The organism is candidate division KSB1 bacterium (genome assembly GCA_034506395.1).
Taxonomy (GTDB): Bacteria; Zhuqueibacterota; Zhuqueibacteria; order Thermofontimicrobiales; family Thermofontimicrobiaceae; genus Thermofontimicrobium.
In genome coordinates, this window is record JAPDPQ010000001.1 from 1 (window position 1) to 115,343 (window position 115,343).

Annotated in this window: 93 protein-coding genes, 1 tRNA gene and 1 pseudogene; 56 read left to right on the plus strand and 39 right to left on the minus strand. The window is 45.7% G+C overall.

Annotated features, from left to right (window positions below; translation table 11 throughout):
• Positions 1-350 precede the first annotated feature (350 nt).
• Entirely contained in the window at positions 351-1,268 is a 918-nt protein-coding gene (locus ONB37_00005; protein MDZ7398521.1) for a radical SAM protein, read from the minus strand.
• Positions 1,269-1,549: 281 nt separating this feature from the next.
• Positions 1,550-3,019 carry a pyridoxal-dependent decarboxylase gene (locus ONB37_00010; GenBank protein MDZ7398522.1) on the minus strand — a complete coding sequence of 490 codons (1,470 nt, stop codon included), beginning with the start codon at positions 3,017-3,019 and terminating at the stop codon, positions 1,550-1,552.
• Between the two features lie 366 nt (positions 3,020-3,385).
• Between ONB37_00010 and ONB37_00015 the strand changes: the two genes are divergently transcribed.
• From ONB37_00015 to ONB37_00105, 19 genes and pseudogenes are all read left to right on the plus strand, one after another.
• Entirely contained in the window at positions 3,386-5,194 is a 1,809-nt protein-coding gene (locus ONB37_00015) for an aconitase/3-isopropylmalate dehydratase large subunit family protein (protein MDZ7398523.1), read from the plus strand.
• 312 nt (positions 5,195-5,506) lie between these two features.
• Positions 5,507-5,719 carry a hypothetical protein gene (locus tag ONB37_00020; GenBank protein MDZ7398524.1) on the plus strand — a complete coding sequence of 71 codons (213 nt, stop codon included), beginning with the start codon at positions 5,507-5,509 and terminating at the stop codon, positions 5,717-5,719.
• Between the two features lie 9 nt (positions 5,720-5,728).
• On the plus strand, positions 5,729-5,944 hold the full coding sequence (locus ONB37_00025; GenBank protein ID MDZ7398525.1) for a DUF1858 domain-containing protein: 216 nt from the start codon (positions 5,729-5,731) through the stop codon (positions 5,942-5,944).
• A 204-nt stretch (positions 5,945-6,148) separates the two neighbouring features.
• Positions 6,149-6,589, plus strand: coding sequence for an OsmC family protein (locus tag ONB37_00030; GenBank protein ID MDZ7398526.1), 441 nt, complete (start codon positions 6,149-6,151; stop codon positions 6,587-6,589).
• Between the two features lie 145 nt (positions 6,590-6,734).
• A complete protein-coding gene (locus ONB37_00035) occupies positions 6,735-7,304 on the plus strand; it encodes a sigma-70 family RNA polymerase sigma factor (GenBank protein MDZ7398527.1) in 570 nt (189 codons plus the stop codon).
• Between the two features lie 10 nt (positions 7,305-7,314).
• The gene (locus ONB37_00040) at positions 7,315-7,548 is read left to right on the plus strand and encodes a hypothetical protein (GenBank protein MDZ7398528.1); all 234 of its coding nucleotides are present in this window, start codon (positions 7,315-7,317) and stop codon (positions 7,546-7,548) included.
• A gap of 379 nt (positions 7,549-7,927) precedes the next feature.
• Positions 7,928-8,365, plus strand: a pseudogene (rpiB, locus tag ONB37_00045) (ribose 5-phosphate isomerase B).
• 261 nt (positions 8,366-8,626) lie between these two features.
• Complete coding sequence (deoC, locus tag ONB37_00050) at positions 8,627-9,310, plus strand: deoxyribose-phosphate aldolase (protein MDZ7398529.1); 684 nt, start codon at positions 8,627-8,629, stop codon at positions 9,308-9,310.
• A gap of 187 nt (positions 9,311-9,497) precedes the next feature.
• A complete protein-coding gene (locus tag ONB37_00055; protein ID MDZ7398530.1) occupies positions 9,498-10,127 on the plus strand; it encodes a hypothetical protein in 630 nt (209 codons plus the stop codon).
• A gap of 369 nt (positions 10,128-10,496) precedes the next feature.
• Positions 10,497-10,817: a BMC domain-containing protein gene (locus tag ONB37_00060; protein MDZ7398531.1), complete on the plus strand. Its 321-nt coding sequence runs from the start codon at positions 10,497-10,499 to the stop codon at positions 10,815-10,817.
• A 229-nt stretch (positions 10,818-11,046) separates the two neighbouring features.
• On the plus strand, positions 11,047-11,346 hold the full coding sequence (locus ONB37_00065) for a EutN/CcmL family microcompartment protein (GenBank protein MDZ7398532.1): 300 nt from the start codon (positions 11,047-11,049) through the stop codon (positions 11,344-11,346).
• A gap of 115 nt (positions 11,347-11,461) precedes the next feature.
• Positions 11,462-12,028: a GNAT family N-acetyltransferase gene (locus ONB37_00070; protein ID MDZ7398533.1), complete on the plus strand. Its 567-nt coding sequence runs from the start codon at positions 11,462-11,464 to the stop codon at positions 12,026-12,028.
• A gap of 147 nt (positions 12,029-12,175) precedes the next feature.
• Positions 12,176-13,621: an aldehyde dehydrogenase EutE gene (locus ONB37_00075; protein ID MDZ7398534.1), complete on the plus strand. Its 1,446-nt coding sequence runs from the start codon at positions 12,176-12,178 to the stop codon at positions 13,619-13,621.
• Between the two features lies 1 nt (position 13,622).
• On the plus strand, positions 13,623-14,246 hold the full coding sequence (locus ONB37_00080; GenBank protein MDZ7398535.1) for a BMC domain-containing protein: 624 nt from the start codon (positions 13,623-13,625) through the stop codon (positions 14,244-14,246).
• The gene (locus ONB37_00085; protein ID MDZ7398536.1) at positions 14,233-14,523 is read left to right on the plus strand and encodes a EutN/CcmL family microcompartment protein; all 291 of its coding nucleotides are present in this window, start codon (positions 14,233-14,235) and stop codon (positions 14,521-14,523) included. Before ONB37_00080 ends, ONB37_00085 begins: the two co-directional genes overlap by 14 nt.
• Positions 14,524-14,753: 230 nt before the next feature.
• Positions 14,754-15,026 carry a EutN/CcmL family microcompartment protein gene (locus ONB37_00090; GenBank protein MDZ7398537.1) on the plus strand — a complete coding sequence of 91 codons (273 nt, stop codon included), beginning with the start codon at positions 14,754-14,756 and terminating at the stop codon, positions 15,024-15,026.
• Positions 15,027-15,274: 248 nt separating this feature from the next.
• Positions 15,275-15,961: a class II aldolase/adducin family protein gene (locus ONB37_00095; GenBank protein MDZ7398538.1), complete on the plus strand. Its 687-nt coding sequence runs from the start codon at positions 15,275-15,277 to the stop codon at positions 15,959-15,961.
• 185 nt (positions 15,962-16,146) lie between these two features.
• Positions 16,147-17,022, plus strand: a complete 876-nt coding sequence (locus ONB37_00100) for an ARMT1-like domain-containing protein (GenBank protein MDZ7398539.1) — start codon at positions 16,147-16,149, stop codon at positions 17,020-17,022.
• Between the two features lie 219 nt (positions 17,023-17,241).
• Complete coding sequence (locus ONB37_00105; protein ID MDZ7398540.1) at positions 17,242-18,057, plus strand: prolipoprotein diacylglyceryl transferase; 816 nt, start codon at positions 17,242-17,244, stop codon at positions 18,055-18,057.
• Positions 18,058-19,062: 1,005 nt separating this feature from the next.
• Here the strand turns inward: ONB37_00105 and ONB37_00110 are convergent.
• A complete protein-coding gene (locus ONB37_00110; GenBank protein ID MDZ7398541.1) occupies positions 19,063-19,899 on the minus strand; it encodes a class I SAM-dependent methyltransferase in 837 nt (278 codons plus the stop codon).
• A 210-nt stretch (positions 19,900-20,109) separates the two neighbouring features.
• On the opposite strand from ONB37_00110, the gene ONB37_00115 reads away from it, so the two are divergent.
• The 6 genes from ONB37_00115 to ONB37_00140 all read left to right on the plus strand — a co-directional run bounded on the left by ONB37_00115 (position 20,110) and on the right by ONB37_00140 (position 26,600).
• Entirely contained in the window at positions 20,110-21,696 is a 1,587-nt protein-coding gene (locus ONB37_00115; GenBank protein MDZ7398542.1) for a C69 family dipeptidase, read from the plus strand.
• A gap of 385 nt (positions 21,697-22,081) precedes the next feature.
• Complete coding sequence (locus ONB37_00120) at positions 22,082-22,525, plus strand: TerB family tellurite resistance protein (protein MDZ7398543.1); 444 nt, start codon at positions 22,082-22,084, stop codon at positions 22,523-22,525.
• A gap of 335 nt (positions 22,526-22,860) precedes the next feature.
• Positions 22,861-23,274, plus strand: coding sequence for a secondary thiamine-phosphate synthase enzyme YjbQ (locus tag ONB37_00125; protein MDZ7398544.1), 414 nt, complete (start codon positions 22,861-22,863; stop codon positions 23,272-23,274).
• 5 nt (positions 23,275-23,279) lie between these two features.
• On the plus strand, positions 23,280-25,025 hold the full coding sequence (locus ONB37_00130; GenBank protein MDZ7398545.1) for an NAD+ synthase: 1,746 nt from the start codon (positions 23,280-23,282) through the stop codon (positions 25,023-25,025).
• 343 nt (positions 25,026-25,368) lie between these two features.
• On the plus strand, positions 25,369-25,713 hold the full coding sequence (locus tag ONB37_00135) for a nucleotide pyrophosphohydrolase (protein ID MDZ7398546.1): 345 nt from the start codon (positions 25,369-25,371) through the stop codon (positions 25,711-25,713).
• A 35-nt stretch (positions 25,714-25,748) separates the two neighbouring features.
• A complete protein-coding gene (locus tag ONB37_00140) occupies positions 25,749-26,600 on the plus strand; it encodes a glycosyltransferase (GenBank protein ID MDZ7398547.1) in 852 nt (283 codons plus the stop codon).
• A 204-nt stretch (positions 26,601-26,804) separates the two neighbouring features.
• Here the strand turns inward: ONB37_00140 and tsaD are convergent, their stop codons facing one another.
• The 14 genes from tsaD to ispE all read right to left on the minus strand — a co-directional run bounded on the left by tsaD (position 26,805) and on the right by ispE (position 37,504).
• Positions 26,805-27,809: a tRNA (adenosine(37)-N6)-threonylcarbamoyltransferase complex transferase subunit TsaD gene (tsaD, locus tag ONB37_00145; GenBank protein MDZ7398548.1), complete on the minus strand. Its 1,005-nt coding sequence runs from the start codon at positions 27,807-27,809 to the stop codon at positions 26,805-26,807.
• 21 nt (positions 27,810-27,830) lie between these two features.
• Positions 27,831-28,772, minus strand: a complete 942-nt coding sequence (locus ONB37_00150) for a hypothetical protein (protein MDZ7398549.1) — start codon at positions 28,770-28,772, stop codon at positions 27,831-27,833.
• A gap of 114 nt (positions 28,773-28,886) precedes the next feature.
• Positions 28,887-29,081, minus strand: a complete 195-nt coding sequence (locus ONB37_00155) for a hypothetical protein (GenBank protein MDZ7398550.1) — start codon at positions 29,079-29,081, stop codon at positions 28,887-28,889.
• A 326-nt stretch (positions 29,082-29,407) separates the two neighbouring features.
• Complete coding sequence (locus ONB37_00160) at positions 29,408-30,133, minus strand: DUF3307 domain-containing protein (protein ID MDZ7398551.1); 726 nt, start codon at positions 30,131-30,133, stop codon at positions 29,408-29,410.
• A gap of 117 nt (positions 30,134-30,250) precedes the next feature.
• Positions 30,251-30,694 (minus strand): 50S ribosomal protein L9, encoded by a 444-nt coding sequence (gene rplI / locus ONB37_00165; protein ID MDZ7398552.1) that lies wholly within the window; start codon positions 30,692-30,694, stop codon positions 30,251-30,253.
• 25 nt (positions 30,695-30,719) lie between these two features.
• Positions 30,720-30,941: a 30S ribosomal protein S18 gene (rpsR, locus tag ONB37_00170; protein ID MDZ7398553.1), complete on the minus strand. Its 222-nt coding sequence runs from the start codon at positions 30,939-30,941 to the stop codon at positions 30,720-30,722.
• 40 nt (positions 30,942-30,981) lie between these two features.
• The gene (gene ssb / locus ONB37_00175; GenBank protein MDZ7398554.1) at positions 30,982-31,506 is read right to left on the minus strand and encodes a single-stranded DNA-binding protein; all 525 of its coding nucleotides are present in this window, start codon (positions 31,504-31,506) and stop codon (positions 30,982-30,984) included.
• Between the two features lie 126 nt (positions 31,507-31,632).
• A complete protein-coding gene (rpsF, locus tag ONB37_00180; GenBank protein MDZ7398555.1) occupies positions 31,633-32,070 on the minus strand; it encodes a 30S ribosomal protein S6 in 438 nt (145 codons plus the stop codon).
• 29 nt (positions 32,071-32,099) lie between these two features.
• The gene (locus ONB37_00185) at positions 32,100-34,160 is read right to left on the minus strand and encodes a sodium-translocating pyrophosphatase (GenBank protein ID MDZ7398556.1); all 2,061 of its coding nucleotides are present in this window, start codon (positions 34,158-34,160) and stop codon (positions 32,100-32,102) included.
• Between the two features lie 116 nt (positions 34,161-34,276).
• Positions 34,277-34,906 carry a 50S ribosomal protein L25 gene (locus ONB37_00190; GenBank protein ID MDZ7398557.1) on the minus strand — a complete coding sequence of 210 codons (630 nt, stop codon included), beginning with the start codon at positions 34,904-34,906 and terminating at the stop codon, positions 34,277-34,279.
• Positions 34,907-34,936: 30 nt separating this feature from the next.
• Positions 34,937-35,872, minus strand: a complete 936-nt coding sequence (locus ONB37_00195; protein MDZ7398558.1) for a ribose-phosphate pyrophosphokinase — start codon at positions 35,870-35,872, stop codon at positions 34,937-34,939.
• A 177-nt stretch (positions 35,873-36,049) separates the two neighbouring features.
• Positions 36,050-36,120: transfer RNA gene (locus ONB37_00200), tRNA-Gln, on the minus strand.
• A gap of 21 nt (positions 36,121-36,141) precedes the next feature.
• Entirely contained in the window at positions 36,142-36,441 is a 300-nt protein-coding gene (spoVG, locus tag ONB37_00205; protein ID MDZ7398559.1) for a septation regulator SpoVG, read from the minus strand.
• Positions 36,442-36,634: 193 nt separating this feature from the next.
• On the minus strand, positions 36,635-37,504 hold the full coding sequence (gene ispE, locus ONB37_00210; GenBank protein MDZ7398560.1) for a 4-(cytidine 5'-diphospho)-2-C-methyl-D-erythritol kinase: 870 nt from the start codon (positions 37,502-37,504) through the stop codon (positions 36,635-36,637).
• A gap of 282 nt (positions 37,505-37,786) precedes the next feature.
• Here ispE and ONB37_00215 point away from each other — a divergent pair, with 282 nt between their 5' ends.
• Both ONB37_00215 and ONB37_00220 read left to right on the plus strand, forming a co-directional pair.
• Positions 37,787-38,512, plus strand: coding sequence for a UDP-2,3-diacylglucosamine diphosphatase (locus ONB37_00215; GenBank protein MDZ7398561.1), 726 nt, complete (start codon positions 37,787-37,789; stop codon positions 38,510-38,512).
• Between the two features lie 308 nt (positions 38,513-38,820).
• Complete coding sequence (locus ONB37_00220; GenBank protein MDZ7398562.1) at positions 38,821-40,905, plus strand: PBP1A family penicillin-binding protein; 2,085 nt, start codon at positions 38,821-38,823, stop codon at positions 40,903-40,905.
• Between the two features lie 462 nt (positions 40,906-41,367).
• Here the strand turns inward: ONB37_00220 and ONB37_00225 are convergent, their stop codons facing one another.
• The 5 genes from ONB37_00225 to ONB37_00245 form a co-directional block, all read right to left on the minus strand.
• Positions 41,368-42,663 carry a thymidine phosphorylase gene (locus ONB37_00225; GenBank protein ID MDZ7398563.1) on the minus strand — a complete coding sequence of 432 codons (1,296 nt, stop codon included), beginning with the start codon at positions 42,661-42,663 and terminating at the stop codon, positions 41,368-41,370.
• A 90-nt stretch (positions 42,664-42,753) separates the two neighbouring features.
• Positions 42,754-44,115, minus strand: a complete 1,362-nt coding sequence (gene glmM, locus ONB37_00230; GenBank protein ID MDZ7398564.1) for a phosphoglucosamine mutase — start codon at positions 44,113-44,115, stop codon at positions 42,754-42,756.
• Positions 44,116-44,154: 39 nt separating this feature from the next.
• Positions 44,155-44,730, minus strand: a complete 576-nt coding sequence (locus ONB37_00235; GenBank protein ID MDZ7398565.1) for a nitroreductase family protein — start codon at positions 44,728-44,730, stop codon at positions 44,155-44,157.
• Between the two features lie 443 nt (positions 44,731-45,173).
• Positions 45,174-46,103 (minus strand): Ppx/GppA family phosphatase, encoded by a 930-nt coding sequence (locus ONB37_00240; protein ID MDZ7398566.1) that lies wholly within the window; start codon positions 46,101-46,103, stop codon positions 45,174-45,176.
• A 64-nt stretch (positions 46,104-46,167) separates the two neighbouring features.
• Positions 46,168-48,375 carry a S9 family peptidase gene (locus ONB37_00245; protein ID MDZ7398567.1) on the minus strand — a complete coding sequence of 736 codons (2,208 nt, stop codon included), beginning with the start codon at positions 48,373-48,375 and terminating at the stop codon, positions 46,168-46,170.
• A 319-nt stretch (positions 48,376-48,694) separates the two neighbouring features.
• On the opposite strand from ONB37_00245, the gene lspA reads away from it, so the two are divergent.
• The 3 genes from lspA to ONB37_00260 all read left to right on the plus strand — a co-directional run bounded on the left by lspA (position 48,695) and on the right by ONB37_00260 (position 50,930).
• Positions 48,695-49,195: a signal peptidase II gene (gene lspA, locus ONB37_00250; GenBank protein ID MDZ7398568.1), complete on the plus strand. Its 501-nt coding sequence runs from the start codon at positions 48,695-48,697 to the stop codon at positions 49,193-49,195.
• A 252-nt stretch (positions 49,196-49,447) separates the two neighbouring features.
• A complete protein-coding gene (locus ONB37_00255) occupies positions 49,448-50,203 on the plus strand; it encodes an SEC-C metal-binding domain-containing protein (protein MDZ7398569.1) in 756 nt (251 codons plus the stop codon).
• 178 nt (positions 50,204-50,381) lie between these two features.
• Positions 50,382-50,930 carry a hypothetical protein gene (locus ONB37_00260; protein ID MDZ7398570.1) on the plus strand — a complete coding sequence of 183 codons (549 nt, stop codon included), beginning with the start codon at positions 50,382-50,384 and terminating at the stop codon, positions 50,928-50,930.
• Positions 50,931-51,186: 256 nt separating this feature from the next.
• Here the strand turns inward: ONB37_00260 and ONB37_00265 are convergent, their stop codons facing one another.
• Positions 51,187-52,131: an AEC family transporter gene (locus ONB37_00265; protein ID MDZ7398571.1), complete on the minus strand. Its 945-nt coding sequence runs from the start codon at positions 52,129-52,131 to the stop codon at positions 51,187-51,189.
• 56 nt (positions 52,132-52,187) lie between these two features.
• Positions 52,188-53,267, minus strand: a complete 1,080-nt coding sequence (locus tag ONB37_00270) for a uroporphyrinogen decarboxylase family protein (GenBank protein ID MDZ7398572.1) — start codon at positions 53,265-53,267, stop codon at positions 52,188-52,190.
• A gap of 391 nt (positions 53,268-53,658) precedes the next feature.
• Between ONB37_00270 and ONB37_00275 the strand changes: the two genes are divergently transcribed.
• The gene (locus ONB37_00275) at positions 53,659-56,022 is read left to right on the plus strand and encodes a glycyl radical protein (protein MDZ7398573.1); all 2,364 of its coding nucleotides are present in this window, start codon (positions 53,659-53,661) and stop codon (positions 56,020-56,022) included.
• A 153-nt stretch (positions 56,023-56,175) separates the two neighbouring features.
• Here ONB37_00275 and ONB37_00280 read toward each other — a convergent pair whose 3' ends face one another.
• Together ONB37_00280 and ONB37_00285 are read right to left on the minus strand one after the other, a co-directional pair.
• On the minus strand, positions 56,176-57,276 hold the full coding sequence (locus ONB37_00280) for a DUF4392 domain-containing protein (GenBank protein ID MDZ7398574.1): 1,101 nt from the start codon (positions 57,274-57,276) through the stop codon (positions 56,176-56,178).
• A gap of 74 nt (positions 57,277-57,350) precedes the next feature.
• A complete protein-coding gene (locus ONB37_00285; protein ID MDZ7398575.1) occupies positions 57,351-61,883 on the minus strand; it encodes a S8 family serine peptidase in 4,533 nt (1,510 codons plus the stop codon).
• 964 nt (positions 61,884-62,847) lie between these two features.
• Here ONB37_00285 and rpsT point away from each other — a divergent pair.
• Complete coding sequence (rpsT, locus tag ONB37_00290) at positions 62,848-63,105, plus strand: 30S ribosomal protein S20 (GenBank protein ID MDZ7398576.1); 258 nt, start codon at positions 62,848-62,850, stop codon at positions 63,103-63,105.
• 317 nt (positions 63,106-63,422) lie between these two features.
• Here the strand turns inward: rpsT and guaB are convergent, their stop codons facing one another.
• Complete coding sequence (gene guaB / locus ONB37_00295) at positions 63,423-64,892, minus strand: IMP dehydrogenase (protein MDZ7398577.1); 1,470 nt, start codon at positions 64,890-64,892, stop codon at positions 63,423-63,425.
• Positions 64,893-65,519: 627 nt separating this feature from the next.
• Between guaB and lepA the strand changes: the two genes are divergently transcribed.
• The 8 genes from lepA (at position 65,520) to era (ending at position 76,696) form a co-directional block, all read left to right on the plus strand.
• Entirely contained in the window at positions 65,520-67,316 is a 1,797-nt protein-coding gene (lepA, locus tag ONB37_00300; GenBank protein MDZ7398578.1) for a translation elongation factor 4, read from the plus strand.
• Positions 67,317-67,655: 339 nt separating this feature from the next.
• On the plus strand, positions 67,656-68,414 hold the full coding sequence (locus ONB37_00305; protein MDZ7398579.1) for an ABC transporter ATP-binding protein: 759 nt from the start codon (positions 67,656-67,658) through the stop codon (positions 68,412-68,414).
• A gap of 2 nt (positions 68,415-68,416) precedes the next feature.
• The gene (locus ONB37_00310) at positions 68,417-70,081 is read left to right on the plus strand and encodes a hypothetical protein (GenBank protein MDZ7398580.1); all 1,665 of its coding nucleotides are present in this window, start codon (positions 68,417-68,419) and stop codon (positions 70,079-70,081) included.
• Positions 70,082-70,678: 597 nt separating this feature from the next.
• Positions 70,679-71,860 (plus strand): signal peptidase I, encoded by a 1,182-nt coding sequence (lepB, locus tag ONB37_00315; GenBank protein ID MDZ7398581.1) that lies wholly within the window; start codon positions 70,679-70,681, stop codon positions 71,858-71,860.
• A gap of 69 nt (positions 71,861-71,929) precedes the next feature.
• Positions 71,930-73,099, plus strand: coding sequence for a radical SAM family heme chaperone HemW (gene hemW / locus ONB37_00320; protein MDZ7398582.1), 1,170 nt, complete (start codon positions 71,930-71,932; stop codon positions 73,097-73,099).
• Positions 73,100-73,139: 40 nt separating this feature from the next.
• Entirely contained in the window at positions 73,140-74,018 is an 879-nt protein-coding gene (locus tag ONB37_00325) for a hypothetical protein (GenBank protein MDZ7398583.1), read from the plus strand.
• Between the two features lie 231 nt (positions 74,019-74,249).
• Positions 74,250-75,683 (plus strand): proline--tRNA ligase, encoded by a 1,434-nt coding sequence (proS, locus tag ONB37_00330; protein MDZ7398584.1) that lies wholly within the window; start codon positions 74,250-74,252, stop codon positions 75,681-75,683.
• Positions 75,684-75,763: 80 nt separating this feature from the next.
• Positions 75,764-76,696, plus strand: coding sequence for a GTPase Era (gene era, locus ONB37_00335; GenBank protein ID MDZ7398585.1), 933 nt, complete (start codon positions 75,764-75,766; stop codon positions 76,694-76,696).
• Positions 76,697-76,978: 282 nt separating this feature from the next.
• On the opposite strand, the gene ONB37_00340 is transcribed toward era, so the two are convergent.
• The gene (locus ONB37_00340; GenBank protein ID MDZ7398586.1) at positions 76,979-77,455 is read right to left on the minus strand and encodes a hypothetical protein; all 477 of its coding nucleotides are present in this window, start codon (positions 77,453-77,455) and stop codon (positions 76,979-76,981) included.
• A gap of 579 nt (positions 77,456-78,034) precedes the next feature.
• Between ONB37_00340 and ONB37_00345 the strand changes: the two genes are divergently transcribed.
• The 4 genes from ONB37_00345 to ONB37_00360 all read left to right on the plus strand — a co-directional run bounded on the left by ONB37_00345 (position 78,035) and on the right by ONB37_00360 (position 84,874).
• Positions 78,035-79,009: a YfiM family protein gene (locus ONB37_00345; GenBank protein ID MDZ7398587.1), complete on the plus strand. Its 975-nt coding sequence runs from the start codon at positions 78,035-78,037 to the stop codon at positions 79,007-79,009.
• A 108-nt stretch (positions 79,010-79,117) separates the two neighbouring features.
• Entirely contained in the window at positions 79,118-81,037 is a 1,920-nt protein-coding gene (locus tag ONB37_00350; protein MDZ7398588.1) for a M14 family metallopeptidase, read from the plus strand.
• A 153-nt stretch (positions 81,038-81,190) separates the two neighbouring features.
• A complete protein-coding gene (locus tag ONB37_00355) occupies positions 81,191-83,002 on the plus strand; it encodes a M14 family metallopeptidase (GenBank protein ID MDZ7398589.1) in 1,812 nt (603 codons plus the stop codon).
• Between the two features lie 507 nt (positions 83,003-83,509).
• On the plus strand, positions 83,510-84,874 hold the full coding sequence (locus ONB37_00360) for a C39 family peptidase (protein MDZ7398590.1): 1,365 nt from the start codon (positions 83,510-83,512) through the stop codon (positions 84,872-84,874).
• A 298-nt stretch (positions 84,875-85,172) separates the two neighbouring features.
• On the opposite strand, the gene ONB37_00365 is transcribed toward ONB37_00360, so the two are convergent.
• From ONB37_00365 to ONB37_00390, 6 genes are all read right to left on the minus strand, one after another.
• On the minus strand, positions 85,173-85,685 hold the full coding sequence (locus tag ONB37_00365) for a nitroreductase family protein (protein MDZ7398591.1): 513 nt from the start codon (positions 85,683-85,685) through the stop codon (positions 85,173-85,175).
• 297 nt (positions 85,686-85,982) lie between these two features.
• Positions 85,983-86,969: a hypothetical protein gene (locus ONB37_00370; protein ID MDZ7398592.1), complete on the minus strand. Its 987-nt coding sequence runs from the start codon at positions 86,967-86,969 to the stop codon at positions 85,983-85,985.
• Between the two features lie 43 nt (positions 86,970-87,012).
• Entirely contained in the window at positions 87,013-88,437 is a 1,425-nt protein-coding gene (gene pyk / locus ONB37_00375) for a pyruvate kinase (GenBank protein ID MDZ7398593.1), read from the minus strand.
• 37 nt (positions 88,438-88,474) lie between these two features.
• Positions 88,475-90,865 (minus strand): DNA internalization-related competence protein ComEC/Rec2, encoded by a 2,391-nt coding sequence (locus tag ONB37_00380; protein ID MDZ7398594.1) that lies wholly within the window; start codon positions 90,863-90,865, stop codon positions 88,475-88,477.
• 265 nt (positions 90,866-91,130) lie between these two features.
• The gene (gene coaE / locus ONB37_00385) at positions 91,131-91,736 is read right to left on the minus strand and encodes a dephospho-CoA kinase (protein ID MDZ7398595.1); all 606 of its coding nucleotides are present in this window, start codon (positions 91,734-91,736) and stop codon (positions 91,131-91,133) included.
• Positions 91,737-92,139: 403 nt separating this feature from the next.
• Positions 92,140-93,450: an aminotransferase class V-fold PLP-dependent enzyme gene (locus ONB37_00390; protein ID MDZ7398596.1), complete on the minus strand. Its 1,311-nt coding sequence runs from the start codon at positions 93,448-93,450 to the stop codon at positions 92,140-92,142.
• Between the two features lie 361 nt (positions 93,451-93,811).
• Here ONB37_00390 and ONB37_00395 point away from each other — a divergent pair, with 361 nt between their 5' ends.
• Positions 93,812-93,979 carry a hypothetical protein gene (locus tag ONB37_00395; protein MDZ7398597.1) on the plus strand — a complete coding sequence of 56 codons (168 nt, stop codon included), beginning with the start codon at positions 93,812-93,814 and terminating at the stop codon, positions 93,977-93,979.
• 388 nt (positions 93,980-94,367) lie between these two features.
• Positions 94,368-96,161, plus strand: a complete 1,794-nt coding sequence (locus ONB37_00400; protein ID MDZ7398598.1) for a long-chain fatty acid--CoA ligase — start codon at positions 94,368-94,370, stop codon at positions 96,159-96,161.
• Between the two features lie 1,100 nt (positions 96,162-97,261).
• Here ONB37_00400 and ONB37_00405 read toward each other — a convergent pair.
• Entirely contained in the window at positions 97,262-99,430 is a 2,169-nt protein-coding gene (locus ONB37_00405; GenBank protein ID MDZ7398599.1) for an RNA-binding transcriptional accessory protein, read from the minus strand.
• A 553-nt stretch (positions 99,431-99,983) separates the two neighbouring features.
• Positions 99,984-102,752, minus strand: coding sequence for a vitamin B12-dependent ribonucleotide reductase (locus tag ONB37_00410; GenBank protein ID MDZ7398600.1), 2,769 nt, complete (start codon positions 102,750-102,752; stop codon positions 99,984-99,986).
• 92 nt (positions 102,753-102,844) lie between these two features.
• Here ONB37_00410 and ONB37_00415 point away from each other — a divergent pair, with 92 nt between their 5' ends.
• The 10 genes from ONB37_00415 to ONB37_00460 all read left to right on the plus strand — a co-directional run bounded on the left by ONB37_00415 (position 102,845) and on the right by ONB37_00460 (position 113,547).
• Positions 102,845-103,123: a hypothetical protein gene (locus ONB37_00415; GenBank protein ID MDZ7398601.1), complete on the plus strand. Its 279-nt coding sequence runs from the start codon at positions 102,845-102,847 to the stop codon at positions 103,121-103,123.
• A gap of 437 nt (positions 103,124-103,560) precedes the next feature.
• Positions 103,561-104,493, plus strand: coding sequence for a DUF1028 domain-containing protein (locus ONB37_00420; protein ID MDZ7398602.1), 933 nt, complete (start codon positions 103,561-103,563; stop codon positions 104,491-104,493).
• A gap of 434 nt (positions 104,494-104,927) precedes the next feature.
• Positions 104,928-105,530, plus strand: coding sequence for a DUF4398 domain-containing protein (locus ONB37_00425; protein ID MDZ7398603.1), 603 nt, complete (start codon positions 104,928-104,930; stop codon positions 105,528-105,530).
• Positions 105,531-105,696: 166 nt separating this feature from the next.
• Positions 105,697-106,830, plus strand: a complete 1,134-nt coding sequence (locus tag ONB37_00430; GenBank protein ID MDZ7398604.1) for a L,D-transpeptidase family protein — start codon at positions 105,697-105,699, stop codon at positions 106,828-106,830.
• A gap of 223 nt (positions 106,831-107,053) precedes the next feature.
• Positions 107,054-107,905: a L,D-transpeptidase gene (locus ONB37_00435; GenBank protein ID MDZ7398605.1), complete on the plus strand. Its 852-nt coding sequence runs from the start codon at positions 107,054-107,056 to the stop codon at positions 107,903-107,905.
• 10 nt (positions 107,906-107,915) lie between these two features.
• Positions 107,916-108,818, plus strand: a complete 903-nt coding sequence (locus tag ONB37_00440) for a hypothetical protein (GenBank protein ID MDZ7398606.1) — start codon at positions 107,916-107,918, stop codon at positions 108,816-108,818.
• Between the two features lie 376 nt (positions 108,819-109,194).
• The gene (locus ONB37_00445; protein ID MDZ7398607.1) at positions 109,195-109,812 is read left to right on the plus strand and encodes a DUF4398 domain-containing protein; all 618 of its coding nucleotides are present in this window, start codon (positions 109,195-109,197) and stop codon (positions 109,810-109,812) included.
• Between the two features lie 264 nt (positions 109,813-110,076).
• Complete coding sequence (locus ONB37_00450; GenBank protein MDZ7398608.1) at positions 110,077-111,681, plus strand: sodium-dependent transporter; 1,605 nt, start codon at positions 110,077-110,079, stop codon at positions 111,679-111,681.
• 19 nt (positions 111,682-111,700) lie between these two features.
• Complete coding sequence (locus ONB37_00455; GenBank protein ID MDZ7398609.1) at positions 111,701-111,856, plus strand: hypothetical protein; 156 nt, start codon at positions 111,701-111,703, stop codon at positions 111,854-111,856.
• 176 nt (positions 111,857-112,032) lie between these two features.
• The gene (locus tag ONB37_00460) at positions 112,033-113,547 is read left to right on the plus strand and encodes a B12-binding domain-containing radical SAM protein (protein ID MDZ7398610.1); all 1,515 of its coding nucleotides are present in this window, start codon (positions 112,033-112,035) and stop codon (positions 113,545-113,547) included.
• A 157-nt stretch (positions 113,548-113,704) separates the two neighbouring features.
• On the opposite strand, the gene ONB37_00465 is transcribed toward ONB37_00460, so the two are convergent.
• The 3 genes from ONB37_00465 to dtd all read right to left on the minus strand — a co-directional run bounded on the left by ONB37_00465 (position 113,705) and on the right by dtd (position 115,202).
• A complete protein-coding gene (locus tag ONB37_00465) occupies positions 113,705-114,160 on the minus strand; it encodes a DsrE family protein (protein MDZ7398611.1) in 456 nt (151 codons plus the stop codon).
• A 245-nt stretch (positions 114,161-114,405) separates the two neighbouring features.
• Positions 114,406-114,756 (minus strand): histidine triad nucleotide-binding protein, encoded by a 351-nt coding sequence (locus ONB37_00470; GenBank protein ID MDZ7398612.1) that lies wholly within the window; start codon positions 114,754-114,756, stop codon positions 114,406-114,408.
• Complete coding sequence (gene dtd, locus ONB37_00475; GenBank protein ID MDZ7398613.1) at positions 114,756-115,202, minus strand: D-aminoacyl-tRNA deacylase; 447 nt, start codon at positions 115,200-115,202, stop codon at positions 114,756-114,758. Before dtd ends, ONB37_00470 begins: the two co-directional genes overlap by 1 nt.
• Between the last annotated feature and the right edge of the window lie 141 nt (positions 115,203-115,343).

A 115,343-nucleotide genomic window follows, 5' to 3' on the forward strand; every position in this document is an offset into this window, starting at 1 on the left:
GTTCGAGCGTTTATGATATTCATAGTTGCTAACAGCTTCAACGTTCTCTGAGATAAAATATCCTCTATGGACACGAGAACAGCTATTTGGTGCATTGGTTAGAATGACATCCATCTCTTAAGTTGACACTTATGGTTAGCTACTAGACTGGTGCTTCTCTCTGCAATTGATTTAATAATCGCTTTTAATAGATTCCTGCATTAGCATGAATGACATGAACGAATTGATTCCCATATTTTTCAAAAGAAGCTGTTTGATGATTAGCCAGCTAATAGTCATTGAACAATAATAAAGACCGAAATGGGCAAAATGAGTTTCAACAGGAGAACTAAGCACAAATTTTCATTAGCTCATTTTGGTCTCCACTCAATCATTTTAAATCGAAATGTCCGATGTCCAGCCAAAATAGCGCCCAAGCTCCAGTCCCAGGCTCTGGCAATTTCGGTGTGAGCGGCGAAACCGCATTTAGTACATGAGATTTTAGCGCGATTTTTCAGGTAACATCCGACATTGATTGTTCCATCTGGTTCGGCATTGGCAATCAGCCAGTCATGGCAGCGCCATGTATTGCGCTTCAGATCGTTTAGCGTGTCAATAGAATCGAACAATGGATAGCCCTGTCTTTTCAATTCAATCAATTGATCAAGAACTCGCTCCCGCTGTGGAGTTGGTAGCCATAAATCTTCAGAATTGGGAAATGGGTAGTAGAATTGAATGGTGATGCCTCTGACTCGGGATGCTAAAAATTTCACCAGGGCTGGAATTTCATGAAAATTGAGCCGTGAAATCGTGATGTGCGCCAGCAAATTGGGATGCGGTGATGCTTGAAGATGGTCCATGATTTTATCGAAACATGGCCCTCGATTGCTCTCATGTGCCGATTTCAATCCATCGATACTCACCCAGACGACATCCGCCTCACTGTCGATAGGGAGCGTTCCGTTAGTCGTTATGCCAACCCGAAAAAATTTCTGTTGGGCATATTTCACAAGATGTTTCAAATAATAATTTCCATCCCGCCAAAGCAGCGGTTCCCCTCCTTCAAACACCAGCATTCGAACGCCCTGCCGATACAACTCATCAATTACTGAGATTGCGCGTTCATAGGAAATGTTGATTGGGTCCATCTTCCAAAAGGGACAGGAGCGACAGCGCAACGTGCAGCGATAAGTGATCTTGAAACTTGCCAGGAGCGGGGAACGCTGGTTCAGCAATCGTGCCCTCATATTATGCTTGAGAAAATACCAATAATGTGATTGTAACATCATCGGCTATATCCAATTCTTTGGTCGTATCACTTTCGAAAATATTAAATCAAGTCAAATAGTGATGCCAGCGCAGACAATCATCTTTTCTTTAATCGACTCCAATATCAATTAGCGTTCTTTAAACTCAACAGCGATGAACAAGCGAATGTCGCCTTTTGTGATGGAGGAGTCTTTCTGCCGCGCGAAACTGCAATTAAAGAGATGTCTGCATTTGCAGGAATGACAGGATTTTTTTAAAATTTTTGAATTTTAAAAATCTGCTGGATTGCAGACCCATTCTCTCATCCGATTAATTGCTTTGCCTGTTGTTGCAGGATATCCCATGCCAATTGGACATCCTCCCAAGTCGTTTTGATATTACCGATGGCCAGACGCAGCGCAAACCTATCGCGCAGTTTCGTATGGGACAGGAACACCGAACCAGTTCTGTTGACCCGTTCCAATAGCTGTTCATTGAAGCGATTGAGCTGGTCATCGTCAAAGTGTGTATCTGGTACAAAACGGAACACCACGGTGCTGAACGGCACGGGAGCCAGCAGTTCGACTTGGTCATTTTGCTGCATCATGGTAGCCAACTGTTGGGCAAAGGCGATGTGTTGGCGCAGGATCGATTGAATTTTCTCGATGCCAAAGGAACGGATCACCAGCCAGAGCTTCAGAGCGCGAAACCTTCTCCCCAGGGCGACGCTGTACTCCATGTAATTTTTTACCTCCCCTGCTTCTGGGGTGCGGAGATATTCAGGCGTCAGACTAAATGCTTTTTTGAGAATTTCGGGACGCCGACAGAACAGGACGCTACAATCGATGGGCGTGAACAACCATTTATGAGGATTGATGATGATCGAATCCGCTTTTTCCCAGCCATTGAACAAAAAGCGTTTTTCTGGTAGCACTGCTGCAGAGCCTCCATAAGCCGCATCGACATGAAGCCACAAGCCAAATTGTTCACAGATCGATGCAATCGACTCTATCGGATCCACGCTGGTAGTTGAGGTGGTCCCAATGGTGGCGATCACACAGATTGGCTTGCGACCATGCGCTAAATCGCTTTGAATCGCCTCTCGCAGCGCTGTGATGTCCATTCGATACTGATCATCGGAGCGAATTTTGATGATATTTTCCTGTCCGATCCCCAACACAATGGCCGCTTTTTCGATAGAAGAATGAGCCTGATCTGAGGTATACATGCGTAATAAGGGCAGTTCGGGGCGACCAGCCAGCCCCTTTTCACGTATGTTCAATTTCGCGAATTCCCGCGCCGCCGCCATGGCACAGAGGCTGCCCACCGAGGCCGTATCATTAATCACGGCATCGAAATGCTCTGGCAGCCCGACCATCTGCCGCAGCCAATCCAGAACGACCTCCTCGAGCTCGGTCGCCGCAGGGGACGTCTTCCAGAGCATGGCATTGACGTTCAAAGCACTGGCCAATAGCTCGCCGATGATTCCAGGATATGATCCAGTGATCGAAAAATATCCAAAAAAGCGGGGATGGTTCCAATGTGTAATGCCAGGGATGAGGATTTCATGGAAATCATTCAGGATTCTCTCTAATTGTTCTGCTTGAATCGGCGGGGCTTTCGGCAAGCGGGCTTTGATCTCTCCTGGCTTGGTCAAGGACAAAACTGGGTAATCGTCCATTTCTTCCAGATAACGAACGATCCAATCCACGCTTTGATAGGCAAAGTTTCGGAAGACCGATGACGGCAGATCACCGGCTAATTGATGAAATTCATTTGATTTTGTTTCCATCCGTTTTGTTCCTCATGGGCTTTTGAAAAAGGGTTCTGCATCTCAAAATATAATCCCACCGCGGGACTCTCCGTATTGAACAGCAAAAGTGAACTTTTATTTTAAACAAAAAATTTATTTTCTGCTTACTTGCCGACAACCTTTCTTCAAGCTGGTTTCGCTAAATTTTGGCGCTGCCGTTGAAATCGCTTATTTGACAAATCGGTGAATAAAATAGTCATTGCCGTTTTAAAAATCAAGCAGATTGTGATCAAAAATCATTCTGAAAATGAAGTAGAATTCCTGTTGATTTGCACAAATCTTTTTTTTATATTTTGGGACCTTATAATGAAATAATTAGGGCGAGTACGAATCGGAGGAAAACCAATGGGAAAAACGATGATTGAAAAGATTATTGAATCGCATTGCGGAAATTCAGTTAAACCCGGTGATATTGTGGATGTGGAGATCGATACGCGGGTTGCCAGAGATTTTGGTGGGGCCAATGTAGTGAAGCATTTGCGCGATCATAACCTTGGAATTGCCGATCCAAGCAAGACATTTTTTACATTCGATTGTAACCCTGGCGGTTCGGACCAGAAGTATGCATCGAATCAACATATTTGTCGACTTTTCGCTCGAGAATACGGGATCAAGGTGTTCGACATTGATATGGGGATCGGGACTCATGTTGCGATCGAACAGGGATTAATTGCCCCTGGCGAGACCTTTGTTTCCACCGATTCGCACGCCAACATTATGGGAGCGATTGGGGCATTTGGTCAGGGAATGGGCGATCAGGACATCGCCGCTGCCTGGGCTTATGGCAAAGTTTGGTTTAAAGTGCCAGCGACTGTGAAAGTCATCTTGAAAGGGAAACCGTCGCCTTTAGCTTCAGCAAAAGACATCGCCCTGGCGATATTGCGAGTTACTGGCGCAAATGGATTGTTGGGATTTGCCTCTGAAGTCTATGGGGACATTGTGCCGTCGCTGGATCTGGCAGACCGGATTACCATTGCCTCGATGAATACGGAAATGGGTGGCATCATTATGTTTTTTCCGCCCAATCAAGAAGTGATCGATTTCTGCTCTCACGCTCGAGGTCGAAAAGTCGAGCCAGTTTTCGCTGATCCCGATGCAAAATACGATCATGAGCTTGTCATTGATATCGATGGACTTGAGCCCCTCATCAGTCGGCCAGGACATCCAGAGGATGTGGTCTCTGCTTGCGACCTTGCAGATATCAAGATTGATTCCGCATTCATTGGCTCTTGCACAAATGGCCGTTTTGAAGATATGGTGGAAGCAGCACGGATTTTGAACGGCCGCAAAGTAGCCCCAGGTGTGGTGCTCAAAATCGTCCCGGCCACCAATTCGGTATGGAGGCGCTGCCTCGATGAGGGCATCATCGATATTTTCAAGTCGGCAGGGGCATTGGTTGGCAATGCCGGCTGTGCTGGTTGTGCCAATGGTCAGATCGGTCAAAATGGGCCTGGCGAAATCACGATTAGCACTGGTAATCGTAATTTTGCTGGCAAGCAGGGGAAGGGGGAGGTCTATTTGGCTTCACCCGCTACTGTTGCAGCCTCCGCCGTGGCGGGGATCATTACTATTGCCAAACGCATTCCAAAAGACCCAGTGCTGTTTCAGACTGGGATGGCAAAAAGGAGGCAACGCGCGGAGCCACGGACAACTGCTATTGCGAGCGAGAGGCCGACCCGATTGAATGGACGCGTCTGGGTGATCCGCAAGGATAACATCGACACCGATATGATTTTTCACAACCGGTACCTCGCCATCACCGATGTGGCGCAGATGGGACAATACACTTTCGATAATCTGGCTGGATGGGAGGACTTCGCCCAAAAAGCTAAGCCTGGGGACATTGTCGTGACTGGCAAAAATTTCGGTGCTGGGAGCTCGCGCCAGCAAGCGGTGGATTGTTTCAAAAGCTTGGGAATCGCTCTGATCATTGCAGAATCCTTTGGCGCAATTTACGAGCGCAACGCCATCAATGCTGGAATGCCGATCATTCGATCCGATTTAGTGCAAACCGATATCCAGGATGGGGAAATCATCGAGATCGATCTAAAAACTGGCAAGATCTTCCGACCTAAAAATCAACAGCAATATCAAGCAGAGCCATTTTCCCCAGTTCAGATGGAGATCTATCAGCGCGGTGGATTATTGGGCTAAGTTTATTTGGCTGAACATAAAAATTAATCCCCTTGTCATACGAATCCTTCCTGACGAAGTGAGGAGGTCGATGAGCATGTCTCATTTTTTATCTTTATAGTGCAGTGGCTCGCGATTGAAACGTGAAAAAGCCAATGCGCTCAAGATCAATCTATGCTTTGGCAGAGAACTGAGTTATCTATTGCCAGGCCGCAAATTCAAAATTATCGCCGAGAGTCAATTCTTCTCTCTATCTTCAATTTAAATCATTGATCGGCTCTGAATCTTTTTTCCACTGGAAACATCAAATTATCAGAATAATGGAGAGATCCAATGGAAAAAGAAATTGAGCCGATCATTCAAAAATATTGCGGTGCACTTGAGGAACGGATCGCAGCTTGCCACGACAAAAAGGTTGCTCGGCTCTTGAAACAGTTCCTTTTTAATGAGATTCGGCAACACTGTAAAAATAAAGCAACCCTGGCTGCTGTGCGCGCGCATATCGATTCGCTCATTCAAAAGCGATTTCAAAGCAAACCAAACTGAAATTTAGCAATGTCAGAAGTGAACAAAACTATCCCGATTGAAGAACTGGTCGTAAAATTTCCGCAATCGGTCAATTATTTGATGAACAAAGGGATCAAATGCATTGTTTGTGGGGAACCGATCTGGGGGACGCTTGAGGACGCTGCAAAGGAGCGCGGTTTTAGTGATCACGATATCGAAAGGCTTGTCGACGAGCTGAATCAACAGCTATCGCCAACCCTTTAAATCTTGAAAACTGATCATAGATATGAGGGAATCCTCCATCATAAACCAATTGCGAAAATAAAACTATCACTTGAGTAGATAAAGAAGTCACCTCTATCTCATTCATAAAAGTGCCAACAGATGCCTGCAGTCGCAGGCGTGACATTCAGAATGTGGGGACTTATTTTTGGTAGAAGTATAAATTTGATTAAGAAGGACAGCTTTATGAGAGCAAGGATCAAACGAGTTGATGGGTTAAGTTTAATCGGGAAGGCGGATTCGAATCACTGGGTGCCAATGGACACAGTGGAGGATTTTGGCGGTCATAATGCGGGCACAAAACCGATGGAATTGGTGCTATTGGGGCTTGGCGGTTGTACAGCGATGGATGTGCTATCGATTATGACAAAAAAACGCGCGCCAATCCAAGATTTTGAAATGGAGCTTGAGGCTGAGCAAGCAGCAGATTATCCAAAAGTATTCACCAAAATCAAAATCACTTACATTTTTTACGGGGACAAAGAGAAAATCAAGGGAAAAGATATTGAGCGGGCCATCGAACTCTCACGGGATGTGTATTGCCCCGTCTCCAATATGTTAAAACATTCGGTAGCCATTGAGCATCACTACGAAATTCGAGAGCCCAAAATTGGTACAGACCAATGACTGTTCTAATATGCGTCCCAGCAGCTACGGACCAATCATTTTTTCGAGTGAAACTTAGCTCTCGAGATTGAGCATCAACAAAATATGTCTTGTTTTTTTCATGAAAATTTCTATATTTCCGTTAACAAAAAACGGAAATATGGATATGGAATTGACAGAACAAGAATTGATCCGTCGTGCAAAGCAAGGAGATCGGGCAGCTCAGGCTAAAATTGTAAAAGACCATGAGAAAATGGTCTATAATTTGGGTCTAAAATTATTGGGCAACCCTGACCAAGCAGAGGGCGTTTTGCAAGAGACCTTCCTCAAGGTATTGCAAGCGCTTCCCAAATTCGAGGAAAAATCTCAGCTCTCGACTTGGATCTATCGCATCGCGACCAATCAGGCGCTCATGCGATTGCGTTCTCGCAAACGTCGTTTTATTTCAATTGAGGAAAATCCAGAATTTGAGGATAAAGATTACACGACCTTCGCTCAATCGTTGGATGCAACCCCACTGGATGACGTGCTGAATCAGGAATTGCGAGAAAAGATGGATCGAGCGATTGAGCAATTGCCAGATAATTATAAAACAGTGTTCGTGATGAAGGATATCGAAGGGATGGCATTGAAGGAAATTGCAGAAATTTTAGACCTGTCTTTGCCTGCAGTCAAATCCAATCTGCACCGCGCCAGAGTTACTCTTCGAAATAAATTGGCTGAAATGTGGAACTGAGGAATTTGCGATGGAATGTTTTGAGTCTCTGGAAAAAATTTGTGAAGCGCTTGGAGAAGATATCGATAGCCCAATGTGCAAAGAGGTTGAGGAGCATTTGCGCAATTGCCCCCGCTGTTGCGCCCACGTCGATTCGGTCCGCAAGGTCGTTCGGCTTTATCGACAGATTGGCGATGCGGAGGTGCCTGTAGCCGTGGACGAACGATTGTGGAAAGTGCTCAATCTTTCAAAGCCACAAGACTGAAGCTTGGCGCAAACCAGCTTCTATCTTTGAGCCCTACTGTTGCGCGCAGCAAATTATTATTATCCCACCGAACCAAACTAAATTCATTTTCAAATGCAGTTCAGCCCTCGCTTCCGTTCTTTTGACCCTCCACATTTTGACTCGATCATTCGTCCGCCTTTATGCGCGGAATTACCTTTGGTGACTTTATATTCATGACTACAATAAGATCGATGCTTGGTGATGAGAAGATGGCAAAAGGCACGATTATTCGCTTGACAGATTGCCGATTATTTTGTATATTACCGCCGTTTTTAAAATGCATCGCGCATGTGAGAGATCAACCATGTAACAAACGAGAAAGATTCGGAATCAGATGAGCACCCAGCCGGGAATTAAAATCCGAAAAATTGCTATCGGCGCCGACCATGCGGGATTTGAGCTCAAGGAGAAGCTCAAAAAATATCTTGCTGATCGAGGGCATCATCTTTTTGATTGTGGAACTTTCAGCACCGAATCCGTGGATTATCCGAAGATCGCCTTTCAGGTTGCACAATTGGTGAGCAGAGGCGAATATGAATTGGGAATCATGATCGACGGTGCGGGGATTGGTTCGGCGATGGCAGCCAATAAGGTCCCCGGTATTCGAGCGGCTCTCTGTTACGATCTTTCGACCGCACGCAATAGTCGCGAGCACAACAACGCCAATGTCCTCACTCTGGGGGGTGGGCTGATCGGTTTTGAATTGGCCAAACAGATCGTCGATACCTGGCTGGCATCAGAGTGCACAGTCGATCGACACCTGCGCCGAGTACAGATGATCCATGACATCGAACAAGGAAAATTCACTGTGAATCAGATAACGATGCCTCCAGGTCCCTCATCTGGGTTGGCAATTTCCGAGGAAGACGTTAAGAAAATCGTTTCGAGAGTCCAAACTTTATTACAGCAGCAGATGGGAACTGGTGCGATGTGGACATCCGCTAGTTGTCAAAATCCCACATGCAATTCGTGCGGCCAATGTGCGAATAAGGCCCCTGATGCCGTTCGTCAATTTATTTCCATTGGTGCTGCGCGCATCTCTAATGCTCCAGGTGGCATCGGTGCCCCGCAGGACATCGCCAAATTTATTGACCACACGCTGCTCAAGCCAGAAGCTACGATTTCGGATATCGAACGGGTTTGTCAGGAGGCAGTGAAATATCAATTTGCAGCGGTGTGTATTAATCCCTGCTATGTGAAATTGGCGCATGAATTGACACGTGGATCCAATGTAAAAGTTTGTAGCGTGGTTGGGTTTCCGCTCGGGGCAAGCATCACCGAGATTAAAGCCCTGGAGGCTCGGCGAGCGATTCGCGACGGGGCGAAGGAGATCGATATGGTAATCAACATCGGTGCACTCAAAAGCGACAATGATGAATTGGTGTTTCGGGACATCCGGACTGTGGTGGATGCTTGTGTGGATGGAAGCGCAATCTGCAAGGTTATCATTGAAGCAGCGCTCTTGACCGATGAAGAGAAAGTGAGGGCGTGCGAGCTGGCAAAGCGGGCGCGAGCCCATTATGTGAAAACGTCGACGGGATTCGGCCCCGGCGGTGCGACTGCGCATGACGTCGCGCTGATGCGACAGGTGGTGAGCGGCACACGAATGGGCGTGAAGGCTGCGGGCGGCATCCGATCGCTGGCAGACGCACAAAAGATGATCGAAGCGGGGGCCACTCGGATCGGCGCCAGCGCTGGCGTGAAAATCGTCCAAGAAGCAGCAAAGGTGGCAAATCCCTGATCGCCTCGGTCTCGTTCCCAACACTTATCAGGTCACTATCGCTGCATCATCTTTTATTTTTTTATGCAAAAAATCGATGTTACATATAACTGAGAGCAAAACCGAACAAGATTAGTTATTGATGAGTCAGCCCATTTAAAATCCAAAATTCTAACAATGTTTTGAATTTGTTCACAAGGAGAGCTCTGTGGTTGACCTACGCGCTTATGTCTTTTTGGACAATCTTCAGCCGCAATACGCCGCCTTTTTGGGCACGGTGGCACAAGGGTTCCTGCCAATCGCCCACATGGCGTCGCTTTATGTCGAGATCTCCCCAGGGATCGAAATCAATCGTATCACGGATATCGCTTTGAAATCGACTCGGGTAACGCCGGGGATGCAAATTGTGGAACGCCTTTATGGTTTGCTTGAGATCCATTCTGAGTCTCAGGCGGACGTTCGGCAGGCTGGTCAGGCGATTTTGGACGCGTTGGGTTTAAAGGAAGAAGATCGCTGGAAGCCGAAGATTTACTCCAGCCAGGTGATCCGACGAATTGATGACCATCAGACGCAATTGATTAATCGCATGCGCCACGGCAACATGATCATTCCGGGCCAGACATTGTATGTGATGGAAGTTGCCCCGGCAGCTTATGCCGCACTGGCAGCGAACGAAGCGGAAAAGGCCGCCGAAATTAATATCCTAGAGGTTCGAGCTTTTGGCAGTTTTGGACGCGTTTATCTGGGAGGAGAGGAACGCGATATCGACGTGGGGTGGCGCGCGGCTGTTCATGCCATTGAAAGCGTCACTGGCAAAATGTTTGAAGGAGCGTCTTAGGTCGCTATCCCTCTGCGCCAAAATATTTTATTGCTGATGCGTATCAACCCCATGGGCTTAAAGTTCTTCATCTTTCCATAATGAAAAAATAACGGACGCTTTTAAGGGAAGCTCATAAATTTTCCAACTTTTTTTCAGACTTCTGTGCAATGAGCCGATATCGATCAATCTCCTGTCACTGTTGAATAGGTAGGAGTCTATTTTATTTTAACAAGTCACAACTCAGGCATGCCCGCATTAACAGGCATGCCCCGATTTTGCAATTTATTTGAATTTTATGAAAGTCTCAGTTATTTAGTTAACAAGTTTAGGACAGCGCATTGACAAATTGGTTTAGAACATTTTACTGGTACTCAGGAGGAATGAAGCATGGCCGAAGCTTTAGGAATGATTGAATGTCGTAGTTTTCCAGCAATGGTGGAAGCTGCAGATGCCATGGTTAAGGCTGCCAAGGTTGAGTTGGTCAGTTACGAGAAAACTGGGGGAGGATACGTCACTGCGATCATCCGTGGGGATGTTGCTGCGGTAAAGGCCGCTTGCGAAGCTGGACAAGCTGGTGCCGCCAAAGTGGGTGAGGTCGTTGCCGTGCATATTATCGCTCGGCCGCACAGCAATGTGGACCTGGTATTGCCATTGGGCAGAAAGGAACAGGTAGCCGCAGAGCTGAAGAAAACCAAGCGCGATGAATAATCAATAAAGGGCTGGATAGAAGCCGCAAGTCAACGACGCTGCAAGTTGCTCTTGTTTGCTTTTAAAAATTTTTCAGCCAAGAGGCAAAACTATTTTTCCTTGCGTTAATAGCGGCTGAGAAAGAATTGAACTTCTGAAATAGCCCCTGATTCTGAATAGTTGGTAGCGAATAAGTTTGAAGCCATAAATTTGAGACAAATTGCTGCCAGAGTTATGAGCAGGAAAAGCTATGGTATTAGCCAAAGTAATTGGGACCGTGGTCGCCACGCGAAAAGAAAAGAGCATGGAAGGGCTCAAATTCCTGCTTTTGCGACAGGTCGACCTCGATGGCAACGAGATTGGGGGTCATATCGTTGCTGCTGATGCTGTTGGTGCAGGTCTGGGCGAAATGGTGCTTTATGCCACTGGTAGCTCGGCTCGACAAACCGTAATGACTGATAAGCGGCCTTGCGATGCGGTCATTATGGCCATTGTGGATAACTGGGAAGTGAACGGACAGATCAAATACAAAAAAGGACAACATGATTGACCTGCTCCGCCGCCTAATATTTTCCATTAGCCGTGCAATGACAGATTGTTGAGATTTAAACTCCAATGAAACCGCAGGCTGATTTGGCATTTAATGAAATAACAGGTAGCGCAAATTGGATCGACCTTTTTTAATCGGCAAAAAGATCTATCTCCGACCAGTAGAGCCTGAGGATGCGGCATTTCTCGCTCGGGGGGAAAATCACCCAGCGGTGCGCGAGGCGTTATTTCTGGCATTCCCCGTGAGTATGGGAACTGAGCTGGAGAAGATCGAGCAATTCATCAAATCCAAAGAAGCAATTGTGCTGATCATTGTAGACCAGCAGACGAATCAACCAGTCGGCCAGACCGCATTCTTTCGCATCGATTTCGTCAGCCGAGCGGCCGTTTTTTATCTGGCAATCCTCGATCCGAGCCATTGGTCGAAGGGGTATGGCTCGGAGGCCACACAACTCATGGTTGATTACGCATTCGAGACGCTCAATCTCAATCGCATCCAGCTTCATGTCTGCGCCGAAAATACCCCTGCCATTCGGATTTATGAGCGCGCTGGATTCAAAAAAGAGGGAGTTTTACGACAGGCTATGTTTCGCAACGGGGCTTATGTGGATTTCTGGGTGATGGGCATCTTGCGGAGCGATTGGTCGGTGCGATCTCAAAATAGCCAAGTCTTTTCGGCATAAGCCAATCAAATCCAGCCATAAATTCATCGACACAATAGGTATTTTTCGCCGGTGGTTGAATGATCTTAATAGTTGATTAGAGACTTTCGTTCACATACAACAATTATTTGGTTTATCATGCGATCACTTTAACGCTGGAGCGAACCCTTGTCTTTCCTTGGTGAAAATCAGATCGAAACGATCGCCCAAAAAATTGTGGAGATCATTATTGGCAAGAGCTCAGTGCCGGACGCGGGTATAAGGAGTAGCTCGGTCTTTCGTTCAGGCTGGTTGGGGATTTTCCCCACCATCGATGAAGCCGTGACCGCGACTTCGATCGCTCAGCGGCAATTGACCAGCATGACGCTCCGAAAGCGAGATGAGATCATCGCCAGTATCCGAGCCATGATGCTGGAACATGCGCGGGAGTTGGCCGAATTCGCCGTTGCAGAGACAGGGTTGGGCCGCGTCGAAGATAAGATTGCCAAAAATAAATTGGTGAGCGAGAAGACGCCTGGGACAGAAGATCTCTATCCGATTGCCCGATCTGGAGACCACGGGCTAAGCTTGTTCGAGCCAGCGCCTTATGGCGTTATTGGCGCCATCACGCCAATTACCAACCCCACTTCTACGATCATCTGCAACACGATCGGAATGGTTGCAGCGGGCAACGGGGTGGTTTTCAACGTTCATCCTGGGGCAAAAAACACCTCAATCCAAAATATCCATTTAATAAACCAGGCTATTATCCAAGCTGGTGGGCCCGTGAATTTGGTCAGTGGCATAACCGAGCCAACAATTGCAACGGCACAGCAATTGATGCGCCATCCTGGGATACGAATTTTGGTCATCACAGGCGGAGGTGCTGTGGTCCGAGAAGCGATGAACAGTGGCAAGCGAGCCATTTGCGCTGGGCCCGGCAATCCACCTGTGGTAGTTGATGAAACCGCTGATTTGGAGCGCGCTGGCGAGTTCATCGTGAAAGGCGCATCGTTCGACAATAACATCATCTGTGTGGATGAAAAGGAACTCATCGTGGTTGAGGCAGTGGCAGACCAATTGCTCAGGATCATGCAGAACAAAGGGGCGATCTTGCTAAAACCCCAGCTTCTCCCCCAGCTCGAGCAATTATTGTTCGAGAAAACGAACGGGCCGGCCAAGCCAGGGATGATAAATAAAAGCTTGATCGGCAAAAATGCCAATTTGATCCTCTCGAAATTGGGGCTATCGGTCGATGATCGGATTCGATTGGCCGTCATCGAGGTCGATCGCACCCATCCGCTGGTCTGGACCGAACAGATGATGCCAATTTTGCCGATGGTGCGGGTGGCGAATGCGGATGAGGCAATCGATTTGGCAAAACAGGTAGAAGGTGGAAATTATCATACTGCGGTTATGTATTCCCGAAATCTGGACAATCTCAGCCGGATGGCCCGGGAAATTAACACGACAATTTTTGTGAAAAACGGTCCCGCCTATGCTGGATTAGGATTTGGCGGCGAGGGATACACTTCTTTTTCTATCGCCAGCCCAACGGGAGAGGGCTTAACAGGTCCGCGCAGTTTCTCAAGAGAGCGGCGTTGCGTGTTGGTAGATCATTTTCGGATCGTTTAATATGAAACTATACCCTGCAATTGCGCTGATCGAGTTTAGTAGCATTGCCACCGGAGTAATTGCTGGCGATGCGATGATCAAAAGAGCGCCGATTTCCATGTTAAAGGCTGGCACGGTCAGCCGAGGAAAATATCTGGTGATGATTGCTGGTAGCACAGCAGCGGTCGAGGAATCTTATCGGGCTGGTCTAAGCGTCGGCGAAGCTGCGGTCATCGATAAGGTTTTTCTGCCTGATGTGCATCCGCAGGTGCTCGACGCTATCCTTGGAGCAAGAAAAAAAATCAGCTCCGAGGCACTCGGGCTGATCGAAACCGCATCTATTGCCGCGACGATCGCCGCCGCTGATGCTGGCATCAAAGGGGCGATGGTCGATATCATCGAAATTCGGCTGGGCGACGCATTGGGCGGCAAGGCATTTGTGATGATGAACGGAACAGTCCACGACGTCACCGCTGCAGTTACCATTGGGCTGAAAGCGATCTCCAATGAAGCGCTTTGGCGCAATCATATCATCATCCCATCGTTGCATCACGAAATGGCCCGTCAGATCGACCGTTCGAGCCGATTTGCCCTGGTAGAATATCAAAAATTAGCTGGAGACGAGAGCGAACATGTTACTGGGTAAAGTGATCGGCACTGTTACGCCCTGCGTGGTTTACCCCGGACTCGAAGGCGTTCCGCTTCTGCTGGTTCAGCCGCTGAGTAAAAACTCCAAAGCGGTCGGCAAGCCCATTGTCGCCTGCGATGCCACCCGAATGGCTGGTCCAGGAGAACTGATCTATTACGAGGGCGGCCGCGAGGCAGCGCTGGCATTAGATCCCTGGTTCGTCCCAGTGGATCACACCATCATTGGCATTGTGGATGGCGTCCATCTAATCGATGAAAGCTCTCAGTCCGAGTGAAATTCAACTCTTTCAACCTCGCAGACAGCAAGTTCCTGCTGCAAAATGTCAAAAAGAGGCTATATTTTCACGCCGGCGAAGGCAGGTATCTCAACATTCGGTTGACCTAACGATCAGTTTAGAAGGAGGTTCCTGTGCGCAAGCCAGCGGACAGAAATGAGAGGGCTCAACCATAGCGCTTTTTGCAACAGAAACTCGCTAGCTAATTTGTTAGAATTGGAGAAAAAGTTGTGATTATCGGCAAAGTCGCTGGAGAAATCTACTCCACGATCAACCACAGTTTCTATGATCAAAAAAAACTGCTGATCGTGGACAAATTGGACCTAACTGGAACGCCCACAGGCGACTATTTGATCGCAGTAGATTCCGTCGATGCTGGGCTCGGTGAAACGGTATTGGTCATTGATGAAGGCAATTCGGCCCGACAGGTAGTAAGCGATCCCAATGCGCCAATCCGCTCAATCATTATCGGGATCATCGATGCCGTGCGCATTGAGAGGTGACTTCAATTCAAGAGCGAGATAGCAGCGTTCATCCTCCGTTCGCCGTTCCTTCGGTCCTCGCTCAAGCCAGTCGCTTCAGGTTGTCAAATTTATATCGATGCAAAGGATGAAATATTTGACGAGCTCAAAGAGATTTGCTTTTACGATTTTGGGCCCTATTTGCATTCTTTCAGAAAAGCGTTATATTTAATTGATCGTTATTTAATCTTATTTCGAATTGCTAATCGAACCAAGCGTAGAAAGATTATATGGCGAATGAATGGCAATTGCGACGGGAGATCGTCGCGATTGGCAAAAAGGCTTACGAACGCGGGCTGGTGACGGCCACAGATGGGAATATCAGCGTGCGAGTCATGGGAGATCGTTTTCTGATCACACCGAGCGGCAGTTGCCTCGGAGAATTGGCACCCGAACAATTGGTTTATGTCGATTTTGAAGGCAAGACATTATCTGGCGGTAAGCCAACTGGAGAGCTGGCCATGCACCTGGCTGCTTATCGAGAGCGGCCAGACATCCATGCCGTCTTGCATGCACACCCACCAATTACCACGGGCTTTACCATCGCTGGCGAATCACTGGCGCAATGCGTCATCCCCGAGGTTGTGGTGATCTTCGGGACCATCCCTACTACGGAATATGCCACTATTTCAACTGAAGAGGGTGCCAAAGTCATTCGGGAATTGATCCGCGACCATGATGCTTTGATATTGGATCGGCATGGGACAATTACAGTGGGAAAAACCCTCATCGACGCATATCGCAAACTCGAGAAGGTCGAATATGCCGCCCAGGTCACCCTGGTTGCCAAACAATTGGGCAAAGTGAAAACCTTATCGCGTGAACAAATTCAAAAATTGGAAGCCGTCAGGCAAAAATATGGCTATCAGGGCCGAAAATCGCTATGCGAGGCATGTGGCCTCTGCAATATTTCATGAAATCAGTCAGCGCTGACGACTTCATCCAATTGAATTAAAGCATCGACAAATTGCCGTGATCGCCAATTGCGCGAATTGACCCAATTAACCCAATTTTGCTATTCGCCAAATTAGCTTTATTCGTTTGAATTCGCTGTTTTATTCTATATCCCATCGCGCCAATCCAGATGAAGGAGAACAAATTTTTGACTGCAAATCAGCAAGAACCGATCCAATCCACATACGACTGTATCCCCTGTGCTATCGGGAGCCTGATCACTCTATTTAAAAAAGGACTGGTTTCAGAAAGGGATCAGGAAATCGCCATGCGAGCATTATTGCGTTATCTCAGCACCATTGATTTCCATCAATCCCCTCCCCAAATCGGTCAACAGATGCAACGGATCATTCGACACGTGCTCAATAATCCTGATCCGTATTTAGAAATCAAACAGCAATTCAATCGCTTGCTTCTCGATCATTACGTTGAATTAAAAGCATGGGTGGACCAGGCGGCAGATCCATTTCAGATGGCATTGCGATTGTCCATCGCTGGAAACGTGATCGATTTCGGTCCGAATCAACGCTTTGATGTCCACCAAACATTGGAACGGGCAAAGACTATTGTCCTGGCGATCGATGATTCAGAGCCTTTGCGCCAGGCCATCTCGAAAGCAACGCTACTTCTCTATTTGGGAGATAATGCTGGCGAAATCGTGTTGGATCGTATTTTCCTGGAAACGATTAACCATCCCAATGTCTATTTTGCTGTTCGCAGTGCGCCCATCATCAATGACGCATTGCTGGAAGACGCAATCATGGTAGGAATCGACAAAATTGCCCATGTCATCACCAATGGGGATGATGCGCCTGGGACAATCTTAGAGAACACCTCAGCCCAATTTAAGACAATTTTTGACCAAGCGGATCTGATCATTTCAAAAGGCCAGGGCAATTATGAGGGTCTTAGCTGCGTTGATAAAAATATCTTCTTTTTGCTAATGACCAAATGCGAGCATGTCGCTAATCATCTTGGAGTAAAAAAAGGTGATTTTGTGGTGAAACAAGGACAAGGTTGTTGAGTTAAACTGTGTTAAAATTCTTGATGATCATTGCATGAGGGTTCTACAATTGAATCCATTCGAATTTTGCTCGTCGCTGCTAAAAAAGTTTAGGAATCCGTTTTGTCTCATTCATCGATGTACGCATTGATTTTATTCATAAATTAACAGATGAGCTGTTGAAAATAGCTTTTTGTATTTTGCAGAAATTCCTCAAATGTACAAGCAATGGAGAAACCCATGTATCCAGTTCTTTTTAGATTTGGTGCCTTTGAGCTCCGCAGCTACGGTCTCGCTCTGGCGCTGAGCGTGGCGCTGGGAATTTGGATTTCTTTGAAGCGAGCGCCTCGCTATGGAGTCAAAAAAGAAACGATTCTCGATCTGGCTGTGATCATTATGCTGGCAGCGATCATTGGCAGTCGATTCTGGTATGTGATCTATCATATTGATGAATTTCGCGGGCATTGGTTCGATACCATCAACCCGTTTCAGGGTGGCACGATCGGGATTGCTGGTTTATCCATGGTCGGCGGGGTGGTTTTGGCAATTCTTTCGGCGCTGGTCTACGCGATGGTCAAGAAATTGGACTTTCTGAAGTTGGGCGATACCATCGCCCCAGTTTTTTTACTTGGCGAAGGGATCGTCCGCGCTGGTGGCTGCTTTCTGAACGGCTGTTGTTTCGGTCGCCCTACCGATAGCCCGCTGGGCATTGTTTTTCCTCCAGAGGGCGTGGCTGGTTCGCTGTTCCCTCACACGCATCTTTGGCCTGCCCAACTGTTCGCCTCTGCATTGGGTTTCATTGGATTTGCCCTCGCCCTCTGGCTTGATCGAAAATCCAAATTCAAAGGATTTACCTTTTGGCTGGTGTTCGGGTATTATGCAATCGATCGGTTCATCGTAGATCAATTTCGCTATTATGAATCACCTCAAGTATTAGCCACATTAGGGCCGATCACTTTTAACGCGAATCATTTGTTGCTGGCCGGATTGTTTATTTTCAGCGTCTTTTTCTTCATTCGAGGCTGGCGCCAGCAGCAGAGGTCAGAGAGAAAATAGATTGATGTGTTCCTGAGTTCGCTCGACTTGATGGAACGCATCCTGTTGTGACCTAACACAAAATCAAAAAAGTTCTTTCGATGAATTGAATGGGGGACAAGATGAATTGAAATGGCTCAAGGCTGCAACTTTCTTAATTTTCGCTTGGGCACCTTCTTCTTGTACCCTCTTTCTGACATCTTCAATTTACGATCGAATGATTTCTTTCATGAACGCAATGGCAAAATTAGTAGCTCTGAAAAATTTAAATTGCATCCCTGGCATGATCTATGCCCCAAAGAAAGCTTCATCCTCATCAAATGGCCATTGTCTTCAATTTAATATTGATCGATCATTTTGACTGAGCATTCAATCGTAAAAAGTGATATTCAAAAAGAATTTTTCTGCCTGCATAATCTATCTGTGAAAATCAATTTATTGAGCATCTATTGGGTTTTGATCGTCACGACCCATTTGAAAATTTCTAATGAAGCAGCCTTATTTATCGCCCACAGCTTTTATGGCCCGAACATCAAAATTTGGAATTTAACCTTATTGGCTTATTTCTTGGCTGTTTGAAGATTTTGATCTCCATCCTCGATATGATAGTCAGCTTTCGAAAACAAAAATAAGGTGCTTTGATTTCACCCGACATGCTATAGCTTCTCCATGTTGCGGATTTGCTTTATCCAGCCACTAACAATTTTAGGCAGCCAAAGCGCATTTTATCCTATTTCTGGGGAAATCAGCCGAGCAGAGGATTCTGAGAGTAGACACTTTTGGCTCTAGATCCGATTAGCTTGAAACATTGGGGCGAATGGATGAGCTTCATTGATTTTGATAAATAGCATGCTGAGAATTGCATCCATTGACATGGAATCAACATTGAAAACAATTTCTGCTGAAGATCTCTCCTCCTTAAAAATTTCAATTTTTCTCGCCCACGGCTGAGTCAAATTATGTGGATATGTGAAGATATGTTTCAATCCTACAAAGCAGGTGCTAATAATTAGCTGGCAACCAAAGCTACATTTTGCGGCATACAATGCAAACATACGGAATGGTGAGGTGCAAAGCGCCGTTCATATGAGCAATGCGATTCAATTTTTGTTCAACAATTTCAAACACAGGCTTTCGATCTTCTGGAGAAAGGATCTTTTCCCAACTTTCTAAAAACGCAAGCTTGATGAAGAAATGACCGAACATGGCACTGCCATCCAAAAAACTCATCGAAAAATGATCTTCATGAATTTTCTTGATGCGAAAACCTGCAGTGGTGATCATTTTCAGCGTCTGATGAAGGGGTCTGCGTTTTTCATGAATATGTTTGTGCATCTCGTCAATTTCCCGCCGCTTTCCCATCTCGCTTAAGGTTTGTTCGAAAATTTGATAAAACTCCTTCATGGTTCCTGGAAGGTTGACAGTAAGAATAAATTGGGCGTGAGGCTGGCTCACCCGTGCACATTCTGCCAAAACAGCCTCAGGATCGGACACATTATTGATCCCATTATTGGACACGATCAAATGAAAAAAGAGAGCGGGAAAAGGCAAATGTTCTCCCAGTGCTTGGATTAAAGCGACATTGGATAGGGCTTGACCGTGAGCCTTTAATTGAGCTCGCTTTAGAGCGGCGAACCATGGGTCAATCCCATAAATTTGACATGAGGCACCCATCCGATTGGCCAATTCGATCAATGGGAAGCCCGCTCCACAGCCGAGATCCAGTACATTCATCTTCGGCTTCATCAAAACGCTATCTAAAAGTCTCAATCCGAATGGCGCAGACCACAATGGGAGATCATCCAGAATCGAAACGAGCAATGGATCGTTTGAATCGAACTTCTGACTGACATAATTGTGCATGATTGAGATCCCGTGGTTCGTTGATTTTTTGAATATCACGATGAGTGATGCGCAGCAGGATCGAAGATCAGCTGCGAGGAATCTTTTATTGCTGGGGAACCCATAAGTTGCCCATCAGTAGAATAGTAAAACTTTAAATAAATTGCAACCATTATTTAACAATAGGAGTGATTCAGCATGAAAAATTTTCTCCTCGTTGCCCTGGTACTCATGTTTTCACAACTTTTCTCTCCCCAAACAATTTTTTCCTGTACCAATTATTTGATCACCAAAGGTGCCGCTGTCGATGGCTCGACCATGATCACCTATGCCGCTGATTCGCATGAGCTCTATGGTGAATTATATTTCACGCCTGCTGCCGATCATCTTCCTGGCACGCTGCTCGATATTTACGAATGGGACACGGGCAAATTTTTAGGCCGGATCAAACAGGTGGCTCACACATATGCGGTTGTAGGCAACATGAACGAACATCAGGTCTCTATTGGGGAAACAACCTGGGGTGGTCGCGAGGAATTGAAGGATCCAAAAGCCATCATGGATTACGGGAGTTTGATGTACATTGCCCTGCAGCGCGCAAAAACCGCCCGCGAAGCCATCAAAGTGATCGCGGATCTCGTTGCTGAGTATGGCTACTATAGCTCGGGCGAATCGTTCTCTATCGCCGATCCCAATGAGGTCTGGATCATGGAGATCATCAGCAAAGGACCGAACAACAAAGGGGCGGTCTGGGTCGCTCGTAAGGTGCCCGATGGCTACATTTGCGCTCACGCCAACCAAGCTCGCATTCGGCAATTTCCATTGAATGATAAAGAGAACTGCCTTTATTCCCCTGATGTGATCTCCTTTGCGCGCGAAAAGGGCTATTTTACAGGCGAGGACAAAGATTTCAGTTTTGCAGACGCTTACGCCCCCCTGGATTATAGTGCCTTGCGATTCTGCGAAGCGCGAGTATGGAGCATGTTCCGACGTGCAGCCCCATCGTTGAACCTGTCGATCGATTACGTAAAGGGAGTGAAAGGCGCTGAGCCATTGCCATTATGGATTAAGCCTGATAAAAAACTTTCAGTCCACGATGTTATGGAATTGATGCGCGATCATTTTGAAGGAACCGAATTCGACATGACCAAAGATGTGGGGGCAGGGCCCTTTCAGCTTCCATACCGCTGGCGTCCGCTCACTTGGAAGGTCGATACCGTTACCTATTGTAACGAACGCGCAGTTTCGACTCAGCAGACCGGCTTTTCTTTTGTAGCCCAAGCGCGCTCGTGGTTGCCAGACCCAATCGGCGGCGTATTGTGGTTCGGCGTCGATGATACCTATAGCACAGTCTATGTTCCCATGTATTGTGGAATTAAACAAGTCCCTCATAGCTTTGCAGTAGGCACTGGATCATTCGATGAATTTAGCTGGGAATCGGCTTTCTGGGTGTTCAATTTCGTGGCCAACTATGCATATTCCCGATACAGCGATATGATCAAGGATATCCAAAAGGTGCAGCGTGAGCTGGAGGGAAAATTTTTCGCCGATCAATCGGAAATCGAAGCTGCTGCGCTGGCGTTATACAAACAATCGCCACAACTGGCCCGAGATTATTTGACCGAATATTCGGTAAAGCAAGGCGATGCCACGGTCCAGCGCTGGAAAAAATTGGGCGAATTCCTCCTGTATAAATATCTCGATGGAAATGTGAAAAATGAGCTGGGAAAAGTCACCCATCCCGGCTATCCTGAATCCTGGTATCGCCGCATCGTTAACGAAACTGGCGAACATTTTAAAATGAAATCACTGCAATGACAATCCAGAATCGAGCACATCGAATCTGGAATGCTCTTACAAGAGCTCTGCTCTTCAACTTATGAGTGCTTTCAAAAACCGCAAATTCTGCTATGTACCAATTGGCGCATTTGCTGATTTGAAATTGATTCCCCCAATTGGCTAAATTCGCGGCCAAGGTAGAGTGGACTCATTTCTCAATAGCAAAACAATCATAAGACGATGGGAGATCGCTGTTCGGCAGCGATCTTTCATCGAATCATCTCTGGTGAATCCTCGGAATCATGGCGTTCGATCAAGTGGCTGGAAAAAACAATTGACATTTGAACGAAAAAATTGTATACTGTGGCGTTCAAGACAATCAGATTCGCTCAAACCATCAAGTTAATAACGAGGGAGGAACTCAATGGAAGGCATAATCCAGAAGGCTATGGAGATGTTCGAAATTCCGGCCCATCGCACTCACTATCTGTTTCTACTTCCTGCTTTCTATGTCGCTAAAGCTGATGGAAAGCTTTCAATGAAAGAAATCATGGCGCTCCGACTTCATGCTGTCACCCTCGGGCTCATCGGTCCCCAGGATGAGGATAGTGCTGAGTTAGAAACATTTTTTGAAAAAAAGATTGAGCAATTCGGCAAAGAATTGAAACTCAGTGATCTGGATTTATTGGCCAAGGCAATCAATGCTCGATTGACCAATTACACCCCAGACAAAGCCAAGGCGATTCGCGAGAGCATCTATCAATTATGCATGCACGTCGCGGATGCATCAGGGCCACTGTTCGGAGAAAATATTACTGAAGAAGAGCGCGAGATGTTGAAACAAATCTTTTATAAGCTGGAAAAATGAGATCGCCTGAAACATTTTCTTCAGGGCATGTATGCTGATCTCTGCAGCGCAATCAACTTAAAGCCAGCTCATCATTCGATCGGCAACCATGAGATGCTGCTTTGTAAGCGCAATCGCCTCAACAGCCAGAAATGGACACGCATCTCAGAATTGGCCCATTTTATCAACAAAGATTGCTGCACTCAAATGGGTCTCTGCGACCTTCGAAACATCCCAGCAATGAGTTCTCAGCTTTATCGAAGCCACCTGAAACCTGAGCCAAAAGCGCTGAGGGGATATCTCATTTTGAATAGCAACTTATAACAACCGACCTTTGAAATTGGGGAATGAAACAAATGAAATTTTACACTGAATATCTCTGGTTCAATACTGCACGCAAACGGGAGTTCATCAACATCACAGACGAAGCTGAGAGGGTTTTGAAAAAAAGTGGCATAAAAGAGGGAATGATGTTGGTATCTGCAATGCACATTACAGCAGGCGTTTATGTAAACGATGCCGAGCCAGGCCTGATTCAAGATATAGAAGATTGGCTACAAAAATTAGCCCCTGAGGGCGTTAATTATCGGCATCATCGCACTGGGGAGGTCAATGGCGATGCCCATTTGAAGAATCTACTTATCGGGCATCAAGTGATTGTGCCAGTTACTCAAGGCGAGCTTGATCTTGGGCCATGGCAGCAAATCTATTACGCTGAGTTCGATGGTCAGCGTCGAAAACGGTTGATCATCAAAGTGATGGGGGAATGATTCAAATGACAAAAGGCATTCGAATTGCTCTGGCGCAAATTGATGTTACCGTCGGTGATCTGGCTAATAATGAGCAGAAAATCAAAGCCGCAATCCAACAAGCCAGGAATGCTCAGGCAGATGTAGTTGCGTTCCCGGAATTGGTGATCACTGGGTATCCGCCAGAGGATTTATTGCTTCGCCGGCAATTCGTTCAGGACAATCTCCATTGTCTCAATCGAATTATTCCAGCAACCCGCGATATTCTGGCGATTGTGGGATTTGCCGATCGAGAGGGGAATAAGCTATTTAACGCCGCAGCAGTGATTGCCAATGAAAGATTGGTCGCTGTGTATCATAAAATTCATCTACCCAATTACGGTGTTTTCGATGAGAAACGCTATTTTGAACCGGGAGAGCGGCCGCTGATTGTGGAGTGGAACGATATCAAGATCGGACTCAGCATCTGCGAGGATATCTGGATACCCGACAGTGTCGTCGAGACACAGGCTATTTCCACAGGTGCGGAGATCCTTTTAAACATCTCATCTTCGCCATATCATTCAGGCAAGGTGGAAGAGCGCGAGATTTTGCTCAAAAAAATAGCGGTAAATAACCGCGCCATGGTCTGCTACGTCAATCTCATCGGGGGGCAAGATGAGTTGGTATTTGATGGAAGCAGCCTAATTCTCAATGAGCGGGGGGAGATTCTCGCTCGCGGAAAACAGTTCGAAGAAGACCTGATCCTATTCGACCTCGATGTCTCGGTGATCCAGGCAATCCGAGCAAAGGACGAATCGTTTCAGGGCCGTCGGGCAGCGTTCGATCCACCATTCAAGATTGAACTGATCGACCTTCCAGATCCGAGGCCAATGCCCTTTGAGCAGAAGCCGAGACTCCCCATTTCGCAAGTTCTCAAACTGGATCCATTGACCGAAATTTATCAGGCCCTGGTCTTAGGTACCCGCGATTACGTTCGAAAGAACGGTTTTCAAAAAGTCGTATTGGGGTTAAGCGGCGGTATCGATTCGGCATTGACGGCTGCTATCGCGGTAGACGCGTTGGGCTCGAAGAATGTCATCGGCGTAAGTATGCCGTCAATATTCTCTTCCAAAGGTAGCATTGAGGATGCCGCCCAATTGGCAAAAAATTTGGGGATCAAGAATCTCATCATCCCTATACAAAATACATTTGAAGCTTATCAAAACATGCTTCAAAACACTTTTGACAATCTGCCATTTGATATTACCGAGGAAAACATTCAAGCACGGATCCGTGGCAATATCGTCATGGCGCTGTCCAACAAGTTCGGCTGGCTGGCTCTGAGCACGGGCAATAAAAGTGAAATTAGCGTAGGCTATTGTACGCTGTACGGAGATATGGCCGGCGGTTTCGCTGTGATCAAAGATGTCCCCAAGACCCTGGTCTATCAATTGGCCAAGAATTTGAACAAGATCAAAGGACGAGAGATTATTCCGCACAACACCATGGTCAAACCGCCTTCGGCTGAACTTCGGCCGAATCAGAAAGATGAAGATAGCCTGCCACCGTACGATATTTTAGATCCGATTTTGGCCGAATATGTAGAAAAGGACGCTTCCATCGAAAAAATTGTGGCGCTCGGCTTTGACGAAGCGATCGTGCGAAAAGTGATCCGACTGGTGGATCAGAGCGAATATAAACGACGGCAAGGAGCTCCGGGTGTCAAAATTACGCCTCGGGCGTTTGGGAAGGATCGTCGGATGCCGATTACCAATCGCTATCGCTTGTGAACCCTTGATAATTATCTGGACCACGCAAATAGAACAACCACGGAATTTTTTTGGTCTCAGAACTGAAAGGTCTCAGAAACAAAATTCTGTGAGCTTTCATTGCTGCGACCATCCTTTTAAAGAATAACTACAAATGCAAACAAAAATCAATTCAGTTTTCCGCCTTAAGTTGCTTGTAAATCGGTCTTGGTTTATGTATATTGAGGACCAATAATGCTTCTCGCCCGCTTGCTGATGGCTAAGGGCTGGTTGAGACGATTATTCTACATTGCGATTGTACTTTAAATTTGACCTGAATAAAACGCTGGTCAGCTATTCCTCCAAAAAAAAATGCAATAGAAATATGAAACCGATCACGCTACAACAATGTCAGCAACTTGTCGATGACTGGATCACCACCGTCGGCGTGCGCTATTTTTCCGAATTGACCAACCTGGCGCAATTAATGGAAGAAGTGGGCGAGGTTGCCCGCATCATGTCCCGCACCTATGGGGATCAGAGCTTCAAAAAATCGGATGAGGCGAAAAAACTATCAGAGGAATTGGCGGATGTGTTTTTTGTGCTCGTCTGCATTGCCAATCAAACTGGCGTGGATTTGACCGAGGCGTTCTGGCAGGGGATGGAAAAACGAACGAACCGCGATCGGGAACGACATCAAAACAACATGAAATTGAAACAGGGTGCTTGATCTTTGATAGACTTAAATCCTTTCGCACATGAGCCATGGATGCAGATAAAGCGAAAAATGGACCGACCGTGAGCGTGATCATCCCGACCTATAATCGCGCAAATTGGTTGGCAGGTGCAATTGAGTCGGTTTTAGTTCAATCTTATCAGGATCTCGAATTGATCCTCATTGATGACGGCTCAACGGATGAAACGCCTGAGTTAGTGGCACATTATGGGGATCGCATCCGTTATTATGCGCAAGACCATCGCGGGCCAGCGGCCGCCAGAAATTTGGGCATTCAGAAAGCTCAGGCTGATTTAATCGCGTTTCTGGATTCTGATGATCGCTGGCTGAAAGACAAGCTGCAAGCCCAGGTGGATCTGATGCTGAATCATCCGGAAATCAAGATTTGCTACACAGACGAAATCTGGATTCGACGAGGGGTAAGAGTCAATCCAAAGAAAATTCACCAAAAATATTCAGGGTGGATCTATCAGAGATGTCTGCCATTGTGCATTATCAGCCCATCATCAGTGATGATACGTCGGGAGGTATTCGATCGGGTCGGCCTGTTTGATGAACAATTTCTGGTGTGCGAAGACTATGAGTTCTGGCTGCGGATCAGTCATCGGTTTCCGATTACATTTATCAATCAGCCGCTGATCATTAAATACGGGGGACATCAAGATCAGCTTTCAAGGCAATTTTGGGGGATGGATCGATTCCGGGTTATGGCGCTGGAAAAGATGCTCCAAGATCATTCGCTCTCAGAAATTGATCGGAATGCCACAATCCAGATGCTGATCCAAAAATGCAACATCTTGATCAATGGCTTTGAGAAACGCGGCAAAACAGCGGAAGGCGATCTCTATCGATCGATTCGAGATAAATATCGCACAAATTGAACCATATCGAGCAGATCATGCAGCTCAATGGTCAAATTGGATCGATCGATTGAGTCTGACTGAAATTTAAGTTTTGGAACCCACGTCATGATGAGTGGATGGATAAAATGGAGCGAATTGAATAGCTAAGTGTCCGAAAGATTGGGTGCGGGTCAAGCATCATCATGATTGGATGTTTCGGTGGAAACGGCTAACAAAGGCCACTTATAACGAAGTCAATTTCAAGCCAGGGATTGGTGCTAGCCCAAAGTCCGAACGAATCCCACGTTTTAGCTTCTGCTGTCCAAGCCAAGCCACCATTGCAGCGTTATCGGTACAAAGGATCGGCTCCGGAACATAAATCTTGAAGCCTTCGATCGCTGCGCGTTGTTGAAATGCCGATCTAAGCCGGCGATTTCGTGCAACTCCACCGACCAAACAGATATCGCGCACCTTTTTGTCGCGGGCGGCTGCCACTGTTTTTTCCACCAGCACCTCGATTAGCGCTGCCTGAAAGCTGGCCACAATATCAGCGATATGAGCCTGGCGCTGGTCCGTTGGCATTCGTTTGAGATGATATAGGACCGCAGTTTTCAGGCCGCTGAAGCTAAAGTTATAATCATGCGTTTTGATCAGGGAGCGCGGAAAATGGATATAAGTTTCATCACCCTGAGCAGCAAGCTGATCGATGATCGGCCCACCAGGGTAGCCCAGCTCCATCATCTTTGACACCTTATCGAACGCCTCTCCTGCCGCATCATCTAACGTTCGGCCTAAAACTTCATATTGCTCCATGCCTTTCACCAGAACAAGCAGCGTGTGGCCGCCAGAGACAACCAAGGAGATAAAGGGGAATTCAAGATCTGGATGATTGACATAGACCGAGAACACATGCCCCTCAATATGATTGATCCCGACCCAAGGCAATTGGAGTGCGTATGCCAAGGCTTTTGCCGTGTTTAATCCGACCAAAATCGAACCAACCAAACCTGGCCCATAGGTCACTGCAATCCCTTCAAGCTGCGAAAATTCTAAATTAGCATCCGAAAGCGATTTCTTGATGATGGGCAGAATGAGGCGCATGTGCTCTCGAGAAGCCAATTCTGGAACAACCCCTCCGTACTGCTGATGGATGGTTTGCGAAGCGATGACATTCGAACGTAAGCCGTCTGGGGTATAAACCGCCGCTGCGGTTTCATCACATGAGGTTTCAATTCCCAAAACAATCATGGTCAATTGGCTCGCTTGGGATTATTTGATCTTTTCAACGACAATTTTAAATCGCTTTGGTTTGACATCGCGATAACGAACCCCTTTTGGAGTATCAATATATGCCAGATGGTTCTTGCTTTGTGAGGCCTTCACTTTTTGATAGTCAATATATGCTCTAATATCATTCTGCGTGACATTCAATAAAATATCAGCTCCTCCCTCCAAAACGAGAGACAAAGTAGAAGGCAACACCGTCACCCTCAAGTCCGGTGGCTGATTGATGACAGTCACCGGTACCTCCGATAGCGGCTTCTCCATCAATTTCTGGACATTGACATAAAGGTTTACCTCGCGAGTCAATAGGCGCAGATGCTCGATATCTGGCCTGATCAACCTGAGCTTTTCGGTTAAATTGCGGTTGATATTTTTATACCGACGTCGTTCAGTGAAAATCGCATCCACCCTTTTGAGCTCAGTGATCGGGATCATTACCTCAGCGGAATCGGGGATTAACTTAACATCATCAACGACGGTATAGCCAGGAACTGGGGTTACCTCAACATCAGGTACGATTGCAACCTTTGTGGTGATGAGATCCATAATAAGAATTTTCAAAGTTTCGGGGTGTACGATGTTGAGCACTTCGATATCGCTATCTCGAAGCAATTTCACCTGATTCTTATCCAATACAAGATTGGCTGATCGGAAAACATGGGAGACATCAAGGTTGTAAAAGATATCCTTTCTGAGCATCGTGGTGAGCAGTGAACGTCCCTTTCCCCAACAAGTGATTTTTACCTTGCTCGGGATATCAGAGCTAATCACTCGATTCGGCCCAAGATTCGTAATCCGAAGCGGAACATTCAGCTCATATCGGTAATTATCTTCCATCTTCACAAAAAACCATATCACGCTGGCCAAGGCAATTACCGCCAATTTAATTTTCAGATTGCGAACAATTCCAACATTCATCGGTTTCATCTCGATCCTTTGGCTCGCTTAACGTGAAAAGAGGGTATCAGGAACTAACTCCTTTTACCCTCTTCATATGATCGACCCGTGGTAGGAAAAGGATCTGGGCGAGGCGAAGATTCTTTATTTATGAGATTGACCAATCACTTTGCCGATACTTAGCTCACCATTGTCGATTCGAATATTAAAGCCACATTCTGGATTGGTGCAGACCCAGGCTTTATACATAATTGATGAACCCTCACGACCATAGTCTGATAAAGGAATGAGTACTCCAGTGGAGCATTTCAAACATTCTGGATAAGCAGTTTCCATCATAAAAGACCTCCCCTCACAATTTAACTAGTTCAAGTTTTAAAATCCCCAATGAATTGATATTTTTGTGCTATCGCCGTTGGATTTAATAATTCCATCCCTCCTTCAAGAAATGTGAATATCAGGTCTGACAACTCAAAAAATAATTTTCATCTTCCTCGCCCAAATCCAAATTCATCGGACCAATCCAATGTTCGCCCTTGGCTTAAAAAAAATTTAACATAATTTCTATATAAAGTCAATATATTTTTTGGATCAATACTTGTATTTGCCATTATGGTAGTTTCGTGTAAGGTGCAAACTGATTATTGTGTTCTTTTGGCATAATATCACCACAGCAGCCGTACCGATAAACCAATCGCCATGGAAATCGATAGCGAGGCAATAAGATTGATCATCAGAAGTTGACGGCTTGCTCTTCCATGAAGAATTAGTCTGGGGATAAAAGCAACTGGAATGAGAAAGAAGAACCAACCTCCGAAGATCATCCCTAAAGTGGAAAAGAACCGCTCAATATATCCGATGCGCCGTTTGTTGGCATTCGGAAAAATAATGGATTGTTCGGCTGTTGGTTGAGTCAATTGATGAATGAATTTTTTGACATAGTAAATAATCACTCCCCCGCCAAACATCGAAACCACCAAGCCAGTGAGCGTGATAATTACCTTTCGATTCAAATAGTAGTCGGCGACAAAACGGTTCGCGATCTGCGGTGAAGGAATGTGAAATAAATGATAGCATGTGAGCCAAATAAAAAAGATATGCAATATTTGATCAACTAAAAAAACAAACACCGAATCATTTAGCACATTCCGTGTGAGAACCAGTTTCATCCAGTCTAAAATAAAGTGAATGCCAAACAGAAACAAGATCGCCAGCCGGAAATTTGCAAACTCCAGAAATGGAAACGCAATGATGATGTTAGTGATCAACGAAATGAAAATATGAGGCAGGAGCCCCCATTTGTATTTTGATTTTAACGCAAAAATTTTATCTGACTGGAGTGGAAAATCCGCGATAAAATGCGCTAGGAGCAAGAGCCAGAATAAATTCATCGATTAGCGGTCCTGGGAACTATTATTGCGATCCATCATAATTGTCTCTCTGGAAAAACCGGCTTAAAATATCGATTGAGAGGCAAGTGCCCTGGGCAATTCAACGGCATTCGTTTTCTATTCTTTCACGACCCATAATTTGATCTTGGCTTCGACTTCGCTGTGCAATTTGATTGGGATATCGTAGATTCCCAATGCCTTGATGGGTTCATCAAGCAAAATTTTTTTGCGATCGATATCAAAGCCTTTTTCCTTTAGCAAATCGGCGATGTTTTGGCTGGTTACGGAACCGAATACCCGATCCTCCTCGCCAACCGCTACAGTGGCGGTACAAGAGACACCATTCAACTTTTGGGCAAGCAGCTCAGCGTTCTTCTTATCTTTATTAAGCTTCAGTTTAATTCGTTTTTGTTCTTCTTCTAAAATCTTTAGATTTCTCTGGTCAGCTTTCAGCGCCAAGCCTTGGGGGATTAGATAATTGCGCGCATAACCATCTTTCACTTCAATGATATTGCCAGCCGTTCCCAGAGATTCGACATCTTTTTTCAAAATAACTTTCATCAGCGATCTTCCCTCATGCAAATGGTTATCGACTCATTTCTGCCACATAAGGAATTAATGCTAATTGTCGAGCGCGCTTAATCGCTTTCACCAGCATCCGTTGATGCTTAGCACAGGTCCCTGAAGTGCGACGTGGAATTATCTTCCCTTGTTCGGTCGTAAAGCGCATAAGCTTTTTGTCGTCCCGGAAATCTATATAGATAGCATTCTCCTCACAAAAACGACAGATCCGTTTTTTCTTTAGCATAGCTGTTTGGTTCTCCTAGTTAAATCATCCTTCCTTGGCATCATAAATTTAAGTCCTTATATCCAAAGTCGTATTGCTCTAATTGCGGTTGCGTTACCGCTGGGGCTGAAGCATGATTGTCATTAATGATCGTTTCCGCCATTTCCGTTTCAGTGGGTTCATAGTCATATTCTTTCTCATCAAATGCCGTGTCATACTCATTTTCATCTTTAGAGGAACTTTTTCGATTAAGAAACTGAATGCGCCGGGCTTTAATCTCAACAACATTTCGGCTGGTCCCATCATCGTTCCGCCAGCTTCGGCTTTGCAGCTCTCCATCGATGATTACCGCGCTTCCTTTGCTCAGGTTTTCGTAGCAGCTTTCGGCCAGTTTATACCAGGCAACTACCCCAACATAACAGACATTTTCTCGCCATTGACCATTATTGTCCTTGAATTTTCGATTTGATGCGATGAAAAAGTTGGCCACTGGCGTTCCATTGGTCGTCTTTCGAAATGATGGATCACATGTCAAGTTCCCTGCAATGAGTACATTATTGATATCAGGCATTTTCAGATTCGACATCATTTAGAACCTCCCTGAAAATCATTTGGCCTCAAGTCATTTCTCCATTTTCATCAATTATGACGCTGCACGACTGATTCATCTGCATCTCCATGATGTGAAGAATATGTCTTCCCGAACGAACCCTTATTCGACGTTTGTTTCGGTGGCAAGCTCGACGGGTTCTTCTTCCGCTTCATCCAGCTCTTCGGTTTCGATCAGTTCTTCTAATTCTGGAATTTCTTTTTCTTCTGGAACCTGTTTTGCCATTTTGATCTGGTCCAAGTAGGTCAGAGCTTTTTTGCTCAAAGTTACCGTGAGATAGCGCAAGATGTTTTCATCCAATCGGTAATCTCGCTCTAAAATTTTAACCAGATTACTGGGCGCCTCAAAAATGATCTCCACGTAATAGCCATATTGGCGTTTTCTAATCTCATAAGCCAATCGCCGCTTTTCCCAACGATCTACATTGAGCACTTTACCACCATTGTTATTGATGATCCTGAGGATCTTTTCAATAGTGGCTTCGATCTCTTCGCTCTTTAAAAGTGAATCAATAACGACAACAGTTTGATAGGTTCTCAAATCATTTACCTCCTGACTAATTTCCTAATTCAAAATAATGGCGCGATAACTAGGGAAATAATGCTCATCAATTTTATCAAGATATTGAGGGATGGTCCCGATGTGTCCTTGAACGGATCGCCCACAGTATCTCCGACAACAGCAGCTTTATGGGAAGGAGACCCTTTGCCGCCAAGCGCACCGCTTTCAATATATTTTTTGGCGTTATCCCATGATCCACCCGCATTGGCCATAAAGATCGCCAACAACACGCCAGAGACAGTAGTTCCCGCCAGCACTCCTCCCAGCATTTGCGGCTTATTAAGGACCAAGCCGAAGAATACTGGAGTGAGTACAGCTAAGAGCCCTGGGGCGATCATCCGTTTGATTGCTGCTTTGGTCGCGATGTCTACACAGCGCGCATAATTGGCCTTTGTTTTTCCCTCGAGAAGGCCAGGAATTTCTTTGAACTGACGCCTCACTTCCTCGATCATATCGAAGGCCGCCCTTCCCACCGCACGTAGCGCGAACGATGAAAACACAAATGGCAGCACTCCACCAATGAACAAACCGGCCATTATCCATGGATCATCAATATCCAGGCTCAGGTTATGGCCAATTGCCCGAGCCGCGGTTTCACGGTACGCAGCAAACAACGCCAGGGCCGTCAACGCCGCAGAACCAATGGCAAATCCTTTACCGATAGCAGCGGTGGTATTGCCTACCGCATCCAATTTGTCGGTTCGGCTTCTCACCTCCTGAGGCAGTCCCGACATTTCGGCACACCCGCCAGCATTATCGGCGATCGGCCCATAAGCATCAATCGCCAATTGGATGCCGGTGATCGAAAGCATGCCCAACGCGGCAATGGCAATTCCATATAGACCGGCAAAAACGTAAGACACAATGATCGCAACCGCAATCGCAATGACTGGCAGTGCAGTTGAGAACATGCCATTCGCTAATCCAGCGATAATATTGGTTGCTGCCCCTGTTTCACTCGCCTTAGCAATCATTCGCGCTGGCCGGCGTGATTCTGCTGTGTAATACTCTGTCAGCAACCCGACAGCAATTCCCGCGATCAATCCTGCAACGATCGCACCATACACAGAATGAGCACCAACCATCAAATTTTCGCCAGCCCTCCATTGAACGGGTTCTGGAACAAAAAATCGAATCACGAAATAGCTAGCGATAAGCATCAGCAACCCAGCGATCCCCGTCCCAACATTCAATGCGGTTTGTGGGTTCCCCCCCTCTTTGGTCTTCACAAAAAAAGTGCCGATGATCGAAACAATAATTCCCATCCCTGCAAGCATCAAAGGCAGTATCACAAAATTGCTATGCCCAGCACCCGCTGCCAAAACCATTGCGCCGATAATGGCGCCAACATAAGATTCAAACAGATCTGCGCCCATCCCAGCGACATCGCCGACATTGTCTCCGACATTATCAGCAATGGTAGCAGGATTCCGCGGATCATCTTCAGGAATGCCGGCTTCCACCTTTCCAACCAAGTCCGCACCAACATCAGCCGCCTTGGTGTAAATGCCACCTCCCACGCGGGCAAACAAAGCGATGCTGGAAGCCCCCATTGCAAATCCCGATAGGATCGTCATCACTCGTGACAAATCAGCATTGGCCTTCAACCCACCATATAAATAGAACAGCAGGGTAATGCCGATGATCCCCAGCCCTACAACGCTCATGCCCATTACCGAGCCACCGCTGAAAGCGACTTTAAGCGCTGCATTCAAGCTGGTACGCGCTGCTTGCGTGGTTCGGTGATTGGCTGAGGTTGCAACCCGCATCCCAAAAAGCCCAGCTAAACCGCTACATAAAGCTCCCACAATGAACGACACCGCTACCAAACTTGTTCCCTGGGAGGCATTCCCCATTGCCAAAAGGATGGCTACTGCAATCACAAACACAGCCAAGACTTTATATTCTCGGGCCAAGAACGCCATTGCACCCTCGCGCACCGCTTGTCCAATCGACTGCATTGTCTCATTTCCAGGGTCCTGCCGATTAATCCAGCGTGACTTAATGAAAGCATACAATAATGCCAGCACACCGCTTGCTAATCCCAACCAGACCAACTCGCTCCGCACGCTTCATCCTCCTCATAAAATTTAAACCTTACCCGATTGTGATCTTATCAGTATCATAATTCATAACAGGCCTTTGATGCGATGCGCACCATCACCATATTAAAGCCAGGATTTTATTACTCCTCTTTTTTCTCAGTCACTGGTGCTTTCTCAGCTTCAGCAGCAGCTTCTACCACCTCTGGTTTCACTTCTTTTTCAACGGTTGGCGGTAATACGTTCACGATAGGCTGATCTAAGTCACCAACGATTGTGGCTTTTTCAATTGACAAAGAACGCGCGGTAATCGTATCACCGATATTCAGCTTCGTCACATCGATCTCAATCCGATCAGGAATATCCAATGGCAAACACTCAACTTCGAGTTCCCGGAGATATTGATGCAAAATTCCACCTTGCTGTTTCACCCCTATCGCTTCTCCGACCAGAACGATGGGCACATTGATAGTGATCTTTTCTTCGAGACTGACGCCTTGTACATCGATATGAACAAGCGTTTGTTTGACTGGATCCACTTGAACATCTTTTATGATGGCTTTTTGTTTGCGTTTCTTGCCAAGTTGAAAATCAATTAAACCGGATTCAGAACCTAAAATCTTTAACGTTTCTCTTTGATCGAGTGCTATCGGAATTGCTTTTTCGCCATGACTGTAAAAAATCCCAGGGATTTTCCCTTCTCTGCGCAATTTTTTAGCAAATCCCTTACCAGTTTTTTCACGGGGTTGAGCTTGCAATAAAAGTTCAGACATTCTCGTTCTCCATTCAATTCCTAAAATTTATCAATCAAATAAAATACTAATGGATTCCTCATTATGAATTCGCTGGATGGCATTCCCGAATAAATTCGCCACCGATATTACTTTTAATTTATCGAACATCTTTTTTTCATCCAACGGGATCGTATCAGTAACAACGATTTCAGAAAAAAAGGAATTTTTCAATTTTTCTGGCGCATTCCCAGACAAGATAGCATGGGTACACCCGGCATAAGCACCTTTTGCCCCCTCCAAAAACGCTGCCTCAGCCGCTTGCAGCATTGTCCCTCCGGTATCGACAATATCGTCGATAATAAGGATGTTTTTATCCTTCACTGAACCAATGATACTCATGACCTCCGCTTGGTTTGGCTTTGGTCGGCGTTTGTCCGCAATCGCAAGGGGAATATGAAGTCGTTTCGCATAAGCCCGGGCAAATTTGACGCCGCCAATATCGGGAGATAGCACCACCAAATCCTCTATCCCACGTTTCAAATAATAGTCGACCAAAATCGGTGCCGAATATAAATGATCCAGTGGGATATCAAAAAAACCTTGAATTTGGGCAGCATGAAGATCCATGGTCAAAACGCGATCTGCCCCAGCAGTGGTGATCAGATTTGCCACCAATTTCGCGGTGATCGCCACGCGCGGCTGATCTTTTCGATCTTGCCGGGCATATCCATAATATGGAATGACAGCGGTGATCCTTTTAGCCGAAGAACGACGCGCTGCATCGATCATGATAAGCAATTCCATCAAATTGCTAGATGGCGCATTGGTTGACTGAACGATGAAAACATCACAACCACGGATATTCTCATTATACTTCACCCAAATTTCACCATCGCTAAAGTATTGGATGCTGGAATCCCCTAGCGGGATACCCAAGTAATCGACAATCTTCTTGGCCAATTGCTTTCCATTCGTTCCAGCGAATACCTTCAAAGAATTGCTCATCAATTCAAGGTCCTTAGATAAAAAATGACGAGAAAACTTATGGAGCCAGCACCAAAACGATCTCAGGGGAACATAAAGTTTCCGTTTGACAGGTTGGGACATCACCCGTGATGTCGGCTCCAATACCGCTTTTCGTCATTCACCATACAATAAAGAGCTATCACAATCAAAAACAAGCTGGGGCGGGAGGATTCGAACCCCCGATACAGGGACCAAAACCCTGTGCCTTGCCGCTTGGCCACGCCCCAGTGTTGGACAATTCTAACATATTAATACAGCTCATCCTCAGAGGTGGACTCTTCGACTGGAGCTCCTGATTGCAATTTTCGATTGTACTCTTCAAGGATGACTTTTTCAATCAACTGACGAAACTCGTTGTTGATTGGATGGGCAATATCTCGAAAGGAACCATCAGACATTCTTCGACTGGGCATACTGACAAAATAGCCGTTTGCCCCTTTTATGACTTTCATTCCGCGGACAACAAACTGATTATCAAACGTTACATTAACAAAAGCTTTCAGCTTTTCTTCGTTGCGTAGGGTAACGTTGACTTCTGTTATTTCCATTCCTCTCTCCTGCAATACTAATAAAATCTAAAAATGGCTGCTTGCTTTGTTTTGGCTTCTTGTTGTCTACTCTATTGGAGCATGTTCCTATCATATTGCCCTTGGTTGCAGTTCCAATAACATTTGATAACAGAAAAAATTTGTCCCGTCTAATTATTTGTCCCCTACTCGTCTCCACTCCCGAAATCTCAAACTACAGATGGGTCGTTGTTATCATTGGCATTGCAACGATAATTTGGTAGGGCATAAATCCTGACCTCTCCACCGCCACCGCATCTGTATAATTATCAAACAATCCATAAATGGTTGATCCACTGCCCGACATACTAGCGAAAAATGCGCCTCGATCATATAGCATTTGTTTGATCTCGCCAAGCAATGGATAGCGCCGAAGAACCACCTCCTCTAAATCATTTCGAACGACCTTTCTTAGATCAGAAATTGTCATACCCTTGAAAAATAAGTAGGATAATTTAATACTTTTTTTTGTCTTTGTCAAGCTAAAATTATAATTACTAAATGCCCATCTTGAAGAAATTTCAATATTTGGATATACGAGAACACAAAAAAAATTAAATGGTAATTCAATCGGTCGAATTTGATCCCCGATCCCTGTGCCTAATGCTGTACCACCATACAAGAAAAACGGCACATCCGCACCCAGCTCTTTAGCCAGTTCATGGAATCGATCGAGCGATAAATCCAATCGCCAAAGGCGAGATAAGCCCCTTAAGACTGCCGCCGCGTCACTGCTTCCACCCCCTAATCCTGCTGCTAATGGAATGTGCTTATAAAGCCGAATCAAGACACCGTCATTCCGACCACTATGCTGGCGAATTAATTTTGCTGCCTGAACGCAGAGGTTCGATTCGCCCAAAGGCAGCCTTGCATCATTACTCCACAATTCGATCCCATGATGATCCGTTTTTTGGATTATTATCTCGTCATAAAGATCAATTTGTTGGAAAATCGTTTCAATCTCGTGATAGCCATCGGAACGTCTGCCTAAAATTTGGAGCCCAATATTGATTTTCGCATAAGCTCTCTCGTAACATTCCTCCATAATGGCGATCACTATTATTCAATGTCACTAATTTGTCAGAATAAGCTGTTACCCGAAAGCTATAAACAAGCATCTTCGCTGATAATAAACAAAAACTCCATTAAGATGGAGCTCACATTCGTTATGCAATTCATTTCGAACGATCTTTTTATTCGGTCAAAAATTAAGAATTTTTTTTGAATTTGTCAACATTTATTTCTCTCTCCGTACATTTATCTTGCAATCGTTGCTTTGTTTTTGTATCTTATCACACCAATGAATGAAACTGGGGTGGAGCTGGAGATGGAAAAGATATTTTTTATTTCGGATCTTCACATCGGTGCTGGTACCAGAAGCGAAGAAGAACTTAGGCTGAAGCGACTCTTTTCATTTTTTCATCATATCAATCAACCTGGCAATCAGCTTTTCATAGTTGGAGATCTGTTCGATTTCTGGTTTGAATATCGGCATGTGATCCCAAACCAATATTTCAATGTCCTTTATCGCATTCATCAGCTTATCGAGAGCCAGGTGACGGTTCATTTCCTCCCAGGAAATCATGATAGCTGGATTAAAGATTTCTTTGCCAAACATGTCAAAATGCGGGTTCACCCAGAAATGGCCGAGCTTGTAATCCAATCGAAAAAATTGTTATTGTTTCATGGGGATGGTATTTCCAAAAAGGATGTGGGGTATCGAATTCTAAAAAAGATCTTTCGCAATCCAGTAAACATATTTTTATATCGGTTGGTTCATCCTGATATTGGGATCCCGCTGGCAAAGCTAATGTCCCAGGGGAGTAGAAAGCATACCGCTGGGAAAATCCTTAATGATGAAGAAGACTACTGGAACTTCGCCATGGAGAAATTTCAATTGGGTTTCGATTATGTGATCGTCGGTCATTCTCATAACCCATTATTCAGGAAATTCGGAGACCAAGCGTTTTTAAATTTGGGGGACTGGATCAATCATTTTAGTTATGGGGAATTACATCGCGGTGAGTTAACTTTGCGCTATTGGAACAGTTGATTTTTCCTTGTCGTTTAATTCATGAATTTTGAGCATGCAAGGGAATAAATTTTCGCTGATTATAGCGAAACTTCAAATGAGAACATTTTTTTCTGGATTACCACTTCTGCCCGAGTGCCTTGATTGGGCTTGTTAGGCTCGTGATAGATTCACTAGGCTCTTAAAGCGAAAGCACTGTTGAGGAGCAAATGCGGAGATATAGACGAATTATGGAATTAAACAATTCTTCAAGTCCATCACAACAATTCTCCACACTAAACTTTCAAAGCTGGAAAGTCAGGATTGCAATCATATTCGGACTGTTGATATTGTTTCTTATTATTTATATCGCGATTTTGAGTCAGGACCTACCTTCGTTAAGTCAATTGGAGAACTACGATCCTGAGCTGGCGACCAAGCTTTACTCTCGGGATGGGGTGGTGATTAAAGAGCTCTTTACCAAAAAGCGGATCTTCATCCCGTTGGAGCAAATTCCGGACAACATGATTAAAGCAGTGTTGGCCACAGAGGACCGCATTTTTTACAAGCATTGGGGCATCAATGTAAAACGCTTTACTTACGTGATGTTGGTCAATCTCATTCATTTTCGTTATCAACAGGGAGCAAGCACCATTACCCAGCAATTGGCCCGACAATTATATTTGAATTTGGAAAAGAAAATCTCGCGCAAGATCAAAGAGTGGATCACGGCCATCCAGATTGAACGGACCTATACGAAGAATGAAATCTTGGAGATGTACCTGAACCAGATGAATTTTGGTCAGGGCAATTATGGGGTGCAAGCTGCAGCATTGGATTTCTTCGGGAAGAACGCACGAGATTTGACGCTCGAGGAATGTGCTTTGTTGGCTGGATTATTGCAGCGACCTGCCTCATACTACCCCTACCGCTATCCAGAGCGCGCCATGCAGCGGAGAAACGTGGTGTTGCATAATATGTTGGAGCAAAAATACATTACTCGGGAACAGTATGAGCAGGCTAAAGCCCAGCCGCTTCGATTGAAGCCTTATGATCCAAAGGCGATCTACGGGATCGCTCCATATTTCACTGAATATGTACGCCAGCAACTGCAGGATCGTTATAGCATGGACCTTTATAAAGGGGGCTATTCAGTATATACTACGTTAGATACCAGAGTGCAAGCAGCAGCCGAGCGGGCGATGCAAAACCAGCTCCACCAATTGCAGAAAAAATTTAACAAACGGCTCATTTCCAGCAATCGATTTAAAAAATTGATTCCAGAAGAGGTTTTAGCCGAAATTCCTCTTGAGCGGCTTAAGAGCAATGAACGACTACTGGACTCGCTTTTAACAGAATATGTGCCAATTCAAGCGGCGCTGATCGCCCTTGATCCGCGGGATGGACAGATCTTAGCAATGATCGGAGGACGAGACTTTGAAAAATACAAGTTCAATCGTGCCCTTCAAGCAAAAAGGCAGCCAGGATCAACTTTTAAACCGATTGTTTACACGGCTGCGATTGATAATGGATATCCGCCATGTTACGAACTTTTGAACCAGCCAGTGGTGCTATATCTTCCAAACGGTGATCGATGGGCACCACGCAATTATGACAATTCCCAGGGCGGGCCAACTACGTTGCGTGAAGCCTTACGACGTTCGCTAAATCTGGTGACCGCTCGACTGGTCCAAGAACTTGTTCCACCGAAAACGGTAGCTGATTATGCAGAAAAATTGGGCATTACCACCCCTGTTCCGCCCTATGAGGCCGTTGCCCTTGGCTCGGCGGATGTAATTCTGGCCGAAATGACAGCTGCCTTTGGCGTTTTTGCCAATCAGGGAATTCTCACCAAACCCTTTGGCGTCTTGAGAGTCGAGGATAAATACGGCAATAAATTGGAAGAAAATAAGCCCGAAATCAAAGAGGTGCTTCGTAAGGAAACAGCCTATATCATGGCGGATATGCTCAGAACCGTTGTGGATCATGGCACTGGGGTCGCAGCCCGGACGACCTTTCATTTCTATCGACCCGCAGGTGGTAAAACTGGGACAACGAATGGTTTCACCGATGCGTGGTTCATTGGCTTTACCCCACAAATCGTTGCTGGAGTTTGGGTCGGCTTCGATGACCCAGCGCTGTCCCTCGGAGAAGGACAAGCTGGCGCTGTCGTTGCGCTGCCGATCTGGGCGCCGTTCATGAAAACCGCCCACGATACCCTCGAGCTCCCAGTACTCGATTTCGAAATGCCCCCTGGGGTGGTCCGTTTGGAAATCTGCAAAGAAACAAAAAAATTGGCGTCCGAATATTGTCCTGAAATCATCTCCGAGCTATTCGAAACCCGGTTTGCCCCGACCGAGCATTGCGATGTTCATACGGGATTCCATGACAGGAAAAAATCCCAGGAAAACATCCGCAAACGCATTCGCTTCTGAGGCCCAAGGCCTTTGGGAGACATTGCGGTTATATGGCCATTAATGTTTTCTAGGTCAAACAATCAGTGATTTGCAATGAATTGCGCCCGCTCCACCCCTTCGACCAGCACATTGACTCCGTCCTAGCTTGCGCAACTCATTCGGATCGCGTGAATTATTTGTAGGTCAGAAGTAGCAATCCTTTATTTATGAAGAGGGATGGAATAGTTTTATCCGCCTCACCTTCGAATTGCAAAGCTCTCGAATTTATTGATACAAAAAATCTCTCGGGAAAACTATTTTATGATTCTTCATCCCTAACTTGTAGAGCTCTGCAAATTGAGCAAATTGCCTATAAGCAAATGTCCCTCTGCTGACGCATGACTCGCATTTATTTAAACACCCAATAAGTTAGCAGATCCCTACCTCTCCAGGGATGATATCGATATTGCGATATTTTTGAGCTATGAAGGCAATCGCAGGTTAGTGAATGGAGCCCAATATCAATCTTGGGACCTGACATGGTGCTTCATCAATTTCAATTGCCGATCGTAAAGCGTGTTCAATTTGCTCAGCATTCATCACTTTTGAGTGATAGATTTCAGCCAAAGGCTCACCGCGTTCCACGCGATCACCGACTTTATGGCACAAAACGATCCCCGCGGTGGGATCAATGGGATCTCCAATTTTTGCCCGACCAGCGCCGAGTTCCATGGACAACAAGCCGATCTTCAGCGCATTTATCTCGTGAACATAACCTGATTTGGTGCTGAGCACGGTTTCATGATATTGGCTGAAGGGATATCGAGCAGGATTTTCAACGACTGAAATATCACCTCCCTGGGCAGTTACCATCTCAATAAATTTATTATAGGCAGCTCCATTGGCTAATAAAAATTGCAATTGATCAGAATGATGAATTGGCTTTCCCGCCAATCGCAGCATCTCTGCCGTGAGCGCCAAAGTAATTTCAACTAAGTCATTTGGGCCACCACCATGCAATGTATCAATTGCTTCTTTAACCTCCAGCCAATTCCCAACCGCATAACCTAAAGGCTGATCCATGGCCGTCATCATGGCCGTAGTGGGCAGGCCGAAGCTTTTTGCAATCGAGATGAATGTCTCGGCTAATTGGTTCGCTCGGTCAAATGAGCTAAAAAATGCTCCACGACCAGTTTTAACATCCAACACCAGGGCCTTTGCACCTTCTGCGATCTTTTTGCTCAATATGCTGGCAACAACTAAAGGGATCGATGGCACAGTTCCTGTGCGATCGCGTAACGCATAAATCTTTTTGTCCGCCGGGACAATCTCATCGGTTTGCCCAATCATGGCAAGGCCGATTTTTTCAACTTGTTGAACGAACTCTGTCAAGCTCAACTGGGTTCGAAAGCCGGGGATCGATTCTAATTTGTCCAATGTCCCACCAGAATGGCCCAATCCACGACCAGACATCATGGGAACTGCTACCCCTGCCGCGGCGGCCAATGGGGCCAAGACCAATGACACCTTATCACCGACCCCTCCAGTGCTGTGCTTATCGACAGGCATCCGATCTAAATGGCTGAAGTCTACCGTCCGGCCCGATTGAACCATGAGCTTGGTCAATGCTTGAGTCTCTTCTATGCTCATGCCCTGAAAATAAATGGCCATCAATAAAGCGGCCATTTGGTAGTCTGGGACCAAACCAGCGACATAGCCATCGATTATTGATTTCAACTCTGCCTCTGAAAGGTGAGATCCGTCTCGCTTTTTCACAATCAATTGTTCAATATTCATCGTTCCTCTTCCTTTTTCCAAAAAACAAAGAAGCAATCAAACAACGATTGCTTCTTTAATTTTGTTTTCATTCTATAGCTCTATTTCGTGTCAACTAAGAGCGCTCAATTGCTTAATCTCCTCAACAAATTGATAAGCCAGTGCATTGGCTTGGTCCATGGTTTTCGCCTCAGCGTAGATTCGGATAATTGGCTCTGTATTGGACGGTCGAATTTGCACCCAGCGATCGGGCCATAGGATCTTCAAACCGTCCGTCAGATCGAGACGCTGGTTATTGTATTTATTGGTCATCGTCTTCAATAACTCGCCAATATTCACATCGGCCAATTCAATGCGACTCTTAGCGATCACATATTGCGGCAAAGATCGTTGCAATTCGCCAATAGAGCCCCCAAATTCAGCCAATTGCTGCAAAGTTAAGGCAATTCCCACTGGTGCATCTCGGCCTAAATGAAGCTCCGGCAAGATAACTCCTCCGTTTCCTTCCCCACCGATCACCGCCTTCACTTCCTTCATCTTTTTTGCGACATGAATTTCCCCAACTTTGGTTCGAAACACCTCAGCGCCATATTTGGCAGCAATTTCGTCGATCGCCTGGGTGACCGAGACATTGACCGCCACTGGCCCGTGTCTTTTTTGAAGCACATAATTCACAGCTAACGCCAAAGTATACTCCTCGCCCAGGGGATTGCCGTGCTCATCGACAATGGCGAGCCGATCGACATCCGGATCCACTGCAAAGCCCAGATCGGCACCAGTGCGCTTCACTGTCTGGCATAATTCTTTGAGATTCTCTGGCAATGGTTCTGGTGGATGCGAAAATAACCCAGTTGGATCCTCATTGATAAATATCACATCGCATCCCAGGCGTTGCAATAATTGGGGTAAAATGGTCCCACCTGCTCCATTCACACAATCTACGACAACCCTAAATTTCCGGGCAGCTATCTTCTCTGGTGAAATCAAATCTAATCGCAAAATGGCATCGATATGATGCCGAATAGCGGTGTTATTAAGTTCGATCTTTCCAATTTGATCCCAAGGGACAAAGCGAAATTCTGCTTCGTCGGCAAGCTGAATGACTTTCTTGCCTTGTATCTCATCGAGGAACATGCCAGAGGCATCGATCAATTTCAACGCGTTCCATTCGATTGGATTATGGCTGGCTGTGATGGCAATGCCTCCACGCGCCTTAAAATGCTCCACCGCCAATTCTACCGTTGGCGTTGGGCAAATGCCGATATCAATTACATCGCATCCCATGGCCGTCAGGCCAGAGAGCACCGCATGCTTGACCATGGGTCCAGTGATTCGGGAGTCTCTTCCTACCACCACCTTTCCTCCACCCAAATAAGCCCCGAATGCCTGGGCGTATCGGAGGACCACCTCTGGGGTTAACCCATCTCCAACCACGCCTCTTATTCCCGAGATGCTAACCATTAATTTCGCCACTTCAACCTCCGTTGCAGTTTGTTATCAGCCAGTGCCATTTTAGAACCGATTATAATGAACAATATCGCTTAATCTTCTTTTAGGGACATGCAGAACACCTTGATCGTCCTTCCAATATTTAATTGAATCTTTCACTTCTTCCACTACTGGCGACTCATCGGGATAGCCCAATGCCACTACCGAGTCGATTTGATAATGCTGGGGGATGTCAAAAACCGATCTCAATTGATTCCGATCGATCGATCCCAGCCAGCAAGATCCTACATTTTCTTCCAGGGCTGTCAGGATCATGTTTTCGATAGCCGCGGCTGCGTCCACGCTGCCGTTCCCCGATTTGATCTGAGTATTGACCAACACCACAATATACGCCACTGGACGTTTTCCTTCAGGGGGATTCCCCGCAGGAGCAATATAACCTGCCCATTTCAAAGCAGGAAATACCTTGTTCACCATCTCCGGATCATCGACAATAATGAATTCCAATGGCTGCAGATTTGCCCCCGATGGCGCTAATCGTCCTGCGTTGACTAATTTTTCCAATAGCTCCAAAGAAAGCGGTTCTTGTTTAAACCGGCGAATCGTTCGACGCTTCAGAATTATCTCATAAACGCTCACTTTTAACTCCTATTGATTGGCAAAAATTAGTAAATGATATAAACGAATATCAACGCTATCTGAGACGGGCCAAAATCAATTGCAAGGATAATTCAACCCGGATCAGTATTCTCCGAGCCGCCTTTCTTTTTTGCCGGATATAAGCATAGATTTTCGCCTGGATTCCTGCATTCGCAGAAATGACATCATGTTATCTGAATTCGATTTTTATATTAGAAACAAATTAGTGTCTGAACGAAAACTTACCTCTCTGTCATTTCGATTGCAGGGCGAAATCTTCAAAAGAATCTCAAAGTAGTAAGATTCCTCCCTTCGTTCGCAATGACATTTTTAATTCAAATTTAATGGTTTTCATTCAGGCATTGATTAATTTGACATTGAAAATTTTGCCGCAGCAAAATATATTGAAAATTTGGTCGAAAATCAATAGTAAATTTGAACCTCTATTCTGAGTGAAACCGATCGATTAATAGCCCATGCCGCACTCCCCTATCGCTAATGATCACTGACTTGCTCTGCATCTGTTTCATTATCGCCGAGACAATCATCCCACCAGCCAGAATCACATCCGCCCGATCAGCAGGCAGTCCAGGCATCCGCTTGCGTTCGGCAATGGTTTTTGATTTCAATGCGCTCACTAGCGTAGTGACGTCGTGATATGAAAGCTGCAATCCATGAATCAGATTTGCTTGATAACGACGCAATTGGTGCTGCATTGCGCCCAGGGTGGTCATCGTTGCACCGACACCCACCAGAACGCTGATTGGCCCGGACCATGGAATCGCTTGGAATGCTGCTTTGATAGATCGATCAGCCAATTGAACTTCCTCATCGGTCACAGGATCTGAGATCAAAATTTGCTCCGTCAACCGCACCACACCGATATTCAAGCTGATCTTACCTAATAGTTGCCGATCCTGGCTGAGAATGAATTCGGTGCTCCCGCCGCCCACATCGAAGATAAGCCACCGTGCTTTCGGGACAGGCAAACTGGAAATAACCGCCAGCCAAGAGAGGCGCGCTTCCTCTTCACCATCGATGATTTGGATGTTCAAATTAGCTTCTCTGCGCAACCGCTCAACGAAATCTTGTGCATTAGCAGCAGTGCGCAGCGCCATCGTACCGACTGCCAGAATGTGATCCACTTGTTGCTCTCGGGCAATGCCCAGAAACTTCTGAATTGCAGCGATGCTGCGTTCCATTGCAGCAGTATTGAGAAGACCGCTGCTATGCAATCCTTGCCCCAATCGTGTTACCTGAGAGGTATCCAGCACCGTTTCCCAATCTCCGTGGGCATTCTTTTCGGCAATCAGAAATTTTATCGCGTTGGTCCCAATATCGAGAACCGCTGCTCTTCGGATCTCCAAAGCCATGTTCCTCTCAACGAATTAATTCCACCGTTTCTCTCTGATCACTGATCACTAAAACCCCTTTCATCTATTCCTCCCCAATTTCTTTTCCCAGAAAATTGCGAAACCAGAATTGAACATTCTCTCGCGTAGAATGATTTCGCTTTGTCCCGCCAACACCATGTCGAGCATTTGGATAGAGCATCAATTCAAAATCTTTATCAAGGTCCTGAAGTTTGCTGATAAGCTGAATGGTATTTTGCATGTGAACGTTATCATCCATGGTCCCGTGTGTGATCAAAAGATGTCCTTTGTATTTATCGGCGTGAGTGAGCACTGAACCAAATTCGTAGCCCTGAGGATTTTCGTCAGGCCGGTCCATGTAGCGTTCCGTATAAACGCTATCGTACAATCGCCAATCGACCACAGAATATTCGGCAATTCCATGGGTGAAGTAGTCCGCACCATAGGTCAACGCCATGCATGTGGTGTAACCGCCATAGCTTCCCCCGGCGATACCGATACGATTGGGATCAATAAAAGGCTGGCTGCGCAACCATTTTGCCGCCTCGATGAGATCATTCATCTCCCATTTCCCCAGATTGCGATGCATCAGCGCCACTCCTTTTTTTCCGAAATGACCTGAGCCACGATGATCGACGCTGATCATGATGATGCCATGTTGCGCAAAATAGTGCCATCTCAACGATGGGAACGAATTCGACACAGTAGCGGCGGCCGGACCGCCATAGATCTGAAACAGAACTGGGTAACGCTGAGAAGGATCGAAATTCGGTGGCAAGACCCAAATAGCGGGTAAATCATAGCCATCGCCGGATGGGATGCTAAATAATTCCACCTTGCCCAGATCATATTCGTCAAGTAGAGGTGTCCTTTCGGTCCCGAGCGTACGGATGATTTTTCCTTCGGTATCGCAGAGATCGAGTTGGCTCGGATGATGAATACTTTGATGCCGATCGATAAAATATTTTCCGCCCGGCGCAACTTGGCATCGGTGGCTGCCAGGGGTTTTTGTGAGTCGCTTCAAATTTTTACCTTTTAAATCGACGACATAAAGATGGTTTTCGGTGGAGCGCTCTTTTGACCCATGGAAATAGACTAGATCATTCGCCTCGTCCACCAGCGCTATATCATTCACATTCCACTCACCGCTGGTCAGCCGCTGTTTCAATTGACCATCCAAGTCGTGATAATAAAGATGTGCCCAACCGTCTTTATTCGAGCGAAGCAACATCCCTCTGCCGTCTTTGAATAAATAGAGATCCTCAAAAAACTCAACCCAGCTATCCTGATGCTCTTGATAAATCAGCTTGATTTGACCGGTATTGGGATCAGCCGAGTAGATAATCAATTGATCCTGCCCACGATTCATCCATTGAAACAATAATTGTTTGCTATCTGGCGTCCAAAACGGCCAGGCCACATAGTGATCCGCCCGCTCATCGAGATCGACCCAGACCAGCTTGTTCTGATCGAGATGATAAATTCCCAGCCGGACATAAGGATTTGGATCGCCTGCTTTGGGATAGCGAGTGATCTCAAGTTCGCCATGCACACCATCAGCCCGATAGAGCGGGAAAGTCGGTACAGGGCTATCATCGAATCGCAGGAACGCGATCATGTTGCTATTCGGCGCCCACCAGAATGCTGCATAGCGCGAGGCTCGGCCTAAGATCTCTTCATAATACACCCAAGAGGCATAACCATTGTAGACCGTCTCGGACCCATCACAGGTCAGTTGGCGCTCAAGCCCGCTCTCCAGGTCCAATGCGTAAAGGTTATTTTGTCGCGTATAGGCAACATAGCGCCCGTTGGGCGAAAACTTCCCATTTTTCTCTGGAGCTGGTGTGGCAGTGATCTGTCTGAAGATTCGTTTCAAAGGAGAATAATAATAAAGATCATTTTCAGAGTTGAAGAGAAAACCGCTGTAATCCTCCAAACGATCTTCAAAGCTTTGCAACGAAAATCCCTCTGACAGGAGATCCTTGTGCTTCTCCTCGTCAAAATAAATCGATGACTCTCCAGTGCGGGCATTGACTCGCAGCACCTTCCGAGTCGCTTTTGGACCTGTTCCAACTATTTGCCACTCCAGGTAATGTTTCTCATCCAGCCATCCAACGATCATGGGCAAATTTCCCAACAATTTTGGCTCAGCTCCTTTGAACACCTGGTTGAACGTGAGTCGCTTTTTTTGTGCCCAATTGTCCGAATAGGTCATTCCAAGTAATGAAAAAGTAACGAGCCAGAAAATAATCTTACCAAATCTCCCTTCCATGGTCACCTCTTTGAATTTCGATCAAAATTAATATCGGCAAATATAAGTGGAACTTTGCTAGGCCTAATTCTTTCGATTGGCCTAATAATAACGAAAATTATTTTTAATTTCAAGCATAAAATCCCTCATCAGAAAAAAGATCACGAAATGGAATTTCATAATTAGATGTCGTTTCTCAGTCACTTAATTAAAAAAAATCGAATGGAGGATTTCAACAATTGATCTTCATCGAACCTTATTCTTGCTTTTTTAAATTTATTTTTGTACATTTGCCATCGCTTTAAAATTGTGGTTGATCATTTCTATACGGATTGATGGAATGAAGCTGAATCGACTGAAAGTTGCACTATTGTTCACATTGGTGATACTTTGCACTGGATGCGACCTGACAACCAAATGGTTGGCTGCTCAACATCTCCAATGGGCCAATCCCGTGACCATTATTCCCAATTTGATCGAACTTCGCTATACGGAAAATGAGGCCATTGCGTTCAGTATGTTGCGTTCGATCGATTCTGGGACGCGGAGGTGGATCATCTATTCGCTGTCCACTTTTGCGTTGATCTTCCTTGTGCTGATGATTTGGGAGGTACGAAAAGATTCATTCCTGGGATTGACAGCGTTGATGCTGATTCTCTCGGGTGCAATTGGCAATCTGACCGAACGGATCTTCCGCGGCTATGTGATCGACTTCATTCACCTCCATTATTATGATCGGTTCAGCTGGCCAATCTTCAACGTTGCGGACATTCTGATCACCTGCGGCGGAATTCTATTGGCAATCCTGATGCTCCGCAGAAAGAAAAAACATACTGAATAATTTGGCCACTATCAATTGGATGAAACAATATAATAATCGGCACGCCATTGCTGCCGCCAATTTGATGTCATTATTAAAATGATTTTTTATCGTTTTTTGAAACGATCTTTCCCCTCCAAAATCGCTCTATGCATCCTTTTCGCGCGATTCGAGCGGTGAACTCATGATCATTTCATCTCGATAATGCAAATGGGGCATAGGGGGATCAATCAAATTCATTTGTGTAAACCATGGTTTCTTCGTGAAGAGGCAATGATGATGGATTTCAGCGTTGTTCCCACAGCACCAATTGATGTCGATCAACTAAAAGCTCAATTGATAAACTTATGCGACCAATTCAATATTACCCGATTTGAACCGGATGACATCGTTGAACTCATTGAAGATGGAGAGACTGTCGACTGGATTATCAGTCAATTGCGATTGGATAATGCGGAACTGGATGGGGCGCAATTCGAATCAGTACTAAATGGGCTGGCATCGGTCCTTGCCCCTCCAAAAGAAGCGGAATTGATCGAGGAAGCGGGGGTTGAGGCTGGTGAGGAACAGCCTGAAGTCGGCGAGGTGGAAGAAACGGAGGCAGCAGAGGCGATCCCAAGCATTGATCTTTCGCAGCTTGATCTCGGACAATTGGCCCCTCAGCTGGAAGAGTTGATGGGCGCGAAGTTGCCTCCTGGGATTAATTTGAAACAGATCCAAAAAATGATGGCCTCTCCTCAGGGCGCTTTTTTGGCCGATTTCGGATTGTTCTGTCAGGAGCAGGGGTTCGATATGAACGCCATATCGGATCCAAAGCAGCTTGAGGCATTGAATGAGCAATGGATGGCAACACCGAGACCAGCCTTTGAAGGCAAAACTCCTGCCGAAGTCGCCCGAGAAAACCCAACGCTTTATTCGTTTAAAAAAGTGGAAACATACCGCCGAACCGAACCGCGCATTGGCAGAAACGACCCTTGCCCCTGCGGTAGTGGGAAAAAGTACAAAAAATGTTGTGGGAAAGGGAAATGACGAATTGAAACTTTTCAGATATCATAAATCACAAATCCCTTAGCAGCAGGCGACGATGATTTTTAGGGAAAAAATGCTGGAAATTGAATCAAGATAGGCCATAAATTATCACAAATCCCTTCTCTCCATGCCAGGGCATCAGTTATGGTCAAAGTTTATTGTGCTTCTTTATATCGCTATGAAATTATCAGAGTCCGAAAGCACCTTGTTTTTTAATTTGTACCATCCTTTGCTGCTGTTTGCAAATCAGCAATACCCAGTGATCAACGACGTGTTTACTGTGGATGGGTTGCGAAAAAAGTCTTCCGAGCAGTTGAGCGCGCTGCGACAGGTGCTCTACCAGTATCCAATTTTATTCGATCAGTTCGTTGCTGCGAATCCATTTCATTTTTTACCGCATGAACTGGAACTCATCAAAAGCTGGCAACGTTGGATCGTTGGGCGTTTTTTTATTTTCAGGGAGACCAATTATTACACCATTTTTCTTTCGAACATTCGGCCAATCCGAGCTTACGCGGTTCTGGCGCTCAACTCCCGATTCTCTGAAATCTTTGCTGCCTCTTTGCCCGTTTATGTTGAAACAGCTCTATTGCCCTTTCGCGACAAAATAATCGCTGATGGAATCTTCAGCTATTTTCGATTGCAATTCAGCCATGGCTTCATCCGTAAATTGCATCAATCCTATATGGAGGCGATTGATCACGAAGGCATCATCACATCACTTTAATCCTTTAGATCATTTTGGGATCGAGTTTTCAAATCCAAAGTAGATTCGACCTTCATTCCAAAAATTTCATACCGCTTACTTCGCAGCACACCCTTAGCTGTGATCGAAATCGATCGTTTAATATCTGGTAGTGCCAATTTCATGCGGTCATTAGCTTTTCATTTCATCATTTCTTGCTATTTTAGCATTCAGCGGCGAGACCATTCTCCGATGACCCTTGCTCAGCCACAAGCTGCGTTTGTTGTCGGTTTGCAATTTAGATCATGTTTAGGGTTTTGAGGAGAAAGATGCCCAAGGAGATAGTAATGATCGATCCAAGGGTGGTCATGACGATGATGTTGCCGGCCAATTCGCTATTGCAGCCCATTGCTTCCGCCATAACAAAGCTGACGATGGCGGAGGGGGTGGCGAACAAGAGAAATACCACCCCCAGGTCCTGACCAGAAAGACCCAATCGAAAGCCCAGCACTGCGATGGTTGCAGGGATAATGACGATTTTCAAAATGGTAGCGACCGCCGCCAATCGCGCATCTTTTTTGATTTGCTCAAAATCCAATGAACCGCCGATCCCGAGCAGCGCCAGGGGCAATGTAATAGCCGCCAGGCTATTGATGGTTGTGATCAAAAACTGAGGTAACTCGATGTCGAAATACGAAAATGGCAGGGCGATGATGGTCGCAAGGATAAGTGGGTTGGTGAAAATTTCGGACAACATCTGCTGGAGCGTCAACTGTTTGTCGGCCCGGATCGGTACCGTCAATGCGATGATTGCCAGAATGTTATAGAGTGGCATGACGAACGCCAACAAAATGGCCGCCTTACTCAGCGCTGCCGGACCAAACATGTTAGCGATCAGGGCAAAACCGATAATTGCAAAATTGCTGCGAAAACTGCCTTGAATAAATGAAGCGCGATCCCGACCATTATTTGACAACCCCAGAGAGATCAGCCAGCTCAATGCAAAAAAAAAGAGCACACTGAGATAAACAAACAGGATCAGCTTTAGGCTGAAAGTCATTTTCAAATCGGTGCGCGAAAGGCTCTCGAATACCAGTGCTGGGGCGGCAACGGTGAACACGATTTTCGAAGAGATGCTCACAAAATTGCCATTGATTAACCCCTTTTTCTTCAATCCATATCCCAAAAAAATAATCAAGAATACCGGGGCCACCCCATTGAATGAGAAAATCAGATTTTGCATCGAAGGTTCTCTATTTCTCTCAAGGATTTTCATCGCGACAGATCGGTTGAAAATCCTCATTGTAAAATATTCTGTTTTTGCTCCAAATAATAAATATAATTCTCGAAAGAGACATCGGAGGGCACACGATGATCGACCATCGGGATATAGCCTCCCTGGTCTACCAGCGGAGCAATTCGCTCCAGCTCCCGATCGATGGCTTCTTTGCCTTTGATCAATGCTGTTTTATCCACACCGCCCATTAATAATATCGCATTGCCATATCGCTGTCGCAGCAGAACCGGATCGGTATGGAGCGCCTCGATCGGAAACATGCAATTGATCCCTGCCTCCAACCAACCAGGCACTAACTCATATATACAGCCATCGCAGTCAAGCACATTAATATCGACGCCATATTTTTGCAGCGCTGCCGTAACCCGTTTATAGCGTGGCACCATCAGTTCCTGAAACAGCTTGGGCGAAATCAACGGCCCGCGATTATAACACATATCCTCCCACCACCAGGCCATATCGACTCGAATTCCTGGGAGACTTTGCTCGATCAGCTGCAGTGTCAATTGGGTCAGATGCTCCATCATCTCTTCCACCCAGTCGCGATCAGTCATGATCGCAATAGACAGGTTTTCCATCCCCATCCAGTTTCGGAGAACGCCATAAAGGGAGCCGGCATCGAATCGGATTGGCATCCCGATCGCATGAGCTTCCACCACGGCTGCTCGAACATCTCCGATTCGCTCAGCGAAATTCGGATCGAGATGCTCAGTTCGATAGCGTTCCCAATCTTCCCGGGTCTCAATACCGAATTTCAGATAGCGAGGGATGGTCTCACCAAATTTTGGTGACTGACAGATGATCCCTTCTTCATTTTGATAGACCCTGTAGTCGGCTCCTTCCTCTAATACACGGTAGTCGAACCGCGGACAAAGGCCATTTTTAGCAGGTAGCCAGGGGATAATCTCTACGCCCTCCAACCCCAAATATCGTTCGACATCTTGGTTCGTTTTCACATGAACTGGCAGACCTTGCGTATGCCATTTCTCGATCGTCTCATCCCAATAGCCGAATTCCATATTAGGAACGCGATCTGGCTTTTGCCAGTGCATCACTCTATAAAAACGTTCTTGGGTCGTCATTTTCGTCTCCAGTCATTGGTTTGACTTTAGCCGTCTGCAAGATTCCAAAATGCTACCCTGGGAATGTAGACACATCTGAATTTGCCGTTCAAAAAAATTAACGATGATCTTGCATTCGGAGCAATGTTTGGATCGATTTGAATCGCTTAATATAGTGCTCTCGCCCTAAAATAGCAAGCAAAACTTTCTGTTTGATCCAAGCCATATGAGACAAAAGTTTTCCTTGAAATTTTGGTTTTTTTTCTTAAATTGAATCTATAAGCATATCGATCTCGATAAACTGCTCTCCATTTTTATGATGAGCAGAACTTTTTGCAATCTCAAGGAATGATAGATCGAAATATTAGGATTGGAGCAATAGAACGAATCGTCAAAATAGGAGCGAATATCAGTGACGCCGAGAGTTGAGAAATTAAGAAGACAAAGCCTGGAGACTCCGACATCGATTACAGCAGAGCGAGCGGTTTTAATCACCGAATTCTATCGATCGCATGATGCATTGACTATCTCAGCGCCGATGCGCCGGGCATTGGCGTTCAAATATCTGATGGAACATAAAGCCGTTTGCATCAACGATGGTGAGTTGATCGTTGGCGAGCGCGGACCGGCTCCTCGGTCAACCCCAACATTCCCAGAGATCTGCTGCCATACGATTGAGGAGCTTGAGATCCTCAATTCGAGGGAAAAAGTGAGCTACGCGGTCTCTGAAGAAACCAAGCGGATTTATCGCGAGCAAATTATTCCCTATTGGAAGGGAAAGACTATTCGGGAAAAGATCTTTGAGGAGATGACCGATGAGTGGAAAGCGGCCTATCGCGCTGGGATTTTTACCGAGTTCATGGAGCAACGCGCTCCTGGTCATACAGCATTAGATGACAAAATTTACTTGAAAGGCTTTTTGGGATTTAAGAAAGAGATCGAAGAGCAACTGAGTCGATTGGATTATCTAAACGATCCGGAAGCGTACGAGAAGCAGGAACAGCTCAAAGCCATGGCCATTGCTGCGGATGCCATCATTCGCTATGCCGAACGACATGCCGAACTCGCCCAACAAATGGCCCGCAAAGAATCTGATCCAGTCAGGAAACGCGAACTTGAGCAAATTGCAGAAATCTGCGCCTATGTCCCAGCCAATCCGCCACGAACCTTCTGGGAGGCGCTGCAGGCGTACTGGTTCACCCATGTTGGGGTGATTTCGGAATTAAACACCTGGGACGCCATCTGCCCTGGCCGATTCGATCAGCATTTTTATCCGTTTTACAAAAAGGACATTGAGTCTGGTCTATTGTCTCGAGAGGCCGCTAAGGAGCTTCTGCAATGCTTCTGGATCAAATTCAACAATCAGCCCGCCCCTCCAAAGGTGGGCGTCACTGCTCAGGAGAGCGGGACTTATAACGATTTTGCGCTGATTTCGCTGGCCGGACAAACGCGCGATGGAAAAGACGGTGCCAACGAGCTCTCCTATTTATGCCTCGATGTATTGGAGGAATTGCGGCTGGTGCAGCCCCACTGTTGCGTTCAATTGAGCCAGCAAAATCCCGATCGCCTGCTGAAGCGTGCGCTCGAGGTCAATCGCACTGGTCTGGGTCAACCCTCGATCTTCAATCATGACGCCGTGGTCCAGGAGCTTATTCGCCAGGGCAAATCTATCGAAGACGCGAGGACCGGCGGCACCAGTGGGTGTGTGGAGACCGGGGCATTGGGCAAGGAAAATTACAATCTCACCGGCTACTTTAATATGATGAAAGTGCTGGAAATCACGCTCCACAATGGCGTCGATCCCCGTACTGGAGAAAAGATCGGGATCGAAACCGGGGATCCCACTCGATTTGAAAATTTTGAGCAATTATTCGAGGCTTATAAAAGACAGCTTCGGCACTTCATCGACATTAAGATCCGAGGCAATAACATCATCGAAAAAATCTATGCGCAATATATGCCCACGCCGTTTCTTTCATTGTTGATTAGCGATTGCATTCAACGTGGTAAAGATTATCACAATGGCGGAGCGCGCTACAATACAAGCTACATCCAGGGCGTTGGTTTGGGCAGCATTACGGACGCCATGAGCTCATTGAAATATCATGTTTACGATCATCGCAAGCTCACCATGGAGCAGATGCTCAGCGTCCTTAAAGATAATTATGAGGGCCATGAAAGGATTCGGCAGATGATGCGCTATCAGACACCCAAGTACGGCAATGACGATGATTATGCCGATGAGATTATGAAGCGGGTATTTGAAGCCTACTTTGAAGCGATCGATGGCAGGAAAAATATGAAAGGAGGAACTTATCGCATCAACTTGCTCCCGACGACGGTTCATGTCTACTTTGGCTCAGTGGTGGGAGCAACTCCCGATGGTCGAAAGGCAGGAGACGTACTCTCTGAAGGGGTGTCTCCAGTTCAGGGGGCGGATCGAAACGGTCCAACAGCAGTGATTAAATCGGTAGCCAAAATCGATCATTTACGCACGGGCGGCACTTTGCTGAATCAGAAATTTTCACCTTCGCTACTGAGCAGCGATAACGGACTCGCTGGACTCGCCCATTTGGTACGATCTTATTTTAAAATGAACGGACATCACATCCAATTTAATGTGGTGACCGCTGCTACGCTCCGAGCGGCTCAGCAGCACCCAGAGAAGTATCGCGACCTGATCGTTCGGGTGGCAGGATATAGCGATTATTTCTGCAACTTGAATAAAGGCCTGCAGGATGAGATCATCGCCAGGACCGAACATCAAAGCTTTTAGTTGTCGACCTCAATGAGCTGTTTCACCTCTTATTTCAAAACGAAACGGGTGATGACCAAATTATCAGACCCGATTTCTATCGCGCGACCAATCGAGTAGCTGTCAGTTTGTTTTTGCCTTGGCATTGATTGAATAGGAACTTTTTGCCAGAATTCATTGGTAATAGACCACGATGGCCTTGATCAGCCCAAACAATTTTTTATGAAGTTCCCATGGGATACCATCGACTGACATAGCTGGGTGGCCAAGTTTGCCGTCAACGGCGATTCCAGTTTGAAAATAGCTCTCGATGAGTTTCGTTTCCGCAGCTTCATCGAAAAGCTCGAGAAACTCATCGGCTCGATTCAGACAGAGATATAACCCAGCGATCAGTGCATAAGCTGCCCAATTGGACACTCCGGCCACGATAGTCGCATCGGCTGCCACGCGACAGGCAAATTTGCCCGCGTGGGCTGAGGCGATGTTGCACGCAATAACACGCCATGGAATGGAACCCATGCCGATTTCATTTCCTCCATCACCAATGCCAATCGTAAAAATCGGTTTCGAGGCGATCGTTTTGTTCTCGAATAACAGATGAATGGGGGCTGTGTCCTGACCAACCGGAAGGCCGTTCATCGTGAAGGGCTCGCCTTGCGATTCGCCCGGCCCTTGGGAAAGAAACCTGTTGAAATTGGATTCATCTGATAAATTTTCTTGCTTGGAGAACGATTCGAGGGTATGGCTGGGTCCCACCCGTTCGATCGCGATCAAACAGCTCAGACGGTCATGGTTCAAGAAGAAATTTCGAACTTCTTCCATCATCATGTTGTTGTTGGCATATCGAATATCTTGTGCAGCCACATGATCGGACCGCGACCATTGAGAAGGGAATTCGATCAATTCACAATGATCCAGTTGATTGGCATAAAGGTGAACTCCCTGTGCCAGCAAGGGGAGGCCATAACGATCACTGATGAGCAAGACAGGGTATCCCAGCCGATTCAATCCTCGGGCCAGAAATAATGCACCAGGTGGGCCATCGTTCTCTGGCGCTGGTGGCTGTACATTCGGAATAAAAAAACCTGTCACAATGCCCACCTCATTGCCAGGATGCTCGATCAGAAATTGGATCGCTTTCGCCAAATGACCTTGGGTCCTGGTACAGAGATTATCCTCTGGGATTCGGTGAATTCCGCGGCACCCCACATCGGTTTGAATGAGCCATTCCAATTGCGCAAGCTGCTGCATTTTTATTTGGTCAGAAATTTTCATTCCAGCAGGATCATTGCCTCATAAAAGAACCATCCCATCAATGCTCATCTTCTTTTCGGAGCAGGTTCGTGATATTATCTTGCAATCACCATTTTTCGCGTGAGCCGTTCAGTCGGCGTAATTAAACTATAAAAATAGATACCGCTCACAACACTCTCTCCCAGATCATCCCTTCCATCCCAATAGATTGTGTAAAAACCAGCTTTATGAAACTCATCAACCAGCGTCTTGATCTTTCGCCCCAGCACGTTGCTAATCATGATTTTCACCTGACCATCGGTTGGGATCTCATATTTGATCGAAGTCTGGGTGTTAAAAGGATTGGGATAATTTTGCCATAGCATGAATTTTTCTGGTTTGGGCGCTGTAAGAGCAATGACGTTGTGAAATTTTTTCTTGCCGGTCAAGCTCAACTGTTCCAATTTGTAAAAATAGGTTTTTCCCGCCTCAGCGGTGCGATCCTGAAACGAATAATGCTCCTTTCCCGTGATGAGCTGATCGGTGAGCCGGGTGAAGTCCTTGTTGGGTGATTCGCTGCGATAAAGATGAAACCCTGCACAATTGGTTTCATAGCTAATGATCCAAAAAAGATCAATGGTGGCATCGCTATTGATGCGGCCGAAGAAATTATCGAGCTGGGCAAATTGCGGATAATAAGAACAAGCCAAATTGCACTTTCGAAATCCAGATTGATAACCATTACTTGTCAACAACTTGACACGCCAGTAAAACGGTCGATCAATGCTGATCCGCTCAAACCCGATCAATTGATTCAAGTTGATCCTCTTCGTTCGGCAGGTGTCGGTACTGATCAATTTTGAAAATGTGCTGTCCCAGCTGAGCTGAATCACATATCGGCACTTCGTGAGATCAATGTCCTGCGAAAGTAACGAATCATTTTCCCAAATGAATAGATCTTCCTCGTGAATTCGACCTCCTTGAATTGGGAAGATCAACCGAGGGGCAGGTAACTGGATTTGTTTGGCTGGATGAATCACCCAATGGTGCATGACTGTGGTATCGCGACCTTCGACAACGAGCCATACAGTATCACTCATTGAAATGGCTGAATTGACACGATAACAAAAACTGCTGTCCTGGCCGATTTTCATAAGCTGCTGACCGATCGACCAACGATATTGAAGAACATCGCGATCTCCTTCGCGCACCCCAACCGAAAGGGTGAGGCTATCTGGTGGAGTAATTGAGAGTTCCTCTTCCTTGGGGTAAAATGCCAATCGGAATGGGCGAGCTTCCAGCATCTTGGCCTTTTGGATATACCAGCGATGAACGATCGCGCTATCTCCATGTTCGATCAGCACTGTAATTGTATCGATTTTCGAATCGCGAAAGACAGGATGATAGACGAAAATCGAGTCCTGGGCTGAGGAGTCGATCTGATGATTAACTTTCCATCGAAACCGAAAGTCATTCTTGGCATGGCGAACCAGAAAGACCAAACTATCGCTCAAAACTACTACCGAATCCTGGGGCAGATAGTGAATTTTTTTGCTCTCGGCGATGGAATCGAGCGGGCTGGGCCATAAGATCCATTGCAAATAAATGGCAGTATCGGCATCGGTGATACTGAGCCTCAGGGTATCGACAGTTGAACGATTTTCGGTGCAGCTAAAAACATATTGGTGCTGGCGGGCTGAGCGATCGATCAGGCCATTGAGTGACCAACTATATCGCAAACTGTCATGATCCGGATCCTGGCACAGCACTTGAAATTGAATGCTATCGCTTTTGACGATGAACGAATCAAGCGGGGGAGAACAATACCGGATTTGAGGTGCTCGATTTGGCCGCACTTTTGTGCTTACAATCCAGCGATGCGTCATGGAGCTATCCTGATCCGCAATTTCGACTACAATCGTATCTAGGACTGTCGATTTATCCCCTTTGATAAATTTGTAGCTTGGCTCAACGGCAATGTTATCTTTCTTGCCATTGATCAACCAACGCCAGTGATATTTCCCTCTCGCAACAGAATCAGCTAAAACCGATAGGATCAGAGTATCCCCAAATGCAATAGTCGTGTCAGATTGGGGCAGAAATCGCAAATCATTCAGGAGCCGGCGCGCCACGATCAAATCTACGATCCATTGATGTCTTAAGGTGGTATCTGAGGCAATAATGGTCACTGCAATAACATTCTTGCCGGAGACGAGGGAATCGGAGGGGATCAATACCCAAGGATTTATGCTTGGTGCAAAAATTCTCTCATTAACCTGCCAGCGAAAAGAGAGCGAATCGACATCGGACGAGAACGTTTGTATTGAACATTTGAGCCGATCACCTATCCTTATGGTTGTATCTGATTTGGGGAATGTCCCAACAATAGCGATCTTGTTGGCGCTTTTCTGAGGCCACAAAATCCAGGAATGAATCAGAGTAGTGTCTTCATCAAAATGTCTGATTTTTACCGTGATGGTATCATTGGGTTTCTGTTCGAACTGGTATGATTGAAAGGCAATTCGATTCGAATCATTCGAAATGGGCTTTCTATTCAACAGCCATTGAAATGAATATTTTTCTGAATCAATTGGCACGACAGCAAAAGATATCGACGCCCCTTTTAAGATTGATGTATCTTGGGAGGGAAAAAATTGGAATAGGGATCGCAGCTCGGGATGAACAAACACAACATTGGATCTTGTGATTTCATGAGCGACCGAATCAAAAGCAGAGATATAATACCAGTAGCGCTGATTCGGATTGGTGTTGACGTCTGTGAAAAGAGTATCCGAAGCCGGGAATTGAGAGATGGGTCGAAACGATCGCTGATGCTCCTCTTTTCGGAAGAGACAATAGCCCGCAAACTCAGGATCGCCAGTCCACTGCAAACTTGGAGGAAATCGATTAACGATTGTTAAACTGGGTGGTTGGATAATTCGGTTTATGAACGTAAACTCTTTCTCACAACGAAAACCCTCTTGTGTTGATATTTCGAGCACAAGTCTGGCTTTATAGCCATGCGGACAATCGCCATTCATCGTTAATATCATCGGCGCCAATTCGTTGGTGAATTCCTGATTGTATTCCAATACAGGAAGAGTCACGTTCGAATTTTCGATGGCGACTTGAAGATCGCGGCTGAAGAGTTGCATCGATATCCCATGGGCAGTTGAAGAGAGATTTTTGATCTTGAACCAGATTGGAACCGAAAGACAATTTGATTTATGATCTTTTTCGCCAGATAGATCAAACTGGATTTGTCGAACGACGATATTCGGCAGGAATTGGGAATTGACCGCACGGAAGAAATTGATTCTCCCAGCTCCCAGTTGGCCATAATAACCAGAGTTTTTCTGATAAATATTGTCACTGCTCCATAGAATTCTTTTCTTCAAGCTGTCGGTGGTGATGATTTTTTCATTGGACAACAATATCCCAGCTAAGCAAGTGACATGGGCAGCGGCGATGGATGTGGGTGAAGGCCAATATTTAATCGAATCTGTTGCACTGATGGATGCGAAAAGCTGAGCAGGGGCAGCCAGATCGATCCAGGGCCCGAAATTGCCGGATGAAATTTTTTGGTCATATTGATCTGTTGCCGTGACTGACCAGACCTCAGGAAAGGCGGCTGGATAAGCCGGCGCTTGGGCAAAATAATCTCCAGCAGCAGAGATGATCACCACATCGCGCTTGGCAGCGTATCGGATTGCGTGGTGAAGCAATCGAGAGGAATCTTCTCCAGCCCAACTCAAACATATAACTCGAGCGCCGTGATTAGCCGCGTAGACGATCGCTTGGGCTGCTGCAGCAGCGGGTACCAAGATTTTGCCTTGTCGCGTCAACAAACCTGCTTTCAACGCCATCAGCGTCAATCGACCTCCTGAGCGAAAACTCGTCCAATTAAGCAGCGGCTGCATGATCATTCTTGCCAGAGAAGTTCCGTGTCCTGACTCGTCAATGGATTGATTGGTCCAATCGATCCCGTATCGGACCATCATTTCCCTGGGCACAAAATTCCAGCCACAAAGATCATCAACCAGGCCATTGCCATCATTATCTTTTCCATCAGCCTTTTCTAGCCGGTTATGCCAGAGAATTTCGCTCAAATGGGGATCGGTCTGATCGACCCCAGCATCGATACTGGCAATTGTCAGCGAATATTTTGGGCTCAGCTTTTCTAACAGATCGATTGTTTGCATTTCCAACGGCATAACGATCGGCGGATTCGTCGTCACTTCCGCATAATAAAAATAATTGTAATCGACCCAATCAACATCTTTTAATTTTTCATAACTGCTCCTGATCCTCGAGGCCGCGATCCCGTTGGAAAATCGCAACAAATAACAGCGATCCAGAGGATTTCCATTAATCGGTCCTCTGCTGAACAACGGAATTATCTCTTTTAACCGATAAATCGCGTTAAGAGAATCTAATTGAAAAACTCCAGTCAAAAATGGCGACTTGCTCAGATTGATTTTCAATGGAGACTTCAATCGAATAATGAGTTCGTTACGCGCATATTGCTCTGATATTACGGAAGGCTGAGCATAAACGACTTGCGGAACGATAAAAAGTTGGCGGGGCGCTAAGATGGAAATACTCAGCACAATAAATCCAGCTATAATTTTTATACCAACCTTCTTCATCGCAACCCTTTGCTCTGCTGCAGTGCTTCAGGATGGATTTCTGGAGAAACCGATTGAAGATCTATCTGAGATAGGATTAAAATGATGTTTAGAAGAAAAATTAGGTCGTATCAAATCTTCAATAACAATTTCTCCAAAATTATTTTTCTTTCGATGATTTGTAAAGTCTTTGGGTTCAGCAATCTCTTTTCATTGCTATCTTTTCTCCAAAACTTTACGAGCTTTTCAATGAGCGTTTCTTTTTCTCATTGAAGGTCTAATCATTTTCCCTCTGTCTTGATCTGAGCTACCCCCTCTCCTAAAGGATTGGCCAGCATTGAATCGTCATCCTTGAATGAAGCCATTTGGCGCCCATTTTATTTCGAAAAATAGCTCCCGAATCATCACGCTATTTATATACCAATTAGTTTGGATATTGTCAAGTAGTTTGTTAGTTTAAAGCAAAAAATGATCAATCAAACCTATCTGCCTATCGATCACGAAAATTTCGATTTGCTGCAACCATTTTAAGAGAGATCAAACCAACCTCTCTCATTCGTCCTTCTTAATAGAATTACTGCATGCAATTTTCATTTGTTCCAAAGGAGAGGGGTTATGTTTGAGGGTTTACCAAGATGTTGATTCAACCAATGCTTTCTTACACATTTTTTTTCACTAAACCACTTTCTCAAGCTGAAGGATTAATAGATTGCCTGATCCCCAATATGCGGGTGAATCGCGAGCCTAACCCAATCTAAATTGCATTCCCTTCTTGGAAAGCTGAAATTAACGAGGTCATCCACTCCGATTGCATGATTGCAAATGATAATTTTTCTAAAAGGGAGAAGTTCGTTGCTTCTTAAAGCACCTTTGCGCCCTTTTCCGCTTGATATTTGACAAAATTTTCTATTGACATTCTTGATATTTTTTCTTATATTCTGCCTGCCTTAATGATAATGAATTAAAATTTAAAACGAAGGAGTCTATGGCACATCATAAATCGGCAATCAAGCGGATAAAAACCAGCCGAAAACAGAATCAACGCAATGTGAGCTATAAATCTCAGATGAAGACCGTAATAAAGAAGGTATTGGGCATTAAAGATAAAGATGCGGTTCAGAATGAGGTGAAAAAGGCATATAAGCTGTTGGATAAGCTAGCAGCAAAGGGGATTATACATAAAAATAAAGCTGCAAATAAAAAGTCCAAATTAGCTAGACATGCTAACAAAATAGCTGCATAATTTGATATTTCATTTTTCTTTTGAAATCTATCTACGACTGGCATTAGATCTGATCAACAATCAGATCATGAAAAGCTGAGGCCGGAGTGGCTAGCCAAAACCGGTAACTCCCCCTAATCCCGGGATGGCATTATAACTCCGGTCTCTTTTTTTTGTCTATAAGGGTTTTGCAAATATTCAATCTACAGGATAACAATCATGCCTTAAAACAAAGGGCAACCAATCATTTCACTGCCTGCCTCAGAATGCGACAAAAAGGGGTCCCGCCTAATCAACACACCTTCCTTGAATATGCAATTTTGCTGTCCTCAATTCTTTTAGATACCGAGTAATTTATAATTGGGGGCTTCTTTGGTGATAATCACGCTGTGAGGGTGATTTTCTTTGACCGTGGCCATAGAAACACGGATAAATTTGCCACGCTCTTTTAACTCTGCAATAGTTTTAACTCCGCAATACCCCATGGCCGCCTTTAATCCACCGATCATCTGAAAGATGGTATCGCTGAGCGGGCCGCGATATGGCACGCGTCCTTCGATCCCTTCAGGAACCAGCTTGTTCGCTTCCTCTCCTTCCTGGAAATAACGGTCGCTACTCCCCTTCTTCATCGCTTCAATTGAACCCATTCCGCGATAGACCTTGTAGCTTCGTCCTTCTAAATAAATAATTTCTCCGGGACTTTCCTGTGTTCCAGCGAAAAGATTTCCGATCATCACTGTATCTGCACCGGCGGCAATGGCTTTGGCGATGTCGCCAGTCTGTTTGATCCCCCCATCGGCAATCAGGGGGATGCGATATTTTTGGCAAACTTTAGCGCAATTCATAATTGCGGTGATCTGAGGCACACCGACTCCAGAAATAACACGTGTGGTGCAAATCCCACTGGGTCCGATGCCGACCTTCACTGCATCGGCCCCAGCTTTGATCAGATCTTCTGCGGCTTCAGCAGTTCCGATGTTTCCAGCAATGATCGGGATATCTGGGAACTGCTTTTTCAAAGCCTTGACGGATTCAATGACGCCTTGGGAGTGGCCATGGGCAGTATCTACTACCAGCACATCGGCCCCAGCCTCAATTAGAGCTTGGGCCCGTCGATCGCGATCTGGCCCCACCCCAATTGCAGCACCAACCCTGAGCCGTCCATGGATATCTTTCGCCGCCAGGGGGAACTTGCGTTTTTTCTGAATATCCTTGACCGTGATCAATCCTTTCAACCGTCCCTCATCATCGACGACTAAAAGTTTCTCAATTTTGTGCTTCTGAAGAATCCGCTCAGCCTGCTCCAGCGTGGTCCCTATCGGCGCCGTCACTAAGTTGTCCTTTGTCATTACCTCACTGATTTTCTGCTGCAAATTCGTTTCAAAGCGCAAATCGCGATTAGTCAGAATGCCGACAAGCTTATCGTCCTTCACAATCGGAATCCCCGATATATGATATTTTTTCATCACCTGGACTGCGTCAATCAGAAGATTATCTGGCGCTAGACTGATTGGCTTCATGATCATCCCACTTTCTGAACGCTTCACACGATCCACCTCCTCGGCCTGGCGCTCAATTGAGAGATTCTTATGAATGATACCTATGCCCCCCTCTCGAGCGATTGCAATGGCCAATTCCGATTCTGTGACCGTATCCATTGCCGCACTCACCAAAGGAATATTCAGTTCAATTGTTCGCGTTAACCAGGTCCGCGTTTCAGCCATCCGCGGAAGCACATCAGATTTGGCAGGAATCAACAGGACATCATCGAAGGTTATCCCTTCACCAATAATTTTGTCATCGTTCATGCTGCGTTGCTCCGTTCAAAACTAATTAAAATTTATCGATTGAAAGCATTCCTAACGAGCAATCTTTTTTATTTAAGCTGCCGTTAACTCTTCAAAAGCAAATTTGATCAATCAATTCGGCTGAACCATCAGGAGATAATCGAACCAAGCAGAATTCACCGAATTCTTCCTTTGGTTCAACCTTCATTTTTTTTTGATGGGCCTTCTATAAAAATAAAGTTGTCCAATAATACTAAATATTTTGCTCAGAGTCAACTATTTTTCAGCAATCTCTCAGTTGACACGTTCAATGACATCCGTTTATCGACCATAATAGGGATCACTCAATATATTAAGACGGTTTTAAACAACTCGCTCACAATCAACTGGAATAACCGATCCATGACGCTAAATAAAAACCTCAAAGAAGGGCATATTGAAAAAGGAGATGTACTGGTCTCAATTCACCTCAACTACAAGCGACCAAGATTATCAATCATGGAAGAAATTCTGCAAAATCTGCCTAGTGAGAAGCAGGCGATGATGAGATAGGCTTGATTCAAAATTTAGTATTGATTTATTCGGAAAATTTTCCTATTATTGGTGACTTTAAAAAGTAATTAGTAGCGGTACAAGGTAGTGAACAATATGTCAATCGAGCTCATTAGAAATTTCTCAATTATCGCACATATCGATCACGGAAAATCGACGTTAGCGGATCGGTTATTGGAGGCAACTGGCACGCTTCGCAAAGAGGAGATGGTCGATCAGGTTCTCGATAGTATGGATTTGGAACGGGAACGGGGGATTACAATCAAGGCCCATGCCATTACCATGACTTATCATGCTGACGATCATAAAACCTACACCTTGAATTTGATCGACACTCCAGGCCATGTCGATTTTTCTTATGAAGTTTCGCGCAGCTTGGCGGCGTGCGAAGGCGCAATCTTGGTAGTTGATGCCACGCAGGGCGTCGAAGCCCAAACGATTAGCAATCTCTATTTGGCGTTGGAAAACAATCTCGAGATCATTCCCGTGATCAATAAAATTGACATGCAGAACGCCCGAATCGATGCGGTAAAACAACAGATCGTCGAAATCATGGGAATAGACGAGCGTGATATTTTATTATGCAGTGCTCGGGAGGGAATTGGCATCCATGAGTTACTGGAGGCGGTTGTCCATCGGATTCCACCGCCGAAGGGCGATCCAACCGCACCGTTGCAAGCATTGATTTTCGATTCCATGTTTAATAGTTATCGAGGCGCGATCGCTTATATCCGGGTTTTTCAGGGGGAGATTTATACAGGGATGCCCATAAAATTCTTCTCTCATGATAAAATTTATGAAGTGGCTGAAGTGGGCATTTTGAAATTGAAGAATATCCCTCGCGATCGATTAACTGTGGGAGAAGTTGGATATGTTATCGCTGGTGCAAAAGAGGTAAAGGATACTAAGGTCGGCGATACCATCACCTCCGCAGAGAATCCAGCGCCAAAACCGCTGCCTGGTTATCGAGAAGCCAAACCTATGGTGTTTAGCAGCCTCTTTCCAGCAAAAAATGAGGATTATGAAGATCTTCGGGATGCTTTGGAGCGTCTTAAGCTCAATGATGCTGCATTGGTATTTGAACCTGAGAATTCGCTCGCCCTCGGTTTTGGGTTTCGCTGTGGCTTTCTGGGATTGCTCCACATGGAGATCATTCAGGAGCGGCTAGAGCGTGAATATCATCTAAATTTGGTCAATACCCTTCCCAGTGTCGCGTTTCGAGTTCATAAGACCAATGGGGAAATCGTCATGGTGGATAACCCTGTTAAAATGCCTCCAGCAGGAAACATCAAGTTGATCGAAGAACCCTATGTTCGCGCTGACATTTTAACTCCTATTGAATACATCGGTAACATCATGAAGATCGCACAGGAGCGGCGCGGCATATATAAAAACACCGATTACCTCGATCCCACGCGGGCGAATCTTCATTATGAGTTTCCCTTAGCAGAGATCATTTATGATTTTTATGACAAATTGAAATCGGTGAGCAAAGGTTACGCATCTTTCGATTATGAATTTCTCAATTATCAGCCGGGCGATCTAATCAAATTGGATATTCTAATCAATAAAGAACCTGTGGACGCCCTGTCGATCATCATTCATCGTTCCAAGGGTTACGAATGGGGCCGAAAGGTTTGCCAGAAGCTCAAGGAACTGATCCCTCGGCAAATGTTTGAAGTGGTGATTCAGTCGGCAATTGGAAGCAAAATCATTGCAAGGGAAACAATTCGACCATTGCGGAAAAATGTTACCGCGAAATGCTACGGAGGCGATATCACGCGCAAAAGGAAGTTGCTGGAAAAACAAAAGGAGGGAAAAAAGCGGATGAAACAATTGGGGAGTGTCGAGGTGCCTCAGGAAGCGTTCTTGGCGGTGTTAAAGGTGGATTGAACTTATTGGACCATATCGAGCTGAGCGAATTAAATATGGCTCTTGACGATCCGCATCGAAAATCAATCAGAGGTCTGATTGTGAACTTTTGAAGCCTCTTGACTGATTGAAATCATGAGAATGTCCTGGACCTATGAATCCAAGGCTCTTGGATAACTTATTTGGCGGATGAAATAAATCGGGTTGCAAAGGAGACAAGCTCGCGGATGAAGCGACTGCGGATCAATATCGCTTCTTTGCCTGATCTGTAATGGTGAAACCGCGCTCAACCGTCTCCCGTATTGAAAGGTCGCATTTTTATAATTCTCAAAAAGATTTTCAAGCGAAAGGAGCTCTCCGTTGATCGAGGCAATTCATCTAACCAAGCGATTTGATGGGCTGGTAGCTGTTAATGATCTCAATCTCCAGGTTCATAGAGAACTTTTTGTATTTCTCGGTCCGAATGGCGCAGGAAAAACGACAACCATTAAAATGATGACGGGGCTATTGCGCCCGAATTCTGGAACGGTTCGAATCGAGGGCTATGATCTGTTACAGCAACCCATTGAAGCCAAGAGAATGTTCGGCTTGGTCCCAGACACCCCAGTGCTTTACGATAAATTGACACTCAAGGAATTTTTGCAGTTCATCGCCGATCTGTATGAAGTGGAACGTTCGACCTTCCGTCGACGTTTTGCCAATCTTGTAGAATTGTTTGAGCTCGAAGATAAGATCGATGAATTGATCCAAAATTTTTCTCACGGCATGAAACAAAAGGCAATTTTGGCCGCCGCGCTGATCCATGACCCAAAAGTGTTATTTTTAGATGAACCGACTGTGGGATTAGACCCTAAGAGCGCGAGAAAATTGAAGGATCTGCTCCGAGGCTTGATAGAACAAGGGGTCACAATATTCATGTCCACGCACATTCTTGAAATTGCCGAAGCGATGTGCGATCGCGTGGGAATCATCGATAAAGGGAAATTGATAGCCTGCGGCACGATGCAGGAATTGCGTTTAAAATCTAAAAGACATGACACCAGTTTGGAATCTATTTTTCTGGAACTCACTGGGGGCGATGAATATCATGATGTAATCAAATATTTGGAAGAAAAGTAGCCATGAACTTTCATCAGCTTGCGTTGCTCTTAAAAACCAAATTGCAAATCGCACGCAATAGTTTTCTACGCGGCTCAGGCAAACGACGAGCCCGAAGCTGGTTGGCTTTGCTCGGCGGGGGGGTGTTCTTTTTATTCATTTTTAACTGGATTTATGAAATCCTCTCTTCTTTGCAAGCGGCAGACGGCGTTCGCAGTGGTTTGGTTGAAAATTTTATTCTGATCACTTTGCTTGGTTTTTTCTTCTATTTATTTATCATTGGAAACACATTAACCCTTCATTACCTGTTCATCGCCACCGATTTGCCATTGTTGATGAGTTCGCCAATTTCTAACCGAACGATTTTCAGCGCGAAGCTCATTGAGGCCATATTTGCCAATTCGTCACTCTTTTTCTTCATGGCGATCCCAGTTTTTATTTCTTATGGAATGATCAGTTCGGCCCAATGGTACTATTATCCGTTAATGCTCATTGTCGCTGTGCTATTCCTTGCTGTGCCAATCTGCCTCGCTTTTCTCTCGGCCTTGGTGATTGCAAAAATAATCCAACCCAGTCGTGCCAGAGAACTATTGGCCGTCATCTTAGGCGTCGCGTCGCTCCTGCTATGGTTGGCCTTGCAATCGGTTCGTGCGTCCAGTTTCGATAGGAATTCGGCGGATTTCAATCCAGATGCGTTGTTAAAACTGCAACAGGTTTCCCATTACGAGGTGTTCAATCACTTGCCCTCCACCTGGGCGGCACGGTCGTTATTTGAGCTGGCTAATGGCAATCTTCGCCTGGTCGTCCTGGACCTATTGCCGCTCTTATTGGTTGTTGCCAGTTTGTTTTACCTCGCGATTCAGCTCAGTCACCATGTTTTTCGAGAGGGTTTTATCATTGGAGCGGCGACGATGCGATTGAAGAAGAAGGTTTCATCTCGGTCCACATTAACCGCTTCGGCGCAACCGAGCCGATCGCTCATATCTGGAGTCGCTGGTTCGGTTTTGCGCCGCGACCTTCGCTTGTTAGTTCGAGACACCCGACATTTTATCAGCATTGCCATGCTGGGAGTGATGATGGTGATCATCGCTGCAATGCAGCAGCGCAACGAACCGGATCCCGAGATTGCAACTTGGAGCGGTTATATTTTCATTATATTGTTCAGCGGTATCCTTGCTGGACATATCAGCTCTCGGCTCATCCCCATCGAAAGCAAATCGTTTTGGATCACCAAATTGGTTCCCCAGCCTGCCCTACGAATCATCGCAGGCAAATTTTCTCTTGCCTGGTTACTGAGTATGGGAATTACCTGGGTAGCAGTGATCTTTCATGCAGTTCGTGCGCATGATTTTGGTCAACTCGTTGCAGTGGCATTCATTATTACCTCATGTATCACTGCTGCGTGCTGTGCGTTGGGACTTTACATCGCCAGCCACTTCGCCCGATTTGATTGGGATCATCCAAAACGGATGCTGAGTCCTGCTGCCAGTCCAATTTTGGGCCTTGCAGCTTTAGCGCTTACTGCTATGGTGATCGCAATTTATGGTTTCGGCGTCGAATTGCAAATTTCTACTGAAATACTACTCTGGCTGCTTGTCGGGGCAGTAGTGCCTGTCTGTCTCATTATCGCGCTGGTTGCGCTGTTAGGGGCAGCTCAAAAAATTCAAAAGACGGAATGGGAATTTTAGGGCCACATTCACCGGCCGCTTATCGGTCATTCAGGTCAATTTTAAAGTGAAATAGCACAGCGAGCCATTTGACAATTGAGTTATGCAAAATAAATTTTGATTCGACATTTGCACTGCTCCAATGCAGAAAGTGCTACCATCGATAATTTTAGCGAGCTAATAGATTCTTACATTTGCAAGCATGACAGCGACATTTCAAGCTGCTTCGATTGTGTCGAGGGCAAAATCCATTGGGTCAGGAGAACTGATAATTTGCGGGAAATCTCATTGATTGGTCTTTGCATTAGATAAATTGCGGCAGTGAACCAATAACCATTCATTGTAAGATCGAATGGGTATTGCCCTGCTACAACTCATTCTGCACTTGTCGATATCTTTAGGTCTTTTAATCCGATGATATTCCCCATAAATCATTAAACATGAACACGCGAACAATCCAATTGGTTGTGTTCGTTAAATCATGCAGTCAGCATAATCCAATGCGGCTGAATTCTGATTGAGATGAATTTGAACTCTGCGTTCAACTCATGAGTATAAAAGTCAGTTTTTTGGAACTTCAGACAGCGAATTTTTAAATCAAGACATATTGAGGAAAATATGGTAGAAATGAGGAAGCAAAATTCTACTGGGTTTATTCAATCTTTATTGCAATGGTATCGAAAGCGTCAGGAAGCGAAACGCCGGCGTCGGGAAGCTAGCAAGAAAAGCAAGTTGCGTGAATATATTGAAGCGGTCTTGGTGGCATTTGTGGCCGCAATGATCTTGAGGATTTTGGTCGTTCAAGCGTTTCGCATTCCTACTGGCTCAATGAAGGATACTCTTTTGGTTGGCGATTTTTTATTGGTTAATAAATTTATCTATGGCGTCCGCACTCCAGAATTTATTCCTTTGCTGAATATTCGCATTCCATATGGCCGCTTGCCTGGTTTAAGAGAACCCAAGCCGGGCGATATCGTGGTATTCAAATATCCGTTAGATAAAAAGCTCGATTACATCAAGCGCTGTATCGCTGTTGGGGGTCAGACTATCGAAATTCGGAATGGCACTGTTTTTGTCGATGGACAACCCGAGGGCCAATCGACGTTCGTGAAACGCGCATATGATCCAGACGAAGGAGTCTACGTGCTCTACTATCAAATTCATCGGAATAATGGCAAAAAATATACGATCCGCCTTTATGAAAACATCGGCTACGTGCCGCAAAATTTTGGGCCAATTATTGGTCCGAATGGCAAAATTGTCGAGATGCGTCAAAACGAAATTTTTATCGATAATCAGCCTGGTGGCAGTGCCAGATTGCTTAATAAAGCCTATCAGCAGACAAAGCAACAATACCAATATCGTTACTTGATCACCGATCTTCAGGGCAGTGCTTTTGAAGTTGACTATTATGAGTCCCCACAACCGTTAGCCAATAATAATAGTTTCGCGCCATTATGGATTCCCAAAAAAGGTGCGAAAATCAAGATCAATCAGGACAATTATCACCTGTATCAGAAGATCATCGAGGATTATGAGAAAAATGAGGTGACATGGCGTCAGGGCAAGCTGTGGATCAATGGGACGCCGACCGATGAATATACATTCAAAGACGACTATCTTTTCATGATGGGAGACAACAGGGACAACAGCGCCGACAGCCGCAGTTGGGGTTTTTTGCCGCGCGATCATGTTGTAGGACAGGCGCTGATTATCTATTTTTCCTGGGATCAGCGTTTACCCTTGTATAAATTTTTTAAGAAGGTCCGCTGGGCAAGGATCACCGATATCATTCGCTAATTAAATCCGCCCAGCAAAGTTGAACACACTCCTCCAGCGTCGAGAACAAGCTGGGTAGAAAGAGATTCGATGGCATCTTCCGTTGTGACAGCCAGTTTATATATTCATGTGCCGTTCTGCCTGAAAAAGTGCGACTATTGTGATTTCTACTCAGAACGCGCTAGTCCAACTGAAATTGAACAATACATCGCCGCAGCCCGACAAGAGATGTCAATGTACCAGGCTCACCCAGTGTTTGGCGAAGCTGAGTTTGAGACACTCTACTTTGGAGGTGGCACCCCATCGGTATTATCAGAACAAGCGATTGAGCAATTGTTAGCACAAGCTCATCACTGTTTTCGTTGGGTCAGCGATCCTGAAATGACACTGGAGGCCAACCCTGAGACTTTATCGCTGGAACGATTGAAAGCGTTCCGCTCCCTCGGAATCAATCGCCTCAGCCTGGGGATTCAATCTTTTTCCGATTCCGAATTGCAACGGCTGGGACGAATTCATCGCGCGGAGCAGGCAGAGCGGAGCATCGAATGGGCCGATCAGGCTGGGTTCGATAATGTCAATTTAGATTTGATCTTTGCCATTCCCAATCAATCGCTAAGGCAGTGGCAATCAAATTTGCAGCGCGCCATTTCGTTTCATCCCAAGCACCTCTCCGTGTATGGCTTGACCATCGAGCCAGGAACTCGGTTGCATGAGCACATTGGTTCAGGGAAAATACGGCCGTTCAGCGAAACGACCCAACGCCACATGTATCTCTGGAGCATCGAAACTTTGGCCGCTGCAAACTACCACCAATATGAAATTTCGAATTTCTCGAAGCCAGGTTTCGAATGTCGACATAACATGAATTATTGGAACGGCCGCTATTATCTGGGGATTGGTCCAGCGGCACATTCTTATTTGGGAAACCTACGCCAATGGAATGTCGATTCGCTGCATAGCTATTTGGATCAGATAAAAAGAGCGAAATTGCCTGTTGCAGGGCATGAACAGCTCACACCGCTGCAACAGATGATCGAATTCATCTATCTCGGCCTCCGCACGAGCAAAGGAATCGACCTGAACGATTTTGAAGCAAAATTTTCTGTCTCGTTTCTTCCGACATTTCAGAACGTGTTGGAAAAGTTCGCAGGGCATCGGGACGGTGAACTGTTGCAATTGCAGCAGCATCATTTAAAACTGACGCCAGGGGGATTTGTGCTATTTGATGAGATCTGCCAGCGCCTAACTGACGCCTTGTAGTTGTCGATTTAAATCCAATCCCGAACTAGGGAGCATCGCTATGTTCAATCCGTATAAACGATCGGATGTTTTTAAGTGCAAGTCATCGGAGCATGCCAAATTTGAGCATCACGTCTCGGTATATCATGTCATGCGAGTGAAAAATTGCTACCCTCAGGGATGCCTTTCGTTCCGCTGGCGCTGTCAGTTACTCAATAAGGGGCAGCGATGCACCAAAGGGTTCAACTATGTGGGTCGAAAATGCTTCGGCTGTCGGTATTATTTCGATGAAAAGATTCATAATTTCCCAACACTATTGCTCTCGCAGGAGCAATATTCGCATTTTTTGAATGAGCTAGAGGAATTTGAAGACTGGCTGGAAACCATTCAGGATAAAAATTTGGAAATTCAAGGGGTCGTTGTTTCCGTCAAGCCAGGATTAACGAAGATCATTCATCAGCACGGCAGCCACCTGGAATTGAACGGCTATTTCGTCCATTTCAATGAAGCGTTCATTGATAGGACTCACTGGGAAGATCATTGTTACGCGCTCCTTTTCCCGGATCAGCAGGAGCGGTTTCAATTGGCGCCTGGGGACAAGCTGGAGTTTCGGGCGAAAGTCACATTAAACGAAGGTCGCTTGCTGTTTAAAAAAATAAATGGTGTAGAATTTTTGCACCGTTCCAATAAGCCGACCTGGACCAACAGTCAGGCGCTGGTGACCAAACGAACCACCATCGCGTTCGATCGCCAACCGACCAAATGTTTGCACTGCGATCAGGGGATGTTGGTGGATGTGATCGACAAGTCACGACCCCAATGGGAACGAAGCCGTGAATTATTTTGTTTAAAGGCATTCCCCAGCCCAGAGCTCTGCTATTATCAAATCGAACAAAAATTGCTGGAATCCATCGATCAATGTCCAGCACTATCTGAATAAAAAGCGATTCGATGAGTAGCCAGATGATGGGTGAATGGTAGACTCTAAATCGCATTATGCAAAGGGCGTCTGTCTTAGTTTTGGTGAAGCGCTTTAGCATGAAATGATGAACCTAATTGATATAACTATTAAAACTATTTTGCAATATTTTCCGAGCCAGTATTCTGTTCCGCTCTCTGGCTTGAGCGATAGATCATGAAAATTTGTTAATGAGGAGGATCAATCAATTCAATGGCCAAAGGAATCACAAAACGTTCTGAGGACTATTCGCGTTGGTACACAGATGTAATTGCTGCGGGACAATTAGCGGACTATGCCCCGGTGAAGGGCTGCATGGTGATCAAACCCAACGGCTATGCGCTGTGGGAAAAGATACAGGCAGTATTGGATCGGATGTTCAAAGAAACCGGACATGTGAATGCCTATTTTCCATTGTTTATTCCTGAGAGTTTTATGCAGCGAGAGGCGCAACATGTAGAAGGCTTTGCTCCAGAATGCGCAGTGGTAACCCATGGCGGTGGCAAGAAATTGGAGGAACCCCTCTATATTCGGCCGACATCGGAGACCATCATCTGGAGCATGTATAAAAATTGGATCCAGTCGTACCGCGATCTTCCGATTCTTATCAATCAATGGGCCAATGTGGTCCGCTGGGAGATGCGGACTCGGCTGTTTCTCCGCACCACAGAATTTCTCTGGCAGGAGGGACATACTGCTCATGCCACTGCGGAAGAAGCCCAGGAAGAGACGCTCAAAATCCTCAGGATTTACACCAAATTTGCCGAGGATTATATGGCGATCCCAGTGATTCAAGGGATCAAAACGGAAAAGGAACGGTTCGCTGGCGCGGTTCAAACCTATTGTATCGAAGCCATGATGCAAGATAAGAAAGCACTTCAGGCTGGCACCTCTCATAATCTGGGCCAAAATTTTGCCAAGGCGTTCGATGTGACCTTTCAGGACAAAAATGGGGAAGTCAAATATGTTTATGCCACCAGTTGGGGCGTTTCTACGCGATTGATCGGCGCGATCATCATGACCCATGGAGATGATAATGGAATCATCATGCCTCCGAAGCTGGCGCCTACTCAGCTCATCATCATCCCCATCACGAAGGGAGAGCAAGAGCGCAATGAGATTCTCGAATATATCGAGAAAATTACCATTGCTTGGAATGGCAAATTCAGCTTCAAAGTGGATGATCGAGAGGGCTATCGACCAGGCTGGAAATTCAATGAGGGCGAGCAGCTTGGAATCCCGATTCGACTTGAGATCGGACCAAAAGAATTAGAAAATTCTCAAGTGGTGCTGGTAAGACGCGATACAGGGGAAAAGGTTTCGGTCTCATTGGATAATTTATCTTCCATGATCGAAAAGACACTCGATCAAATGCATCATCAGCTCTATAAACGCGCTTTGAAATTTCGCGAGGATAATAGCTTTGTGATTGACGATTATCAGGAGTTCAAAACAAAGATCGAAGAGCCAGGGGGCTTTTTCTGGATGCATTGGTGCGGCAACACCAGTTGCGAAGATCGGCTGCAAGAAGAGACGAAAGCGACCATTCGATGTATTCCTTTGGATAATCCCTATCGAGAGCCAGGCAAATGCCTATTATGTGGCGCGCCCTCTCGCGAACGGGTCCTCGCTGCAAAAGCCTATTGATTATGGTTTACGGATGCTGCGAGTCTTCGATCCATAGATCGGGATAAGCAATCAAAATTTGAGAAACTATCAGGATGAAAATGAACAAGAATCAACAGCCTCAATCGGCCACGAGCTTGAATATCGGTTCGGATTTCAAGGCAGGCTATGTGGCACTGATAGGCCCTCCCAATGTGGGCAAATCAACTCTAATGAATGCGCTTTTGGGTCAAAAGCTTTCGATTGTGACGCCAAAGCCTCAGACCACCCGACATCGCGTTTTGGGCATCGTCACAGGGGTTGATCATCAAATTATTTTTCTCGATACCCCGGGGCTGTTGATCCCTCGCTATAAGTTGCAGGAAAAGATGGTCAAAGCAGCGAGGACAGCCATCTCTGAGGCGGATGTCCTTCTGGCCATGATCGAGCCAGAAGAATCAATCTCCGAACCGAATCGATCGATGCTTTCCGAACTCGTTAAGCACAAAAAGCCGATCATTCTCGCGATCAACAAAATCGATCTTATCCCAAAAGACCGATTGCTGCCGATGATCGCTGCTTATTCGCAAGCATTTCGGCTGGATGAAATCATTCCTATCTCAGCGCTCAAACTCGATGGTTTGGATCGCCTCCAACAATTGCTGCTCAAATATTTGCCCGTTGGTCTTCCCTTCTATCCTGAAGACATGATCACCGACCAGCCGGAGCGGTTTTTCGTGGCGGAGCTGATCCGCGAGAAAATCTTTGAGAAGTATGGCGAAGAAATCCCCTATTCAACGGCCGTCACCATAGAGGAATTCAAAGAGCGCGAACAAGGCAAAGATTACATTCGGGCAGTGATCTATGTGGAGCGGGATTCTCAGAAAGCCATCATCATCGGCAGACAGGGGATGGCACTGAAACAAGTGGGACAGCTCGCTCGAGAAGAAATCGAACTATTCTTGGGCCGTCCAGTTTATCTCGAATTATTCGTGAAGGTGAAAGAGAAATGGCGTCAGAAAGAAACGGTTTTGAGAGAGCTGGGATTTAGTTGATTGCCTCAAAACTGTCTGAATAAATCCGCGGTTTCCAATCTCTCACTTGAATTTGTCTGTCAATCTGAAAATTTTTCTTCTGCGACGAAGGTAATATAGGATCAATTCACAGAAGTTGAAATCGTAGAACCCGAAAATCGTGCTTCCCCAAAAAACGCAAAACTTCTTAGTGAGTTAATTGATCTCAGATTGGCATTTTGGCCAGCCCGTATTCCGTAGTGATATCTATTTTCAGCTATTCGCCACGTGGCTTCTAGTATAATTATTGATAGCTGAGCTCTGTTAGTCCTCCTCTTTCAGTTCCTCGGTATCGCATTCGGGAAATTCTGCAATAAGGGCTTTGAGTAGCTTCTGCGTGCTGGCAAGAGCATAAAGCAATTGATCTTGCTCCTCTTCGCTGTACAGATGATGATGCTCCCACAGTTTCTTCAGATTCTCGTAAATCAAAGCAGTTCTTTTAAGCAACAATGCCCCCATTTCCCTTCGAGAAGGCTTTCGGCTTTTTAGCATTACCCGAGGCCCCATAAAAAAGCCAACCTCTTCCAAATCATCCAATTGATCGTTTCTCAACTCTGACACTTCTTCTTCAAAAATTTCGAACCGCTGGTCAGCACGCAACATCATCGAAAAACTCTCGAAACCCACATCGTCCAATTTGCCCATTAAGCTCAACATCAACCAGATTTTCTTCACAGGGACGACAAAATCTGTCTCTTTTTGCAACAACTGTTCGGTCAAATCGAAAATTTGAGGATCCATCTTTTTCTCCTGAGGCGATCAAATATATTTAGATCTAATCTGTCACCAGCAAAATTAATAGAGCAATATACTAAGCTTATCTAAATTTTCCAACAAAATTTTACATGATTTAAATAGCATCAACCTATCAATGACGGCTTCTTAACCAAATTGTAATTGCCGCTTTGAAGCGATGCATCTATGATCAGGTCATTCCGAGACCAATACAAATATTATTCCATCTTCAACAATTCTCAATAGAAATGCTGCTAATTAAAAAAACTAAATAGCTGCTTCACTTTTGCCATATCCACGGCTGGGCTTCAGAAAAAGTACTTGATTTTTACAGAAATTTTGTTAATTTAAAATCGACTCAATCTCTCGACGAAAAGGATTTATTATCAAAAATAACTCATTTTTGATCCTGAGCGATAAAAAACTGGGCGAAGATCAGTCGCCCGCAGGTCTATCATATCGGTCATAATCCACCAGGACCGCTGATGAAAGACTAACGCCATTTCAGCCGATCTAATAAAATTAACATAATTCATCGTCTCGATGAGAACCTTCGAACCTCATAGCTCATTGATCATAATCATCATGCTGATCTTTTGGATTAGCGTGGGAGTGGCCCAAAATTCCAATCAAGCTGCTGTTTGGGTTTCTAATGCGAAAGATAGCACCAGCACGATCATTTCCTCTCCCGTTGCTGATTTCATGGCTTCAGAAATCACGAAGCAAGGGCGAAGTGCTTCGGAAATGGCGTCGATTCAGATGCCTAACCATCTAATTCATCGCCAACGACTGATGGGATCCAGCCTGGCATTGATCGCGCTTAATTATGCTGCGTATCAGCCGTTCAAACAAGCTTGGTGGCAGAATGAACGAACGCGGTTCCATTTTTACCAGGGCTGGCGCAGGACCTACGGGTATTTGGATTTTGGTTGGCACGATACTCTTTACGGGCACATGGATAAGTTGGGGCACTATTTTTCGGCGCAACTGCTCTCCGAACAACTCTACTTCATCAGTCGCTGGATCGGTTTTAATGATGCAACCAGTCGCTGGATCGGCCCAATTCTGAGTTCTTTGCTAATGCTGGAGATCGAGATTTACGATGGCTTTTTCAAGGACTGGGGTTTTAGCCTGGCTGATTTTACTGCGAACGAACTCGGTGCTTTTTCGCCAATTCTTAGAGAAAGGCTGCCTTGGCTCAGCATCGTCCAACTCAAATTTAGCTATCATCCCTCGCATTTTCCCAACCAGGAACCGACGTTCATTAAAGATTATCCTGGGATGACCTTCTGGTTGGCGATTCGGGTCCATGATCTTTTGCCTGCCCAAATGAAAAGCTATTATCCTGCTTGGCTCTGCTGGTCATTAGGTTACAGCGTGTCGAAACCGGCACGCGGAGATATCGAGTTGTTCCTTGCTCCTGATATCAATTGGCAGTATTTACCCTGGGGTAAATCCCCAACTATGCGTTATATAAAGCGAATATTAAATCATTTCCATTTCCCCGGTTTTGCTCTCAAGTTCCGGCCGAACCAGAAATTCTATCCGTTTTATTTCTAACATGCTCGGTTGCTCAAACGGAATCCCCGGCGGATCTGGATATTCTCTATAAGAAAATTCAACGAGCTTTTTGCATTTGATGACTTGTTTTTGACGGAGGAATTGTCAATGAAAGCTTTATTAAGCATCCTTTGCTTAGCGTTACTCCTGTTCATGGTATTGAACTGGCCGCTGCCTTTGGGAGCGACATCCAATCCAACCATAGGGTATCATCATTACGAAGCGTTGAGCAAAGCTATAAATGAATTAGTGGGCCGCGCCCCCCAGATCGTTCAATTAAGTTCTTTGGGTAAGACTTTGGGGGGACGGGATATTTGGGCGCTCCAAATTTCAGGTCGCCAGGGCAAACCGGCACAGGAAAAGCCTGCACTGCTTATCTGTGGCAATGCCGAAGGCGATCATCTCATCGGCAGCGAAGTGGCGTTAGGGATTGCTGAATATTTGATTACCAACTACGGCAAAGATTCGACCGTCACGCGCCTATTGGATCAACGGACATTTTATATTGTGCCACGCCTCAATCCAGATGGAGCAGAACTATTTTTCGGAAAACCGCTGAGAGAGCACAACGGAAACTTGAGGCCTTATGACGATGATTTCGATTGGCAAGTCGATGAGGATGGTCCTGAGGATCTCAACGGCGATGGGTTGATTACTTTAATGCGGGTGAAAGATAAAAAAGGCGACTGGGTGATCGACAAACAGGACGGCCGACTTATGGTCAAAAAACAACCTGATTCGCCATTGGACAGCCTTTATCAGGTTTATCCAGAGGGGATCGATAACGACGGAGATGAAAAGTACAACGAAGATGGACCTGGTGGATTCAACATCAATCGCAACTTCCCGCATAATTTTGGCTACCCAGTGCAAGGGTATCAGGTCTATCCAGCCTCGGAAGTCGAAACGCGAGCGCTAATCGATTATATGAATCGCTATGACCCTGCGGCGAAGACCAAGCCGCGCCAGAATATTTGTGCGATATTTCTGTTTTCCAAATACGACAATTTGGCAGCGGAACCAGGCATCGAATGCGGCCAGCCTACCCAAACGGTAAGACCTGCTCCTGAGGAATCGTCAATACAACAGGTCTTCGTTTTTCGCCGACGGAGTCAACAAGCTGGCCCGTCACAGCCGCCTGCCCAAGACCCTCAACCGCGCAAAACAGATGATAAAGACTTGCCGCTGTTCAAAAAAGTGAGTCAGCAATATAAAAAAATAACAGGGATTGAGAGCGCTGCTTCCGAGAAACCAGTTGGATCCCTGCTCGAATGGGGCTATTTTCAATATGGAGTCCCAACTTTTTCAGCTAATCTTTGGTCAGTGAGAAAAGAATCTGGGGCAAAATCGGATTCGCTCCAGCAAAAGACAGCTCCACAGGATCAGCCTTCCCCTCAACCCCGAGAGGCAGCTTCTTTGATGATGCCGCAGCGAGCTGGACGGCTCGGCCAAAGCGGTAGTCCCAATCAAAAGTCAGAGGCTACTGCGGATCACCAGTGGCTCACTTGGATCGACAAACAGAATAACGGCCTCGGCTTTGTTAATTGGACAAAGTTTCAACATCCGCAATTAGGGGAGATCGAGATCGGTGGTTTCCAGCCTTATCTGCGAGTTAACCCAGTGGCCGAACAAATCAAACCATTGGTCGAAAGCCATGCCAAGTTCGCCCTCTATTTGGCCGACCAATTTGCTGAAATCGAATTAACAAGACCAGAAGTGGAAAAGCTCGGCGATAATGTCTTTAGAGTGAAAGTCAAGGCCATCAATCGAGGCAAATTTCCCTATGCCACAGCCATGGGGCAACAGAGCCGCAACGTGAATCCAATCATGGTGCAATTAAAATTTTCCGATGACAAATCCATGAAACTGTTTGGCGGCTCCAAACGATACGAATTGCCTACACTGGCTCCTGCAGAGGAAAAGGAATATAAATGGATGATCATCTCACCTTCTGGCAGAGAGATCGACATTAGCCTCTGGGCACCCAAAGGTGGTGGCCGGCAGATCCGAACGGTCCGCTTAAAGTAAAATTTCCTGATTTAGCTCCATTCAACTAAAAGCTATTTTACCATGCGGATCGTCCATTACCTACTCGACGATAATAATTTTCAAACGAGCGTTCACGCTTTTTGCATCCAAAAGCAGGATATGATTTGACCAAAATTTGAAGAGGAAGATCAGATGGATACCCTAATAATAAGATTTGCTCGCTGGCTATTGGCGATCACCTTCGTAGTGTCGTTTGGACAAAATAGCGTCTTCGGTCAAAATTATCTTCCACGCAAATGGAACACTCGCAAGGTCAATTTGCAGTTCAATCGCTATTATGACTGGAAAGAGATGGAGCAGGCACTCCGATTATTAGAACGGACCTACCCCAAATTTCTCAAGCTCAGAAGCGCTGGCAAATCGTTCCAGGGCCGGGAGCTATGGTATATGACCATCAATAATCCCGACACCGGGGAAGAGCAAAACAAATGCGCAATGTACATCGATGCCAATATTCACGGCAATGAAGTGCAAGGTGGGGAGGTTTGTCTCTATACAATCTGGTATCTGATGGAAAATTATCCCTATAATGACTATGTCAAAAAGATCGTAGATGAACGGGTGTTTTACATTTTTCCATCAGTGAACCCAGATGGTCGTGACTTATGGCTCCATTTAGGTGGAGCAGCGCGGTCAGGCCAATTCCCTTATGACGAAGATAATGATGGGCTCTATGATGAGGACCCTCCCGAGGACCTGGATGGAGACGGAGAAGTTGGAGTCATGTTCATAAAAGTGAAGCCAGGTGAGGGGACACATCGGCTGAGCGATAAAGGTGATTGCCTGATACCGATAAAAAAGAATATCGAAGGCAAGCCGGATGAGATCGGTGAGTATAAATTTGTTGCCACCGAGGGAATTGATAACGATGAGGATGGTCGCTATAACGAAGACGGTGGCGGAGGCTATGATCCGAACCGCGATTTCGGTTCCTATTGGCAGCCCAAGTCGATCCAAATGGGCTCAGGCGACTACCCATTCACCTGGGTCGAATCGCGGCTGATCCGGGACTTTCTCTATCAGCATCCAAATATCGCTGGGGTTCAGGCCTTTCATAATTCTGGCGGCATGATCTTGCGCGGGCCCGGCATCCAGCAACACGGGGAGTACCAACAGGCCGACCTTTCAGTTTATGATGAGATCGGCAAAAAGGGCGAGAAGATCATTGAGAACTATCGTTACATCGTGATCTGGAGCGATCTGTATGCGGTCTGGGGTGGTTTCATCGATTTCACCCACGATATGCTCGGAATCTATTCATTCTCGAATGAACTTTGGACATCGCGAGCTGATTTGGACAAAGATGGGAGGACCAGCGATGATGAAGAGGAGTTTTTCGATCGATACATTGATATGGACAATACGGTCATTCCAATGCACGAAATCGACCATCCCCAATTGGGCAAGGTGACGATCGATCGCGATCGGACCAAACTCAGCGGTCGCGTACCACCGAGCTGGCTGCTTGAAGAGTTGTGTCACCGCAACATGGCGTTCTGCCTGTTGCACGCCTATGAAATGCCACTGCCCGTTATCAAATCCGTGAATGCGGAAAAAATTTCAGGAAACCTCTTTCGGGTGAAAGTAACGCTTTATAACGAGCGACTCATGCCCACCATTTCGGCTGCAGCATCGCAAAACAAAGTGCAGCGGCCCGACATCCTTTCCATCGATGGCAAGGTGAAAGTATTAGCGGCAGGCATCAATAAAGATTTTCAGCTCACCCAAGTCCCCGAGCGATTTCGTCGTTACTTTCTACAAGCGCAAGACAGCGACGTCGATCTCATCGATCAAAAAGATTTGAAGAATCTCAAGCTCACTCACGGCATCCCAGGCAGAGCTGAAGTTCAATATGACTTTTTGGTCGAAGGAAACGGTAAAATCACCGTTCGGCTCGATTGTCTCAAGGGTGGAAAACACACTAAAGAGATTGTCTTGAAATGAAAGCGATTTTATGACCTAATGCTTTAAAATGAATCCCCGTTAAAGATACTTGCCATCTGAAAACACAAAATGAACGAATTTTCGAGTATCAGGGAGTGTGTGTGGTCTTTTTTTTGGTTTCATGGAGTGATTTTGTTTTATATTTTTCATTTTAGGATTTCAGGTTAGTTCAGTTCTGGCTGTCAAGCTTGCGTATGCAGGGATCCACTGGAAAAGGAGATGCCTGTATCGATTCGAAATTTTTTCATTTTGAAAAAGCTTCGCATCAAATGGCTGATGATGAGACATAATTCTCCCAAAAATCGGGATAAGGCTCTGGATTGAGATTGGCGCTCCTGCAAATCAAAAAACTTTTAGATTCAAAAAGATTCGACACGAAGTCTTTTTATGTTGAATCACTCAAAAATCATCCAACCAAAGCGACGAATTGAGGCAAACTAGGGAATTTTGCTGGTGAATCGAAAATTAGGAATGCAAAGGATCTGTTTTTTTCTCACGGTTACAATCGTGATAGCTTTTTTTGGAAGCTTCACTCTGGCGCAAGTTATCCCCTACCCTGATCAACAATATATCATCCGCTCAGCGGACTCGCTAGTGCTCAACGCAGAATTGATCAGTAATATTACAGCGACACACGATGGTGAAGGGGTACAACTTGTCGATGGTGCTTTAGTCGGTTATCTTATTTTGAATCCGCAGCGTTCCCAGTACCCGTTCAATATTGGGCTGCCGTCGTGGAACGGCTCGGCTCCAGGCGACAGCGGTGGATTCCGGGTACTCATTCGAGTGCCCTATCTCAATGGTTGGTCCCCTTGGCTGGATGTCGGTTATTGGAAGGCCAATCTTTGGCCCTCGAAAACCACCCATTTCAGTGGCGGCTGGATCGATGTGGATATTCTTGATCTGTACTATTACACAGACCAATGGCAGTTTGCAGTTGAGCTGAAGCGAAATCCTGGCGTCGTAACTTCTCCAACTCTCTCACTGCTATCGCTGTTCGTTAGTGACAGCCGTACAACTCAAAATCTCGATTACACCTCCATATTAGCGGACAAACCAGAGCAAATTTTCATTCCCACCACCTTTTTAGCCCAATATCGTCTTTCGAATGAGATCGGGGGGAGCATTTGTTCACCCACCACCGTTTCAATGATTTTATTAAGCTACAAAATTCCAGTGGATCCGCTCCAATTCGCCTGGGATACTTATGACCCTTATTGGAAGATGTTCGGGGTCTGGCCTCGGGTGGTCCAGAACGCATCCGAATATGGCCTGGTGGGCACTGTTACGCGGTATCGGAGCTGGAGTCAGGCGAGGGAGGTATTAGCCAAAGGCGGGCGCATCGGGATGTCCATCGGTAAACCACTCTACGAAGGTCATCTGGTGATGCTTGCTGGGTTCACCTCCAATGGCGATCCCATCGTGCACGATCCGGCTCGAACTTACGATGGCTATGCCCATATATTTAACAAGACTGACCTCTCCCATTCCTGGTTCGATAAGGGAGGGGTCGCATATACGTTCTTTTTGAAGGATAGTACCACTGCCACCACTGTTGTCGTCAAGCATCCCGGCCAACAAGCTCCCACAACGTGTTTTACATTGTATCCGAATTTCCCAAACCCGTTTAACAGCAGTACTACTCTGCGCTATCAACTGGATCAAGCGGGAGATGTGGAACTGTGCATTTATAATTTGTTGGGCGAACGGCTAATTACTTTGATCAATGAATTCCAGCCTTCTGGCTCTTATGAAAAGCAATGGGATGGCAGGGACGAAGCAGGTCGACTATTGCCAAGCGGTGTTTATTTCTCGCGGCTTCGATTTGAGGACCAAAAGATCGCCACAGTCCGATTGGTCATACTCCGCTGATCGACGTAAATCCACTTTGTCATCGATTATTCATTTCATCTATGATTGTCGAATTGGAACAGATTGGGGGGATGATGTCGCGCAATCTGACAACGCTCAGATTGGGTCAATCGCTAGCCGACCATTCAATTTGGGAATCTTTCTGAAAAATTTTTCCTAAAAGCGATTAAAAAAATGGAATCGCCCCGGCAAGCTTGGCTGACATCAGGCGATTCCATTCATTCAATGAATAGGTGGTTCACTGAGGTGATAAGCTTCTCGCTAAAGAATTTTTTCTCCAATGGATTTTGCTCCAGTATTATCCCCACTTTTCGTAATACACCAACTCTTCGAGAGGCTTGCGCCTTTTGGGTTTCGGTTGGTCGGCTGGATAGCCCAGCGGTGTAAAAGCGATCGGTTCGACATCCGCTGGCAGGGAGAGGATTTCTCTTGCCACTTGAGGATTAAAGGCTGCAATCCAGCAGGTTCCCAAACCCAGATCAGCCGCTGCCAAGATCAGATGATCCATGGCAATGGTAGCGTCCACTTCTGCGTAATTTTTTCCGTCGATGCGGGCCCATGCCTCGGAAGTCACCGCACAAATGCCAATTACCAGCGGCGCCTGACTGAACCAATCCCGATGATACAACCTTTTCAGCTCTGCCTCCTTACCCTGCGTGTGGATCACAATCAATCGAAACGGCTGGCGATTTGCCGCTGTCGGCGCCAGCACCGCCGCCTCAAGCACTCTTTTTAACTTGTCATCCTCTACCGGTTTTTGTTGATATGCACGTACTGAATAACGCTTTTGAATGAGTTCAAAAAATTCCATGGCTCGCTCCTTTTCTGGTATGGGTAATCGTCTTGTTCAAAGACCGAACTGTTATTAGTCATTCAAAATGACAGATGTTAGGGCTTGGAAAGTTCTTTCTTATTATTTATCCAATCTCCCAATTGGAGATTATAAATTTTCTAACATTCATTTTCGCAGTGCCAATGGCACATGTTTAACTTTCAATTTGATTGACTGACAGGGGAATTTTGATCCTTTTGGGAAAAACGCTGATGAATGAACTCTCGCTGCTGATGACCAATCCACTTTCTTCCTCCATGCCGAATTTGAAAAATGTCACAAAATGTGATTTGGGTCGGCCAAATAATACCACCAATGATGATAGATCCCATTTTGCTGACCTTTGGCCCGCGGAATATGTTTGAACCACCACTTATGGTGTTCCCGCATATCCCCGTTACCCCATTCTTCGCAGTTCACCTCTCGTACCGTGCCTTTGAAATTGGGAAAGTTGTACCAATCGTCACAGTTGCTAAGCACATAGCGGGGGTTGCCCCAATCATAGTCCTTTTCGCTGTTGGGGGCAAAATGGACATTGCCGCAATTCGCCTTTCCTGGAGCGATTTTGTCATAAAGGGTGAACAGTTCCCAATAATTCTGGTCTTTTGGAACGTTGCGAAACAGATGACTGAGCATCGATTCAGTGGCATGACCAAAATCTTCTAGCATGCAGCCCACTTCGCGTTCATAATTGAAACCGTAAGTGATAAATCGGCGCGAACAGTGCTCGGTATTCGGCACGGGATCAGAATTGCAGTAAAAAGCGCCTTTACCGGCCATTGTTGTCTCCCAAAAACCGCTATAGGGAAACGAGAAGCACCAGACTTCGTCGATCTCCCCAGCCTCGACCTTTTCGATGACATCGAACTCATCAAAAATGGCGTGATAATCCACGCCATCTGGCTGGTGAAAACCGCTCCGCTCTCGCCAGCACTTCAGAAAAGTCTCGTCCGTATAACGAAAGCCATCGATTTTCACTGGATACTCATCCACTTCAAACCTTTGAACAATTTGATAATCCAGATAACCGTCGCTCACCTCGAGCAGATCCTTCCGATAAATCAGAGCGAGGGAATCGGGGTCGTTCCAACCGATCACTTCGGTGAGACGACGGCCTCCTTCGGATTCAATGATCGGGTTAAAAATGATCATCAGCACCTTGCGCTCAATTTTCGATGGCAAATCCTGTTGTTTGGCTGGACACGAAACGAGCGAAAAAGTTAGCAGCAACGTCCATACGAGGATATCGATTCTTTTTTTCATTTGAGCATTCCTTTCACGATAAAATTACGGTTCATTGGCAAAATCATTTATATGCCGATCCGACCACATGCAATTTCATAAGATTGGTAGTCCCCTTGATGAAAATGGGCGAGCCCATTAAAATGATAATAATATCTCCATGCTTCACCAATTTCTGGTCCAATAGGATTTGTTCGGTGCGGCCGATAATCTGGTCAGTGCTATCCAGATATTCCATTTGCAGAGAGCAAATTCCCCAGGATAGGCACAACTGGCGCTGAACGATCTCTGATGGTGAAAAAGCGATGATCTGGGTTTTGGGCCGATATTTGGACACCATCCTTGCGGTAAAGCCGGATTTGGTAAAAGCGACGATGGCTTTGACGTTAAGAAACTCCGCCGCCTCACACGCTGAATGACTGACAGCATCAGCAATGGACAATGTTTTTTCCGCCGGAGATAAACGATGTCCCATCCAGGCGCCTGCTTGTTCCGCCTCAGTAATAATCCGCGCCATGGTATGAACGGTTTCCACTGGATAATTGCCAGTCGCCGTCTCGGCCGAAAGCATGACCGCATCTGTACCATCGAAAATGGCATTCGCCACATCCGAGACCTCAGCTCGGGTTGGACGTGGATTGAAACGCATCGACTCGAGCATCTGAGTGGCGGTGATCACTGGTTTGCCGAGATGGGCTGCCTGTTGAATGATCCGTTTTTGTAATAACGGCACCTTTTGCAACGGCAATTCCACCCCAAGATCGCCTCTGGCAATCATCACGCCATCCGCTGCCGCAAGGATCTTATCCAGATGGTCAATTGCCTCTGGTTTCTCCAGCTTCGCCAGCACCATGATTTCCTGACCGCGGGATTGAATCAGCTCTTTTACAGCTAAAACATCGTCCGCACTCCGAACGAACGAAATCGCCACCAAATCAACTCCATGCTCCATCCCGAACATGAGATCGTCGCGATCCTTATCCGTGAACGATGGTTGACTGATGGCAACACCAGGCAAATTGATCCCCTTGTGGTCAGATAAGATTCCACCAGCGATCACCTGACAGAGTACCTCGTTGCCGCGACTTTCCACCGCTTTCAATTCAATCAGGCCATCATCCAATAATATTTTGTCTCCGGGACGCACGTCGCGGGCCAGATTGCGATAGCTCGTGCCAATCCGTTGCTCATCCCCGATTATGTCATCAGCGACGATGGTAATCTGCTGTCCCCTATTCAATACTACCGAGCCGGTTTTAATTTTGCCCACCCGCAACTTCGGCCCTTGAAGGTCTTGCAAAATTGGAATAGGCTTGCCTAACTGAGACGAAACCTTTCGGATCGCGGTGATCATCGAGAGATGTTCCTGATGTGTTCCATGGGAGAAATTCAATCGCACCACATTCATCCCAGCGTGGATCAATTGCTGGATCATCGGCTCAGAGTTCGTTGCTGGACCAAGCGTACAGACAATTTTCGTTTTGCGCATAGTATACCCTAATTTTTGCATTGGATGAGCGAACAACTTATCGCACGCGTTCCAAGCTCATTCCATCGGTTCTGAACACCACAGCGCCATTCACGTCGGTTCGGACGGTTTTGATTCCAAATTGATCGAGCCGGCGGAGGATTGAAGGTGCTGGGAATTTAAACTTATTATTTTTGCCAACTGAAATCACGGCGTATTCAGGTTGAACCATTCGCAGCCAAGCAGCGCTCGAGGAAGTTCGACTGCCATGATGGGCGATCTTTAGCACATCAGCCTTGAGCAAGGGCCCATAATGAATCAGCCAGGCTTCAGCGTCATGACCGATATCCCCAGGAAAAATGAAGCTTTTTTGACCATAAGTGATCTTCGCTACTACCGAACAATTATTGATATCGTCCCTCCAGCAGCGCACCCACCGCTCAGTCGGATGGAGAAAAGAAATTACGCAGTTCTCAAATCCTGGTAGCACCTGACCCGCTCGCGCAACCTGGTGTTCCCTTCCTTGTTTCTTGATGATCTCCTGATAAGTCGAACAAATAGCTGAAGCATTGAGTAATCCATTATCAAAAACCTGGTTTACTGAAATAGCTTGGAGCACTGAGGCAACTCCCCCAATATGGTCATTATCGGCATGGGACACAACCACAGCATCAAGCCGATTGATGCGATGGCGCTTCAGGTAAGGCACAATGATCGATTCGCCACTATCAAATTCCTCCTGAGCTGGACCGCCATCGATCAATAGCTTTTTGCCGCTTGGAAAACAGATCAATGCCGCATCGCCCTGACCGACGTCAAAATAGATCACCTCGAGCCACTTTTTATCTTTTAGAATCGGTTGCCAGACAAGAAATAAAAGTCCCCCAAGAGATACATAGACCAGAGCTTTGCGGTAAACTTCGCGATCAAGGTTCAAAATGATCCAGAGAAATCCATAGCTTGCTGCAACAATGACAATGCTGATTGCGCCCACTTCCACAGCCGAAAATTTCCATTTTCCCACTGCGTCGACAAGCTGGATTAGTTTATCCAGAAATAGCATATTCGCTGTGGCGTAAAGCCGAGCAATTGAGAGTGAGAATAGCCCTATCATTGACGATGCAAGCCCCAAGGCAATGATGATCCCAACCATCGGAATAACTATTAAATTCAGCAGGGTCCCGATAATCGAAAAACGACCGAAATAATAAACCGTAATGGGCAAGGTGCCAAGTTGAGCAGCAAAACTCACCAGGAACAAAGATCCCAAATAGTTTCCCCCTCGATAATTCATCAATTTAGTAAAACCAGGAATTTTATCAAAGATATTTTTTAATCGGCGATAAAGAAAAACGATTGCGAGCGTGGCGGCAAATGAAAGTTGAAACGAAGCCTGGAACAAGTCCATAGGGTGAATCAGCAAGATGATAATTGCTGCCATCGAGATCGCATTGAGCGCATCGCAGTTTCGCTGGAGCAGCCGGCCAATCAGAAAGATACCCAACATGACGGAGGCCCGAACGATGGGTGGTTCAAAGCCAATGATCAAATTATAGCAAAATAAACTGATCAGCATCGCGATGATTTTGCCGGCATGATTAAAGCGAAGCAGGCTGAACAAAACAAAAAATATGGTCGCCACAAATCCAACATGCAACCCGGAGATAGCCAAGGCATGAATCACCCCGCAGCGGGAAAAGGCTTGGTTCAATTCGGGGTCGATTTCACCGCGTTCACCCAATAGAAGCGCTTTGATCAGTGCCCCGGCTTGGCCTGGATACAACTCATGAAGCGTTTTATAGAATTTGGCCTTGCTGAACGAAACCACGCTTGCGATCGAAATCGACTGCTCGGATGGCAATATCGTCACTGCATCTGGCTTGGAAATGTCCATGATCCCAAATATACCATGGCTCAGCAAAAATTTCTGGTAATTGAATTCCCCGGGATTGCGCTCGCCCCGTGGCATTTGTAATTTTCCGGTGATGTGCAAATGATCACGATAATTAACGGCCAGATTCATCCGCCATAAGCGCACTAATATGTTCCCATGAACTGGCCGCAGTCTCCCTTGCCAATCGATTTGCCTGACAGCGAATTCAAATTCAAGTCGTCGGCCTCTGTATTGAGGGAAAGCGTTAACCGTTCCGTCAAGGGTTACGGTTTCCCCGCTATCAACAAAATAGCTGATATGATCGGGAGGCATCGTCCCAGTGGCAAGCTCGTAGCGGAACAGACCAGCAGCGATCGCCGCGAGAATAAGGCATAAATTTAACAAGGAAACCTTTCCGCAAAGCCCAAGAATTGCGGCTATTAAAGCAGTGAATAGAATAAACAAAGAAATGGTGCGGGGAAGATCAAAATAATATCCAATGATCGATCCCGCAATGAGGAGTATTGCCAATTTGAAAGCCGGACGATTTTGTAGCGAATAAATGAACGCTTTCATATAAGAATAGGCAAGTAGAGCAAACGAAATGGTCTTGGCGAACAAATTTATGATTGATTTGAACGAACAAGATTCTTCGTCAATTGCGCCTGAGTTAGCAATGCATTTAATTGCTGCCATCTGCCCCAATCAAATTGGTGCAATGGACTCGACTCAGGCGATCCAACTAACTCCAGCGGAAAACAATACTGGTTGGTTTTTCCAATGTCGTGGCTGCCAGGCGGCAAATTGCACCGGTTTTCTCAGAAGTGATAAAAGCGACGTTTCACCTCTCTTGGTTATTTAACCAATATAATAACCTACTAACTTCATGGTTCAATTCATCGAGCGGGCCGTCATTGTAAATCACTATGTCGGCCCGTTTTATTTTCTCCTGCAGCGGCATTTGTGCGGCAATTCGCTTCATGATCTCTTGTCGTGACAAGCCATCCCTTTTCATTAGTCTCCGAATCACTGTTTGTTCTGAGGCAGCTACCACAACGATCACATCGAATTGCTTTTCCACGCCAGCTTCAAAAATCAATGCAGCCTCCACACCTGCAAAACGAAATTTTCCTGATCGCTCTAAATTTTCCAATTCATTTTTTTGATATTTGATCACATGGGGATGCACAATTTGGTTCACAAGATGCTTTGCCTTTTCATCGTTGAAGATTATCTCAGCCAATCGCTTGCGGTCAAGTTTACAATTTGGGAGATAGATTTCATCGCCGAATGCTCGCTTGATATCAGCCCGAATTTCAGGATCACTTTCCATCAGCTCCCGCGCCACGAGATCGGCGTGGATGATAGGGATCCCATTTTGCTCCAGCAACCGACAAACCTCCGATTTGCCACAGCCAATTCCCCCAGTTATGCCGATCTTGATCATAATCTTTACCCCCAACTCGCGACCAGTTCAATTCAACTCAAGGCAAAATTTTTTTCGATGTAGCGCTCAATATTCATCAATCTTGCTCGTCATGGGTTTGAATTTCAGACCAAATCTTTTAATAAAGATAATAAATAATAATTCTCATTTCAACAAGATTTTCCGCAAAATGAAAATTTTCGCTTTTATTTAATATTAGAACAAAATGTACCCTCGTCGATGATCTCCGATTTGAGATAAGCTGGTTGGTCATTTTTTCGGGGAAATCGGGCTTTTCATCCACTCATCTGTCGAGGCAGAGAAAAATCTAAATGGTTTAGTTTGAATTCCCGGAACGATGAAAGGCCAGTTTTCTTGAAGCCATAGCATTACCTCAGCGCAAATACCCATGCTTGCGAGCAAGCTATCCAGGAATTCCCTCCTTCGCTATCTTTTCAACTGCTGCAATAAAAGCATCCAGCTCATCCAAACGAGTGTAAACATGGGGCGTAACGCGAACGCCGCGAAATTGTTCATGCACAATCGGTGTGGTATAGATTTTATATTTGGCGAATAAATGATCGCAGATCTTGCCTGGATCTAAACCTTCGATGGCGAAATTGCCTAGGCCGCAGGATTGTTCTCGTTGCAACGAAGTGATCATTTTCACCGTCGGAAACTTGTTGACGCGCTCAGCCCAATAATTTTTAAGGAATCGCAGCCGCTCTTCCTTTCGTTTTGCCCCAATTCCATTATGAAAGTGGATCGCCTCAGCTATAGCTAATTCGGTAGGAAACGAACGAGTACCCAGCGCCTCGAATTTGCGGATATCGCTGCTGTTCGGATCCTCTGGGGCGAACAAAGGCCAGATCTTTTCGATTTTCTCTTTCTTCACCCACAAAATGCCCGTGCCGAACGGTGCGCAAAGCCATTTATGCAAACTGGCGCCAAAATAATCGCAATGAAGCTCTGGAATTTTATAATCCAAATGGGCAAAAGAATGGGCGGCATCCACGATCACCTCGATCCCATGGGCATGTGCCATATCGCAGATCTCGCGCACTGGGGTGATCTGTCCGGTCAAATAGATAATGTGGCTAATCATGATGATCCGAGTTTTGGACGTAATTCCTTTTTCCAGCGCTTCGGTGATCTGACTGAGATGCGCTGGTGGAGTTGGAATGCTGACGGTTTTTATGGCGATACCGTCACGTTTTTGTCGCTGGCGCCAAGCACGCATCATACTGGGATATTCCTGATCTGTAACCAACACCTCATCGCCGCGTTTCAAATCAAGCCCGAAAATCACCGTCTCCAGCGCTTCAGTGGTATTCCGCACAATGGCGATCTCCTCAGCCGAGGCGCCCGAAAGCTCGGCCAATAGGGATCGGATGGTCTCACGTCTTGGGCCAAGCACGTTCCACATGGTGTGAGCAGGTGCTTCATTGGAGAACTCATTGTATCGGACCAGTGCCTCTTGAACGATCCTCGGCTGCGGACTCACACCGCCATTATTCAAGTTGATGATCCCCCGTGTAGTAGAAAACGCCTGTTGCACCTGAAACCAAAAATCCTCCTGTTCCGCGGCTGCTGCTGGGGTCAAATGATCGATCTGACTCGCTGCCGCCGCTATCTGTTTCGCAACACAACTATTATAGAAAACCCCAGTAAGCATCACGCCACCAGCAATACTGCCCAGATGATTAAGAAACATCCTTCGGGATTCATTCATCATTATTTACTCCTTCTGTTTTTGGGAACAAAGATTCATCCAAAAAATAGAGCGCAAGCAAGGTGGTTGCAATGACTATTAGACGGTTATCATGAATTTAAAACCATAAAGATTAGCTTTTTTGGAATATAGTCAGCTCATTATTAAAAAGCAAGCAAGATTAACTAAGAGTTTCGTCGAGTGATCAATTTTGAGACACAAGCTATTTTTTGGTTCAAAATTAGACATTCGATTACAATTCTGTCAGCGCAAGAAGTATCCAAAAATATCAACTTATCCAGATTTCCTTTCATTGGCACATATCTTGCATTAGATACTAATAGCAACAGGAAATTTAATGAAGCGACTGAAAAGGAATAGTGGAATGAAAAAACGGCACGTTACGATTATAAACCGAAAGGAAATTTCTGGAGCATTGAATCGCTATATCACCGACAAATTGTTCGAGTCCCGGATATTGGAGCTTCCTCAGCAGGCAATGCAGCGGATGTCATTGACTCCAGATATCCCACTTTCCAGCGGAAAAAAATAGACAGCATGCAATAGGATCGCTTGTATCTCTGTTACCCTCCAACCCCTTAGACACCCCCCTGGTCTGAGGGGTTTTTTTTCTTGACTTGTGCTATAGCAAAATGCATCAGAAGAATTCTTCAATTCATCAAAAACATTTCATTCCTTAATCCTAATTTTCATAGGCAGCAATTATATCAGGCTTCATGAAAATTCTTCAGGAATCGCCCTCAAAATTGTTTCACCATGGTCAAACTGAAACTGAAAAGCTCGATTTTTTTATCTTTTTAAATTTTTGCTTGACTATTGTCGGCTTTATTGTTATTATACGACCAATTTGTTCAAAGAAAATTATTTCGAAATCATGCACAATAAAATGAGAATCCAATATTATTCGGAGGGAGATTTTCATGGCAGTTACTAATTTAACTGAGATGTTTCTCGATACAGTCCAACGCTACGGCACAAAAACCGCTTTGATGCACAAGGTGGCAGGGCAATATCAGTCGATTAGTTATCAAGAATTTGGGGCGATCGTGAAAGACCTTGCATTGGGATTAGCGTCGTTGGGGGTTAAGAAAGGCGATCGGGTGGCGCTGTTATCGGAAAATCGGCCGCAATGGGCGTTTTCGGATTTCGCCATCTTATCCCTGGGCGCTATCAATGTCCCAATTTATCCATCGCTTTTGCCAAAACAAATCGAGTATATTTTGAATGACTCGGAATCGAAGATTATCATCACATCGACAAAAGATCAAACAGATAAGGTGATCCAGATTCTCAGCGAGCTGCCCGTGCTGAAATATGTTGTGTATATGGATGATGAAATATCGCATCCCAAGGCTTTATCTTTTCAGCAAGTCATGGAACGGGGCAAGGAGTTCGGTAGCCAACATCCAGAATATTATGATCAGGTGACACGAGCGATTCAGCCTGATGACCCTGCTGGGATTATCTACACATCTGGAACAACGGGAAGTCCTAAAGGCGCCGTCCTGACGCACAAAAATTTCTTATCAAATGTCCAAGGGGGTACAGCAACGCTTCATATCGGCCCAGAAGACACCTTTTTATCGTTCTTGCCATTATGCCATGTATTTGAACGCATGGGCGGACATTTCTGCCCAATATCAGTTGGCGCAACGATCGCTTATGCCGAGAGCATCGATACGGTAGCGCAGAATCTGGTTGAGGTGAAGCCCACCATTATGACCAGCGTACCGCGGTTGTTCGAAAAAATGTATGCGCGCGTGTTGGACAATGCCCGAGCCGGTGGCCCCATTAAGCAGAAGATCTTCGACTGGGCGATCAAAACTGGGGAGAAATATGTGAAGGCCAAAAGCAAAGGAAAAGTGGGCGCGGTGCTTCAAGCAAAATACAACCTTGCCCATAAATTGGTCTTCAGCAAGTTACATGAGCGCGTCGGCGGGAGATTAAGGTTTTTTGTGTCTGGTGGCGCCCCGTTGCCCAAAGAGATCGGCGAATTTTTTCACTATGCTGGGATCAAGATTTTGGAAGGCTATGGCCTTACCGAAAGCTCGCCGGTCATCGCCTTAAATCCAGAAGATAAATTCAAATTCGGTACAGTAGGACCAGCATTGGTCAAAGGCGGCGTTGAGATTAAAATTGCCGATGATGGCGAGATCCTTACCCGTGGGCCTCATGTGATGAAAGGTTACTACAAAAAGCCGGCCGAAACCAAGGAGGCAATCGATGCCGATGGTTGGCTCCACACTGGCGATATCGGATATTTGGACGAAGACGGATACCTCACCATAACCGATCGCAAAAAAAATATTATCGTGACCTCAGGAGGAAAGAACATTCCGCCAGCTCCCATCGAGAATTTATTATTAACTAGTCCCTTGATCGATCAGGTCCTAGTGATCGGCGACAAGCGAAAATTTCTGTCTGCTCTTATCGTCCCGAACTTTGAGTTAGTTCAGAATTACGCTCAAGAGCAAAATATTCCATTCAAAGACAACCAAGAACTGGTGACCAACCCACAAATCGTGCAGTATATCGGCAAGGAGGTTGAGCGACTCTGTGCTAATTTGGCGCGTTTCGAACAGGTGAAAGCATTTCGCCTGATGCCTAAACCGTTCACTATAGAGGAAGGTGAATTAACCCCAACCCTGAAGATCAAAAGAAAACTGGTTGAAGAAAAATATGCGGAGTTGATCGATTCGATCTATGCCGAATGAGCTGGAAATCGCTCGATCGGACCCGAAAATGATTCGGACTTAGCTTTATCTAACCTTCCGAAAATTCACGCATTTTTTGATTCGATCCATCAGTTAACAAAAAAATCTCTTGATTCGAGGCGATGCATCCAAACGCATCGCCTCTGAGGGGGAAAGAGGATTCGCAATCAGTCATTATTTTCTATTTTGCGGGAATCTATAAAATCCTTACCTCAGACTTCTCCAGAACCATCCAACGAAACATGGGGACAAGGAAACTCCCCGATTTTCATTTTTAGAATTCCATGTAAATCCTCATGTTTAGCAGGACAAATTTTTCAATTTTCAATGAATTCATTTTTTCCCAGCAATTCTAATTTAACACCTGCTATTTGAACATATTTCAATTCACGCTCAATATCAATTTCAGACGGGCTGCTAAAGTGAGGACTAATTAACCCTGTCTTTTTGTAAATCAAGCTCGTTTTTTAAAGAGATTGAAAAAAGCTGCAAGCATTCCCGAAGATACCTGCAAGATAAGCAATTTCGAAATTCAGCACTTCCAAACTTCAGATGCCATCTAGAAATTTCAATCGGCGATTCCGAATCTTTTATCGGATTCTTTCATCGAAATAGAAGGTCGAAAATAGATAGTCCAAAGAACTTCGTTCCAGAAATTGGCTTTCAACTTCTGATTCAGTCAGAAAGAACTCATAAACAACTTGAAAGGAATTTGTTATGCCAATCACTAAGAACACCACCATCGCAGAAATCGTCTTTCAGTATCCAGAGCTGATTGAGCCATTACATGAAATTGGGTTATACTGTTTCTCTTGAGGTGGCTCCCCAGCCTGGGGAACGCTTGCGTTGCAGGCGCGATTGAATGGAATCCGAAATATTGATGAGATTATAGATCGGTTGAATCAGATTTTAGCTGAGCAGCAAAGGACAGCCGCTGAGCAATTGGAACGAAGCTGAGATTGCTGATTACTACCCAATAGGCTTCTCTGAAAAATGAAAAAACCACCTCTGAATTTGTTTTGGGTGGTTTTTTATTTGTTTGCTATAGATCAAAATAATGGGATTAACGATGCATCCAAGTCCCCCTTGCGGTTTACTCATTATTCATCGATGATCATGGACAGTGAGATGCGACCAGTTTCGGGTTTCACGGACAATACTTTCACTTTTACGTTTTGCCCGACGCTCACTACATCGGTCGGCTGCTTGATGAATCGTTTCGCCATCTGGCTCTTATGCACCAATCCATCCTGCTTGACACCGATATCAACAAAGGCGCCGAAATCCACTACATTCCGGACCGTTCCCTCCAGCACCATGCCCTCCTTGAGGTCCTCGATTTTCAGCACATCCCGGCGGAAGATCGGCTTGGGCAATTCATCTCGCGGATCGCGATTGGGTTTGGCCAGGCTTTCGATGATATCCTGCATCGTAGGAATACCAGTGCCACAGATTTCAGCTAATTTTTGCACCGACAGTTTTTTCAGCCGCATCCGTTGTTGCAATAATTCCCCATGACCGCGAACCGCCGTGCTATCCAGTTCTAATTCCTGAAGCAACCGCTCAGCAGCTTGATACGATTCAGGATGAACTGCGGTCATATCGAAGAAATTTTCAGCATTGGGAATCCTCAAAAATCCCGCACATTGGGTGAAAGCCATCTCTCCCATTCCCTTCACTTCGAGCAATTGCTGGCGATTTTTGAATTCACCGCGCTCATTTCTTGCCGCCACAATGTTCTCCGCCAGCCTGCTATTGATCCCAGCGACATATTTCAGCAGTGCTTTGGAAGCAGTATTGAGATTCACTCCAACAAAGTTCACACACGATTCCACCACTTGATCCAACATCTGGCTGAGCTTCGCCTGATTCACATCGTGCTGATAAAGCCCCACGCCGATGGACTTGGGATCGATCTTTACCAATTCTGAGAGTGGATCCAACAAACGCCGAGCGATGGATACAGCCCCGCGCATCGCAACATCCAGGTCTGGAAATTCCTCCTTGGCAAGCGGCGAGGCGGAATAGACGGACGCCCCAGCTTCATTGACGATAATATACGATAGATCACCATCGTACGCCTCGATCGTCTCGATCGCCAAAGTTTCGGTCTCACGAGAGGCGGTGCCATTGCCGATGGAAATGATCTGAACGTGATGCTTTTTGACTAATTCCAACAATTGATCTTTGGCTTGTTGCCATTGGCGCTGCGGCTCATGCGGATATATAGTCGCTCCCTCAAGAAATTTACCGGTCGGATCGATCACGGCCACCTTGCAGCCAGTCCGATAGCCAGGATCAATACCCATGATTGTGGCACCATGAACCGGGGGTTGCATTAATAGATTTCTCAGATTTTTGGCAAAAATTTCGATTGCATGAGCATCAGCCTGCTCGGTCAATTCACTGCGGATCTCGCGCTCGATTGAAGGCGCGATCAGCCGTTCGTAGCTGTCGGCGATAGCGGTCTTCAGTTCTGGCGTAAAGGGTGAGTTCTGATTGGTCAGATATGCTTGCTCGATACTTGCGATGCATTCGGAAATCGGCACATCCACTTTCACCTTCAAATAGCCCTCACGTTCGCCGCGATTGATGGCCAGCGTTTGATAGGGCTGAATTGTTTTGACTGGATGCGAGAATTCAGCATAAACCTCATAATTCCCCACATCCTCTTTGTTTTTTGCCTCGGAAACGACCACTCCCTTTTGCTGGAAGATAAGTCGAATGGCTTTGCGGACCTCAGCGTCGTCGGAAATGACTTCTGCACATATATCGCGCGCGCCAGCCAGCGCTTCGTCCACGGTATTTACCCCTTTTTCCGCGTCCACAAAAGATGCCAACAACCCTTGATAATCCTCGAAATCGGTTGCTAACTTTAACATGAGTTCGGCAAGAGGCTCCAATCCTTTCTCTTTTGCAACCGTAGCCCGAGTTCGTTTTTTAGGTTTGTAGGGCAAATAAAGGTCTTCCACCTCTTGCAATTTCGCGGCATCGAGAATTTTTTGTTTCAACTCTGGTGTTAATTTACCCTGTTTCTCGATCGAGTTCAATACGGTTTCCTTTCGCGCATCTAATACGCGCAAAGAACGGATGCGATCCTCAATAGCACGGATCTGTTCTTCATTTAGATTCCCTGTCATCTCCTTCCGATATCGAGCGATAAAAGGAACGGTATTCTCGCTATCGAGCAACTCAACAGTCTTTTGAACCTGCCAGACCATGAGCTTTAATTCTGCTGCAATGGTTTGAAAATGCTTTTCTCCATCCATATTGAATTTCCATATAAAAAAGACATCACTTCATGACACACCTGTCGGCTCTTGCGATCGCAGTAAACCTGCATTTCAAAGCGATAAATCAAAAAAAGAATCTCCGCAAAAAAATTTTATGCTCTGAAAAATAACCAGAAATTTAGCATGAGATCGTTTGCATTTGATCGCAGAAATAATCTCAAGAGCCCGGTTTATCCAGTTTAAAACACGATCAGCAAATATAAAATTTTTTAACTAACTTGCAAGGATTTTGTTGGTTTTTTCCCTGCTTTATATAAGAGCGCCCTTTCCAGAAGGAGCTTGACTGAAAAGGGCGTTCCCTTTGGCAAATCCAATAAGCATCGGGTTAATACTGTGAAGTCATTTTCCCGCTTAGTTATGGTTTGCCATGTTTTGTTCGAATGGGTTTAAAAGATCAATTAGCTTCGTCAATATCTCAAATTCACTTTCAATGCTGAATAGGCCATCGTATCATGCAATCCTCGATGATTAGCCTCAATTTTTGATAACTCAATGATCCAGCCATCAGGACCGGTTATCAAGTATGTGCTCATGAGCAGCCACTGGTTGAGCCACACGAGAGACATTTGTAGCAAGCACCGTTTCTAACCATGATCGATCCGCACTCAAAACATGGAGGGGCATCTGACTGGGTCTGAAAAATATGTTTCTCATAGCTCTCTCTCGCAGCATCACCTCCCTGTTTTGGTGCGTCCAAGTGCTCTACTTCAGAGTTTTTGGGTCGTTCCTCTTCTGGCAGGAATTTCAAAGCCAGCCAGCGGAAGATATAATCGAGCACGGATTTAGCGATAGGGATTTGCGGGTTTCCGGTGAAGCCCGACGGTTCAAAACGCACATGGCTGAATTTGTCGACCAATACTTTCAGCGGGACCCCGTATTGCAGGGTCATCGAGATAGCAGTAGCGAAGGCGTCCATTAAACCAGATATGATAGACCCCTCTTTTGCCATAACGATGAAAATCTCCCCTGGGGAGCCATCCTCGTACATGCCGACCGTGATGTAACCCTCATGACCTGCGATGCTGAATTTATGAGTAATGGCTGGCCGTTCATCAGGGAGTCGACGGCGATATGGCTTGGGAGGCTCTGATTTTACCGTTTCGTCGCGCGAAACACCCTCTTTGGATGTCGATAGCGGCTGCGTACGTTTCGCACCATCCCGATAAATAGCAATGGCTTTCAACCCCAGTTTCCATGCCTGGATATACGCTTCCCGAACATCGTCGATCGAGGAATTGTTGGGCATGTTGACTGTTTTTGAAATGGCGCCAGAAATGAACGGCTGGACCGCAGCCATCATTCGAATATGGCCCATATAATGAATGCTGCGGCTCCCTTTGGCCGGCTTGAAAGCACAATCGAAAACCGGCAGGTGATGTTCGGCCAGATGCGGCGCTCCTTCAATCGTATCGTTTTTATTCAAATAGTCAATGATTTCTCGACATTGGCTGTCGCTATAGCCAAGCGTCTTCAAAGCAGCCGGGATTGTTGTATTCACTAATTTCATCACGCCACCGCCAACCAGGTTCTTATATTTTAATAATGCAATGTCTGGCTCAATGCCAGTGGTATCGCAATCCATCATGAAACCGATCGTCCCGGTTGGAGCTAAAACTGTCACCTGAGCATTGCGATAGCCATGGGCTTTGCCAGCGCGCAACGCCTCTTCCCAAATATGCTGCGCCTGAGGGATCAGATCGGCAGCCTGTCCCAACGGCTGAATTGCATCGACATGCTTGAGATGTTTTTCGATGACGTGCAGCATTGGCTTTCTATTGCGTTGGAACTGTGGAAACGGCCCGAGCTTGCTGGCGATCTCGGCCGATGTTTGATATGCTTGACCTGTCATAATTGCTGTGACCACAGCGGCGTAGGCTCGTCCCTCTTCGCTATCGTAGGGCAAACCACTTGCCATGAGCAATGCGCCGAGATTCGCATATCCCAAGCCTAGCGTTCGAAATAAATGGCTGTTTTTAGTGATCGCTTTAGTAGGATAAGAAGCATTATGAACCAGGATATCTTGAGCTATGATCATGATTCGCACAGCATGGCGAAAACTGTCAACATTAAAACGGCCATCATTATTTCGAAACTTCATTAGGTTTAGTGATGCCAAGTTACAAGCGGTATCATCAATGAACATGTATTCGCTACAAGGATTGGAAGCATTGATCCGAGCACTATTGGGACAGGTGTGCCAATCATTGATGGTCGTGTCAAATTGAAGACCCGGGTCACCGCAAAGATGAGCAGCAGCCGCAATTTGATCGAGCAAATCCTTCGCCTGATAGGTATCCATAATTTCGCCAGTCGTAATTGCCCGCGTTTGCCAGGGTTTATTTTCTAATGCTGCGCGCATGAAATCATCAGTCACACGAACACTATGATTGGCATTCTGAAAGAAGATCGAGCTATAAGCCTCCCCATTGAATGAACCATCATAACCGGCATCAATGAGGGCCCAGGCTTTCTTCTCCTCATTGGCTTTACAATTGATGAATTCAACGATGTCAGGATGATCAATATTCAATATCACCATTTTGGCAGCCCGTCGCGTCTTACCACCCGATTTGATTGCCCCGGCAAAGCTGTCGAACCCCTTCATGAATGAGATGGGTCCAGAGGACTCACCCCCAGTGGAAAGCTTCTCTTTTGAGGATCGCAAGGTCGAAAAATTCGTTCCAGTACCGGATCCCCACTTGAACAGCATCCCCTCGGTCTTCGCCAACGTGAGGATTGACTCCATGCTATCCTGCACTGAATTTATGAAGCAGGCCGAAACCTGGGGCCGCGGCTCAATCCCGCAATTAAACCAAACTGGACTATTAAATGAAGCCATTTGATTGACCAGTAAATAGGTCAACTCGCGATAGAAATTATCAGCATCAGCTTCGCTGGCAAAATACCCATCCGCGTACCCCCAATTGCGGATCGTCTTTGCCACCCGATCGATCAATTGTTTGACGCTGGTCTCGCGCTTTGGCGTGCCTAATTTACCGTGAAAATATTTTGACGTCACCACATTCACCGCGGTCTGTGACCAGCTCTCTGGAAACTCAACATCTTTTTGCTCAAAAATCGTTGCGCCTTTATCGTTGGAGATCGAAGCGGTACGTCGCACCCACTTCAATTTTTCAAAGGGATGAATCCCATCCGGTGTAAATAGCGCTACAATCGATAAGCCTTTCCGCTTGCCATTGTTATTTTCCGAGTCCGTTAAGTGCAATTCCCGTGATGATGAAAGAAGGCTATCATCTGAATGCTGGGAGTTGGTGGTTGTTGGTTCACTTAGGGGCATAACAGGTCCTCCCATTTAATGTGAGATTAGTTAGATTTAGTGAATTCAAAAACGCAACGGCTTAAAATTAGGATCGCGAACAGAGGGAATAGATGAATCGACGAGAGATCCGCCTGATCTCTCCTCCATCCATTGATTTGTTTTTTGCAAAAGGATTTCAAGAATTAAATCTGCCGGCAAATTTGTTTGACTCGAAACCTTTTCCAAATCGCGGCAACAATATAATATTCTTTTTTGAAATTGTCAAGGGAAAAATTCACTATATTTTGTGGTTCTATGATTTTTTTGCCACTAAATGTGGTATATTCCTATTTATCATTGCGAAAGAGATTGGGAGGATCACTCCTTTACATCAACTTGATCATAAATAAAAATTGACTCAGCCAAATTAAAAGTGAATTCTAATATAAATCTTGATGCTCCCTGAGATCAATTTAGACAGCAATAGGTTTTTATAGTTGGTACTCCACCAAAAAATTCAATGACGCGGAACTCACTTAATTTTTTTCGAAGCTAAATTATATGGTGCTGATAAATCAGCATTCCATCATTTGCAGCGGTTGTTTTGTCATAATCAACAGATCATTTTGAGCCAATTGTTATTGCAGCCTTGCAATCTCTGATTTGATGAACTTGATGCAAGTGAACATCGTTTAATTTAAAGTCTTTTACGTCTTACAATTAATCATTCTGTTTTTAAAGGTGAATCTTGGCAAATGTTGATCATTAAGCTGGAGGGAGTTTTATGATTTCAAAAATGTTGTTGCCAGGTTTGTTGTCGCTGCTGCTCATTCCAATCGAGCTGGTCATGGGGCAGTCTGTGTTTTCTGACCGATTGGTGCATACTTATTCCATCGCAGCTCGCGATCCTGAGACTGGCGAGATGGGCGTGGCAGTCCAATCGCATTGGTTCTCAGTGGGCTCGATTGTGTCTTGGGCTGAAGCTGGTGTTGGTGCCATTGCCACACAATCGTTCGTCAACGTATCGTTTGGTCCCCAAGGTTTGGAGCTTTTGAAGCAGGGCAAGACTGCAGCCGAGGCCTTAAAAATTTTAATTGATTCAGACGAAGGCCGGGAAGTGCGTCAATTGGCCATCATTGATGCCAAGGGCAATGTGGCTGCTTTCACTGGCAAAAATTGTATTCCTGCTGCGGGACACTTAATAGGCAAGAACTATTCTGTGCAGGCCAATCTCATGTTAAACGATCAGGTATGGCCTGCAATGGCTCAAGCGTTTGAACAAAGCACTGGCCCCTTAGCAGAAAGAATGCTCGCTGCTCTTGAGGCAGGGCAACAGACTGGCGGAGATATCAGAGGGAAACAATCAGCAGCCATTTTGGTTGTCAAGGGACAATCCACTGGAAAAGTATGGGAGGATCGGTTAATCGATTTACGCGTAGAAGATCACCCAGAACCGATCCAGGAAATTCAGCGATTATTAAAATTGTATCGTGCTTATGAATATATGAATGCGGGCGATCTAGCGATCGAGAAGAACGATATCGCAGCAGCTCTTAAAGCCTATGGCACAGCAGAAACGATGTTCCCCGATAATCTGGAAATGAAATATTGGCATGCCGTATCTTTGGTCAATATCGGTCGATTGTCCGAATCGTTGCCAATTTTCAAAAGCATTTTTGAGCGGGACAAAAATTGGCTGGAACTGACGCGTCGGCTTCCTTTGGTTGGTTTGCTTAAGGTGAGCGATACTGAGTTGCATCAGATTTTAGGAGAAGAATAGAATTTGACAAAAAAGAAAAAAAATTTTATTCTGGATATGTTTTAATTTCCTTAAATTTTTATTGACTTTTAGCTCGGAATTTATTATATTGCCCGCCACAGAATGGGACACGAGCGTTTAAAATGCCTCTAATTTGTGAATTAATAGGGGCGTAAGTCTGTGGTTCGCGCGATCCTTGAGATTGCCTTTTTTTGGTGATAATCAAATCAGAATATCGTTGGAGGGGGCAAGTGTCCATTTCATTTTCGAGGGAAATTAATTCTAATCTCATCGCCTATAAAAATTTCATAGACCGAGCACTGACAAATCATTCGCCGCCCTCACTTTTGATGGCTAGAGCGCTAATTTCAGTCTCGCTAAATTCAAGAAAGGATATCCTAAGATATTCGGACCTTATACCATTAAAACAATTTTCAAATTGAAGGAGGATCCATATGCTACGGAATTATTTTATTCTCGCATTAGGTATTGTTCTGATGTTTGTGCTGGTGAGTGGTTGTGCTAAAGCGCCACAGCAAGAACTGGATGCTGCTAAGGCAGCTCTCGAAACGGCCCGTCAGGCAGAAGCGGATGTTTATCTGGCTGACGAATTCAAAGCTGCCCAGGATTCGCTCAATGCTGCTATCGCCGAAATTGAAACTCAAAATTCCAAGTTTGCTTTAACCCGCAATTACAACAAGGCGAAAAACCTGTTGTTAGCTGCTACTAACTTGGCTAATGATCTCAATTCCAGAGTCGCGGCTAAGAAAGAAGAGGTAAAAGCTCAAGCTGAACAGCTATTAACCGAGCTGCAGACAGGGTTGACTGATGCCAAAGCGTTATTGAAAAAAGCCCCCAAAGGCAAAGAAGGTCGGGAAGTTTTAGAAGCGATTCAGAGTGAGCTCACAGCAGTAGAAACCTCAATGACAGATGCTACCAATCTGTTAAACACCGGCAAATTTATGGCAGCAAAGGATAAATTAGCTGCTGCTTTGCAGAAAGTCAATCAAATTAAAGACGAGCTGAATCAGGCTATTGCGAAGAAAAAAGGCAAGTAAATAGCCAGCTTAGCGAGAGCAAAGATTTGGCGAAGAATTTTATAGGCATTGAGAAAAACCTCGGTTAACTTTAAACTGTTAACCGAGGTTTTGTTTATTAATCGACATGAAGTACCGTCATCGAATATCATCCAACTCGCTCGCTAATAGGAGAAGTTACCAGAAGATGTTTCGTCCACAGCATCGATTGTACATCATTGGAATTGGCATCTTGGTCGTGATCATTGTTCTGGTGATCATTTCAATTTTGCATCCCAAACCCCCTGTATATCAAATTTATTTAAGCCGCAAAGCGCTGGCAAAGGCGAACAGGGCTGAAGCCAATTATTACGCTTCAGAAGCTTTTCAAGCTGCCCAGAAAAGTTGGCAACGGATTTTAATGATGTGGCGCCGCGAGAACCAAAAAGCGTTCTATCGCCGCAACTATAAGCCATTGGAACAGTTGGCCAAACAAACTCAGCTATTGGCCCAACAATCCGAACGCCAAGCGCTTCGCGCACGCGATTCATTAAAAAATGTCGCTCGCATCGAGTTAGCCCTCCTACTCGATCGACTCGCCGAATTCAAAGAGCAATTCGGTCAAATGCCAATTGAAGAAGCACTTCGTCGAAACGCAATCAAGGGCGAGTTGTTGGTGCTGGAGGGCAAAGCAGCGCTCGAACGCGGTCAAATTAAACAGGCGATTCATAATTTTCAAATGGCTGAGAAACTCATCGGACAATCGGGCAAAACTACTAAAGAAATGCTCGATAATTATCTTTCGAATATCCCCTTGTGGCGGCGTTGGTCCCAGGAAACCATTGCTGAATCAAAAACAAACCAAAACGTCGCTTTAATTGTAGATAAATTCAATCGCACGCTTTATGTTTATAATCAGGGGGAGCTCATTCACAAGTATCCTATTGAGCTGGGGAAGAATTGGATGGGCCACAAACGGCAGCGTGGCGATAATGCCACCCCAGAAGGGCAATACCGGATTATTAAAAAAGTCGGTAAAGGTGGTAGCAAGTATTACAAAGCTTTGGTTTTGAATTATCCCAATCAGAGGGATCTGCAAGAATTTTTAAATGCGAAAAAAGCTGGGCAACTTCCTAAGAACGCCCAAATAGGTGGATCAATCGAGATCCATGGTGACGGCGGAAAGGGCATCAATTGGACCCAGGGCTGCATCGCATTGACCAATGAAGACATTGACGAGCTGTTTGACCTCGTCACTTTGAACACACCAGTCACCATTGTAGGTGCATTGAATGGGACAAACAATAAATCGACGAGTGCGTCGCGAAACGATCGGAAATAGGATTATCGCCTGTTTTATTGAACGTCTTCAATAAAGCAATCAAAAACTTTTCGGAATGATCCCATTTGATTTTTTAATTAAGTGGCGAAAAGAAATTTGAGTTTTTAATAGATATCTAAATTTCATTGGATCGATTATTGGATTCGAATGCAATCTTGCTGGTATTGGTAGCTTAACAGTTACTTCGCATCTCACGAGATGACAGATCACTTGTTCAATCATTATGTCTAACACCAACGACCAAAATACGCGCCCAAGCACATCTAATCGAGCGATGTCGTTCGATCGGCAAGCTGCGGAACCTCAACAACCATATAGCAAAGGCAAAATCATCCGTCGAGCCTTACTGCGCGGTACCTTTCTTGGGATATTATTGGCCTGGCTATTGATCAGTTTCGCGCCTTTGATCCGGGATGGAATTTTATACATGATGCCGCGGCACAAAGCTTTATATGTAGGGCAACCACTTCTCGACCGCAAAATAGAAGATCGATTGGCAACGAAGGAGGCAACGATCACTGAGCATAATCACATGCCGACAAACTTAGATTTCACTGAACTGAATGCTCGATTAAAACGACTCCAGCGGTCCGTTGCCAGTTTACAGCAACGGGTCGAACGATTGATCCCCAGAGAGCCCTATTTGATCATCGATACTTCTGATAATCTGATCTTTCTGATGAAAGGAAAGCAGTTGTTGCATCAAGGGATCTGCTCTACTGGCAGCTACATCATGCTAAAATCGGCTGACGGAAGCGAGAAGTGGATCTTCAAAACCCCGCGTGGGCTCAGAAGAATTCAAGCGAAAATTGAAGACCCGGTGTGGCGCATGCCAGATTGGGCCTTTATTGAAGAGGGCTTGCCTGTTCCAGAACCCTATGCGCGTGAGCGATATGAACCAGGTGTTCTGGGGGATTATGCGCTGAGCTTAGGCGATGGCTATCTCATTCACGGAACGCTTTATCAGCGCTTTTTGGGGTTGCCCGTCACCCATGGATGCGTTCGATTAGGCGACAAAGAACTCGAAATTGTCTACCGTCATCTTCAAGTTGGCTCGAAAGTTTTCATTTACTAAGGTCTAACGTATGAGATTTTTACAATGGCTGCTTAAGTTCCCGCGTGCAATCCTCAGACGATGGCGGCTGTGGTTTTCATTTCTTCACGATGTTAAAGCAAGCCGCTGGATTTTCTGGCCGCTGTTGCTTATTCCAGCAATCGCTTGCGCTGTTTTGCTGATCATTCTGCCATTACACAATTTTAAGCAGCAAACGCTTCGCCCATTGCCCGGAGTGGCTCATCAGTATTTGACCGCTGAGGACTCAGCCGCCGCTCTCTCTCAAATTGCCAGCTATTCTTCGCAACTATTCCGATTGAAAATCGACGAATTGTTTCTTAATTCCCAGCTTATCATGGCCAAAAGCGACTCCATTGGCTTAATTTTGAATTTGAGTGATAGTACGATTTCTTTGTATCTGCGTGGGGTCAATCTCCGTTCCTGTCATGTTTTCTCCTATACCATGAATCACGCTTTCAAACATCTCACCAGTCAACCCGATCTTTTCCATTGGCTCTCTCGGCCGTTTGTGTTAAAACAAGATTGGGCGACGATTCCAAAAGTCCCGATCACTGTGAGAAGAGCGCCGCGGGATACGATCGAAGCCCAGAAATATAAGATCCAGCCGGCTGCTCCTGCTCGTCCAGATGTCTATCTGACATTGAAATTCGACCGCAATCTGATCCTCAAAGTCCATCAAGTCGAACCGATTTCGCTGAAGTCGTTCAAGGGATTAGGCCGGATCGTTCTTTATCACCTCAAAAGCTATGCGAAGTATCTTGCTGAGACATTTGTCCACATCTATCATTTGAAATTGCCCGAGCATTATTATTCAATTGAAATAACCATTGCGAAAAACGACGCCATCGCTATATATCGTGCGATACCAATGCATGCGGAACTAATAACTCGGCTTCCTGACGACCATTACTGAAACCTAAAGAAGGTTCAACCTTTTGCACGCTTGGTACTCAAATCAGATCGATTGATTAGAATTTTTTCTCTTCGATGAGATTAATCAAATAGAATGAATGGAACAACATTGCCATCACTGTGGTCTAATTTGCACCAGCCAGTTGCGGAATTTTTATTTATCTCGGTTTATGAAGACGTTCTCGTATGCCATGCTGCCGCTTAAATCAGCGAGCTTTTAGCAGCTTCGAGTATCAGGTCTTTTCCGAAATCGCAGCTCAACGCGGCATCAGATAGGATGACTCACGCGATGGGAGCGGATTTCATTATATTGCTGCAAGGTCTGTTTAGCGAGTATCAGTTGAAATGGTTTAGTTGATTTTCGGGCCCGAAGGGTTATGAATGGAGAACTGCGGCTGTTCCGGCCAATTGGACTATTTTTTTTCTTGATCATTTTTTGCTGTACCAAGCAAAATCCACAACGGGAGCTCAATCTGGCAGCGGCGGCCATCGATTCGGCCATGAGCGCAAAGGCGAATTATTTTGCACCCAAAGAATTTGAATTGGCCCGTGACGCTTACCTCAACGCCCGCAAATACACCGAGCAAAAAAAGTTCGATAAAGCCCGCCAATCCGCTTTAATGGCGATCAAATTCGCTGATTCTTCCATCGTTATCAGCAAACGAAAAAAACTTATCACTGAGATAGAAATTGAACAGCTCATTTCCTACTTGCGACATAAAATTGATGTCTATGAAACCGTCATTTCGAAAGCCGAAAATTACGGCATCCCATCCGCTCAAATTGATTCGGCTCGCGCGGAATTGGACAAGCTAAATAAAACTTTGGTGATGATGATCATAAAAAATGATGAGGAAGATTATGAGACCATCCGACATGAATGCAACATCGCGATCGAGCAGGCTAGCCTCGCAACTTATCAACTAATAAAACTGATCAGTAGTACCAATTTGGTTGAACCAGGCCTGGAGTTCGACAGACGAAATAAAAGATAAACTTTTCGTCCTCCACGTCTCTGAATCAGTTGGTTTCATTTTTCGTGCTGAATAAAGATTACTTAATCCCTCTGTGATTGAAAAAACTGTTTGAGATCGAAAAGCGATATGTTATTTGATTCGCGATAATAGGAATAATCGATTGGGAAAAATGGGTTATCCACGCATCCTATCCGTCAATGTTTCGCTGAAATGATTAGTTATTAAATTCTCAAGTCGCCATCAGCATTGTTGGCAGGATGATCGAACAAGCATGGAGTAGCGATGAGCGGACCGAAACGGCAATCGACACGAGAATATTGGGCGACGCGGATCGGGTTGATCTTGGCGATGGCAGGAAATGCGATTGGGCTGGGGAATTTCCTTCGGTTCCCTGTAAAAGCAGCTCAAAACGGCGGCGGCGCATTCATGATCCCCTATTTTGCAGCGCTTCTTTTGTTGGGAATCCCCCTCATGTGGGTCGAATGGAGCATTGGTCGCTATAGTGGCCAATTCGGTTATGGCACCACGGCCGGGGCCTTCGGCTTGCTGACCAAATCGGAGCGTAGCGCAAAGGTGGTCAACTTCTTGGGTGCGTTAGGAATCACCGTCCCCCTGCTATTTGTGATCTATTATCTCTATATTGAATCCTGGACCTTGGCCTACAGCTTCTTCTCACTCACGGGCAAATATTTCGGTATTCTCGATTACGATACCATGTCCCGCTTCCTCGCCAGTTTTCAAGGCAAGGTCCACAGCGAACATTTTGCTGGCTTCGGGACAGCCTTATTTTTCTTTTTCATCACTGTGGGGCTCAATATTTATGTGCTGTCTCGTGGGATCGCCAGTGGTATTGAGAAATTGGCCAAGATTGCGCTTCCGACCTTGTTCGTCTTCGCCCTCATCCTCTTCATTCGGGTATGGACGCTTGGCACTCCAGATCCCAGCAAGCCCGAAAATAGCATCATCAATGGTTTTGCCTATATCTGGAATCCCCAATTCAGCCACATCACTCAGAGCAAAACCTGGATGGCTGCCGCTGGGCAGATCTTTTTCACACTGAGCATCGGCAATGGCTCGATCATCACTTATGCCAGCTACATGAAACGTCGCAGCGATATTGCCCTTACAGGATTATCCACATCGATCACCAATGAATTCATCGAGGTAATCTTCGGTGGATCGATCGCCATCCCAGTGGCAGTCGCTTTCTTTGGCTTGACGCAAACCATCCAGATTGCAAATGGCGGAGCTTTCGATCTGGGATTTGTGGCCATGCCGATCATCTTTCAAAAATTGCCCTTGGGACAGCTCTTTGGAATGATTTGGTTCCTATTGCTGTTTTTCGCTGGGATCACTTCTTCAGTCGCTCTGTGTTCTCCTGCCATCGCTTTTCTGCAGCGGCAATTAAACCTCAGCCGCAATCGGGCAGTCTTTTGGGTTGGATTGATCCTGTTCGGCTGCGGACTGCCGGTGGTCTTCTTCCTCAAATACGGGTTTCTCGATGAAATGGACTTCTGGGCAGGGACATTCGGGCTAGTCGTCGTTGCAATGATCGAAGTGATTTTGTTCGCCTGGGTTTTTGGGATGACGAAAGGTTGGAAAGAGATCACTCGAGGGGCCGATATTAAAATCCCGATTATCTTTAAATACATTATCAAATTTATTACGCCGATCTATCTGATCGCTCTGCTTGTCTTCTGGACTTATCAGGACGGTTATCGGGTGCTGCTAATGATCGACCGAAGCGCCACCGATATCCCCTATCTCTGGGGCGCTCGTGCCATGATGTTGGCATTAGCAGCCTTGTTTTTCATTCTCGTCATCGTTGCCTATCGCATTCGAACGATTCGGTATCATCATTCAGAACATCTGCCATCACAAACATAGTTCATTGAGGTTCGCGCCAATGAATGATGGATTGACCACGGCCGGGTTGATATTCGTTATCATCGCCTGGACATCAATTTTGATCGTAACAATTTTCTGTTTCTGGAAAGTTCTGGTTTCCAAGCGAGACCAATGGGAAAAAACAGATTCGGCTGAAATCGAGGACGATCTTTGAACTTGCTTTCTGGTTGAACATCCAGTGATTGCCCGTGCGATTGGCTCATCTACCCTGCTCTGAGAAAAAACGCCGGCAAGCATCTCAATCGATGTGATTTGATTGTTATTTTCTGCTCCAATTTCGATTGGAGCTTTTCAATTCGTTTCGTTTACCCGTAAAAACTGAGAGCTTTTATGATGGGCTATACAATTGTACTGACCTGCGACCGAACCATGGCCAGTCAGTATCATCATAATATGTTCTTCGGATTCAGCGCTTGCCTGCCACAAGGGGTGTTGCCCGATTGGGTCTACTACCCAATTTTTTGCCCAAGCGGAGCGGCAGATCATCGCGGCGCGCTGCTATTCGCCAATTATGGGATGCGCAAAATCGAGGCAGCCCTTTTGGCCAATGGATTTCAGCGCGATGAAGTGATCGTCGCCCATCCCGATCATCTCGATAAGGTGATTTCAGAACAGACCAAGATTGTCTCGATTAGCACCATAGATCCTTTGGGAATAGGGCCTGCGACATCGACGTTCGTTGAACTCTGGGGTGGTGAAGGTCGCATGGCGATTAAATTGCGGGAATTGCTTTGGCATCGAGCCATCCAAAAGTATCGGCCGATCATTGTGTTGGGCGGACCCGGCGCTTGGCAACTCGCGCTTCATCCAGAAAAGCAGAGGGAATTAGGGGTTCATTGTGTGGTGGTAGGCGAAGGTGAGATGATCGCTCCGCGGTTGTTTCGGCAGATCCTCGAGGCCCGGGACAGCGTTCCTGAGGTTATCTCGGGTGAGCCAGTGCCAGATAATCAGATCGCCAATATTGTCGGGGGAACCATCTGCGGGATAATCGAGGCAACCCGAGGTTGTGCCCGAAGTTGCGCTTTCTGCGTCCCCTCATTGAAAAAGGTCCGATCTCGCCCGTTAGAAAATATCTTAGCCGAAGTGGCTGTCAATGTCCGTTCGGGCAATCGCGGCGTTATTTTGCACGGCGAAGATATTCTGCTCTATCAATCCGATGGGCTCAAAGTGAATTCCAAGGCCGTCGTTGAATTGTTCGACAAAGTTTACCATGTGCCTGGCGTCAAATGGGTCACCGCAAGCCATGCTTCGCTCTCCTCGGCTTATAGTTCGCCAGAGACGATTGAACAAATATCTCAGGTATTGGAGCTGGGCACCGAAAAGCATCCCACCAAAGCCTTTCAGGTCGGCATTGAAACCGGCAGCCCTAAATTGATCAGACGGCACATGCGGGGCAAGGTCTATCCGTTTAAGCCAGAGCAGTGGCCTGAAGTGGTGGAGGGCGCATTCCGCTTGTTCCACAAAAATCATATCGTTTGCTGCTCAACTTTGATTTTGGGATTGCCCGGCGAGGATCAGGATGACGTGCAACTGACTATCGATCTAGTAAAAACGCTCAAACCATATCAAAGCATCATCGTGCCGTTGTTTTTCACACCGATGGAAACCACGCGGCTGGAATACGCTCGGCCATTCCTTAAGAAAGAGCTCACTCCCAAACATTATGAGCTGCTCACAGCATGTTGGAATCATAATCTGGATTGGTTTCCAGCTCTCTGGAAAAACTATGGCCGCGATAATAATCCGATCATCAAGACCATCATCAATTTGCTGATTCGATTTGGGACAGAACCCGTCCGCAGGCGTATCCATCGAAATGCGCGACGCCACGGAGCCATGGTATGATTGGATTGATCTCAAATCAACTGATCATTTTTTGGCTAAGCCGAAATTCATCCGTATCTAAAGCACCAGGCTTGGCTACTATGGTCGCACGGGCTGCATTGGAAAATCATTGCACCGAAATATCAAAATCGACCGGCCACTGCTTTTTGGTTTGATCTCAATAGTCCAACGTTAAAATTCGTCCTTTGGTAAAATTGAAGAATGCTTCTTTTTTGGCGATCATTACCCCTGGCATGACATCCGCTTCGGTTTTGCCCGCTGCCTTGAGACAACCGGGACAGACATAAATGGGGACGCCTCTCTGCAACAAATTATTAAGCTGAGTGAGCGAGGAAGGGAAATGGCTATAGGTTAGATCTGGGGCATCTTTCAAAACAACCTCGATGCCTTTAATATCAAAATAGACCAATACATCCCGATCCTGGGACATTATAGCGGCCATATTGAGCGCCATCAGCACCCGATGGGGATCATTGGTACCATTGCTGATATGAACAAATACCCCGTCTTTTTGGGGGGATAATTGTGAAGAAGATTGTTTCTGACAACCACTAAGATTGATCAAAATTAGAACCACAAAGACACTCCAATTGAGCACGCTGAATGTTCGCATAATGCGCTCTCCTTTGATTTGGTAATTGTTTGGTTGAATCTCCGCAGATTAATGGGATCACTTGAAAGTTACGATCCTGACCTACCCTGATTGAAATTCCGCTTCAAACAACCAATGATTTTTGGAACTGTCTTTCCATTCCAATCTTGGGCATCAAGCGCGCTTAAATCGATGAGCTCAAGAAAAACGAGGGCAATCCTATTATTGATTTGAGATTTTATTTGTTTGATTTGGATAATCGGAATTTAACCTGGTGGCCAATAGAATCGTCGGCCTGCTAAAAGATGTAAATGGATATGGTAGATCTCCTGGCCTGAGTCGCGATTGCAATTGAAGACCGTTCGGTAGCCGGTTTCAGCTACGCCCAATTTTTGGGCTAATTCTTTGGCGACCAGAAAAATTTCTCCCATTAATTGCTGATGCGACGGGGTGAGATCGTTCAGCGTGGGAATATGCTCCCGAGGAATGATCAAGATGTGGATGGGCGCTTGGGGACGAATGTCTTTGAATGCCACCAGATTTTCGGTCTGATGAACAATCGCTGCTGGCCGAAGGCCTTGAACGATTTGGCAGAAAAGGCAATTATTCGCTTTCATTATTTCTCCTTACTTTCTAAAATTATCGTTACTGGTCCATCATTGTGAATTTCTACCAACATCATGGCGCCAAATTCGCCAGTCGCTACCTTGAGTCCGCTTTGCCTCAGATAGTCAACAAATCGTTGATAGAGTGGCTCTGATATTTCTGGAGGTGCGGCATCGACAAAACTGGGCCGACGGCCCTTCCTGGCATCGCCATATAAAGTGAATTGTGAGACTACGAGCAAATCCCCGCCTACTTCCAACGCTGACAGGTTGAATTTCCCCTCAGCATCTGCAAAAATTCGAAGATTGACACATTTATCCGCTAAAAATCTTGCATCAGACTCATCATCACCGTTTCTTACCCCTAACAGGATCACCAATCCACGATCGATCTGACCCACAATTTTTCCATCAATCGATACCGATGCCTTCGTTACCCGCTGCACCACTGCGCGCATAAATCACCTTGCTTATTTATTTCACAATTTCTACCGTGACTCTTCAGTCATAATTGTTTTATGGTTTCCAGCCAATTTGAGCGTCAATATAATATAAAAAATCGAGATTTTCAAGCAGATAATTGACCACTCTTTCAGCGT

Excerpts from the sequence above, each read along its gene's own strand:
- ONB37_00085 (MDZ7398536.1), top strand. The coding sequence starts at position 14,233 with ATGTTACTGGGTAAAGTGATCGGCACTGTTACGCCCTGCGTGGTTTAC.
- pyk (MDZ7398593.1), bottom strand. The coding sequence starts at position 88,437 with ATGCGCAAAACGAAAATTGTCTGTACGCTTGGTCCAGCAACGAACTCT.
- ONB37_00440 (MDZ7398606.1), top strand. The coding sequence starts at position 107,916 with ATGAGATTTTTACAATGGCTGCTTAAGTTCCCGCGTGCAATCCTCAGA.
- lepA (MDZ7398578.1), top strand. The coding sequence starts at position 65,520 with ATGTCAATCGAGCTCATTAGAAATTTCTCAATTATCGCACATATCGAT.
- ONB37_00265 (MDZ7398571.1), bottom strand. The coding sequence starts at position 52,131 with ATGCAAAATCTGATTTTCTCATTCAATGGGGTGGCCCCGGTATTCTTG.
- spoVG (MDZ7398559.1), bottom strand. The coding sequence starts at position 36,441 with ATGGAAATAACAGAAGTCAACGTTACCCTACGCAACGAAGAAAAGCTG.
- ONB37_00325 (MDZ7398583.1), top strand. The coding sequence starts at position 73,140 with ATGTTCAATCCGTATAAACGATCGGATGTTTTTAAGTGCAAGTCATCG.
- rpsR (MDZ7398553.1), bottom strand. The coding sequence starts at position 30,941 with ATGCTAAAGAAAAAACGGATCTGTCGTTTTTGTGAGGAGAATGCTATC.
- ONB37_00190 (MDZ7398557.1), bottom strand. The coding sequence starts at position 34,906 with ATGTCTGAACTTTTATTGCAAGCTCAACCCCGTGAAAAAACTGGTAAG.
- ONB37_00365 (MDZ7398591.1), bottom strand. The coding sequence starts at position 85,685 with ATGGAATTTTTTGAACTCATTCAAAAGCGTTATTCAGTACGTGCATAT.
- ONB37_00340 (MDZ7398586.1), bottom strand. The coding sequence starts at position 77,455 with ATGGATCCTCAAATTTTCGATTTGACCGAACAGTTGTTGCAAAAAGAG.
- ONB37_00350 (MDZ7398588.1), top strand. The coding sequence starts at position 79,118 with ATGAAAGCTTTATTAAGCATCCTTTGCTTAGCGTTACTCCTGTTCATG.
- coaE (MDZ7398595.1), bottom strand. The coding sequence starts at position 91,736 with ATGATCAAGATCGGCATAACTGGGGGAATTGGCTGTGGCAAATCGGAG.
- ONB37_00445 (MDZ7398607.1), top strand. The coding sequence starts at position 109,195 with ATGAATGGAGAACTGCGGCTGTTCCGGCCAATTGGACTATTTTTTTTC.
- ONB37_00455 (MDZ7398609.1), top strand. The coding sequence starts at position 111,701 with ATGAATGATGGATTGACCACGGCCGGGTTGATATTCGTTATCATCGCC.
- ONB37_00135 (MDZ7398546.1), top strand. The coding sequence starts at position 25,369 with ATGAAACCGATCACGCTACAACAATGTCAGCAACTTGTCGATGACTGG.
- ONB37_00430 (MDZ7398604.1), top strand. The coding sequence starts at position 105,697 with ATGTTTCGTCCACAGCATCGATTGTACATCATTGGAATTGGCATCTTG.
- ONB37_00025 (MDZ7398525.1), top strand. The coding sequence starts at position 5,729 with ATGTCAGAAGTGAACAAAACTATCCCGATTGAAGAACTGGTCGTAAAA.
- ONB37_00465 (MDZ7398611.1), bottom strand. The coding sequence starts at position 114,160 with ATGCGAACATTCAGCGTGCTCAATTGGAGTGTCTTTGTGGTTCTAATT.
- ONB37_00310 (MDZ7398580.1), top strand. The coding sequence starts at position 68,417 with ATGAACTTTCATCAGCTTGCGTTGCTCTTAAAAACCAAATTGCAAATC.
- ONB37_00370 (MDZ7398592.1), bottom strand. The coding sequence starts at position 86,969 with ATGAAAAAAAGAATCGATATCCTCGTATGGACGTTGCTGCTAACTTTT.
- ONB37_00450 (MDZ7398608.1), top strand. The coding sequence starts at position 110,077 with ATGAGCGGACCGAAACGGCAATCGACACGAGAATATTGGGCGACGCGG.
- ONB37_00240 (MDZ7398566.1), bottom strand. The coding sequence starts at position 46,103 with ATGGCTTTGGAGATCCGAAGAGCAGCGGTTCTCGATATTGGGACCAAC.
- rplI (MDZ7398552.1), bottom strand. The coding sequence starts at position 30,694 with ATGAAAGTTATTTTGAAAAAAGATGTCGAATCTCTGGGAACGGCTGGC.
- tsaD (MDZ7398548.1), bottom strand. The coding sequence starts at position 27,809 with ATGATTGTTTTGGGAATTGAAACCTCATGTGATGAAACCGCAGCGGCG.
- ONB37_00395 (MDZ7398597.1), top strand. The coding sequence starts at position 93,812 with ATGAAAAAACGGCACGTTACGATTATAAACCGAAAGGAAATTTCTGGA.
- ONB37_00355 (MDZ7398589.1), top strand. The coding sequence starts at position 81,191 with ATGGATACCCTAATAATAAGATTTGCTCGCTGGCTATTGGCGATCACC.
- ONB37_00470 (MDZ7398612.1), bottom strand. The coding sequence starts at position 114,756 with ATGAAAGCGAATAATTGCCTTTTCTGCCAAATCGTTCAAGGCCTTCGG.
- hemW (MDZ7398582.1), top strand. The coding sequence starts at position 71,930 with ATGGCATCTTCCGTTGTGACAGCCAGTTTATATATTCATGTGCCGTTC.
- ONB37_00285 (MDZ7398575.1), bottom strand. The coding sequence starts at position 61,883 with ATGAAGAAGGTTGGTATAAAAATTATAGCTGGATTTATTGTGCTGAGT.
- ONB37_00015 (MDZ7398523.1), top strand. The coding sequence starts at position 3,386 with ATGGGAAAAACGATGATTGAAAAGATTATTGAATCGCATTGCGGAAAT.
- ONB37_00255 (MDZ7398569.1), top strand. The coding sequence starts at position 49,448 with ATGATGATGGATTTCAGCGTTGTTCCCACAGCACCAATTGATGTCGAT.
- ONB37_00420 (MDZ7398602.1), top strand. The coding sequence starts at position 103,561 with ATGGGGCAGTCTGTGTTTTCTGACCGATTGGTGCATACTTATTCCATC.
- ONB37_00225 (MDZ7398563.1), bottom strand. The coding sequence starts at position 42,663 with ATGAATATTGAACAATTGATTGTGAAAAAGCGAGACGGATCTCACCTT.
- ONB37_00160 (MDZ7398551.1), bottom strand. The coding sequence starts at position 30,133 with ATGAATTTATTCTGGCTCTTGCTCCTAGCGCATTTTATCGCGGATTTT.
- ONB37_00035 (MDZ7398527.1), top strand. The coding sequence starts at position 6,735 with ATGGAATTGACAGAACAAGAATTGATCCGTCGTGCAAAGCAAGGAGAT.
- ONB37_00435 (MDZ7398605.1), top strand. The coding sequence starts at position 107,054 with ATGTCTAACACCAACGACCAAAATACGCGCCCAAGCACATCTAATCGA.
- ONB37_00380 (MDZ7398594.1), bottom strand. The coding sequence starts at position 90,865 with ATGAAAGCGTTCATTTATTCGCTACAAAATCGTCCGGCTTTCAAATTG.
- ONB37_00130 (MDZ7398545.1), top strand. The coding sequence starts at position 23,280 with ATGACAAAAGGCATTCGAATTGCTCTGGCGCAAATTGATGTTACCGTC.
- proS (MDZ7398584.1), top strand. The coding sequence starts at position 74,250 with ATGGCCAAAGGAATCACAAAACGTTCTGAGGACTATTCGCGTTGGTAC.
- ONB37_00155 (MDZ7398550.1), bottom strand. The coding sequence starts at position 29,081 with ATGATGGAAACTGCTTATCCAGAATGTTTGAAATGCTCCACTGGAGTA.
- ONB37_00040 (MDZ7398528.1), top strand. The coding sequence starts at position 7,315 with ATGGAATGTTTTGAGTCTCTGGAAAAAATTTGTGAAGCGCTTGGAGAA.
- ONB37_00140 (MDZ7398547.1), top strand. The coding sequence starts at position 25,749 with ATGGATGCAGATAAAGCGAAAAATGGACCGACCGTGAGCGTGATCATC.
- ONB37_00390 (MDZ7398596.1), bottom strand. The coding sequence starts at position 93,450 with ATGATGAATGAATCCCGAAGGATGTTTCTTAATCATCTGGGCAGTATT.
- ONB37_00115 (MDZ7398542.1), top strand. The coding sequence starts at position 20,110 with ATGTTTTCACAACTTTTCTCTCCCCAAACAATTTTTTCCTGTACCAAT.
- ONB37_00415 (MDZ7398601.1), top strand. The coding sequence starts at position 102,845 with ATGAATCGACGAGAGATCCGCCTGATCTCTCCTCCATCCATTGATTTG.
- ONB37_00215 (MDZ7398561.1), top strand. The coding sequence starts at position 37,787 with ATGGAAAAGATATTTTTTATTTCGGATCTTCACATCGGTGCTGGTACC.
- ONB37_00065 (MDZ7398532.1), top strand. The coding sequence starts at position 11,047 with ATGGTATTAGCCAAAGTAATTGGGACCGTGGTCGCCACGCGAAAAGAA.
- ONB37_00020 (MDZ7398524.1), top strand. The coding sequence starts at position 5,507 with ATGGAAAAAGAAATTGAGCCGATCATTCAAAAATATTGCGGTGCACTT.
- ONB37_00010 (MDZ7398522.1), bottom strand. The coding sequence starts at position 3,019 with ATGGAAACAAAATCAAATGAATTTCATCAATTAGCCGGTGATCTGCCG.
- lepB (MDZ7398581.1), top strand. The coding sequence starts at position 70,679 with ATGGTAGAAATGAGGAAGCAAAATTCTACTGGGTTTATTCAATCTTTA.
- ONB37_00110 (MDZ7398541.1), bottom strand. The coding sequence starts at position 19,899 with ATGCACAATTATGTCAGTCAGAAGTTCGATTCAAACGATCCATTGCTC.
- ONB37_00245 (MDZ7398567.1), bottom strand. The coding sequence starts at position 48,375 with ATGGAAGGGAGATTTGGTAAGATTATTTTCTGGCTCGTTACTTTTTCA.
- dtd (MDZ7398613.1), bottom strand. The coding sequence starts at position 115,202 with ATGCGCGCAGTGGTGCAGCGGGTAACGAAGGCATCGGTATCGATTGAT.
- ONB37_00270 (MDZ7398572.1), bottom strand. The coding sequence starts at position 53,267 with ATGACGACCCAAGAACGTTTTTATAGAGTGATGCACTGGCAAAAGCCA.
- ONB37_00425 (MDZ7398603.1), top strand. The coding sequence starts at position 104,928 with ATGCTACGGAATTATTTTATTCTCGCATTAGGTATTGTTCTGATGTTT.
- era (MDZ7398585.1), top strand. The coding sequence starts at position 75,764 with ATGAACAAGAATCAACAGCCTCAATCGGCCACGAGCTTGAATATCGGT.
- ONB37_00105 (MDZ7398540.1), top strand. The coding sequence starts at position 17,242 with ATGTATCCAGTTCTTTTTAGATTTGGTGCCTTTGAGCTCCGCAGCTAC.
- ONB37_00095 (MDZ7398538.1), top strand. The coding sequence starts at position 15,275 with ATGGCGAATGAATGGCAATTGCGACGGGAGATCGTCGCGATTGGCAAA.
- ONB37_00460 (MDZ7398610.1), top strand. The coding sequence starts at position 112,033 with ATGATGGGCTATACAATTGTACTGACCTGCGACCGAACCATGGCCAGT.
- ONB37_00195 (MDZ7398558.1), bottom strand. The coding sequence starts at position 35,872 with ATGAGCAATTCTTTGAAGGTATTCGCTGGAACGAATGGAAAGCAATTG.
- ONB37_00280 (MDZ7398574.1), bottom strand. The coding sequence starts at position 57,276 with ATGAAAATTTCTGACCAAATAAAAATGCAGCAGCTTGCGCAATTGGAA.
- ONB37_00410 (MDZ7398600.1), bottom strand. The coding sequence starts at position 102,752 with ATGCCCCTAAGTGAACCAACAACCACCAACTCCCAGCATTCAGATGAT.
- ONB37_00080 (MDZ7398535.1), top strand. The coding sequence starts at position 13,623 with ATGAAACTATACCCTGCAATTGCGCTGATCGAGTTTAGTAGCATTGCC.
- lspA (MDZ7398568.1), top strand. The coding sequence starts at position 48,695 with ATGAAGCTGAATCGACTGAAAGTTGCACTATTGTTCACATTGGTGATA.
- rpsT (MDZ7398576.1), top strand. The coding sequence starts at position 62,848 with ATGGCACATCATAAATCGGCAATCAAGCGGATAAAAACCAGCCGAAAA.
- ispE (MDZ7398560.1), bottom strand. The coding sequence starts at position 37,504 with ATGGAGGAATGTTACGAGAGAGCTTATGCGAAAATCAATATTGGGCTC.
- ONB37_00120 (MDZ7398543.1), top strand. The coding sequence starts at position 22,082 with ATGGAAGGCATAATCCAGAAGGCTATGGAGATGTTCGAAATTCCGGCC.
- ONB37_00005 (MDZ7398521.1), bottom strand. The coding sequence starts at position 1,268 with ATGATGTTACAATCACATTATTGGTATTTTCTCAAGCATAATATGAGG.
- ONB37_00030 (MDZ7398526.1), top strand. The coding sequence starts at position 6,149 with ATGAGAGCAAGGATCAAACGAGTTGATGGGTTAAGTTTAATCGGGAAG.
- ONB37_00405 (MDZ7398599.1), bottom strand. The coding sequence starts at position 99,430 with ATGGATGGAGAAAAGCATTTTCAAACCATTGCAGCAGAATTAAAGCTC.
- ONB37_00260 (MDZ7398570.1), top strand. The coding sequence starts at position 50,382 with ATGAAATTATCAGAGTCCGAAAGCACCTTGTTTTTTAATTTGTACCAT.
- ONB37_00400 (MDZ7398598.1), top strand. The coding sequence starts at position 94,368 with ATGGCAGTTACTAATTTAACTGAGATGTTTCTCGATACAGTCCAACGC.
- ONB37_00150 (MDZ7398549.1), bottom strand. The coding sequence starts at position 28,772 with ATGAAACCGATGAATGTTGGAATTGTTCGCAATCTGAAAATTAAATTG.
- ONB37_00345 (MDZ7398587.1), top strand. The coding sequence starts at position 78,035 with ATGCTGATCTTTTGGATTAGCGTGGGAGTGGCCCAAAATTCCAATCAA.
- ONB37_00125 (MDZ7398544.1), top strand. The coding sequence starts at position 22,861 with ATGAAATTTTACACTGAATATCTCTGGTTCAATACTGCACGCAAACGG.
- ONB37_00060 (MDZ7398531.1), top strand. The coding sequence starts at position 10,497 with ATGGCCGAAGCTTTAGGAATGATTGAATGTCGTAGTTTTCCAGCAATG.
- guaB (MDZ7398577.1), bottom strand. The coding sequence starts at position 64,892 with ATGAACGATGACAAAATTATTGGTGAAGGGATAACCTTCGATGATGTC.
- ssb (MDZ7398554.1), bottom strand. The coding sequence starts at position 31,506 with ATGTCGAATCTGAAAATGCCTGATATCAATAATGTACTCATTGCAGGG.